Raw genomic sequence first — 115,343 nt, 5'->3', positions numbered from 1 at the left:
TGGATGGAAGCCCGTGAAAGTGTACTCTCCACTCCCACTTTAGGCGATATAAAAGAAATCCGCCCGATTATACAACCGGGCATGAGCGACAGTGCTTCTCTGGACAATGTGCTGGAGTTCCTGGTGATGTCAGGATTGAGCCTGCCACATGCCATGGCTATGCTCGTGCCGGAATCTTTCAACGAGAAGAACCCGATCAGTGAGGATCTGAAATCATTCTACGAATACCACTCCATCCTGATGGAACCGTGGGACGGACCGGCCGCACTACTATTCAGCGACGGACGATTTGCCGGAGGTATGCTCGACCGCAATGGCCTGCGCCCTGCCCGTTATCTGATTACTAAAAACGATATGATGGTAGTGGCTTCGGAAGTCGGTGTTATGGATTTCGAACCGGGAGACATCAAAGAAAAAGGTCGCTTACAGCCCGGCAAAATCCTGCTGGTAGATACGGAAAAAGGCGAGATCTACTATGACGGCGAACTGAAAAAACAGTTGGCTGAAGCCAAGCCTTACCGCACCTGGCTATCTACCAACCGAATCGAACTGGATGAACTGAAAAGCGGGCGCAAAGTTCCTCATCACGTAGCAAACTACGACCGGATGCTTCGTACTTTCGGCTACTCCAAAGAGGACATCGAAAGGCTGATTATGCCGATGGCAAGCACCGGAGCAGAACCGATCAATTCAATGGGTAACGATACGCCACTCGCCGTACTTTCAGATAAACCACAGTTGCTTTACAACTATTTCCGTCAGCAATTTGCACAGGTAACCAATCCGCCCATTGATCCACTTCGTGAAGAACTGGTGATGTCATTGACGGAATACATTGGAGCAGTCGGTATGAATATTCTGACGCCCAGTGAAAGTCATTGCAAAATGGTACGCCTGAATCATCCGATTTTAAGCAATACCCAACTGGATATTCTTTGTAATATCCGGTATAAAGGCTTCAAAACAGTCAAACTACCCATGTTGTTTGAGGTTGCAAAAGGGAAAGCCGGACTGCAGGAAGCACTGACCCATCTTTGTAAAATGGCGGAAGAATCCGTGACGGAAGGTGTAAACTACATTGTCCTGACCGACCGTGAGGTGGATATTACCCATGCTGCCATTCCATCATTGCTGGCAGTAAGCGCTGTTCATCACCACCTGATTTCAGTTGGTAAACGGGTGCAAACGGCATTGATCGTAGAAAGTGGTGAAATACGTGAAGTGATGCACGCCGCGTTATTGTTGGGTTTCGGAGCAAGTGCCCTGAATCCTTACATGGCATTCGCTGTCCTCGACCGACTGGTAAAAGACAAAGATATTCAGTTGGATTATACCACTGCTGAAAAGAACTATATCAAATCCATCTGTAAAGGCTTGTTTAAAATCATGAGTAAGATGGGTATCTCTACGATCCGCTCCTATCGTGGTGCTAAGATTTTCGAAGCTGTCGGTTTGAGTGAAGAATTGAGCAAGGCTTATTTTGGAGGACTCGGTTCACCGATCGGAGGTATCCGTCTGGAAGAAATAGCCAGAGATGCCATTGCTTTCCATAAAGAAGGATTTGAAAGTATTAAAAATGAAGAGTTATTAAAAAATAACGGTTTGTATGCTTTCCGTAAAGATGGAGAAAAGCACGCATGGAATCCGGAAACAATCAGCACTCTGCAATTGGCTACACGACTGGGGAGTTATAAAAAATTTAAAGAGTACACCCATCTGGTAGACGAAAAAGAGAAGCCTATTTTCCTTCGTGACTTTCTGGGATTCCGTCGTAATCCGATTTCAATCGATCAGGTAGAACCGGTGGAAAACATTCTGCATCGTTTCGTCACGGGGGCTATGTCTTTTGGTTCTATCAGCAAAGAGGCTCATGAGGCAATGGCTATTGCCATGAATAAAATTCACGGACGCAGTAATACCGGTGAAGGTGGCGAAGACGCTGCCCGTTTCCAACCGCTGCCCGATGGCAGTTCTTTACGAAGTGCAATCAAGCAGGTAGCTTCCGGTCGTTTCGGTGTAACGGCAGAATATCTGGTTAATGCGGACGAAATTCAAATCAAGATAGCACAGGGAGCCAAACCGGGTGAAGGCGGACAACTACCGGGATTTAAAGTGAACGATGTGATTGCGAAAACACGTCATTCCATTCCGGGAATTTCGCTGATTTCTCCTCCGCCTCATCATGATATTTATTCGATTGAGGATTTGGCACAATTAATCTTCGATTTGAAAAATGTAAATCCACAGGCCAAAATCAGTGTGAAACTGGTAGCAGAAAGCGGCGTCGGTACGATTGCTGCGGGTGTGGCAAAAGCAAAGGCGGACCTAATTGTCATCTCTGGTGCTGAAGGGGGAACAGGTGCTTCTCCGGCTTCTTCTATCCGCTATGCGGGTATCTCACCGGAATTGGGATTGAGCGAGACACAGCAAACACTGGTTCTGAACGGACTTCGTGGCCAAGTAGTTCTGCAAGCCGACGGACAACTGAAAACCGGACGTGACATCATCTTAATGGCACTAATGGGTGCCGAAGAATATGGCTTCGCCACCTCGGCATTGATTGTATTAGGGTGTGTAATGATGCGCAAATGCCATCAGAATACTTGTCCGGTGGGAGTTGCCACACAGAATGAAGAGTTACGTAAACGCTTTCATGGACGCAGTGAATATTTAGTAAACTTTTTCACATTCCTGGCACAGGAAGTCCGCGAGCATTTGGCTGAAATGGGATTCACCCGGATGGATGACATCATCGGGCGTACAGACTTAATCGAGCGCAAGTCCGATGCCAATGACCCAAATCCGAAACATGCTTTAATCGACTTCACCAAATTGCTGGCACGTGTTGACAACAGTGCGGCTATCCGTCATGTCATCGACCAGGATCATGGAATTTCTGCTGTAAAGGATGTAACCATCATCGATGCCGCACAGGAAGCTATCGAACATGAGAAAGAGATTTCTTTAGAATATACGATTGCCAATACAGACCGTGCAATAGGTGCTATGCTTTCCGGAGTAATCGCCAAGAAATATGGTGCCAAAGGATTGCCGGAACATACGCTGAATGTAAAATTCAAAGGTTCGGCAGGTCAATCTTTCGGAGCTTTTCTCGTACCGGGAGTTAACTTTAAACTGGAAGGTGAAGCGAATGATTACCTGGGTAAAGGATTGAGCGGCGGGCGTATCTCCGTATTACCTCCTATCCGCAGCAATTTCGAAGCCGAAAAAAATACAATCGCCGGTAATACCTTGCTTTATGGCGCAACAAGCGGTGAAGTATATATCAACGGCCGTGTAGGAGAACGTTTCGCTGTTCGTAACTCCGGCGCAGTTGCCGTCGTAGAAGGCGTGGGTGACCATTGTTGCGAATACATGACCGGAGGTCGTGTGGTAGTCCTCGGACAAACCGGACGTAACTTTGCAGCCGGTATGAGTGGCGGTGTAGCTTATGTATGGAACAAAGACGGCAACTTCGATTATTTCTGTAACATGGAAATGGTGGAACTGTCACTCATCGAAGAAGCCAGCTACCGGAAAGAGTTGCACGAACTAATCCGCCAGCATTACCTCTACACAGGCTCGAAACTGGCACGCATCCTGCTCGACAATTGGAATCATTACGTAGATCAATTCATCCAAGTAGTGCCCATCGAATACAAAAAAGTACTGCAGGAAGAACAAATGAGAAAGTTACAACAAAAAATTGCAGATATGCAAAGAGACTATTAGATTTACAATTTGACTATTTACAATTTACTATTTGAATGTATAGTATAGTCTGTAAATAGTCAAATAGCAAATGATAAGATAGTCTAGAAATAGTAAATCGTCAAATAGTAAATAACAAGATGGGAGATCCTAAAGCATTTCTAAATATACCTCGACAAGAGGCGGGATACCGCCCTGTAAACGAGCGAATCGCTGACTATAGTCAGGTAGAACAGACTTTGAATACAAACAGCCGTAAATTGCAGGCGTCACGCTGTATGGATTGCGGTGTACCTTTCTGTCATTGGGCATGCCCGATAGGAAATAAACAACCGGAATGGCAGGATGCATTATACAGGGGAAAATGGAAGGAGGCATACGAAGTATTGTCGTCTACTTGCGATTTTCCTGAATTTACAGGACGTATTTGTCCTGCTCTTTGCGAGAAATCGTGTGTGTTGAAACTTTCCTGCGATCAGCCGGTGACTATTCGCGAGAATGAAGCAGCTATCGTAGAAGCGGCTTTTCGTGAAGGATATATACAAGTAAAGACGCCGGAAAGAAACGGAAAGAAAGTGGCGGTGATTGGTGCAGGTCCTGCTGGATTGGTGGTGGCTAATCAGCTGAATTTAAAAGGATATAGCGTTACTTTATTCGATAAGGATGAAGCGCCCGGAGGATTATTACGATTCGGTATTCCTAATTTCAAACTGGATAAAAATGTAATTGACCGACGGATGAAGATATTGGCTGCAGAAGGAATACAGTTTGAGATGGGAGTAGAAATAGACGTTAATCATTTACCGGAAGGATTCGATGCTTACTGCATCTGTACCGGAACCCCCACTGCACGTGACTTGAGTATTCCGGGACGTGAACTGAAAGGGATTCATTTCGCACTCGAAATGCTGGCACAACAGAATAGGATTCTGGCAGGACAGACTTTCCCGAAAGACAAGTTGGTAAATGCCAAAGGCAAAAAGGTTCTCGTGATAGGTGGCGGAGACACTGGTTCCGACTGCATCGGAACCAGTGTGAGACAGGGAGCCGTCAGTGTCACTCAAATCGAAATCATGCCGAAACCTCCTGTCGGCTACAATCCGGCTACTCCTTGGCCACAATGGCCGGCAGTCTTCAAAACGACTTCCAGCCATGAAGAAGGTTGTACACGCCGCTGGTGCCTGGCTTCCAATCAGTTCCTCGGAAAGAATGGAAAAGTGACAGGTGTAGAAGTGGAAGAAGTAGAATGGATTCCGGCAGCAGATGGCGGACGTCCCACAATGAAACCAACAGGGAAGAAGGAAGTCATCGAGGCTGATATGGTATTATTGGCGATGGGATTCCTGAAACCGGAACAACCCAAATTTGCAAAGAATGTATTTCTTGCCGGTGATGCCGAGACTGGTGCCAGCTTAGTAGTACGCGCCATGGCAGGAGGACGAAAGGCTGCTGCGGAAATAGATGCTTATCTAATACAATAAGGTTTGCAACAGTGTACAACAAGAAGCTCGATTGCTATTATCGGTTCGTTCCATATCTGTAGAACTAAAGAATAACAGATATGGAACTAAAGGAAAACAGTTGTGGAACTAAACGATAACAATTATGGAACGAATTAAGAATACCTAGTCAGCTTCTTAGAAATAGCGAATAAACAATCAACAGATTACATTACCCCCTCTAAAAATTAAAGTTATGTGTGGAATAGCAGGTATACTCAACATCAAAGTTCAAACGAAAGAGCTAAGAGATAAAGCACTGAAAATGGCCCAGAAGATCCGTCATCGCGGACCGGACTGGAGTGGAATCTATGTAGGCGGAAGTGCCATCCTGGCACACGAACGTCTTTCCATTGTCGACCCGCAAAGTGGCGGACAGCCGTTATACTCTCCCGATCGTAAACAAGTGCTCGCCGTCAACGGTGAGATTTACAATCACCGTGATATTCGCGCTAAATATGCGGGAAAATATAACTTTCAGACCGGAAGTGACTGTGAGGTAATTCTTGCCCTTTACAAAGATAAAGGCATCCATTTTCTGGAAGATATTAGCGGTATCTTTGCTTTCGTTCTTTATGATGAGGAAAAGGATGAATTTCTAATTGCCCGTGATCCGATAGGGGTTATTCCTTTATATATAGGAAAAGATAAAGAGGGAAAAATCTACTTCGGCAGCGAGTTGAAAGCCCTTGAAGGATTTTGCGACGAATATGAAATATTTCTCCCCGGACATTACTTCTATAGTAAAGAGGGAAAAATGAAACGTTGGTATTCGCGCGACTGGACAGAATATGAAACCGTAAAAGAGAATGATGCACAAACCGTTGATGTGAAAATAGCATTAGAAGAGGCTGTACACCGCCAGTTAATGAGTGACGTACCGTACGGAGTGCTTCTTTCGGGCGGGTTGGATAGTTCTGTCATCTCCGCCATTGCCAAAAAATATGCGGCAAAGCGTATAGAAACAGACGGAGCGAGTGATGCGTGGTGGCCTCAACTCCACTCCTTCGCTATCGGACTAAAAGGTGCTCCCGATTTGATTAAAGCACGTGAAGTGGCTGAATATATCGGTACTGTTCATCACGAAATAAACTATACTGTTCAGGAAGGTTTGGATGCCCTGCGTGATGTCATTTATTTCATCGAGACATACGATGTAACCACGGTACGCGCTTCCACTCCCATGTACCTACTGGCACGTGTCATCAAATCGATGGGTATCAAAATGGTGTTGAGCGGTGAAGGCGCCGATGAAGTTTTCGGTGGTTATCTGTATTTCCACAAGGCTCCCACTCCACAGGCATTCCACGAAGAAACAGTACGTAAACTTTCAAAGTTGCACATGTACGATTGCCTCCGCGCCAATAAAAGTTTGTCAGCATGGGGAGTAGAAGGACGTGTTCCTTTCCTTGATAAAGAATTCCTCGACGTAGCCATGAACCTGAATCCGAAAGCTAAAATGTGCCCCGGAAAAAACATCGAGAAACGAATTGTTCGCGAAGCCTTTGCCGAGATGTTACCGGAAAGTGTGGCGTGGAGACAAAAAGAGCAGTTCAGTGACGGTGTAGGATATTCATGGATTGACACATTGAGGGAAATCACAGCTGCTGCTGTGAGCGATCAGCAAATGGAACATGCTGCCGAACGCTTCCCTATCAACACGCCACAAAATAAAGAAGAATACTATTATCGCAGTATCTTTGAAGAGCATTTCCCCAGTGAAAGTGCAGCACGCACCGTACCCAGTGTTCCCAGTGTGGCCTGCTCCACAGCAGAAGCGCTGGCGTGGGATATTGCTTTCAGGAATCTGAATGAGCCTAGCGGACGTGCGGTGAGAGGAATACACGAAGAGGCCTATACTTAACTGATAAGAATAACAGAATCTGCTCTTTCTGTTATTCTTTTGTAACATTTCTATTTTAAAATCTCAAGGATTAACGCAGATTAGCATATTATTGTCTGATTTGCGTTTTCTTTTTTATAATTTTGAGGCCAAACCAAATTAAATCTATCAAACTTTTAAAAGACCAAACAAATGAATTTAAAAAAAATGATGATGGCTTCTGCCCTTCTAATGGTTGCTTGCTGTATGCAGGCACAGACAAAAGTGATAGCCCACCGTGGATTCTGGAAAACTCCGGGATCATCACAAAACAGTATTTCATCACTTCTAAAAGCAGATTCCATCGGTTGTTACGGTTCAGAATTTGACGTATGGATCGCTAAGGATAACAAGTTGGTGGTCAACCATGATCCCGTATACAAGATGAGACCGATGGAGTATTCCAAAGGTGACGCACTGACCGGACTTAAATTATCCAACGGAGAAAACTTACCCAGCCTGGAACAATATCTGGAAGCCGGGCAAAACTGTAATACCCGACTGATTCTCGAACTGAAAGCACATAGTAACAAGAAACGTGAAACCAAAGCCGTACAGGGAATCCTTGCCATGGTGAAGAAAATGGGACTGGAAAACCGCATGGAATATATCACGTTCTCCCTGCATGCCATGAAAGAGTTTATCCGCCTGGCTCCTGCCGGTACTCCGGTATTTTACCTTAACGGGGAACTGTCTCCCAAAGAATTAAAGGAACTCGGTGCTGCCGGTCTTGATTATCACATGGGAGTGATTAAGAAACACCCCGAATGGATCAAAGAAGCTCATGAACTCGGCTTGAAAGTAAATGTGTGGACTGTGGACGAAGTGGAAGATATGAAATCGCTGATCGAACAGAAAGTAGATTTCATTACCACCAACGAACCAGTCATCTTACAAGAAGAACTGAAAAAACATCAATAAGATAAAATCATTACAAAGTAAACTATTTTAATATCCGTCTTTAAAGAAACAGCTCGTTCCTTTAAAAGAAACAGGATGTTTCTCGGTGTCGAACGGGTGGTTCCTTTAAAAGGAACCACCCGTTTCTTTTAAAGGAAAAATGAGCTTTTATAACAAACTAAATACCAGCATATTAAGAACACTCATTTTTTCATCTGAAAAAGAAAGGGTCATTTTCATATATGCCAATAAAAGATTACAAACGATTTACTGGAAATCATCTAATACCTCTTTCAGCTCTCCTACCGTAAGCTCTCCTACCTGTCTCCATAATTCATGTCCCTTATGCAATAAAAGAAAGGCGGGCACTGTTTCTACATTATGCGCATCGGCTATTGTTCTATTTTCTTCAGCATTCACTCTTATCAATTCTACAGTTCTCTTTTCGTAAGTCCGAAGCACAGGACCTATCCACTCATAATGAGGTGACCAGTCGGCATAAAATACTACCAACACCAAATGGTTGGTCTTAACTGCTGTTTCTAATTGTTTCTCTATATTCATATCTCTACGTTTTTATATTAATGATAGTGCTAAAACAATGAATACAGAAAAAGGTTCTTCAGCATATCCGGTGAGCAATATGATAGATAAATAGGGGTTTTCACTTTCATATCGTCAAAAGGAAAAGGATATATTTCTTGTTTTTATAGCTGATTTCACTGATTATCAAGGCTAAATATTTTTCATATATTATGGAAGAATATGCAAAACAATTCATCCAAATAACAGTTTATTAATATATAAACAGGTATAATTTCAAATTATAACTAAATGTGGCCGTATATAAAGCGATTATAAGTTTGAAGAAAATAAATAGATATTAGATATACTTTTTAGTAAAATATAAAGCAAAAAGTCATATCTTTGCATCGTAATAAAACAAAAGGTTACAACAATCAACAAATATAAATCAAAATGACAACAAAGATTAAGTTCACAAAAATGCATGGAGCGGGAAATGACTACATATATGTAGACACAAGCCAATATCCGATAGCCGACCCTGCAAAGAAGGCAATCGAATGGAGCAAGTTTCATACAGGAATCGGAAGTGATGGACTTATATTGATTGGTGTCTCTGATAAAGCGGATTTCAGCATGCGCATTTTCAATGCGGACGGTTCGGAAGCTATGATGTGCGGTAACGGAAGCCGTTGTGTAGGCAAATATGTATATGAATACGGCTTGACTGACAAAACAGAAATTACGCTGGATACACGATCAGGAATAAAAATCCTGAAACTGCATGTAGAGGGAAAAACAGTTAGTGCAGTCACCGTAGACATGGGTAGCCCGTTGGAAACAGAAGAGATTCAGTGGGGAGGAAAGTATCCTTTCCGGTCGACCAAAGTATCAATGGGTAATCCGCATCTCGTCACATTTGTTGAGGACATCACCCAGATTAATTTACCGGAAATCGGTCCTGAACTGGAGAATCATCCTCTTTTTCCCGACAGAACCAATGTGGAGTTTGCACAGATTGTCAGCAAAGACACCATACGGATGAGGGTGTGGGAAAGAGGATCGGGAATCACTCAAGCTTGCGGGACAGGTGCTTGCGCCACAGCAGTAGCCGCCTTCATCAACGGACTTACAGGAAGAAAAAGCGATGTAATCATGGATGGAGGGACAGTCACCATTGAATGGGATGAAATCTCCGGGCATATATTAATGACCGGACCGGCAACCAAAGTTTTCGATGGGGAGATTGAGGATAAGTATTAAAAAAGTATTAAGTATCAGGTATTGAGTATTAGATTTTGCAGAACTTAAAACAATAACAAGATGGCATTAGTAAACGAACATTTTTTGAAGTTACCGGGAAGCTATTTATTCTCGGACATAGCGAAAAAGGTAAATACCTTCAAGATAACACATCCTAAACAGGATATTATCCGGTTGGGTATCGGTGATGTCACCCAACCGCTTCCGAAAGCGTGTATCGAAGCCATGCACAAAGCGGTAGAAGAGCTGGCCAGCAAGGATACATTCCGCGGATATGGTCCTGAACAGGGATATGATTTTCTGATTGAAGCAATTATAAAAAATGACTTTATTCCACGTGGGATTCACTTCTCGGCGTCCGAGATATTTGTCAGTGACGGTGCCAAAAGCGATACCGGAAATATAGGCGATATTCTTCGCCATGACAATAGCGTAGGTGTTACAGATCCCATCTATCCGGTTTATATAGACAGCAATGTCATGTGCGGACGCGCCGGAGTGTTGGAAGAAGAGACGGGCAAATGGAGTAATGTTACTTATATGCCTTGCACAAGTGAGAACAACTTTATTCCGGAAATTCCAGACAAACGGATAGACATTGTTTATCTCTGCTATCCGAACAACCCGACAGGAACAACCTTAACCAAACCGGAACTGAAGAAATGGGTGGACTATGCATTGGCAAACGATACATTGATTCTGTTCGATGCCGCTTATGAAGCATATATCCAGGACGAAAATGTCCCCCACTCTATCTATGAGATTAAGGGAGCTAAAAAGTGTGCGATCGAATTCCGTAGTTTTTCAAAAACGGCAGGATTTACCGGAGTACGCTGCGGATATACCGTGGTTCCGAAAGAACTCACCGCCGCCACTCTGGAAGGCGACCGCATACCGCTCAACAGATTGTGGAACCGCCGCCAGTGCACCAAGTTCAACGGTACTTCTTACATTACCCAACGGGCTGCAGAAGCCGTTTACAGTGCAGAAGGCAAAATACAGATTAAAGAAACAATCGACTATTATATGACCAACGCCCAAATTATGAAAGAGGGATTGGAAGCCGCAGGACTGAAAGTGTATGGAGGAGTCAACGCTCCCTACTTATGGGTGAAAACTCCGAACGGGCTTTCGTCATGGCGATTCTTCGAACAGATGTTGTATGAAGCCAATGTGGTCGGTACCCCCGGTGTAGGCTTCGGACCAAGCGGTGAAGGATATATCCGGCTAACTGCATTTGGTGAACGCAACGACTGTATCGAAGCGATGAGAAGAATAAAAAACTGGCTATAAGAATTTTGAATAACTTCTCCTAGTCTATTCATAACCAGTGATTTTTCAATTTACTTGATAGTATTTCGCGCGCTACTATATATACATGGACCGTACATCCACATTTTTCTAACTATTAAAGGTAAAAAGACGATGAAAACGACGATTAACAAAAAAATGAGGGTAATAACAGTAGCATTATTACTGTCAGGGCTTGTCCCGTCTACAATGATGGCACAAGATAAGGTAGAAGCTTCCGTTGGAGCAGATCTGGTAAGTGGTTACATCTGGCGCGGCCAGGATTTAGGCGGAGTGAGCGTTCAACCCTCACTGGAAATCTCTTACAAAGGTTTCTCACTCGGAGCATGGGGATCGGTAGGATTCGAATCGACGGACACAAAAGAGTTCGATTTAACTCTTGGTTATTCGATAGGCGGTTTTAGCGTTTCAGTGACGGATTATTGGTTTAATACCCAAGTAGAAACTGGCATAGACGATGATGGAGAAACGATCTTTGCAACTAACAAGTATTTTAAATACGGAGCTCATTCAACGGCTCATGTATTTGAAGCACAAGTCGGATATGACTTCGGACCACTGGCAGTCAACTGGTATACAAATTTTGCAGGTGCCGACGGCGTGAAAGAAAATGGCAAAAGGGCTTATTCTTCTTACCTCGCACTTAGCGCACCATTCAAATTGGGAGGTCTCGACTGGACAGTAGATTTAGGTATGGTTCCTTGGGAGACAACTTTCTACAATGGCTATACAAGTGGGTTCTGCGTATCAGACGTAAGTCTCGGAGCTTCCAAGGATATCAAAATCACAGATTCCTTCTCCGTTCCGGCATTTGCCAAGGTATCTGTCAATCCACGGACAGAAGGAGCCTACTTCGCATTCGGATTAAGTTTTTAAGAGAGAGAATATAGAATATCAAAGAGCGTATAGGGATCAGGTAGTTAGAGTTTAGATTTTATCGGTTTGTTGTATGGTAACCTACTATGGCTGCCACACCCTATACCTCTTTCTTTTACAGGTCAACACTAATATTTAAGGTATATGAAAAAGATTGAAGCTATTATCCGTAAAACCAAATTCGAGGACGTAAAAGACGCCCTACTCGAAGCGGACATCGAATGGTTCTCTTATTACGATGTAAGAGGTATTGGAAAAGCACGGCAAGGACGTATCTACCGTGGCGTAGTATATGACACCAGCACCATTGAACGAATTTTGATCTCTATTGTCGTACGCGACAAAAATACCGAGAAAACAGTGCAGGCTATCATCAAAGCTGCACAGACCGGAGAAATCGGTGACGGACGTATTTTCGTCATTCCTATCGAAGACGCTATCCGGATACGCACTGCCGAACGTGGTGACATAGCCCTCTACAATGCAGAACAAGAACGTTAATCGGCAGCGGCAAGGTGCCGCTCCCAGGTTTCCTTGCGGATTATAACGTTTATAAAGAGGTTTACAACATCACTAATAAATAATAGGTATAAAATAAGATAATTATTATGGATACAAAATATAAAAGCCATAGCTTCATAAAGTTGTGGATAGCCACTACTATATTCATTTTGTGCTGTTTTACTACTGATATGTCGGCACAAAACGCAGCCGCTGCCGATACAGTTGCAGCAGTTACAGAAACAATTACCGAAGTCGTTGCAGCTCCTGCCGAAGAAGCATCAGCAGCTCCCGATACGGTTGGTGAATTAGCTCTTGGATTAAATACTGTATGGATGTTGCTTGCAGCAATGCTCGTATTCTTCATGCAGCCGGGATTTGCATTAGTAGAAGCAGGTTTTACCAGAGTGAAAAATACTGCCAACATTCTGATGAAGAACTTTGTAGACTTCATGTTCGGCTCTTTACTATACTGGTTTATCGGTTTCGGATTGATGTTCGGCGCAGGCGGATTCATCGGAATGCCTCACTTCTGCGACCTTTCTTTCATTAATAATGGTTTGCCAACCGAAGGATTCCTCATATTCCAAACCGTATTCTGTGCGACAGCAGCTACAATTGTATCAGGAGCCATGGCAGAACGAACAAAATTCTCCATGTATATAGTCTACACCATCTTTATCAGTGTACTGATTTATCCGATATCCGGTCACTGGACATGGGGCGGAGGCTGGCTGATGAACGGTGAAGAAGGTTCTTTCATGATGAGTCACTTCGGCACTACATTCCATGACTTTGCCGGTTCTACAGTCGTTCACTCTGTAGGTGGATGGATTGCTTCGGTAGGTGCTGCCATTCTTGGTCCCCGTATCGGTAAATATGGTAAAGACGGCAAATCAAAAGCTATCCCAGGCCATAGCCTGACTATTGCTGCACTGGGGGTATTCATTCTTTGGTTCGGATGGTTCGGATTCAACCCCGGTTCTCAATTGGCAGCAGCAACCGAAGCCGACGCAATCGCTATTTCCCACGTATTCCTGACAACGAACCTGGCTGCTTGTGCCGGTGGTTTCTTTGCTCTGTTGGTGAGCTGGATGAAATATGGAAAACCATCCCTGTCATTGACACTGAATGGTATCTTGGCAGGTCTGGTAGGTATCACAGCAGGATGTGACGCAGTATCTCCCGCAGGAGCAGCCTTGATAGGTGCGATATGTGGTGTCGTAATGATATTCTCCGTTGACTTCATTGACAAGGTTTTAAAGATAGACGATCCGGTAGGTGCATCTTCCGTACATGGTGTGTGTGGTTTTTTAGGAACGATTCTCACAGGTTTGTTCTCTACCAGTGAAGGTTTATTCTATGGATACGGTTTCGGATTCCTCGGTGCACAACTATTCGGAGCATTGGTAGTAAGTGCATGGGCAGCAGGCATGGGATTCATCATTTTCAAAACGCTTGATAAGATTCACGGACTTCGCGTTCCGGCACGTGTCGAAGAAGAAGGTCTTGACATTTACGAACACGGTGAATCTGCTTACAACTAAGTTACTTATAATTAAAAGTAAGTCTACTCATCAGTAAGTGAATTAGGCTATATAGATTAAAAAGATTTATCCCGGGCGGGCCTGACCGCCTTCCCGGGAACCACACAGAGAAAATTATTTGCTCTAACATATTTAACAACAAATCAAATTAGGTATTATGTCAAAACTTAGATTCAGAGTAGTAGAGACAGCTTTCAAGAAAAAGGCTGTTGAGGTAGCAACACCTGCCGAACGTCCTTCGGAATACTTCGGCAAGTATGTATTCAACAAGGAAAAGATGTTCAAATACCTTCCCAGTAAGGTATACAATGCACTGATTGATGCAATTGACAATGGTGCTCCGCTAGATCGCAGCATTGCCGACGAGGTAGCTGCCGGCATGAAGAAATGGGCTATCGAAATGGGTGTCACTCATTACACGCACTGGTTTGCACCGCTGACCGAGGGTACGGCAGAAAAGCACGATGCCTTCGTTGAACATGACGGCAAAGGTGGTATGATGGAAGAATTTACAGGTAAACTGCTCGTACAGCAGGAGCCGGATGCTTCTTCTTTCCCGAATGGCGGTATCCGTAATACATTCGAAGCTCGCGGATACAGCGCATGGGACCCCTCGTCACCTGCTTTCATCGTGGATGATACACTTTGCATCCCGACTGTATTTATCGCATATACCGGTGAAGCTCTTGACTATAAAGCTCCCTTACTGAAGGCATTGCGTGCTGTAGATAAAGCAGCCGTAGCCGTATGTCAGTATTTTAATCCGGAAGTGAAAAAAGTAGTTGCTTACTTAGGATGGGAACAGGAATACTTCCTGGTAGACGAAGGATTGTATGCCGCACGTCCGGACTTACTAATGACCGGTCGTACTTTGATGGGACATGACAGTGCCAAAAACCAACAGTTGGAGGATCACTACTTCGGTGCTATCCCCACCCGCGTAGCCGCTTTCATGAAGGACCTTGAAATTGAAGCGTTAAAATTAGGTATTCCTGTTAAGACTCGTCACAACGAGGTTGCCCCGAACCAATTCGAGTTGGCTCCTATCTTTGAAGAGTGTAACCTTGCTAATGACCATAACTTACTGATTATGTCATTAATGCGTAAGGTAAGCCGCCGTCATGGTTTCCGTGTACTACTTCATGAAAAGCCATTCAAGGGTGTCAACGGATCGGGTAAACACAACAACTGGTCTTTGGGCACTGATACAGGTATCTTATTAATGGGACCGGGTAAGACTCCGGAAGACAATCTACGTTTTGTTACATTCGTTGTCAATACATTGATGGCAGTTTATCATCATAACGGACTACTGAAAGCTTCTATCTCCAGTGCTACCAACGCCCACCGTCTGGGAGCGAATGAGGCACCTCCTGCAATTATCTCCTCTTTCCTTGGAAAACAGTTGTCGCAGGTATTGGATCATATCGAAAACAGTACGAAAGATGATTTAATCAGCCTTAGCGGTAAACAGGGAATGAAGTTGGATATTCCGCAGATTCCTGAATTACTGATCGATAATACAGACCGTAACCGTACTTCTCCATTTGCTTTCACAGGCAACCGCTTTGAGTTCCGTGCCGTAGGTTCCGAAGCAAACTGTGCTTCTGCCATGATTGCATTGAACTCGGCCGTAGCAAATCAATTGGTGAAGTTTAAAAAGGACGTGGATGCGTTGATTGAAAAGGGAGAACCCAAAGTTTCCGCCATTCTTGAAATCATCCGCGGATATATCAAAGAATGTAAAGCCATTCATTTCGACGGTAACGGTTACAGTGACGAATGGAAGAAAGAAGCTGCCCGTCGTGGACTGGATTGCGAAACCAGTGTTCCTGTTATCTTCGACAATTACCTGAAACCGGAAACAATTGCCATGTTCGAAGCTACCGGTGTAATGACCAAGAAAGAACTGGAAGCCCGTAACGAGGTGAAATGGGAAACTTATACGAAGAAGATTCAGATTGAGGCACGTGTATTGGGTGACTTGGCAATGAATCATATCATTCCGGTTGCCACTCAATACCAGACGGACTTAATTAATAATGTCTATAAGATGCAATCTCTTTTCCCAGCAGAAAAGGCAGCGAAATTGTCTGCTAAGAACCTGGAGCTTATTGAAGAGATTGCCGACCGTACAGCTTTCATCAAGGAGCATGTAGATGCAATGATTGAGGCTCGTAAGGTTGCAAACAAGATAGAAAGCGAACGGGAAAAAGCCATTGCCTACCACGACACGATTGTCCCGGCACTGGAAGAAATCCGTTATCACATCGACAAGTTGGAACTGATTGTTGACAATCAGATGTGGACGCTTCCAAAATACAGGGAACTGTTATTTGTGAGATAGAAAAAAAATTATCTATTTCTTTTGTTGGTTGTTTTAAGTTTGCGGGGAGGGGTGCTGTGAAGCAGTCCTCTTCTTTTTTTTATTCGATAATCTTTGCGTCTTCAATATCATCATCGTCATGCATAACCGGAGCCTTCGGGCGGCGACGGGCAAACTTGAACCAGTTTATCAATTCGGAAAGAGAATAAACCAAACTGCTGATACCAATAATTATAAATGCAGTATTACGCGCTCCTGTCGGATTGAACAAAGCGATAATACCCGCAATAAGAATCAGCGAAGGAATCAGATAAAAAGCTCCCGGAACGGGCATCCACCGACGAGCCATCGACAAAGAAGCAATCTGTTGCACTCCTCCCATAATCAGGATAAATCCCAATAAAAACATCAGGACATCTGCAAAGAATTCAGGCATCACAATCAACCAAAGTCCGAATAATAAGCTACCGATTCCTTCTATCGGAAAACGGGGAGCTGCTTCACCTTCCGGTCTTTTCCGGCCGAAATAGCCAAAAAGGCTGATAACACCGGGAATCAAGAAGGCAACACCTACCGTAATGACAATATAACTGGCAGCCGCATTGGGCCAAATCACGAGTACCAATCCAATCACAAGTGCGAAGAGAATGCGAATAAGGGAATAATTCATTGTTTTCATAAATTCTATATTTTTTAACCGAGTCTGTTCCAATACTTTTGCGAATATAAGTGTTTCTACTGATATATAAAAATAACAAATAAACATTGTAATAAGTTCGTAATAATATCGTTATGACGATTACATCTCACATTGATATTTTTGCAGAAATTTTAAACAGTTCCTTTTTCACAATGAAACAAAGCGAAATAAAAAAGAAATACCCTTATGTAGAGCGTGACATCAGTTGGATGTACTTCAACCAACGTATTCTGCTAGAAGCCGCCCGTCCAGAAGTGCCACTGCTGGAACGACTCACTTTTCTTGGCATCTATTCAAATAACCTGGATGAATTCTTCCGTGTCCGTGTAGCGACTCTGAACCGGATCGTAGAATATGCCGATAAAAACATACAAGCAGAACAAGAAACCGCCGCCTGCACTCTGAAACAAATAGGAAAGCTGCACAATCGTTACTACAAGCAGTTTGAGGAGATATTCGCTTCCATTATGGAGGAATTGAAGAAAGAGAATATCTACGTCATCAAAGATGCGGAAATGACGGACGAACAGAAAGCATTCGTCACTTCTTTCTATCGCAACAAACTGAATGGTTCTACCAATCCGCTTTTCCTCAATGGAACCCGCCCGCTGGACGATCAGACAGATGAGGATATTTACCTTGCCATCCGTCTGCTGCGCAAAGATGAAACGGGAAAGATAAAGGAGAAAGACTATGCAGTGATTGAACTGCCGACCGGAGACTTCGGCCGTTTTATTCAATTACCTGATTCGGATGGAAAAACATATCTCATGTTTCTTGATGACGTGATCCGCTATTGTTTGCCGATGATTTTTGTTGGCATGAAGTACACAGATTATGAGGCGTACACTTTCAAATTCACTAAAGACGCCGAAATGGAAATTGACAGTGATCTGCGAACAGGGGTACTTCAGAAGATTTCCAAAGGTGTGAAAAGCCGGAAGAAAGGGGAACCGATCCGTTTCGTCTATGACGAACAAATTCCTAAAGACTTGCTGAAAAAGTTGACCGGCCGCCTGAACGTGGATAAGAATGACACGCGTGTAGCCGGAGGACGCTATCACAATTTCAAGGATTTGATGAAATTTCCGGTTTGCGGTCATCATGAACTGAAATATCCTGTTTGGGAACCTATCTTCAAGCCTGAACTGAATGGCATGGAAAGTCTGCTCACTTTGATTCGTCGGAAAGATCGTTCCTTACATTATCCTTATCATAGTTTCGATACTTTCATCCGTGTGTTGCGAGAAGCCGCTATCAGTAAAGAAGTAAAAAGTATCAAGATGACGCTTTATCGTTTGGCTAAAGACTCCAAAGTGATAAAGGCTTTAATCAGTGCAGCCAAAAACGGGAAAAAAGTCACAGTAGTTATCGAACTGTTGGCACGTTTTGATGAAGCGTCTAATATCAACTGGAGCAAGAAAATGCAGGATGCGGGGATTCATGTTATTTTCGGAGTAGAGGGTTTGAAAATTCATTCTAAATTGCTGCATATCGGCACTCGGCACGGAGATATCGCCTGCATCAGTACAGGAAATTTCCATGAAGGAAATGCACGTATGTATACTGACTATACCATTATGACTGCTCACCGTCCCATTGTCCGGGAAGTCAATGCCGTATTCGATTTTATCGAAAAGCCTTATACTCCTGTTGATTTCAAAGAATTGCTCGTTTCTCCCAATGATATGCGTAAACGATTCATTGCGCTTATCAACAAAGAGATAAAAAATAAGGAACAGGGAAAAGAGGCTTATATCCTTGCTAAAGTAAATCATATTACTGACCGTGCACTTGTTGAAAAGCTATACGAAGCCTCAACAGCGGGTGTTCAAGTGGAACTGGTAGTACGCGGTAACTGTTCTTTAGTGACAGGCGTTCCGGGTATCAGCGAGAATATACACATCAATGGTATTATCGACCGTTATCTCGAACATTCGCGCATTTTCATCTTCGCCAATGGTGGAGAAGAAAAATACTACATTGGTTCTGCCGACTGGATGCCTCGCAACCTGGATAATCGTATTGAGGTGGCGGCACCGGTCTATGATAAAGAAATCCAGGCAGATTTAAAACGAATTGTCTGCTACGGATTCCGGGATACGGCAAAAGGAAGAATTGTGGATGGTACAGGCGAGAACCGGGAAAAAGAACGGGAAGAGAACAGTGTCCCATTCCGCTCACAAGAAAAATTATATAACGAATACAAGAATACATTATGATAAGTATGAAGAAAGTTAATTATGCGGCAATAGATATAGGCTCTAATGCGGTGCGGCTGCTGATAAAATGTGTAAACGAGGAGAATGCGCCCGAATTAATGAGTAAGGTACAGCTCATCCGTATTCCGTTACGGTTGGGAGAAGACGCCTTTACTGTGGGGGTTATCTCTACAGAAAAAGAGAAGAAACTGATTCGGCTGATGAAAGCCTACAAACAATTAATGAAGATATATGATGTGGTAGACTATCGTGCGTGTGCCACCTCTGCCATGCGTGATGCACGTAATGGCAAGGATATCGTTCAGCAGATCGTCAAAAAAACGGGTATCCGTGTAGAAATCATCGACGGGCAGGAAGAGGCGCATATTGTTTACGACAATCATATCGAACAGTTATTTGCTTCAGGACAAAATTACTTGTATGTAGATGTAGGAGGTGGTAGTACGGAAATTAATCTCATCAGCAACGGTGAACTGAAAAATTCCCGTTCATATAATATAGGTACGGTACGTATGCTTAGCGGTATGGTAAAGGAAGAAGAAAAGGAAGCTTTGCGCACTGACCTGATAGGGCTTGCCACAGAATATACCCCTATCAGCATCATCGGTTCGGGAGGAAATATTAATAAGTTATTTCGTTTAGCGGACAAGAAAGACAAAAAAGCGTCTCTCCTACCCATCGAATCACTGCAAGATATATATGAAACATTAAAAGCCCTCTCTACCGAACAACGTATTAAGCAATATAAGTTGAAACCGGACCGGGCCGATGTTATTGTTCCTGCTGCAGAGATATTTCTCGAGATAGCTACTCATGTAAAAGCTACCGGAATTATTGTACCTACCATCGGACTGTCCGACGGTATTATAGACAGCTTGTACACGCAAAACATGAACAGGCCTGATTCTCCGCAATCTCGATGAATGAATATATAAAAAACTCCTGATACTAAGTCTGGATATACTAGTATCGGGAGTTTTTGTCTCATCTTGCTATAATGTATAGATTCATCTTTAAAAGAGTTAGGTATTCGGATTTTGTTCTTTATATTTGTGCAACTATATATTTGAAACAATATGGATATAAAACTTAGAATTGAGCAATCTTCGGATTATCATGAAACCGAAAACATTACACGGGAAGCATTCTGGAATCATTATTCTCCGGGATGTGACGAACATTACCTCCTTCATATTATGCGTAACCATCCTAAGTTTGTGCCGGAGCTCGATATTGTTGCAGAACATAATAACAAGATTGTCGGTAATGTTGTCTGCCTCAAATCATTTATCATGGCAGATGACGGTAACCAATATGAGGTTTTGAGCCTGGGGCCCATTTCTGTCCTCCCCGAATACCAACAGCAAGGTATCGGAGGAAGAATGATTGCACTTACCAAAAAATTAGCTTCCGAAATGGGATTTCGTGCTATTTTACTTTGTGGTGACCCGGATTATTATCTCCGACAAGGATTCATTCCTGCCGAAACATTAGGGATTCGCACTGAAGACAATATGTATGCTACTGCTCTTCATGTTTGTGAATTATATGATAATGCTTTAGCCAATGTAAAAGGCCGTTATATAGAAGATAAAATATATCAGATTGATAAATCTGCTGCTAATGAGTTCGACAAGCGATTTCCTCCAAAAGAAATTGTAGTTGGTACTCCGTCACAAAAACGGTTTAATCAGATAGTAGTGATGCAGAAAAAAGCGAATTAAGGTTGAATAACCTAAATCGCCTGATTTGTACATCTCTGGAGCTCGGTCCTGCTATGATATTAAGCAACTATCATTCAATATAGTTACCATTCTTCGTATCTTTGCAGTTACAAAACATTCAACATGAGAAATTTGAATTTACAAAAAGATACTACTGACACTTTGTAATTCTTAATCTATCAGGGATCGCTTCTTTCCTCCCTTTGGCTGAAGTAAAATTTTTCTGCCACTGTAGAGGGCTTTATTCAATTCACTATTCTACAATTAAGCATGATATATATACATTTTAATACGCGCACAGCATTTCTACAATCAAACGGGCATCACATGTACTAATAAAGTTCCCTTTTACTTTTTTCTTTTTACCATTATCAAAGCCCCAAATAGAAAAATCAATGGAAAGAAAGTAGGAAATTCTAACAACATTTACGATATAGCGACACTATCCCAATGGTTTGTTTACTTCATCCATAGCTTTTGATGACATTATCCGCATCTTTTACTTACTTTATCCTTATGTTTTTTACAAATATAGCGGCGCTTTTGATGTAAATATGCGGTGCTTTACGCAATAAAGGCATTGTTTTTCAATAAATCATGGGGATTTTCCTGCTAATAGAGAAGAATGATAGAACATGAGAGATAGCAAAACCCTTGATTACACGAACAATCGTCAGAATAATCAGAGATTCTAAAACTTTATGTATTTACTTTGTCATCGAATGGGTAATTACATAAAAAAGGGGAGCATTAAGGCAGCACTTACTTCCTACAATCTCCCCATAATCAATGCACACAAGTTCTTTTCGAATAAAACTGTTTGCAATATTTCTCTTTAATAGTTTTAGTACTGAATCACTTTATCACTACTAACTGTCTTATACCAATCAGTAGTTGAGCTCTGATCGTGTGCCCAATCTGCAAATTTAGAATATGCGTTCGTTATCACTGTTGTTTCTGTTGGATAAGCAAATTTATCAGGAACACACAAAGCCCATGTATTATTAACTGCCTTGATTACCTCAAGCACCTCATTATCCGCCAATTGTCCATTCGCCGTAGCCGAATTAAAATGAGTCAAATGGATTTCTGTTCTCTTTTGACCTATCCCCTGATAAGCAATGAAGAAGTCTAAACCATCTGTCACACTAGGGACGGATATTTCATTTTTAAGTTTGACGTTCACTTCAAGAGTATATATATCTGTAAGAGGAGTGCTAGCATTCCCAGTATTCAACATGGGGCGTTGTGCTCCTGTATATCCATATACATAATGTGCGTCTCCAAATAAAGGAATCACAAGTTCATTGCCATTGGCTTCATAAGATGCATTTTCAAATATACCAGAATTTAATGAGCCGGTACGTTGAGCAGCGCCTGCACCAAAACTTATCTCTTCCACATTATTTTTGTCTATTCCTCGTATTCTCAAACCAGCACCTAATTGTTTCACGGCACCAACTGCCCGAAGGTCAATTTTATATTTTAGTTCTTTCACATCATTACCGGCTGCAGGCAAAGTTACATTCAACACAATATCATTGAAATCGTAATCTCCTGCTTTCGGATAGTTATCTTCGAAAGCATAAGAATAAACTGCATATCGAATTTCTACATCATCCGGTTTTTCATCAGAGTTATACCCTTCTTTAACACAGTCACCGTCAGCAGGAAGTATAAATTCTGCTTTGCCCGGATTACAATAGGTAGCACCTTGCTGTAATCCCTTATTTACTAGCCATGCAAAAGGAGACCAGTTATAATGTGCTTCGCCTTTATATGTTTGATCTGTTATTTCACAAATGATATTATTACTTACTTTAGAAGCAGATTGAGCCAGACCGGAAGTATTATCTATTTCGTGAATTCTTAATAAGGCAGTTCCTTGTGTCGGACCGGTAACTGTTCTGAATAAATTAGCTTTGCCCGTACAAGTCAACATGGATTGTGCTTCCATCACGATATTATTATCATTTCCATTACCCGTCAATTCTTTGCAAATAGCTTCGGAAGTATTTCCCATAACAAGCGTACCAAATTGTAATTTTCCAGCTTTCAGATAACAACCGTTTTTAATATTAGTATTATTGTTGCCATCTATATTTTCGACTTCAATGGTTCCATGATTTATCAATGTCGTACCATTTGTAGAAGCATTATAAGAATTCAGTTTAAGTGTTCCATAATTCACAAAATCAACTCCGTTTCCACTTCCATCAATTTTCAAAAAGTCACAATCAATCGTACCCGCATTATAGTTTGTACGCCCAGCCGAACTATTTGTTATCTGAATACCTCTGTCACCAACAATACTTCCTCCCTGCATCACAGTTATATAAGAAGCCCGCGTTAATATCAGACTCCCATTTTTAGCAATCTCTATCTTTCCACCATTCTCAACGATAATTTCTGTAATATCAGAAAATTGATTACTATTCTCTATAACCCATGTGCTTCCTTGAGGAACGATTACTTTCACAGCACTTATTTCTCCATCTCTATTTCCAGTTGCACTAAATCCAGCTTTAAAAGTTCCTTCCTGAATCTTAAACCAACGCTCACTTTCTGTAAAAACAGGAAATTGACCATAACTTCCACCCCAGCCAGACTTTGCAGAAAGATCCCAATTAGCCTGAATGACAGTAGAAATTGCCTTTTTAGCACTAATAAAATCGGCTGTATAAGGAGCTTCCATGACTGGTATACTAGTCGTCACAGCTCGTGATATAGAACGTGTTGGCGTACCTTTGTCTCCAAAGTGCGCTGTCACTGTACCATTTTCAATCGCTGTCGGTTGGACCAGATAACGTTTGTGTTCATCTATACGCGCAACAAACACTTTATCAAGAGATGTTGCGCAATCCATCACCACATCCAAAGTCATACTTTGAGTGGCAGTTCCTTCCGCTAAGAGTTTTGCTGTACTTTCCGGGCTTAATGGATCGGCATCAAATATCTGTATCTTATAATCTACTCCTTGATCCCCATTGATTGACACATGTGCCGTTACACTTCGTGACATTGTCCAATCACCATCAGAGTCGATGTTTTTTACAGGAAAAGTTTCTTCGTAAATTTGTTTCAGTTGATCTGCATTAAACAGATTTTTCTCATTATCAACGCAACTAATAAAACTGATAGAAGATACTAACAACGAAAAAGTGAAGATTTTTACAATGCTTTGTTTCATAATCTTTAAATACTTAAGTTTGCTTTATTTGCACAAAAAATAAAAATCATTACGAATCAACAATCAGCAATGAATGTACAAAGATAGTTGTATTTACAAATAAGAAACGGATAAAGTTGTATTTTTCGACCTACGGTTAACATCTTTTAAAAGATAAGGCTTTAATTACTCCCAATAAAAAACGACCTATTACATTATTGAATATTAAAAGCTTAGAAGTACAAATATGCAATATGCAATCAAAAAAAAGAGTTGCAGATTCTATGCAACTCTCAATTAAACGACAAAGATCCAGTGTTACAAAGCACTACAACTACAAAATACCGAGCTCTTTCATCTCCTTATTAAAAGGATAAAAATTAAAAACTAAAAGGGGAAAATCAATGGTAATACAAAAATCATCACGATTCCCATAATAATCTGCAACGGCAATCCTACTTTTACATAATCCATAAAAGTATATTGACCGGCAGGCATCACCAGGGCGTTAGGCGGTGTAGAGAATGGAGAAGCGAAACACATACTTGCACCTACCGTCACAGCAAACAAGAAGGGAACCGGACTTACTCCGATCTGTATGGCACTTTGCAGAGCAATCGGTGCGAGTAAGACAGCCGTAGCTGTATTGCTGATAAACATCGTCATCAACGAAGTCGTAAAGTAAATACCTGCCATCAACGCAACAGGTCCGTATGATCCCAAGCCGTTAACCAGCGTATTGGAAATGTATTCCGAAGCTCCCGTTTTCTCCAATGCCAGAGACATAGGAAGCATAGCTGCAATCAATACAATACTCTCCCAGTTGATCGTTTTATAAGCTGCTTCTACATTACGGAAACATCCGGTTAATACCATCAATATACCCGCTATCATAACGGCTGTAACCGGAGCAACCGGAATAAAATCGAATACCATCATTACTACCATTAATACCATAATAGCAGCCGCTACCGGAGCTTTATAATCTAATGTAACTTTAGCCGCTTCCGCCAAAGGTTGTCCCAAAACAACCCAATCAGAATCTTCCTTGCTAAGACGAGCTATATTATTCCACGTTCCCTGAACCAGAAGCACATCACCACTATGAATCCGCTCATTTCCCAAATCCTGCAACAAGTATTCCTTTTTACGACGGATTCCTAATACGTTCACATTAAACTTATCACGAAAACCGGCTTCCTTAATTGTTTGGTTTATCAAATTAGAAGCTGGCATCAACACTATTTCAGCAATACCGATGTCATAAAAATCCAGAGAGTTAGTTGCGCTTTGAGTTTCTTCCGTTGCATGGTCACCTAAAATCTCTAGCAGGAAATCTTCTGCAAAAAGCTGTACCTTATCAAATTCTCCTGTCACATACAAAATATCCTCGGCTTGCAACATCGTGTCCGGTGCAGCAAACTTCTGGGTAATCGTTTTCAGAAAACGATGTTGCGATGCATCACCACGACGCACTTCCATGATATTCAAACCATATTTGCGACGAATATCCAAGTCAATAATCGTCTTGCCCAAAAGCCGGGAATCTTTTATTACCTGCAAACGAAACAGATTGCTAGAAAGCCCATATTCATTTACCAACTGTTTCAGTGACTTACCCGAACGTTTATTATCATCTTTCTGGCCTTTTTTAGAAAGAAACCATTTGCTAAGTGGCATCAATACCAGCGTACCGACAATCACACAGACAATGCCGACAGGCAGGAAAGAGAAGAAGGAAAGCGGTTCAAGTCCGGCAGAAGTCAACGTATTTTGTATCACAAGGTTCGGCGGAGTACCGATTAAAGTCATCATACCTCCCATACTACTTGCAAAAGCCAACGGCATCAACAGCCTGCTCGGATTCATACCGGCACTCATTGCCAGACTGACAACAATAGGAAGCATCAGTGCCACCGTTCCTGTGTTACTGACAAACGCACCAATGGCCGAAGTCACCAACATCACCAACAGAAATAACCGGATCTCACTGGTTCCCGCAAGTTTAAGAATACGGGAACTAATCATCTTTGCCAATCCCGTTTGAAAGATAGCCCCTCCCACTACAAACAATCCGATCATCATAATGACTACCGAATTAGAAAAACCGGAAAGTGCTTCATCAGGAGTTAATATCTGAAAAATAAGTAAGGCTATCAGTGCACACAGTGCCACAATATCCGAACGAACCTTGCCGTTCACGAAAAAGACAGCCGAAAGAACGAGAATAATAATGGTTATTAGCATACGTAATTAAATGATTGTTTTATTTTGACTCTATCAAAACTTATTTAGGTGAACAAAAATAGAAAATACTCCAGCGTTATTAAAACAAACTAGAAATGATTTTAGTTCATGAGACATCATTTAATATTTTAATACATTTTCTTTCTGAAAAAAGACTCGAAATCAAGCAAAATATGATACCATACAAGAACTACAAGACACCATACCTCCACTATTTCTTCATCGCATATAATTACAGTCTCACAATATAATGTTGAAAGACAATATATTTATGTATTATTTTTTGAAAGTTAAAGAACAATTCATATCTTTACACCTCATTTATATCAAACATTTTATGGCAAACAATTATTTGTTAAATTATTGGATTAACGAAGTTCATTGGGGTTATAATTATTTACTAGTAGTTATTTTGCTCCTTGTCATCAGCATCTTACTATATAGAATCCGTAAATTACAAAAAACGATTAAAAAGACCAATCATTCCTACCGTTTCTCCTTTGATATTCTCGATAACCTTCCTTTCCCCATCTTTGTAAAAGATATAACAAACGATTTCCGATACTATTACTGGAATAAAGAATCAGCCGCTCAATCCGGCATTAGCAGTGAAGAAGCCATCGGACATACTGATTATGAAATTTATGGAGAAGAAAGAGGTGAAAAATACCGGCATATCGACAAAGAACTCATACAAGCAGGCAAAGTATATCGCAAAGAAGAGAAATACACCACTCCCGATGGAATCACCCATGATACTATTGCCGTTAAATCTATTATTTCATGGGAAGGAGAAAAGAAATGGCTGTTGGCAACCCGGTGGGATATCACACAACTCAAGAATTATGAAAGAGAATTAGTTGCCGCCAAGGAAGAACTGGAAAAAGCATTGAAGAAGCAAAAACTAGCTCTAAAAAGTATCGACTTCGGCCTTATCTATATTGATAAAAATTACCGGGTACAATGGGAGGAAACAAGACAAATAGCCAGCCTAGTAAAAGGCAGACGATACATACCGGGAAAAATTTGCTATCAGACCAGTGCACTTCGTAATGAACCGTGTGGACAATGTGCTTTCAAGAAAGCTATCGAACAGGGCAAAATTATCCGGCATACCATCAGAGTAGACAATGTAGATTTTGAAGTGACCGCAACACCTGTATTCGGCGATGAAAAGGAAACTGAAATTATTGGAGGATTACTTCGTTTTGAAAACATCACTGAAAAATTAAAGATGGACAAAATGCTGCAGGAAGCAAAGGAAAAAGCCGAAGAATCCAATCGGCTCAAATCTGCCTTTCTCGCTAATATGAGCCATGAAATACGAACCCCGCTAAATGCGATTGTAGGATTCTCCGAAATGGTTTGCCAAACGGAGGAAGAGGAAGAGAGAAAAGAATTTGTAAAAATCATCTCCAGCAACAATATCTTATTATTGCAACTAATAGACGACATCCTCGATCTTTCTAAAATTGAAGCCGGTACTATGGAATTCACATTTGCACAGACTGATATCAACGAATTGATGGAAGGTATTTGCAGACAAATGCAAGAAAAGAATTCTTCCCCAGACATTCAAATCTTATTCACAGAGAAAGCAGATCAATGCATGATGTATACCGACCGCATACGTCTATCACAGGTTATCATCAACTTTACAAATAATGCTTTGAAATTCACCCCTAAAGGTTCTATCGAAATGGGATACCGGATTGAAGAAGCCAAAGATGAAATATACTTTTATGTAAAAGATACAGGTATCGGAATTCCTGCTGACAAGATAGATAAAGTGTTTGAGCGCTTCGTCAAACTGAACTCCTTTATTAAAGGGACAGGACTCGGACTAGCCATCTGCCGTGTCATAGTAGAAAGACTGGGCGGGGTTATCGGAGTGGAATCTAAAGAAGGAGAAGGCTCTCGCTTCTGGTTCAGAATTCCAAGGTCAGAGAAAATTGAGAAATAATAAAAAGAAAAGAGGATATTGTGAAAAGTATGTTCCAATATCCTCTTTATCCTATATTTTTAATGTAAGAGTATGCTTAAAGTGCAGTCTCTAATATCCTGCGGGCAACAGCACCCGTTACATTTCCATTCTCTCCATATTTAGCACCACGTTCATTGAATCGGCGTTCGATTTCCAGAATAGTATCCTGTCCGATGTTCTCTTCATGCAAACGTGTAGTCAGCCCAAGCGAACGAAAGAACTCTTCGGTATGACAAATCGCTTCATCAATCCGTTCTTCTCGCGTACCGGAAGTAATTCCCCAGACTCTTTCACCATACTGCAAAAGTTTATCTCCTTTTTCTTCATGAAGCACCTGTAAAGTGGCAGGAAGAACAATGGCTAACGTATGACCATGTGTCAATCCGTGCAAAGCAGTAATTTCATGACCAATCATGTGAGTTGCCCAGTCTTGCGACACTCCCATAGCAATAAATCCATTCAATGCCATTGTAGCCGAAAGCATAAAATCAGCCATCAGTTGATAATCATGCTGGTTTTCACGGATTTTCGGAGCTATTTCTACCAAAGTTTGTAAAATGCCTTCCGCCCAACGATCCATAATGCGGCTCTGCCCGGGAGTAGTCATATATTGCTCCATCACATGAACAAAGGTATCAGCCAAACCACAGGCCACCTGATGAGGAGGCAAGGTAAAAGTTACTTCCGGGTCAAGAATAGAGAAGATTGGATAGTTAGCATAAAAAGGATATTTCTCTTTTGTTTCACGACGGGAAATAACTGCCCCGTTATTCATCTCCGAACCGGTAGCGGGCAAAGTCAATACAGTGGCAAGAGGTACAGTATGAGTGACTGGACGTCCGGCAAGTACTAAATCCCAGGCATCACCATCATACAGGATTCCTGCGGAAATCAATTTCGTACCGTCAATAACGGAACCACCACCAACAGCCAGCAGATAATCTACTTTCTCTTCTTTTCCCAAAGCAATAGCTTTACGGAGAGTTTCAATGGCAGGATTGGGTTCGATTCCCCAGAATTCTACTGTAAAATGATTCTTCAATGCTTCCTTTACCTGATCGTACACTCCGTTTTTCTTCACGCTTCCACCGCCAAAAGTAATCATAATACGCTTGTCGGACGGTATTTCTTTAGCCAACCGAGCAATCATCCCTTTTCCCATTATCAGTTTCACGGGATTTTGAAAAATAAAATTTTCCATATCTTAGTCTATTGTTATTATTTTGGTTATTAGTCACTATCCTTGCAAAGATATATGATTTATCCGAACCCTGTCAGAATCAAGCGAAGAATTGTTGTGCCACGGAAGGAACCATAGCCGACAACCAGGGTTTCATATCCTCTGCTACCAATAACCAATACAATAATAATATAATGAAAATGGCAATAGCGATACCTACTAAAACTTTTCTCTGTTTCATAATTGTTTTTGTTTAAATATTCAATATTTATAAGAACAGTTCAGGTTGAAAATTGTTCTATATCAGAAAAATGAAGGCAAAAGAGAAAAAAAGTCATTTTTTGTTTGCTGTTTCAAACAAAGTGTCTATATTTGCCCCCATAAAATTACAAAAGACAATGAGAACAATGTTAGTAAATACATATTGGTGGTGGCACCCGTTACAACTCCGACAGTCGTAAGGGAGCAGTGCTCGTATGTATATACCTCATTAAAGATATAACAGATTTGAAAGAGCCCTGTCGCAACTTGCGACAGGGCTCTTTTTATTTGCCCATTTTCGAACAGATTTAGATAATAACATAAAAAATAGATAGGATTATGAAAAGTTTTTTAGTTGACCAGGATGGCTATTACGGAGAATTCGGTGGTGCTTATGTACCGGAAATCCTCCACAAATGTGTTGAGGAACTGACAAACAAGTACCTCGAAGTGATTGAAAGCGAAGAGTTTAAAAAGGAATTTGAGCAATTATTACGCGACTACGTAGGACGCCCTTCCCCACTCTATCTGGCAAAACGCCTTTCCGAAAAGTATGGTTGCAAGTTGTATCTGAAACGGGAAGACCTGAATCATACCGGTGCACACAAAATCAACAACACCATCGGACAAATCTTGCTGGCACGCCGCATGGGAAAGAAACGCATCATCGCCGAAACCGGAGCCGGACAACATGGAGTAGCAACAGCTACCGTATGTGCGTTGATGGATATGGAATGTATCGTTTATATGGGAAAGACGGATGTAGAACGCCAACATATCAATGTGGAGAAAATGAAAATGCTGGGAGCTACCGTTATTCCCGTTACTTCCGGAAACATGACCTTGAAAGACGCAACCAACGAAGCGATCCGCGACTGGTGTTGCCATCCTGCCGACACTTATTATATTATCGGCTCTACCGTAGGCCCTCATCCTTATCCTGATATGGTGGCACGCCTGCAATCTGTTATCAGCGAAGAAATAAAAAAACAACTGCAAGAAAAAGAAGGACGTGACTATCCGGATTATCTGATAGCCTGCGTTGGAGGAGGAAGTAATGCTGCCGGAACGATTTATCATTATATCAATGATGAACGGGTAGGCATCATTCTGGCGGAAGCCGGAGGTAAAGGAATAGAAACCGGAATGACCGCCGCCACCATCCAACTCGGTAAAATGGGAATTATCCACGGAGCGCGTACTTACGTCATCCAAAACGAAGACGGACAGATTGAAGAGCCTTACTCGATTTCCGCCGGACTGGATTATCCGGGCATTGGTCCGATACACGCCAATCTTGCCGCACAAAGACGTGCCAACGTTTTGGCAATCAATGACGACGAAGCAATAGAAGCCGCTTACGAACTGACTAAACTCGAAGGTATTATCCCTGCACTGGAATCCGCCCATGCATTAGGAGCTTTGAGAAAATTGAAGTTCAAACCGGAAGATATCGTTGTATTGACTGTTTCAGGACGAGGAGACAAAGATATTGAAACCTATTTATCGTTTAATGAACAGCAATAAGTAATTAGTAAACCATCATTCGTAATCAATAATCAAGCAATTATAGAAATGAAAACATTTAATTATACAACTCATAGCAAACAAGTGCTCGGAGATATGCATACTCCTGTCAGCATTTACCTGAAAGTGCGCGACATGTATCCGCAATCTGCATTAATGGAAAGTTCCGACTATCATGCCGGAGAAAATTCCTTGTCATTTATAGCCCTCTGTCCCCTGGCAAGTATCGGTATAAACGGCGGCATTGTCACTGCCAACTATCCCGATAACAGCCGCACGGAAGACCCCCTGACAAAAACCTTCCATGTAGAAAAGGCCATGAACCGGTTTATCAATCAATTCCAGGTGACCGGGGATAATAAGAATGTATGTGGACTTTACGGATACACGACGTTCAACGCTGTGAAATACTTCGAGCACATCCCGGTGAAAGAAAGTCACGATGAGCAAAATGACGCTCCGGATTTGCTATACATATTATATAAGTACGTCATTGTTTTCAATCATTTCAAAAATGAATTGACACTCGTTGAAATGTTGTCCGAAGGAGAAGAAAGCGGCTTACCGGAACTGGAAGCAGCCATCGAAAACCGGAATTATGCTTCTTACAACTTCTCTGTAACAGGTCCCGTTACCAGCCCTATCACCGACGAGGAGCATAAAGCCAATGTCCGCAAAGGAATCGCGCACTGTATGCGTGGAGATGTTTTCCAAATCGTACTTTCCAGAAGATTTATCCAACCTTATGCCGGAGATGATTTCAAAGTGTACCGCGCACTCCGCAGCATCAATCCTTCTCCTTATCTTTTCTACTTCGATTTCGGAGGATACCGCATCTTCGGTTCTTCACCGGAAACACATTGCAAAATCGAAGATGGTCGTGCTTACATCGATCCGATTGCCGGAACTACCCGCCGTACCGGAGATGTAGTAAAAGACCGGGAACTGACAGAAGCTTTATTGGCTGACCCTAAAGAAAATGCAGAGCATGTCATGCTGGTTGATCTTGCCAGAAACGACCTTTCCCGTAATTGTCATGATGTACGCGTACTATTCTATAAGGAACCACAATATTATAGTCATGTCATTCACCTGGTAAGCCGTGTCAGCGGTATGTTGAATGAGGGTGCAGATAAAATAAAAACGTTTATTGATACGTTTCCTGCCGGCACATTAAGCGGTGCTCCCAAAGTACGCGCTATGCAGTTAATCAGCGAAATCGAACCACATAATCGTGGAGCCTATGGTGGCTGTATCGGTTTTATCGGATTGAACGGCGAATTAAATCAGGCTATCACTATCCGTACTTTTGTAAGCCGCAACAATGAACTCTGGTTCCAAGCCGGAGGAGGTATTGTAGCACGCAGTCAGGATGAATATGAACTGCAAGAGGTGAACAACAAACTGGGAGCACTGAAAAAGGCGATTGATTTAGCTGTCAAATTAAAAAATTGAAAGCAGAGATAGTATTTGAACAACCATTTTACAATGACAATAAAAATGAAAATATTACTTTTAGATAACTACGACTCTTTCACTTATAACCTACTGCACGCAGTGAAAGAATTAGGGGCTACAGATGTAGAAGTAGTTCGCAACGACCAGATAGAGCTTGATGAAGTAGACCGATTTGATAAAATCATCCTGTCTCCCGGACCGGGCATACCCGAAGAGGCCGGACTGCTATTACCTATTATTAAAAGATATGCTCCGACCAAAAGCATTCTGGGTGTCTGCCTCGGTCATCAAGCCATCGGCGAAGCTTTCGGAGCACGTCTGGAAAATCTCAAAGAAGTATATCATGGGGTACAGACTCCGATTACCATCCTTCACCAGGATTTGCTTTTTGAAGGGTTGGGAAAAGAAATCCCTGTTGGAAGATACCATTCCTGGGTAGTCAGCCGGGAAGGTTTTCCCGATTGCCTGGAAATAACGGCAGAAAGTCAGGAAGGACAAATCATGGCAATCCGCCATAAGACCTACAATGTACATGGTATTCAGTTCCATCCCGAATCAGTATTAACTCCGCAAGGAAAAGAAATTATTAAAAACTTCTTAAACGATTAAACTTATGAAACAGATTCTATACAAACTTTTCGAACATCAATATTTGGGACGCGATGAGGCTCGCACCATTTTACAGAACATCGCACAAGGAAAATATAATGATGTACAGGTAGCCTCTTTAATTACCGTCTTTCTGATGCGTAATATCTCTGTGGAAGAATTATGCGGTTTCCGCGATGCATTGCTTGAAATGCGTATTCCGGTTGATTTAAGTGAATTTGCTCCGATAGATATCGTAGGAACCGGAGGTGATGGAAAAAATACATTTAATATTTCTACAGCTTCCTGTTTTACTGTTGCCGGAGCCGGTTTCCCGGTTGTGAAACATGGTAATTACGGAGCAACATCAGTCAGCGGTGCCAGTAATGTAATGGAGCAACACGGTGTAAAGTTCACCAGTAACGTCGATCAACTGCGCCGTAGCATGGAGAAATGTAATCTTGCCTATCTGCATGCTCCTTTATTCAATCCGGCATTAAAGGCAGTTGCTCCGGTTCGTAAAGGATTGGCAGTGCGCACTTTCTTTAATATGCTCGGTCCGTTGGTTAATCCGGTATTACCGGCCTATCAGCTTTTAGGAGTTTACAACCTCCCGTTACTTCGCCTCTATACCTATACTTATCAGGAAAGCAAGACGAAATTTGCCGTTGTTCATAGTCTCGACGGATATGACGAAATCTCTCTGACAAATGAGTTTAAAGTGGCGACCAGCGATCATGAAAAGATTTACGCTCCCGAGAGTCTCGGATTCTCCCGCTATAAGGAAACTGACCTGGATGGTGGACAAACACCGGAAGATGCAGCTAAGATTTTCGACCAGATCATGAATAACACGGCTACAGAAGCTCAAAAAAATGTAGTGGTAGTCAATTCAGCTTTCGCCATCCATGTGATTTGTCCGGAGAAGACTATTGAAGAATGTATTGCTCTCTCCAAAGAGTCATTGGAAAGTGGACGCGCATTAGCTACCCTAAAAAAATTCATTGAATTGAACAGTTAATGTTTTATTTTTGCAAATCCATCATTTACAATTAATAATCCCACATCAATGAAAGATATATTATCAGAGATTATAGCAAACAAACGATTTGAAGTTGACCTGCAAAAGCAGGCTATCTCCATCGAGCAATTACAGGAAGGTATCAGCGAAGTTCCGACCTCTCGTTCTATGAAGCAGGCATTAGCCTCATCTGCATCGGGTATTATCGCTGAATTCAAGCGTCGGTCTCCATCCAAAGGATGGATAAAGGAAGAAGCATGCCCGGAAGAAATTGTTCCCTCCTATGCAGCAGCAGGAGCTTCTGCCCTTTCCATCCTCACCGACGAGAAATTTTTCGGAGGAAGCCTGAAGGACATCCGCACTGCACGCCCTTTGGTAGAGATCCCCATTCTTAGGAAGGACTTCATCATTGACGAATACCAGCTTTATCAAGCCAAAATTGTCGGTGCCGATGCCGTACTTCTTATCGCAGCCGCATTAGAACCGGAGAAATGTAATGAACTTGCAGAAAAAGCTCATGAACTAGGTCTGGAAGTTCTTCTGGAGATTCATAGCTCCGAGGAATTAATATACATCGACAAGAAAATAGATATGGTAGGAATCAACAATCGTAATCTGGGTACTTTCTTCACTGATGTAGAAAACTCTTTCCGCTTGGCCGGACAGCTTCCCCAAGATGCTGTATTGGTATCCGAAAGCGGCATCTCCGATCCGGAAATAGTAAACCGACTTCGGGCAGCCGGATTCCGTGGATTCCTGATCGGTGAAACATTTATGAAAACACAGCAACCGGGAGAAACTTTACAGAATTTCCTGCAAGCAATCCAATAAACTAATTATTCAAAACGGACAGCCCTATGATTAACGGAAAAATTATCAAAGTATGCGGTATGCGTGAAGCTGAAAACATACAGGACGTAGAGTCTATCGAAGGCATAGATATGCTGGGATTCATCTTCTATCCTAAATCTCCCCGATATGTCTACGAGCTTCCGGCTTACTTGCCCATTCATGCCCGACGTGTCGGAGTTTTCGTCAACGAAGACAAGCAGATAATCAGCATGTATGCTGATCGTTTCGGACTGAATTATGTACAGCTCCACGGAAATGAATCGCCCGAATACTGCCGGTCCTTACATTCCACTGGATTGAAAATCATCAAGGCTTTTTCAGTAGACCGTCCCAAAGATTTGAGAAAGGTATATGACTACGAAAAAGTCTGTGATCTTTTTCTGTTCGATACCAAATGCGAACAATATGGTGGTTCGGGAAATCAATTCGACTGGAGTATCCTGGATATGTACAATGGACATGTACCCTTCCTATTGAGCGGAGGCATTAACTCATACAGTGCCAATGCCCTGAAAGAGTTTAAACATCCCCGGCTTGCCGGATACGATCTCAACAGCCGTTTTGAATTGAAACCGGGAGAAAAGGATCCGGAGCGTATCCGGACATTTTTAAACGAATTAAAATCATAATCTAAAAATTCCAACGTCATGAATAGAATTAATCAACTTTTCAATAGCAACAAGAAAGACATACTTTCTATTTATTTTTGTGCCGGTACTCCTACTTTGGATGGTACCGCTGATGTAATCCGCACGCTCGAAAAGCACGGAGTGAGTATGATTGAAGTCGGCATTCCTTTCAGTGATCCGATGGCAGATGGCATTGTTATTCAGAATGCCGCTACGCAGGCATTGCGCAATGGTATGTCTCTAAAACTTCTTTTTGAACAATTACGGGATATTCGCAAGGACGTAAAAATCCCACTTGTGCTTATGGGATATTTAAACCCAATCATGCAATTCGGATTTGAGAATTTCTGCCGTAAATGTGTGGAATGTGGTATCGACGGCGTCATTATCCCTGATCTCCCTTTCCGTGATTACCAAGAACATTATCGTATCATTGCCGAACGCTATAACATCAGAGTGATTATGCTCATCACACCGGAAACCAGCGAAGAACGGGTACGCGAGATAGATACACATACCGACGGATTTATTTATATGGTTTCATCAGCAGCAACCACCGGAGCGCAACAAGATTTCAACGAACAAAAACGGGCTTACTTCAAAAAGATTGAAGGTATGCATCTGAACAATCCGTTGATGGTGGGATTTGGTATCTCCAATAAAGCAACATTCCAAGCAGCTTGCGAACACGCTTCCGGAGCTATCATCGGCAGTAAGTTCGTCACTCTGCTCGAAGAAGAAAAAGACCCGGAAAAGGCGATTACCAGACTGAAAGAAGCCCTGAAGTAAGAGCCTCGGATGAAAATTTCCGCAGGCCGCAGGGCTATTTCCGCAAACCGTGGGGCTATTTCTGCAAGCCGTGGGGAGGCCGTACTTCACCCGTGGGACGAGCAGAGACAAGCCGTGAGCTGAACAAAAACAAGACGTGGACTGAACAGGATCGAGGCGTGGGCTGACAATCTCGTTGCCCCTGTCATTCACCGAATCCGAAGTCCGAACAACAACAGCAGCAGTCTTCCTTTCCTCGCCAATATTGCTGCTGTTGTTTACAACAGTAGTAATATTTCTCTTCTACTCTACTCTCTTGAGTTTCATTCGGTTTTTGCCCTTTATCCATCGGCGTTTCAGAGTTTTTTTCCACTGCACTTTTTTCCACTGGTTTTTGCATACTATTAACCACTGATTTGCTGTAGTCATTCTTTGCACACAGATACAGCAACAACACATAAATCCCTACAAGTTGCACTCCCCCTATCTGATACATCATGACGCTCAAATTGTCGCCTGCCCAAAAACAGATTTCTAACGGAAAATACCGGTCATTTTTCATTTTCTCTTTCGTTTTTTATTTAAAGCCGGACACTTCGTCCAACCTGCCCCAAAGATGGGGACATTTTTTCATACTACATATCGCAAAAATGCAACATAGATATTTTTTATAGTCTTGTCCTTCCAACTTTATATAATTCGTCGTTTAGCACTCATTATTCGCATTTAATCCGTATCTTTGCCAATGTTTTAACAGTAATTCAACAATTATGAGAGCAGAAACTCCTTCCGTTTTGTTAATTTACACGGGTGGGACTATCGGAATGATAGAGAATCCGGAAACAGGTGCCTTAGAAAATTTCAACTTCGATCATTTGCTTAAGCACGTCCCCGAACTGAAAAGATTCAACTACCGCATTTCCTCCTACCAATTCGATCCCCCTCTCGACTCTTCGGACATGGAACCTGCTTACTGGGCAAAACTGGTAAAGATCATCAATTACAATTATGATTATTTCGATGGTTTCGTCATCCTTCACGGAACAGACACAATGGCTTACACTGCCTCTGCACTAAGTTTCATGCTCGAAAATCTAAGCAAACCTGTCATCCTCACAGGTTCCCAGCTCCCGATCGGGACTTTGCGCACAGACGGAAAGGAAAACCTCATCACAGCCATCGAAATTGCAGCAGCTAAAAATCCGGATGGTACAGCCATTGTTCCGGAGGTTTGTATTTTCTTTGAGAATCATTTGATGCGTGGCAACCGTACCACCAAAATCAATGCGGAGAATTTCAATGCTTTCCGCTCTTTCAATTATCCGCCATTGGCACGGGTAGGTATCCACATTAAATATGAGCCTAATCTCATTCGAAAACCAGACCCGACAAAACCGTTAAAGCCGCATTACCTGTTTGACACCAATGTAGTTATTCTAACGCTTTTTCCGGGCATTCAAGAGAGTATCGTGACTTCTCTGCTTCATGTTCCGGGATTGAAAGCGGTTGTCATGAAAACCTTCGGTTCGGGAAATGCTCCGCAAAAAGAATGGTTCATCCGCCAACTAAAGGAAGCTACCGATCGTGGAATTATCATTGTCAACATTACACAATGTGCCTCCGGAGCAGTAGAAATGGGACGTTACGAAACAGGAATGCATCTTCTGGAAGCAGGTGTAATCAGTGGATATGACAGTACCCCCGAATGTGCCATAACAAAGCTCATGTTTTTATTGGGACATGGATTACCCAACAAGGATATCCGATATAAAATGAACTCCTGCTTAATAGGAGAAATCACCAAGTCTTAAGTTAAATCCATCTATTGTAACCCCCTGATTTTCATTTTAAACAGTTGTATAAAAGTGAAAATCAGGGGATTTCTCTTCATCATCATCAAGACCGAATCAAACCTAAAAGAGCCAAAGAAGAACCAAAACGGAAGTATAGTTGTTTTCACTCCATAAAATAACAGAAAAAACATTTCCAATAAAAGATATGCAGTTATTTTTGTGATGGATTTGGTTACAAACAATCAAGCAATAATACATTATGATGAAGAAAACAATTCAATTTGTACCCATCATTGCAATAGCGATGGCAGGTACTATGTCTAGTTGTGTTGACTCTGGAAAGGATCTCTATGATCCGTCTTACGAAACACCTAACCCGATGGGAGATGGCTTTGCTGCTCCCGATGATATCGATTGGAACATGATAACCACTAAAAATGTCTCGGTCGAAGTGAAAGATGAAGAAGGAGGACTATTTGCTTATTTAGTTGAAATATATGCAGAAGATCCTTTGACTAATGAAAGCGCTTCCGTGCTCGCTGCAAGGACAGCTAATAAAGAAAACAACTTTAAATTTACAACCGCTGTCAGTCTGCTGCCAACTCAAAAGGGTATTTATGTGAAGCAAACCGACCCTAGAGGACGTGAACAGGTATATCAGTTCGATGTGCCGGAAAACAGCGATAATATTACCTGTAAACTCTATTATGCAGGATCTACTGCACAAAATAGAGCGTTGATGAGTCGTGCCGCTGCTACAAGAGGCCTTTCATTTGAAAAGCCGGATTACTATTCCATACCTGCTAATGCAAAAGAAGTGACTGAAATGTCAGGAACCACTTTGCTGCGTGATGCTTCTTACAAAATCACCTCTGACTATGCCGGCACATTCAAGTTTGACGGTTATGACGGTGAAATTGCAACCAAAGTTTATGTAGATGCTAAATGGACGATTCCCGCAACATTCCAATTCCAAAACGGTATTGAAATCATTGTGATGAATAATGCTAAAATTGAAGCATCAGGAACCATGACGTTCATTAGAAACTCCATGTTGACCATTATGGAAAAGGGAGAAGTGAATGCAGAGGATATATCATTCACCAATGGAGCGCCTGCTGCATTAAGAAACTGGGGTGCACTGACTGTAGCGAACACAATGACACTACATTCCGGTGCAACACTCTACAACAAAGGAACCATAACCAGCAAGAATATCTCAATCAATTCCAATACGAAAATTGTAAATGACAATAAAATCAGTTTGGAAGGAGAATTAAATCTGCCGTCTAATTTCTCTTTGGAAAATAACGGAGAGATTTATGGAGAGAAATTAATTGCAAATTCCGACGCTGTTGCTACCAACAACAACATCATGAAGTTTACAACCATCAGTCTCACCAATACGACTGTCAACAACGCTTGTAGCATGGAAGCAACGACTTCTTTCTATGCCAACGGAGCGACGTTTAACTTTACTCAAGGATATTTGAAAGCTCCTAAAATGGAGTTTGTTAATGGAACAGTAAATTTAAGTGATGGTTCTATGCTGGATGCTACGACAAGTATCAGCATACCTCCCGGTTATGCCAAGTTTTATGGAAAAGGCGAAAATACTTCTATGATAAAATCACCGGTTATCACCGGACAAGGTTTCACATATGATGGAAATTTGGTTATTGAATGTGATAGCCACGTTGAAAAGAACCAATGGTGGGAAAACTTCCATGTACTGAATGGCCCATACTTCACCAAAATGGGAGACTCTAAAGTCATCATCGATGTTTGTACAGGAATTAAAAATGGTGGAAATGAAGGAGGAGATCCTGAAGATCCTAAGTTCCCGATCATCATGGATGATAATCGCAATTATGCTTATCTGTTTGAAGACCAATGGCCTTTATATGGGGATTACGATATGAACGACCTTGTTCTGATTATCAAGGAAAGAAAGATCTCCATCAATAAGAGCAATAAGGCAGAAGAGTTCACGTTAAGTCTTGATTTATCGGCTGCCGGAGCTACCAAGAGTATTGGAGCTGCTATCATGCTGGACGGTGTTCCTGCCAGTGCCATTACGCAGCCGGTGGAATTCAGTGACAACTCTCTTTTTAAAGGTTTCAATGTGAATAGTAATCTGATTGAGAACGGACAGGACTATGCGGTTATTCCATTATTTGACGATGCTCACAAAGCATTGGGAAGAGACCGTTACGAACAGATCAATACGATTGCAGGTCACTCTGCCAATACGAGTCCTAAAAATATCAGTTTCACTATAAAGTTCAGCAATCCTATCTCTGTGGATGAGCTTAATATCAATAAACTGAATGTTTTCATTTTCGTAGAAGGAAACAGAAACCAGCGTAAGGAGATTCATATTGTCGGTTATCAACCAACTAAGTTGGCAAATACCGACTTGTTCGGAGGCAACAACGACGATAGTTCTACTTCCCGCAAGAGATATTACATCAGCAAAGATAACCTGGCATGGGGAATCATGGTTCCGACAGACTTCAAATGGCCTTTGGAATATGTGAATATCAAATCAGCTTACTCGTTATTCGAAAGTTGGGTGACCAGTGGCGGTACTAAGAATGAAGAATGGTGGAAAACTTTTGATTCATCAAGAGTATATAAATAAGCCTAACAATTAATCTTTAACACGGATTCCAGTTTTTATGGAATCCGTGTTTTTTCATTAAGATGCTGTAAGTTGCAATTAATAGAAAAAAAAGATATATCACGAATTTTACTCTCCTGATTGGGGATTATTCTAAAATAATATCTATATTTGCAGTGTATCACAAATATTATGTGACAACAATCTTAATCTATAAATCAAATAACAAAGCAAGCGATAGAAAGGTCTATTCGTATGAAGAAAAAAATATTACTAGTCGACGATAAATCGACAATCGGAAAAGTGGCCGGTGTGTATCTAGGAAAAGAGTATGATTTTACCTATTTGGAAGATCCCATCAAAGCAATAGAATGGCTTAATGAAGGCAATGTACCTGACCTCATTATTTCAGACATTCGTATGCCTCTCATGATGGGGGATGAATTCTTAAGATACATGAAGAACAATGAATTATTCAAGTCAATTCCTATCGTTATGTTATCCAGTGAGGAAAGTACAACGGAAAGAATCAGACTATTGGAAGAAGGAGCAGAAGACTATATCCTGAAACCATTCAACCCTTTGGAACTCAAAATCCGAATCAAAAAGATTATTGACTAATACCGGGTCTTCTACACATGCAATATTTTGTTTATATAGGCAGAGATAGCAAAACAATAGAACTACTCTCCCGACTAAGTATTGGGGTATTCTATGCTGCACCCAATTGTAGCAAAGCTGTCAAAGTATTGGAGAAAATACGCGAAAAATATGACGCAGCTCTATTTTTCGAACAAGTGAACATATCCAAAGATATTGCAGATATCCAATACATGCATAAAAAGTATCCGGGGCTTTATATGGTACTCGTTATCGACTCCTTATCTAAGGAAGAAGCATCCGAATACCTTAAAGCCGGTATCAACAATACGATAAAATATGAAACAAGCCAGGAGGCTTTAAAAGATTTATCAACTTTCCTTAAACGAAGAAAAGATCAGAAAATAAAGGCACTTCAACTTAAAGCACAAAATATAAATGCTTTCCGCCTGCCTTTATGGAAAAGAACCTTTGATATTTTCTTTTCAGGAATGGCGATATTATGTCTTTCTCCTCTCTTAATATTTACTGCACTAGCTATCCGGATAGAAAGTAAGGGTCCTATTATCTACAAATCCAAGCGCGTAGGAAGTAATTATCAGATATTCGACTTTCTTAAATTCCGTTCGATGTATACTGATGCAGACAAGCATTTAAAGGATTTCAATGCCCTTAACCAATATCAGCAGGAAGATGAGGATATTTGGGGAGAAGAACCGGAAGCGGAAGTGAATGAAGAAATCGATGAAGAAGAAATCCTCTTGATATCTGACGATTTCGTAATCTCCGAAGAAGACTACATAAACAAGAAGTCCAAGGAAAAAAGCAATGCTTTCGTTAAGCTGGAAAATGACCCTCGAATAACTAAGATTGGACGTATTATACGTAAATATAGTATTGACGAGTTACCCCAGCTTATTAATATTTTAAAAGGGGATATGTCAATAGTAGGCAACCGCCCTCTCCCACTCTATGAAGCCGAGTTGCTGACAAGCGATGAACACATCGACCGTTTCATGGGTCCGGCCGGATTGACCGGTTTATGGCAGGTAGAGAAAAGAGGCGAAGCCGGTAAACTTTCTGCTGAAGAACGCAAGCAATTGGATATCACCTATGCAAAGACATTCTCTTTCTGGTTGGATATAAAGATTATTCTGAAAACAGTTACTGCATTCATTCAAAAAGAGAACGTATAATCTCCTTCCAGATGATAGACTCTTATATCTACATAATAGATGATCTGGTATTCTTCTGTACAGGGCTTTTGCTCCTATACCTCTTTGTGATGGCCATAGCCTCACATTTCAAACATATCACCTACCCGAAGGCTCAAAAGGAATATGGTTGTGCCATTCTCGTTCCGGAGGGAAGTATTCTTCCGGATGTGTATAAAGAAGAAGAGTACGAGTTTATCACATACAGCGATCTATATCAGGCAATCAACAGTTTAGATCAGGAACGATATGATCTGGTTCTCTTCCTGTCCAATACAGCATGCGCTTTATCTCCGCAATTCCTGAATAAGATATATAATGCCTATGATGCCGGTGTACAAGCCATCCAACTACATACGATAGTAGAAAACCGCAAAGGCATCCGTAATCGCTTCCGGGCTATACGTGAGGAAATAAAAAACAGCCTCTGTAGAGCCGGCAATACACAATTCGGACTGTCATCCAATTTATTGGGAACTAATATGGCAATCGACCTAAAATGGCTGCAAAAGAACATGAAAAGTTCTAAGACTAATATCGAACGAAAATTATTCCGACAGAATATATACATTGACTACTTGCCGGATGTGATTGTTTATTGCCAGTCCGCACCCGCCTGTCCTTACCGTAAACGTATCCGGAAAACAACTTCCTACTTACTCCCTTCCATATTTGAAGGAAACTGGAGTTTCTGCAACCGGATCGTACAACAATTAACGCCTTCTCCACTTAAATTATGTATCTTCGTAAGTATTTGGACTTCGTTGATTACCGTATATAATTGGACCTTATCATTCGGATGGTGGATTGCACTTTTCGGTCTATTAATCACTTATAGCCTGGCAATTCCTGATTATCTGGTAGAGGACAAAAAGAAGAAAAAACATTCAATATGGAGAAGAAAACACTTAAACAGCGAATTAAAGAAAACCCCGGCTTAAAACAGGCTGTACATCGTTTTATCATGCACCCCGTTAAAACTCGCCCTAATTGGTGGATACGGCTCTTCGATTTCATATACCTGAAACGCGGAAAGGGTTCTGTCATCTATCGGAGTGTACGCAAAGACCTCCCTCCTTTCAACCGATTCTCTTTGGGTAAATATTCTGTTGTCGAAGACTTCTCTTGTCTGAATAATGCAGTTGGCGACTTGACAATCGGAGATTATACACGCATCGGATTGAGAAACACAATCATAGGTCCGGTTAATATTGGCAATCATGTCAACCTGGCACAGAATGTAACGGTCACAGGACTCAACCATAATTATCAGGATGCAGAAAAGATGATTGACGAACAAGGTGTCAGCACACTGCCTGTTGTCATCGAAGATGATGTATGGGTAGGTGCCAATTCGGTCATTCTACCGGGAGTAACTTTAGGGAAACATTGCGTAGTGGCCGCCGGAAGTGTAGTCAGTCATTCCGTCCCACCCTATTCAATATGTGCCGGATGCCCTGCAAGAATCATAAAAACATACGATTTCGAGACTAAAGAGTGGAAAAAAGTAGAGAAAACACCTGCTACTAACCATAAATAGTGAGAATAGCTACAGAATATACCTCATAAAGGTGATTGTGACACATTCTGAAACGCATTATCTTTGCAGTATCAGAATTGAATTAATTAGTCATAATTTTATTACGTAGCCACATTTAAGTAAAAAATGAAATAGAGTCCCGCCGAAGCGATTTCGTCGGGATTTTGTTTTTTATTACCTTAATCCAATCCACAGACTTAAATCCCATATAAATAAAAAACGAGCTAATTCTTTTTATAGAACCACTCGCCACTGCATCAGAAAAGCCTAAAGGCTTTTCCATAGTACCTCAAATTTCCTGAAAACTAATCTTCTTTTTACCTAAAAACGTCTTACCTATTGTTATCCTTTTACCTTCTACTAAAAACTTATCCTATTGAACTAAACTAAAAAACTTTTAATACCTTAAACTGTCTAATCTAATACCTTATTTAATATTTTCTTTTACCTTATAAACTAACAGCAATTTCTCAACTGCTTTGCAAAGGTACGAATATTTTTCGTGTACGCAAACGGTTTTATATTTTATAACACTTCCGCAGGCTATAAATCTTTCACATCGCTCAATGCAACCAGCTTATTTACAATAGCATAGATAGTCAAACCGGCAGCACTATGTATTTGCAATTTTTTGCTAATATTTCTTCGGTGTGTAATCACTGTATGAATCGACAAAAAAAGCTTTTCCGCTATTTCCTTATTTGTCATTCCCTTCACCACACAGATGACGATTTCCTTTTCCCGCTGGCTAAGCGTATCCTGATTATCCATCTCTTCTTCTTCGGAAACCACATTCAATAAACCTGCAATTTTCTTAGAAAGAGTTTCCAAATCATCGAATATCGAAATAGACTCATCATACTTACCCAATAATGAAGCATCTACAAAAGAAGTAACCAACGCTATTAAACGTATTCTTTTACCGGATATTTCTTCTCGAAACTTAGCTACATCAAAGTAATCACCAAAAGTAGGATTGACAATCAACATCTCGGGACATTGCGTTCGGACGCAATCGTGCAAAGCTTCAACAGACAGTAATTCTATTGGTTGTACTTTTACGTTAGAAAGACGCTTCAATGCAGCAGTCAACCCACCACGAATAATTACAGAGGTCTCTGCAATAGCTATTCGAACTACTTCGTTATTTTTCATTTTCCCTAATCCTCCTTTCCAAATTCAGAATAGCAGGAACAAAAATATAGTCCTCAACCTTGCAATGAGATTCCAGTCCGGCTTCGCAAGCATATATGTCGAAAAGAGCCGCGTTCAAAAGATTTTCATTTGTTTTGGCAGGGCAATATTTAATAATGATATTTTTCAGTTCTGTCAATTTCTCCCCTACCTGATCGTGATGCTTGGAAAATGTACTGATCTGATAGTTTTTGGGAGCAACTCCTTTAATCAATGAATCGACATACTTAAATACGGTTTTCTCTTCATAATCCATGTGCTTACGCACCTCTCGTGTATATTCATCGAAAAACTTAAGGATGAGAAAAGCAACATCGTCTTGCGAACAGTCGATTGCCTCGATCAATTTACGACGAATAGCGGGAAGAGAAAAATCCAGAAAATAAATATGTGCCTGCCGCAGATAATCAATCAATGCAGGTATGGAAATATCATCTTTATCTCCATCGAGCCGGGAAAAGCCTTCAGCCATAAAGTTGACTACAATCAGAAAGGTCCGGCAGTCTACTCCATTCAGTTCACACACCTCCTTGACTGTCTTGTCACCGAACCCCAACGAAAGCCCAAAACGACTCATCACTTGCAACAAAGAATAATTATCGCTGATGAGATCAATCATCTTATCAGTTGGCTTATATTTTTGTAAATTATCCATCATACCTATTTATATTAGAGACTGCAAAGGAACGGAATATTTTGCTGAAATACAATCATCATTTATAGGTATTTTAATTCGCCGGAAATAGCCAAATACTAATTATATGCTACTATTTTGTAGCGTAACTTTAGGCAAGCTAGTCTTTTTTTAGTAATTTTGTCGCTATCAATTTGTAATTAGTAACTCGTAATTTGTAATTAATAAAATGGCAAACGAACTCGAACTGAAATACGGCTGCAACCCTAATCAAAAGCCTGCCCGTATCTTCATAAAAGAAGGCGAACTCCCCATCGAAGTATTGAATGGACGTCCCGGTTATATCAATCTATTGGATGCATTCAACAGTTGGCAACTAGTGAAAGAACTGAAAGAAGCTACCGGACTGCCGGCTGCCGCTTCTTTTAAACATGTCAGCCCTGCAGGTGCTGCTGTTGCGGTAGAAATGAGCGACACGCTGAAGAAGATTTATTTTGTCGATGACATGAAACTATCTCCATTGGCTACAGCATACGCCCGTGCACGTGGAGCAGACCGTATGTCGTCTTACGGAGACTTTATCGCATTGTCCGACACTTGTGACGAAGAAACAGCACGCATCATCAACCGTGAAGTATCCGACGGCGTCATTGCTCCTGACTATACTCCCGAAGCACTGGAGATTCTAAAGAATAAAAGAAAAGGAACCTATAATGTAATAAAGATAGATCCTGCATACCGCCCGGCTCCTATCGAACATAAAGATGTATTCGGAGTAACTTTCGAACAAGGAAGAAACGAATTGAAGATCGATGAAAGTCTTTTGAAAGAGATGCCTACGCAGAACAAGGAAATCCCGGCTGATGCAAAACGCGACTTAATCATTGCCTTAATCACTTTAAAATATACACAATCCAATTCTGTATGTTATGCCAAAGACGGACAGGCAATCGGTATTGGCGCAGGCCAACAGTCACGTATTCACTGTACGCGCCTGGCAGGAAATAAAGCAGATATCTGGTATTTACGCCAACACCCGAAAGTGATGAACTTGCCATGGATTGAAAAAATCCGTCGTGCAGACCGTGACAATACGATTGACGTTTACATTTCGGAAGATTATGACGACGTACTGGCAGACGGTATCTGGCAACAGTTCTTCACTGAAAAGCCTGAAATACTGACACGCGAAGAAAAACGGGCATGGTTGGATACGATGACAGGCGTAGCTTTAGGATCAGATGCATTCTTCCCATTCGGAGATAATATAGAACGCGCACACAAGAGTGGCGTCAGCTATATTGCACAACCGGGCGGATCAGTACGTGACGATCATGTGATTGGAACTTGCGACAAATACAATATGGCAATGGCATTTACAGGCATCCGCTTGTTCCACCATTAAAAAGATCGACCATTTTTTATTCCATATATCCCCATTTATAATGAGAAGGAGACAAATCTTCCATTATAAATGGGGATTTCCTATTTCTTTAAGACCCTCTATCTTTGCAGCGTTACATTTAAAAACGAATCAAAGATGAATAAAATTGGTGTATTTTATGGTTCCACAACAGGAACAACAGAAGACCTTGCCCGTCGAATTGCAGAGAAATTAGATGTACCATCGGCAGATGTATTTGATGTATCCAAGCTAACAGAGGCATTAGTCAATGAATATGATGTATTGGTGCTCGGCTCTTCCACATGGGGAGCAGGCGAACTTCAAGATGACTGGTACGATGGAGTAAAAGTTTTAAAGAAGTGTGATTTATCCCACAAATCTGTAGCCCTGTTCGGTTGCGGCGACTCTGACTCGTATAGCGACACATTCTGTGACGCAATAGGTATTCTTTATGAAGATCTGAAAGATACCCACTGCAAATTCTGTGGAGCAACAGATACTGCAGGCTATACCTTCGATTCTTCCATTGCCGTCGTAGACGGTAAGTTTGTAGGTCTTCCACTTGACGAAGTCAACGAAGATAGCAAAACAGACGAACGTATCAGCGCATGGGCCGAACAAGTGAAACAAGAAATTAGCTAATTTTACCTTAACATAAAAAGAATACTTTGCATCATGGCAACTGAAAGAATCATCCCCGGCGAAATCCGAATTTTTCTTAATCATATTTATGAGTTTAAGAAAGGCGTACGCAACATGGTACTTTACACAATGAGTAAAGAGCACGAAGAATTTGCCATCCGCCGATTGAAAAATCAAAAGATCAGTTATATGATACAGGAAGTAGGTACCAATAAAATCAACCTGTTTTTTGGAAAGGCAGAATGTATGGAAGCCATGCGGCACATCATCATCCGTCCTTTAAACCAACTGACTGCTGAAGAAGATTTTATTTTAGGAGCCATGCTGGGATATGACCTTTGCCAGCAATGCAAACGATATTGCAGTAAAAAAGAAGGTATAAAGATGGCAGTTTAAGCGATAACCTTAGCATAAGTTTAGCTTTGTTTGTATGTAGTTTGTCTGAGTTGAATCGTTTCTGAAAAGGTAGTTTCCTGATGGTAGATATACTCAAGGAAACTGGTTGTAGAAGAAACGATTCGCTCAATTACAAACAAAATCGGTGACACTATGAAATAATAAAGACAACTCTACACACTAACAACAGACAAAGGTGTATATCAGTAAAAATTATCATACTGAAATACACCTTTGTCTGTTTTATTTTATCTACTACTATATTTTTTTACTCTTTAGATTAAAATTACCTACATATACTGAATTTAAGAAACAACTATGCCTAATATTAGGTATTGCCACATTTTTTAACCTAATCTAACTTTGCAGCCGATAAAATTATTAAAAAGATGAGAAAAATAACAGCAATCGTTATTCTTAGTCTCCTACCTTCTCTTACAATTCCAGCACAGGAGACAAAAGAAATTTCCAAAAGTAGTAATTCTTCTTCTACAGAAGAATATACAAAATTCCGTTTTGGAGGATACGGTGAAATGGTCGCTAATTTTAAAGATTATGGCATCAACCGTTTCTATGGAGGAAACGATGGTAATCCAAAGAAAAACAGGAATACCATTTCAATTCCCCGTTTCGTTTTAGCTTTTGATTATAAGTTCAATTCCAAATGGATACTCGGTGCAGAGATTGAGTTCGAATCTGGTGGAACAGGTACAGCTTTCGAATTAGAAAACACCGAAAACGGTGAATACGAAACAGAAGTTGAAAAAGGAGGTGAAGTAGCTATCGAACAATTTCACATCACACGTTTAATTCACCGCTCCCTCAATGTACGTGCCGGACATATTATTGTTCCGGTAGGATTGACTAACGCACACCATGAACCGATCAATTTCTTCGGAACTTCACGCCCGGAAGGTGAAACAAGCCTTTTGCCTTCTACCTGGCATGAAAATGGTCTGGAAATCTTTGGTTCTTTCGGAAAAGGGTATGCAAGCTTCGATTACCAAGCTATGGTGGTAGCAGGCCTGAACCCTAATGGATTCGATCGTAACACATGGGTAGGTAGTGGCAAACAGGGAATCTTTGAGGAAGACAACTTCACTTCTCCCGCGTATGTATTTCGTTTAGATTATAAAGGAGTTCCCGGTTTACGTGTAGGTGCATCATTTTATTATTGTGCAGATGCAGGAGCCAACTCTGATAAAGAACAGACTTATGCAAACTATGGAAAAATTCCGATAAGAATCTTCACCGCAGATGCACAGTATCGCAATAAATATGTAACGGCACGCGGTAATATCTTATATGGAAATTTAGGAAATTCATTAGGAGTAAGTCAGGCAAATGTCAAATTATCCAATAAATCGCCTTACAGCCGTCTGGCTCCGGTAGCGAAGAATGCCGTAAGTTATGCAGCAGAAGCCGGCATTAATATCCGCTCGGTCTTCGGAGGCAATAAAAAGATTCCGGTAATCTATCCATTTGCCCGCTATGAATACTACAACCCACAAGAGAAAGGGGAAAAAGGGCAAACGATGGAAAAACGTTGCCAAGTAAGTATGTGGACAGCGGGATTAAATTGGTACGCTTTGCCAAACTTAGTGATAAAAGCAGACTATGCAACCCGCCAGATTGGTACAAATAAAGTTTTTGGCGTATCAAAGTCATACAACAGTGAAAACGAATTTTCTATTGGAATTGCCTATATAGGATGGTTTATTAAGAAATAACAAATAATCAATTATTTAATTTTTATATGATGAAAACAAAATTCTTTTATGTCGCAGCCCTAATATTGGGATTAGCATTCACAACAACTTCTTGCAGCAGTGATGATGACAACCCAACAGTAGATCCTGCCAATATTGATTACACTCCTGAAAACGCATCAAGCTGGCATAACTACATGAGAAATGTAGCAGCACTTCTAAAAACAGATGCAACCAATCTCTACAACGCATGGAATTCAAGCTATAAAGGAGGTGAAAGCTATGCTTCCCTGTTCAAGGCTCATAGTGGCTCTCCTTACGCAAGCGCCTTGAGCTGTGTGGAAGAAATCGTGGATAAATGCGCGGAAATTGCCAATGAAGTCGGTACTGCCAAAATTGGTGACCCATACAACTTGTATAAAGCCGGAAATACTGAAGAAGCATTATATGCTGTGGAATCCTGGTACAGCTGGCATTCTCGTGATGACTATACCAATAACATTTATTCCATCCGGAATGCATATTACGGTTCTTTAGACGGTAATATAAATGCTAATTCTTTATCTACTGTTATCGCCGGTGCTAATTCATCATTAGATACCAAGATAAAGAATGCTATCCAAAAAGCGGCAAAAGCCATTCAGGATATTCCGCAACCTTTCCGTAATCATATTCCCAGTAACGAAACGGTAGCAGCTATGGATGCTTGTGCAGAGCTGGAAAGTATACTGAAGAATGACTTAAAATCCTATATTGCAAATAATAGCAACAATATCAATACGGACGCAGTACTTAATCCTGTAGTAACACAATATGTAGATGCAGTAGTAGTGCCTACCTACAAAAGTTTGAAAGAAAAAAATGACGCTCTCTACAATGCAGTAATAGTCCTTGCAGACAATCCGTCAAATAGTGCTTTTGAAACAGCTTGTGATGCTTGGATCACTGCCCGTGAACCATGGGAAAAGAGCGAAGCTTTCTTATTCGGTCCGGTAGACGAAATGGGACTTGATCCTAACATGGACAGCTGGCCTTTGGATCAGAATGCTATTGTACAAATACTGAATTCTCAAAGTTGGAGTGATCTCGAATGGAGTGAAGGTGATGATGAAGCTGCTGTCGAATCGGCACAAAATGTACGCGGTTTCCACACATTGGAATTCCTTCTCTACAAAAACGGTGAACCACGTAAAGTACAATAAAGCTTTATCTTAGCTAAGATATTATTGAGAAGTAAAGGTTGGAATTCAATGATCCACCTTTACTTCTTTGGTATGTTTAAAACATATTATTGAAACAAAGTCAATAAACAATGAATCACTTTCTAAAATATTCATTCTCTTTCTTTTGCCTGTTGGCATGCTCTGCCTGTGATGATGACGGAATTGACATATTGGATATCGAGATTCCGGAGGGCTATGCTCTATCAGCCGGAACATCAACTATTTTCTTGAATTCGTCTGTTGCTTATGACACGCCTGCAGATTGGATAACAGGAGCATACGATGTACGTTTCACCCGAGGTGACAGACTATATGACGATGTACGTACAAGTAACAACGGTCATGGCGGCGGACTTGGTCCCGTTTATGCCGGTTATTCGTGCGGCAGTTGCCACCGGAATGCGGGACGTACCAAACCCTCTTTATGGACAGAGGGTGGATCGGGCAGCTATGGATTCTCTTCCATGCTAGTCTACATATCCCGTAAAAACGGAGCTTTCTTTCAAGATTATGGACGTGTGCTTCATGACCAGGCAATCTATGGAGTGCAACCGGAAGGCAAACTGTCTGTGGAATACACTTACGAGACATTTTCTTTCCCTGATGGAGAAGCCTACACACTTTGCAAACCCAATTATACTATATCTGAATGGTATGCCGAAGAAATCAAACCGGAAGATTTGTTTTGTACCGTACGTATTCCATTACGCCATGTAGGCATGGGGCAAATGATGGCACTAGATCCTGTTGAAATTGAAGCACTTGCAGCAAAAAGTAATTATCCCGAATATGGAATCAGCGGACGATGTAATTACATCACCGAACGCGGAGTGAGAAGTCTGGGATTGTCCGGCAACAAAGCTCAACATGCCGATTTAACTGTAGAATTGGGATTCTCCAGTGATATGGGCGTTACCAACAGCCGCTATCCGGAAGAAATCTGTGAAGGACAAATACAAGTAAACCAAGGTAGCATGATGGGGCTTTCTTACGACCAACTGGATGTCAGCACAGAAGAGATGGAAAACGTAGATCTCTATATGCAAAGTCTTGGTGTTCCCGCCCGGCGTAATGTAAACGATCCGCAAGTAATCAAAGGGGAACAGAACTTCTATAAAGCCAAATGTCATCTCTGTCATGTGACCACTTTACACACTAAGACACGTGGTAGTGTTTTATTAAATAATACTCAACTCCCGTGGTTAGGCGGTCAAACGATTCACCCTTATTCTGATTATCTATTACATGATATGGGTTCTGAAATTATGGGAGTCGGACTGAACGACAACTATATAAGCGGGCTGGCACGTGGAAACGAATGGCGTACTACCCCTCTTTGGGGAATCGGCTTACAAGAAAAGGTCAACGGACATACTTATTTCTTGCATGACGGACGTGCCCGCAATCTGACAGAAGCCATCATGTGGCATGGCGGAGAAGGAGAAGCATCAAAGAACTTATTTAAGAATATGAGTAAGGAAGACCGGGATGCGCTGATTGCATTTTTAAATTCACTTTAAACTAAAAGTAGTATATATAAAGTAATTATGAAGAGATTTATAATCATTGCCATGCTGACTGCCATAATGCCTTTGGCCGCTATGGCACAACATGAAGAAGATACAGAAAATGGTGTAGTATCATTAGCTGGAAGAGAAGGATTCACTATCGAAACCAAGAAAGGAGATTTTGTATTCAAACCCTATTTGCTCGTACAGACCAGTGCAAACTTCAATTGGTACGACGATGAAGGACTGGATAAAGCATACAATCAAGATAACATAGCCAACTCCGGATTTTCAGTTCCTTACGCCGTACTCGGATTCACCGGAAAGGCTTTCGATAAAGTATCTTTCAACCTTTCCATAAATGCGGCAGCCAGTGGAGGCGCATTACTTCAACAAGCCTGGTTTGATGTTCAACTGAAAAAGCAGTTTGCCATCCGGGTCGGTAAATTCAAAACTCCGTTTTCACATGCCTACCTGACAACACTGGGAGAAACATTGTTACCTAGTTTGCCAGTATCACTGACTGCTCCCGTTATCCTCCCCTATTCTTTGAATGCGGTAACACCCAATATTGGCACCGGATTCGATTTAGGTGTAGAGATTCACGGTTTGGTAGCTGATAAATTCGGGTATGAAATCGGTTTATTCAACGGTACGGGTGCAGCGGTAAATACAGCAACAAAAACATTTAGTGATGACTGGCACATTCCGTCTTTACTGTACGCCGGACGTTTCACCTATATGCCTAAAGGAGTGATGCCCGCTACACAGGGAAATCCGAACAGGCTGAATGAAGACAAAATCATGTTTGGTATTTCTACCTCTATCAATGTAGAAAGTGAAAATGAAAGTACCAATGATTATCGTGCCGGATTGGAGTTTGCAATGCTAAAGAACAAACTTTACCTGGGTGCTGAAGTCTATTATATGAATGTTGGCTTCACAAAAAGACAAAAGATTTCCGAGTCATATAATTACCTGGGCGGCTATGTACAAGGTGGTTACTTCGTTGCCCCCCGTCTGCAAGCAGCTGCACGCTATGATTTCTTCAACCGTAACGGAATGGACACCAATGGTTTTCTAAATATGCCAGCCGTGGGTATGAACTATTTTTTCAAGAACTGTAATCTGAAGTTACAAGCGATGTACCAGTATATTGCCCGTAAAGGTCATGATACCCAACTTGATCGGGATAACGACGATTTAGGTTTGGCAGTACATTCGGCCAGTATTCTACTCCAGTATACATTCTAAATAGCACAAGAAAGGATTTGTTTATGAAAAAATATATTCTTTTCGGAGGTTATCTACTGTTATTGGCATACATCACATCATGCGATGACGGACGTATTTACGAAAAGACAGAGACCCTATCAGAAGAAGGACGCACGCTGAAGATGAGCGGTAAGATCAATGGTATCAGTAAATGGCCCGATGGTTATAGTGTTGTAGTGGCAGGCTTCAGTGATGAGAGCGAGTATGCCGTTGTCACCAAAACAATTCCGGCGGTCGAAGATGATGAGATCCAGGTTACGATGACAGGAGTCAGTGATAAAGTAACCACTATTGAATTGTGCGTTATTAATAAATTGAGAAAACGAGTTATCAGTTTTCAGTCAATGGACGACCTTACAGCAGTTGACGACACCATCCTTATGGATGTGGGAACTGTAAATGTAGGTATGTACCATGGTATTCAAGAAAAAGTATTTAATACGACATGCGCACACTGTCATGGTGGAGGTAGTTCGGCAGCAGCCAACCTGTATCTGACAGAAGGCAAAAGTTACGAGGCACTGGTCAACCGCCCGTCGAAGAAAGTAGATGGCATGTTACTCGTCAAGCCGGGCAGTGCGCAAGAAAGCGTATTGCACACATTATTGAATACCACTATTAGTTCAACCTGGGGATACGATCACTCAAAAGAAATAGTATCATCTCCGATTTTGACCCTTATTGACGACTGGATCAATAACGGTGCGCAAGAATAAATAGTTATTTACCCAACTGATATGAACAACAAAAAACAACAGAATATTCAGTCTGAAAAGACGCTAACAGAGATTTTTAAATATAATGCAGGAGGAGAAGCTTCAGAGTATCATATTATCATTCATTCTACTAAACCGGAAGATACATACGAAGAACAGCTGAATGCAGTATTAAACACCTACGATTATTTACTTACCCAAGAATTGAAAGGAGCAGTTGCCATCCTCAAACGTTATTTCCTTAGTGACGCTGCCAATCAGGCAGATACACTACTGGCATTGACAACCGAAGGTTCGGACTGCGCACTTTCCATTGTGGAACAGCCCCCGCTGGACGGAACAAAAATAGCCTTATGGATTTACCTGTTGACAGATGTACAGACACAAGTCTTACATAACGGGCTTTTTGAGGTGAAACACAGTGCCTATCGCCACTTCTGGGGCGGTAGTGCATTCAATCGTGCCGCCAATTCGGAATACCAGACCCGTCTATTATTGAACGACTATGTGATGCAACTCCTGGAACAAGGTTGTAAACTGGCAGACAATTGTATCCGTACATGGTTTTTCGTGCAAAATGTAGATGTGAATTATGCCGGAGTAGTGAAAGCACGTAATGAAGTTTTCGTCACCCAAAACCTGACAGAAAAAACACATTATATTTCCAGCACAGGCATCGACGGCCGGCATGCCGACCCGAAAGTACTGGTACAAATGGATACTTACGCTGTAGCAGGAATGCAACCGGAACAGATTCATTTCCTCTATGCTCCTACCCATCTGAACCCAACTTATGAATATGGAGTAAGCTTTGAACGTGGCACGTATGTAGATTATGGAGACCGCCGACAGGTATTTATTTCAGGAACGGCAAGTATCAACAACAAAGGCGATGTGGTATATCCCGGCAACATCCGCAAACAGACAGAACGAATGTGGGAGAATGTGGAAACCCTGTTGAAAGAAGCGGACTGCACATTTGAAGATTTGGGACAAATGATTGTATATCTGCGTGACATAGCCGACTATACAGTTGTTAAAGCAATGTATGACAAACGTTTCCCACATACTCCTAAAGTATTTGTTCATGCTCCGGTATGCCGTCCCGGATGGTTGATTGAGATGGAATGTATGGGAGTGAAAGAATGTAAGAACAAGGAATACGCTCCATTTTAATATCATAAAAGATTATACAGTTGAAAAGGTTACTTATTATCTTATATATCTGTCTGGTGGGACTACTCGCTGTGACTACTTTCGTAGAACAAGCGTATGGGACAGATTTTGTAGAAAGAAATATATATCATACATGTTGGTTTTGTTGTTTGTGGGGAACAATTGCCACCATTGCACTTGTTGCTCTCATCCGACGCGCTTTATGGCGACGGTTCCCCATATTGTTGTTTCATGGCTCTCTCCTCGTTATCTTGGTGGGGGCCATGATTACGTTTATCGGAAGCAAAAAAGGATACGTACACTTGCTTCCGGGGGCAACGATAGACAGTTTCCTGGAATCGGAAAGCGGCAGAAAAGCTGATCTGCCATTCACAATACAACTAGATAGTTTCCGTATAGCATACTATCCCGGAACAGAAGCACCGGCAGACTACATCAGCTATATCACCTACTCTCTTCCCGGACAGAAAAATGTTCTATTACACGAACAGATTTCAATGAATCGTATATTTACATCACAAGGTTTCCGTTTCTATCAGTCATCTTTCGATGATGACGGAAAAGGGAGCTGGCTGACTGTCAATTATGATCCATGGGGAACAGGAGTGACTTATGCAGGATATATCCTGCTCGGTCTCTCCATGATTTGGCTACTATTTTCCCGCAGTAGTGATTTCCGACGCCTGCTAAACCACCCGCTACTTAAAAAAGGAGGTGTATTTATACTGTTTATTTTCTGCCTTGCAGGTAACATGCAAGCACAAAAAAAACTCCTTCCTGCATTGAAACAAACACAAGCGGACAGTTTAGCACAGGAACAGGTTATTTATCACGACCGGGTAGTACCTTTCAACACATTAGCCCGTGATTTCATTCAGAAACTGACAGGAGAAGCTTCATATAAAGGATTGACACCTGAACAAGTGATAGGTGGCTGGTTACTTTATCCGGAAGTGTGGAGAAATGAGCCATTGATATACATCAAAAATACAGAATTACAGCATTTATTAAACTTACAAACACCTTATGCTCGATTAACTGATTTATTTGACGGTTCTGTTTACCGTCTCCGTGAACATTGGCAACGTGAACAAGGACAACAAAACAAACTCGCCAAAGCAATCCAGGAAACAGATGAAAAAGTAGGCCTGATCCTGATGTTGGAAAAAGGAACATTCATCCATCCATTACCCACTGATGGCAGCGTGCAACCTCTCTCCGAACTGGAAGTGAAAGCAGAATTACTCTACAACCGGATTCCGTTCAGCAAGATTCTTTTTATGATAAATCTGTCATTGGGAGTGTTGTCTTTCCTGCTTCTACTTCATAACAGCCTGCAAAGAAATATCCTCTCGCCCAAAGCCAAAACGATTTCCCGCACAGCAGGAACTTTCTTTTCTGTTGCACTCTATCTTGCTTTCATATTCCATTTAGCAGGATATTGCCTGCGCTGGTACATCGGCGGTCGTATTCCACTTAGCAACGGTTACGAAACCATGCAGTTTATGGCTCTTTGTATTCTTTTGATAGCCTGTCTGCTCCATCGAAGATTTTCATTTATACTTCCATTCGGATTCCTCCTCTCCGGCTTTGCTTTGTTGGTTTCCTATCTGGGACAAATGAATCCCCAGATAACCCCATTAATGCCGGTGCTCGTCTCTCCATGGCTAAGTATTCATGTTTCATTGATTATGATGTCTTATGCCCTATTGGCATTCATCATGCTAAACGGAATACTGGCATTATGCCTCCGGAAAAAAGAATCGGAAAACAATGTCTCCGGAAACGACGCTATACAAGACAACCGGATAGAACAGTTGACGCTAGTCAGCCGCTTGCTGCTCTACCCTGCCACCTTCTTTTTAGGAGCAGGCATCTTTCTGGGAGCAGTTTGGGCAAACGTTTCCTGGGGACGATACTGGGCGTGGGACCCGAAAGAAGTATGGGCACTGATTACTTTTCTGGTATATGGAGTAGCCTTCCATTCACAAAGTCTGCGCATTTTCCGCAAGCCTCTATTCTTCCATATCTATATGATTCTTGCTTTCCTGACCGTCTTAATGACCTATTTCGGGGTAAATTATGTTCTTGGAGGGATGCATAGTTATGCAAACGCCTGAACCACTATATATAGCTAGTAATTGATAGAAGAATACCCATTTTAGGGGATTGCGGGAAAAGCGGAAAGCCCCTATCTTTGCAGTATCAGAATTAAATTAATTAGTCATAATTATATTACGTAGCCACATTAAAAATACATAGAAATCGGCCGAAGTGATTCACCCGCATTTCTTTTATTTGGTTGTTAAGTTGAAAAACCATATAATGTATTCATTTTGGAATATGAATAGATGACATATTCTAAAAGAGGCAAGGACGTCCGGCTTGTGAAAGCCGGACGTTTTTTTATATCAGTAAGAGAATAAAGTGAGAGAGCTCATGCATTCATGAGCTCTTTCCAACCAGCCGTTTCAAAAGCGATATACTCCGCTATAAACTTCTCCATCTCTTCTTTCTTCACAGGATGCAACACCAGCTCTTCGAGTAGGGCAAACAACCATACCGTATTCAGGTGAATAAAGAAGTTAGTTATTGCTATATTGATATGCGGATATTTCTGCTTCATTCCTTGAAAAAAAACAGAAATCGTACGCGTCATCAAATCTGTATATTCAGAACGGAAGTTCTCCAAAACAGAACCTTGTGCCTGAAAAAGCAGCAACCGCAAACGGTCACGATGTTCAGAGACCAATCTGATATATTCCCGTACAGACATTTTCTGATAATCCGAATCCATAAAGACGTCTATCGTCATCTGATCTGCATCGTGATTATAAATCATAGCATACAGATCATTCAATACCGGTTTCAGAATCGTACGGAATATCTCATCCTTATTGGTGAAATAATGATAGATATTACTCACCGTCACCCCTGCCCTCGAAGCTATTTCACGCATAGAGGCATCCTTGTATCCCTTTTCCAGAAACACTTCTTCGGCTGCCTTCAAGATTCCCTCTTGTATATCTCCTTTCAAAAATTGCATAGTATCGTTGCTATTTATCAATTCATATTTGTAACCTGTCTGTTCACCATCCGGGCAAATATACCATTTTTCTTTTTCAATTCCTCCGGTGTTCCCATTTCAGCAACACTTCCATTCTCCAATACTACAATTTTGTCGGCATTGGCAACGGTTCGCATACGGTGCGCAATAATCAGCACCGTTTTGTTACGTACCAATTCAGATATACCCGCCTGTATCTTGGTTTCATTCTCAACATCAAGCGAAGCCGTAGCCTCATCCAACAGAACAATCGGAGCATCCTTCAACAAAGCGCGGGCAATGGAAATACGCTGACGCTCACCGCCGGATAATGTTTCTCCATTCTCACCGATAATCGTCTGGTATCCCTGCGGCATTTTAGTGACAAACTCATCACATTGTGCCAAGCGGGCAACTCTCCGGACTTCCTCATCCGTAGCATCCCGTTTGCCAATACGGATATTATCCATAATGGAAGCATTGAAAAGAACTACATCCTGAAAGACAACGGAATAGTTTTTCAACAAAGTTTCAGGATCAATCCGACTGATATCCTGCCCGCCGAGGGTAATCTTTCCCGACTGGATATCCCAGAAACGTGCCGCCAACCTGGCCGCCGTACTCTTGCCACTACCCGAAGGACCAACCAAAGCCGTTTTTTCACCTTGTCGGGCAATAAAAGACAAGTTATTCAGAATTTGTTTTCCCTGCTCATAAGCAAAGTCTACCTGTCTGAATTCGATATCATAACCTTGAGGAGTGAATTCGGTAGTCCCGTTTTGTACCGGCAATGCTTCCATCTCATTCATTCTATTGATACGCACATCCAAATAGAACAAAGCGGCAATATTATTCATCACCTCACTGACCGGAGCATACACACGCGACCCGATAACCATAAATATAAGATAGGTAAACAAATCAACCGTACCCGAAGCCAAGAGATTGGCACCAACGATAATAACGCTTGCCAGTCCGAGTTTCAATACACTCTGGGAACCGTTTACCAACATGCCGAGCACCAGTTCATTACGAGTCAATACCTTTTCATAGGTATCAATGCTCGCATCCAGTTTTTCCAGATAGTCTCTCTCCTGATTGTAGGATTTTATCTCCTGAATGGTATCGAGTCCTTCCTGGATATGCTCGGTCACCATCCGCTTGTTCAGATAATTACTTTCATTGCTTTTCTGTATTTCCTTCTTCGAGAAAAGAAGGATTGCGGCAGCAAGCGGCACTACCCAGAACAAAGCAATCGTCAACTGCCAGTTATAAAATGCCATGCCGACGGTAATAAGCAGAATACTGATAATGGAAGCAAACAACTGAGGAACCGCATGCGAGAAAGTATGCTCGAGATCAGTGCAGTCATCCATAATCGTGGCGGTGAGGTCGGAAAGATTCTTTTCGCCAAAGAAAGCCAGAGGCAACTTGCGAAGTTTTTCCGCCAATGAGATACGCCGGTTTGCACTCTCATCATAAACGGTGGTATAGGTACTACGATATTGCAATACCGCAAATATATACATGACTATCATAAAGACAATACCGAGTATGCTATAATAGAGAATACCATGCGTCACCGAAGCCGAAGGCTGAAACACAGGACGAAGATATTCCTCAAGAAAGAGAAAAACAAATACCGCCGGCAACATCAATACAATATCGAGCAGTGTAGTGAAAAACACACCTTTACAGAAATCTTTCGCTCCTTTAGTTGAAAGGGCAAAACGTCTTTTTATTACTTCAATCATTAGAAACCTCCTTTCCTATTGTCCAGCGAACAGATTGCTGGTATTCATTCCACATATGATAATAGATGCCTTGTTTTCCAAGCAGGTTGGCATGTGTACCTTGTTCCGCAATCTTCCCCTTGTCAATGACGAGGATATTGTCGGCATCAGTGATGCTTGAAAGACGATGAGCAATCATCAATACGGTTTTTCCTTTTGTCAGTTCTTTCAAGGCTTGCTGGATGAGATGCTCATTTTCGGGGTCGGCAAAAGCAGTCGCCTCATCCAGTACAATGATGGGAGCATTTTTCAGGATTGCACGTGCCAGTACGATCCGTTGCTGTTCCCCGCCGGAGAGATATGTTCCCTCCGTACCAATCTTCGTATTCAGTCCGAGCGGAAGTTTATTGATAATTTCCCGGCATTGTGCCATATCTACTGCCCGTTCCACTTCCTCCATTGTCGCGTCGGGATTACCATATTTGATATTTTCGAGCAGAGAAGTCTTGAACAGCTTTGTATTCTGGAACACGAAAGAAATATATTTCATCAGTTCTTCGGGAGCGATTTCTCTTACATTGATGCCACCTATTAAAACTTTCCCTTCCGTTGCCTCCCAGAAACGGGGAACTAGACGGGCAATCGTTGTTTTCCCTCCGCCCGAAGCTCCGACAAGAGCTACTGTGTTTCCTTGCGGAATAGTGAAACTAACATCATCCACCGCCTTTTGATTAGCTCCCGGATAGCTGAAGGAAACTTTTTCGAACTGAATACTGAATTCCTTTACCGGTTGTGGATGCTCTACAACAGTCAGGTACTCATAAGCAACCAGATTCTCAAGACGTCCGATAGCTTCACTCGCCTGCCCCAAAGCCTGATTGAGATACATACTCTTCATGATACTTTGGGAGAATACAGGAGTAATGAGAACAAACAGGAAGAAATTAAGTAATACCGATGCATAATTACCTGAATAACCAATCAGCAAAATAGCCAACGGAGCAAGGAAAAACACAAAACCATTGATTATTACGGTATAGAGCGACATCGGCTTCTCCCACATTCGTGTATAGCCGAATACCATTTTATTATAATTCATGATACAGCGGTGAAAGTTTTTGAAAGAGTAAATAGTCTGCTGGAAAACCTTCACTACGGGAATTCCTCTCACATACTCTACAGCTTCGGTATTCATTTCCTCCAGAGAGGTCATGTAGCTTTTCATAAACTGCCGTCCCTCCGCATTCATCATAAAACCCATAACCAGCATGGCAATAATTACAGGGACGATACATGCCAGACCGAGTATCCAATCGAACACAAAAATCAGTATGGCAGCTACCAACGGCACTAGAAAAGTAGCCGCAAGGTCGGGCAACTGATGTGCCAGAAAACTATGGGTAACCCCTGCATTGTCATCTATAATCTTGCGAATACGTCCGCTCGTATTAATGTCAAAGAAGCCGAGAGGCATACGCACTATCTGGCGCATGGCTTCTTTACGCAAATTCGATTCAACCCGAAAAGCTGCAAGATGCGAAGACATCAATGCGGCAAAATAAAGGACGATGCTCGCCACGGCCATGCCTGCCGCCCACCAAGCATACGTCACCACATTACCGGAAGAGGTTATCTCTCCGTGTTCAAGCAGTTCTCTCACAATCAGCCAAATAAGGATATAAGGCAACATGCCCGCCAGGGCACTTAGGGCAGACAGCAGCATTGCCGCAGGCAAAAGCACTTTCCGTTTACCCATGTAGTTCTGAAGTTTTTTCAATGTACTCATAACGTACGTTCAATCTATATTAAGTTCGACAATCATTTAACTTATCGCTTGTTTTCAAAAAAGAACAATATTCGAAATCGTTCAAAAAAAGAGAGCTTATATTTCTATAAGCTCTCTTCATCCCATTCAATCCGGTGCATGTGCACCTTTGATATATGATTAATCTCGACTCGTCTCTCACTGATTCGCATAAGTTTTCAAATATTTTCTGCAAAGGTACAGCTCGCCGGCAAGACGGACAATACCTAAAAATAATGAAATTTGCTATTCATGTTTCAGCCATGCACTTGGCAATACTTCTTTTTCACCTTTTTCATTCACCAGTTCCATCTGCAATACGCCTCCGTTACAATCGAAGTAACGTACCTCTATCGGATGAAGCCCGGCTTTCAAAGCCTTCTGCACAATAATCTCTACCGGCGAATGTGCTCCATCATTATCTCCCAACAATTCACCGTCAAGCATTAATGTGCTACCGTCGTCCGAGAGAAGGGCAAATGTATAGATACCATCGGCAGGAACTTCCAGATAGCCGGTCAATACCAGACCGATATTTCCTTTCACCTCTTCGGGAATGGATACCGATTCCACCACATACTCCCCTTTGACAGGAGCTGCATCAATATCCGCACAAAGATTACCACGGAAATCGTGCCATACTGCTTTCAAGCCGGGCTGCAAAGCAGCCGGAGCAGTCACCGCCTCCGCATAAGGAGCCTTTACATACTTGGTACGCACCACATCCGAAGGAGAACCATCCGGACGAAAAGTGCGGAAAGCGAAATCCGTAGTCTTCCCAACTTCCAAAGCACCGTTATAAAGAGCTGATTCTTTGGTAGGCATACTGCCGTCTGTCGTATAACGTATTTCAGTACCGGGTAACGGGCAGGTCAATTCCACAGTTGTTTCATCAATAAATGCATTCACTTTATAGAATCCCTGCAAATCAGGCACCCTATAATTTACCCTCATCACATCCATCCGCTTAAATTGCGGAACAAGCTGACGATAAAATTCTTCGAGACCCGGTTTAGCTGTCGGCTCCGCCCAAGCTATTTCACTCAACGCTATCATACGGGGAACAATCAAATATTCAATGCGCTTCATTGTCGGAATCCATTCAGCCCAGAGATTCGCCTGCACACCCCAGATATATTTCTTCTGTTCCGGCGATAACCGCTCGTCTGCACACGGATCATACGCAAGTATTTTCTTTACTGAATTCTGATCCTGCGCATAATCGAAATAGAAATATTCATTCGGACAAGCAATCACTTTCTGCTTTTGTGCAGTTGCCGTAGGCAATGCATCTTTCGCCCAACTTCTCCACCAGGTAATGGCAGCATCGGAAGATAATCCGTCGGATACCACTTCATCCCAGCCTATGAGTTTCTTTCCGTTGGCAAGGAAGAATTTCTCCATGTCACGTACAAACCATGCCTGAAGTTCTTCTACCGAACCCAGTTTCTCCGTACGAATCCGTTTCTGACAAAGAGGACATTTCTTCCAGTTGGCTTTTTCCACTTCATCACCACCCATGTGCACATATTCATAAGGGAAAAGTTCAAAAACTTCTTTGAACACATTCTGGCAGAACTCCAGCGTTGTATCTTTGCCCGGACAGATAGGAGAAGAGAAAGTTTCCCCCCACCCGATTAATCCGTCGCACGCCAATTCCGGATATTGACCGATAGCTGCCAGGAAATGTCCCGGCATATCGATCTCGGGAATGACATCGATACCTCTTTGCGTAGCATAGGCTACTATTTCTTTTATATCATCATGAGTGTAATAACCTCCATACAGCGTATCTCCTTCCACAATGCGTATCTTATCTTCCGGAATCAGAAAATCGGTATTATCTTCTTCTTTCGCACGTGCCATACAGGTACGATCCTGCGTATTGAATTTACGCCAGGCCCCTTTTTCTGTAAGCAACGGGTATTTCTCGATCTCTATACGCCAACCCTGATCGTCGGACAGATGCCAGTGGAACTTATTAAGTTTATACAAAGACATCAGATCTAATACATGCTTCACTTCTTTTTTATTCCAGAAATGGCGGGAAGCATCCAACATAAATCCACGCCATTCAAACCGTGGCGCATCTTCTATTTGCACGACAGGGATAGAATAATTCTGTTTCTCTCCCTGCACTTCTATCGTTGCAGGAAGCAACTGGCGAATAGTAGTAATAGCAGAAATAATACCCGAATAGTCAGTTGCCTCTACCCGAATATACTCCGGCGTAGACTCAAGTTTATAAGAGCCGGGCTTTCCAACAGTATCCTTCAACTGAAAATACACATCTACCTGACTCTTATCGGTAGTGACTTCAACAGAAGACGATATGACATTCCGAAGAATCTCCTGCAGATACCCGACAGCCGGAAACAAGGACTGATCGGAAACCCCAATCTTCATTCCATCTTTTAAAACAAACGAGCCAGACTGCTCGGTCAGACTAACGGGGGTAGGTAAGATTGCAATCTCTTGCTTGACGGTAGGCGTGCAAGAAGAAAAAATACAAGCTGACACAATGAGAAAAGAGCTACTTAGTTTTTTGAACATGCGGTTAACTATTTAATAAATTAATTGTCCTGTTTTTAATTGACCATCTATATATAATACAACTAAAACGTATAAACTACTAAAAAGGCAGAAAAAGTTTTTTGCGACTTCATATCACAGACTCCTATTAATGTTTATCTTTGCTCCCCAATCCCATTACAAACAATTATAAAGAGTCACTTCAATGTCAAGAGAGAAAATACTAATCACAACCTCGTGGATCAGCACAATTGGCAATGCAATCTTGTCCGTATCCAAAATCATAATCGGTTTATTTGCCGGTAGTTTAGCCGTAGTCGGCGACGGTATCGACTCGGCAACCGACGTCGTTATCTCTATCGTTATGATTTTTACGGCACGCCTCATCAACCGCCCTCCTTCAAAGAAATATGTATTCGGATATGAGAAAGCGGAAGGGATCGCAACAAAGATTCTATCACTCGTGATATTTTATGCCGGTGTACAAATGTTGCTATCATCCACTAAAAACATCTTTTCAGATGAAGTGAAAGAGATACCATCGGCTATCGCCATCTATGTCACTATATTTTCTATTATCGGTAAACTCTTACTGGCTTCATACCAGTACAAACAGGGAAAGAAGATCAACAGTTCCATGCTCACGGCAAACGCTATCAATATGCGTAATGATGTTGTCATTTCAACCAGTGTTTTGTTAGGATTGATATTTACTTTTATCTTCAAATTGCCGATACTCGATTCGATAACAGGATTGATAATCAGTCTCTTTATCATCAAATCTTCCATCAGCATCTTCATTGATTCCAATGTGGAGCTAATGGACGGGGTGAAAGATGTCAATGTATATAATAAGATATTCGAGGCTGTAGAGAAAGTGCCCGGTGCCAGTAATCCGCATCGCGTCCGGTCACGAATGATAGGGAATCTCTATATGATTACCCTTGATATAGAAGTGAATCCACAAATCACGATCACGCAAGCCCATGAGATTGCCGATGCAGTGGAGAAGAGCATCATTAATTCGGTAGATAATGTATATGACATTCTGGTACATGTGGAACCTGCCGGTAAATGTCAGACAGGAGAAAAATTCGGGGTCGATAAAGATATGGTTTGATCCATCTCTACACAGAGTTTCTTTCACTTTCCTCTATCACCTATCACCGACACTTCCAAAAGCTCTTATTCATGGGGATTTCAGGGGTGGTGACAGGTTGTTTGCAACCTATCACCGCATCTATCACCTATCACCGCCCGATCAATCAATGATTAACAAGGAGAAAAGAACAGGTCTCTATACGACATATTAGTTTCAGCCGCTTGAAACTTTTAGTTTCAAGGCTTGGAACAAAGTGTTTCCCGGTGTGAAACAAATCGTTTCACTATTTGAAACAAAGTGTTTCAACGCAGGAAACAAAAAGTACCGTGCCGGGAAACTATTTTTATGACCGATTAATAGCTGATCTTTACTCCGGCAAAGAAACTTCTCGGCAAAGAAGGACCGTAAATATAACCGGAATCCCGGTTAGCTCCTCTGTCAAAGTCCTTCTGATAAGACTCAAAAATATTCTGAACTCCGCCGTTTAATTGCAAATCAACCGTTTTGTATAACTTGAAGTCATAAGCCAGTTTCACTCCCAAATCAAAGAAACGAGGTGTTCTGATTGCTTCCGCTTTTCTTTCAGGCATTTCACCCAGTTCGGCATTCTCGGCGGTGATATCCATACGTTGCACCAACATCCTGCCGGTATAGGTTCCTGACAAAGCAATAGATAAAGGTTTGACGGGGGTACAAGTGGCAGTGAAATAACCGTATGTATCGGGAGTACGGAAAATCTTCTTTTCTGCCGGTGCATCGTCATGCCACTTATGCGGTTCATCGTACCGGCTACGTTGTAAAGTTAATCCCGCTTGTATTTGCAGGATAGAAAGATAAGCCACTTTACCTTCCAGTGTCAATCCCATCACTTTAGCACCGGGGCCATTGCTACGTGTTTTCACTAATATACCATCACCACGGTCGTAAGGTTTGCCCAATACAAAAACATCGGTCAGTCTTGTATAAAAACCCTCAATCAACAAATTCGTCTGGAATGCTCCGAAACGATGATACATATCTGCAGAAACACTGAAACTTTGGGATTTCTCTTCTTTCAAATCCTTTGCACGCTCGATCATAGCCACCGTTCCGCCCACATTTTCAATATGCATATCCTCATCAAAAGCCTGCGGAGCACGAAATCCGGAAGAATAGCTTAAACGCAGGTTAATATTCTGGGTAGGATTAAAACGCAAGTTGGCACGGGGACTAAAGATCACATTATCCACCATATTATGCTTATCCAGACGACCACCAATCAGAATCCCCCAACGGTCGTTCTTCCATTCGTTCTGCAGAAAAGCACTGTAAATATTCACCGTCTGATCCGTGTGACGGTTATATCCCCACATGTTATCTTTTAGGCGGTCACGGTTATATTCAAGCCCTGCCGTGAGATCAGAAGGCATAAAAAAGCACTTGTCAAACGTATGTACGTATTGTGCACCACCCATAGCGGTTAAATCTGTCGTCTTTCCATAGGCTTTCAGAGGATCGTTACCCGGTCCGTAATAACTGTCCCGGTCTGTATTGGCAGCCGATGCAAAAACACTTAGACGGTTCTTTTCATCCGGAGAGAAATAATCGAATTTCAAACTTCCACCATCAATAGAATGTTGCAACTGCTCCGCAATATGCGCTTCGTGAGGAGGACGGTTCAACATATCCCCTCCACGACGAAATTCCTGCATGTGGTGATATTCAAAGGTCAGTTTGGAATAAGTACTTGTTTTGAGATAAGAGCGGAAACCCACTGTCTGATTCTTCAATTTGGGCAGTTCGGTAAATCCGTCTCCGTCATAATCATATCCCGACCGATAACGGTTCTGACCAAAGATATACAATCCGGCACGATGATCGTCCGTCACCAATGAAACATTCAGCGAGGTGTTGTTATCGAATGAGGAGCTTCCTCCTAAAGAAGTTATGGTGTGCGACAGCTGACCGGAATTGCGCAAAGGTTCTTTGGTGATTATATTAATGGTTCCTGCAATAGCCGAAGAGCCGAACAAGGCGGAGCCTCCCCCACGCATCACTTCTACACGTTCAATCATGCTGGCAGGAATCTGTTCCAGTCCATACACTCCGGAAAGGGCACTGAATACGGGACGCGAATCTATCAGAATTTGCGTATATGGTCCGTCCAGACCATTGATACGGACTTGCTGGAAGCCACAATTCTGGCAATTTGTCTCCACACGCACTCCGGGCTGGAAGTTCAATCCTTGTGATAAAGTGGAAGAGTTAGTGGTTTCAAAGAGTTTCAGGTCGACGACATTCACCAAAGTAGGAGCCATACGACGTGTCGTTTCACTCCGATTGGCGGAAACTACTACTCCGTCGAGAGCAATCGCATCCTCTTCTATTTCAAAATCTTCTTCCAGTGTCTTTCCTTTTTTCAGAGTTACGTTGCGGGTCACTGTCTTGTAACCTACCGAACTAACTTCCAGTATAAAATTTCCTTCCGGCAAATTCTTCAAAAAATAATGTCCGGTAGCATCAGTCACGGTTCCTATGGTCGTTCCTTTCAGTGCAATGGTGATGTATGGAAGATGTTCTTTCGTTTTTTTATCCAGTACATGACCTATTATATTCGCATCGGATTTCTTCAGTTCAGGGTAGTCCGGACGTTCAGCCAATGCGTATGACAAGACACAGCACAGGCCGACCAGGACTAAAAGATATTTCTTCATTGTCGTTAGTGTTTTAATGTTTTAATTCGAAAAATAATAATAAAGGGAAAGGGAAGCAGCGATCGTTAATCGTTGATCCTAATACATAAATACTGTTCCCCCCAAAAGATAAACTAAGCGACAGGAGGTGCTCTAAGAGATATTACGCCCGGACAAGAACGGTGAAAATGCTCTATTTGCGGGCGGACAAACAGGATGCATAATAGAGATAAAGCAGCAACAGAGAATGTTGGTATCAAACCGCTGTCGGTCACCAACACATGACTCAAGAGATGAATTAGTTGGAATTCAACCGTTGTATGGCTATGTTCGCTGCCTTTTTTAAATGGATGTGAATGGACAATTGTAACCCCGTTGACCACATGGGAGTGAGTAAACAAAGTGATTCCTGCCATGTACGAGATAAACAGTACAGGCAGAAACCACTTCATTATATGTAGGTACAATTGTTTCATTCGGTCATCTTGCACATTTATTCTGTGCACCTAAGTCAAGGTTTAGTTTGTTTTTTGCAAAGATAAGGATTGTCTCCATGCAAAACAATCCCTATTTATGACGATTTTAAATCTTAATCGAATTTTAATAACTTATCTTCACTCCGGCAAAGAAACTTCTCGGCAATGACGGACCATAGATATAACCGGAGTCACGGTCAGCCCCTTTGTCGAAGTCGTTCTGGTAGGCATTGAAAATATTCTGTACGCCGGCATTCACCTGCAAGTTCATCGACTTGTAAAGTTTGAAATCATAGGCAGCCTTCAAACCGATATCGAAGAAGTCCTTCGTATTCACCGTTATCGGTTTTTCAAGGAATCCCGGAACTGGTTCGTGGGGAACCAGCATCGAACCGGTATATGTACCGGAAAGAGCGATAGATAATGGTTTTATCGGGGTATAGGTTGCTGTAAAATAACCGTAAGTATTCGGTGTACGCATCATTTTCTTTACAGCCGGAGCTTCTTTGTTCCATACGTGCGGTTCGCTGTAATGGCTCTGCTGCAAAGTGATTCCTGCCTGAAGCTGGAATTTAGTCAGATATGCCATCTTTCCTTCCAAAGTCAGTCCCATCACACGGGCTCCCGGTGCATTGTAACGTGTACGTGTTAGGATTCCATCCACTATCTCTCCGTCGGTAAGGGCAAATACATCTGATAATTTTGTATAAAATCCTTCTACCAAGAAGTTAACCTGAAACGCACCAAAACGATGATAAATATCTGCCGAGACACTCAAGCTCTGTGATCTTTCTTCTTTCAGATTATCGGCCAGTTCAACCATCGCCACATTACCGCCCACATTCTCCACATGCAAATCTTCGTCGAAAGCCTGCGGAGCACGGAAACCGGATGAGTAACTGAAACGAAGATTGATGTTTTCTGTCGGGTTATACCGCAGATTGGCACGCGGACTGAATATCACATGGTCAATCAGGTTATGTTTATCCAAACGACCGCCAATCAGAAATCCCCAATGCTCATTCTTCCATTCATTCTGAAAGAAAGCACTACCGATATTCACTTTCTGGTCTACTGTACGGTGGTATCCCCACATATTGTCTTCCAGTTTATCCTGATTGAATTCTATTCCGGCAGTCAGGTCAGCAGGCATGAAGATACATTTTCCGAAACTATAGACATATTGCGATCCTGCCATCCAGTTTAAGTCGGTGGTGTTTCCGTAGGCATTCGGATCTTGGCCGCCACCATAATAGCTGTCACGATTGATATGCTGCGCTGATGCAAACACATTGAAACGATGTTTCTCGTTAGGTGAGAAATAGTCAAATTTCAGTCCTCCACCATTGATCGAGTGTTCGGTCTGTTCCGCCACATTCGCTTCGTGAGGCGGACGGTTCAACAAGTCTCCTCCCCTACGGAATTCTTCCATGTGGTGATATTCAAAAGTTAGTTTCGAATATGTCGTTGTTTTCAGGAATGAACGGAAACCGATGGTCTGGCCGTGTATCTTGGGGATTTCAGAATATCCGTCACCATCATGGTCATACGCAGAACGATGGCGATTCTGACCGAAGATATACAAACCGGCACGCTGGTCGTCCGTCACAAGTGATGCATTCAGCGCCGTACTGTTATCAAAAGCATCGCCATCACCAATACCTGTAATGGTATGCGATAACATACCGGAATTGCGCATCGGTTCTTTGGTAATGATATTGATTGTTCCGGCAATAGCAGACGAACCGAACAAAGCCGATCCGCCTCCACGCATCACTTCCACACGTTCTATCATGCTGGCAGGAATCTGCTCGATGCCATACACACCGGAAAGTGCACTAAAAATGGGACGGGAATCGAGCAGGATTTGCGTATAAGGACCATCCAGTCCATTAATACGTACTTGCTGGAAGCCGCAATTCTGACAATTAGACTCTACACGGACACCCGGCTGAAAGCTCAATCCTTGTGCCAAAGTCGTAGAATTGGTATTCTCAAAGATTTTCAGATCCACCACATTCACCAGTGTCGGAGCCAGGCGACGGGTAGTCTCGTTACGATTGGCAGATACTACTACGCCATCCAAAGCAACTGCATCTTCTTCTATCTCGAAATCTTCTTCCAATGTGCGCCCTTTCTTCAGCGTCACATTCCGTCTGACGGTTTTATACCCCACCGAACTAACTTCGAGCACAAAATTGCCTTCGGGAAGATTCTTCAAGAAATAATGCCCAGTAGCATCGGTTACCGTTCCGATAGTCGTACCTTTCAAGGCGACTGTTATATAGGGCAAGTGTTCTTTAGTGTTTTTATCAAGAATATGGCCAACGATATTGGCGTCTGACTTACGTAACTCAGGATGATTAGGATATTCATGAGCTTGTCCTTCAAGGGCAGGCAACAATGCGCAGCACAGGCAGACAAACGAAAAGATGTATTTCTTCATTTTTTCGTTTGTTATTAGTTTTCGATAAGTATTCACATGGATAGACAGATAATGCCCTACCTCATGCAAGGTACGGTATCATCATTCAAAGAATGGAGAAACGAATAACCGGAGGTGCTCTAAGTCCCACTACCCCATGATACGGACAGTGATAGTGAGCATACGGCGAACGGCCGAGCAACAAATACAATAAGAAAGGAATAAAAAGGGAAAGAGCAAAAACTACGGCTGCACCGTCTGCCGTTAAATGAGACAGAAAATGAATCAGTAGCAGTTCTACTGTAGAGTGTTTATGTGCCGCCCCTTTCTTAAATGGGTGTGAATGGACGATTGTCACGCCATTGACCACATGCACGTGGGCAAAGAATGTGAAGCTTACCAGATACGACACAAACAGTATCGGTAAGAAGTAGCGTGTAATATTCAATAACAATCGTTTCACCTCATTTTTTCTTTGAGGCGGCAAAGATACGAACTATTTATTTAACAATCAATGATTATACAAAATTCTGTTAATATACTGCCGAAGCTATGATTTGAATAAACAGAATCAGAAATACCATGGCAATCGGATAAACAGTTGCGTAAGCTACGCTCGGTATGTTACTGTCCACCATTGAATCGGCAGCTGCAAGTCCCGGAGTACTCGTCATACCTCCCGTTATCGTTCCCAGCAAATCGAGCAGACTGATTTTAAATACCAGACGTCCGACAATAGCTGCTACAAGCATCGGTATCAATGTGATGGCAGCTCCTACTCCGAACATCAGCAATCCGCTTTCCTGGAAAGTGGCTACCAGATTCTTACCGGCAGAAGTTCCTACTTCGGCTAGAAAAAGAAGCAGACCTAACTGGCGCAACAACTGATTGGCAGGTCCGGACATAGACCAGATGATGGGGCCTGTCTTACCAATCGCACTCAACACAAGGGCTACCATCAGCACTCCGCCGGTCAGTCCCGGAGAGAATGACAGACTATCAGAGAAAGATATATTTATTTTGCCGAACAGCACTCCCAGTACAATACCCATCGCAATGGGGAAGAAATCCGTATCAGACAGTTTCTTCGCATTGTTACCCAGCAGGCGGGCTACTCCTTTAAGTCCTTCTTTCTCACCGACAACCATCAATTTATCACCAAACTTCAAAGCGAGATCTGGAGATGGAGACAAATCAATACCGCTTCGACGGACACGAGTCACTGTACAACCAAAATTTTTCTGTAAGTTCAAATCACCCAGTTGTTTATTTATCATGTCCTTTTTGGTCAACAGTAAAGATTCTATTTCCTGCGTTTTATCCAAAGGCAGTTCGCCTTCTTCTCTCTTACCGATTAACACAGCAAGCTGATTCAATGATTCTTCGCTACCTACGGCTTGTATGTAGTCTCCTTCACGCAGCACTGTATGGGCTGTAGGAATAGATATTTCATCATTGTGCTTCAGACGGGAAATAACAGCGCCCGTCATACCGCGTGCATTAATTTGCATCAGGTTACGGTTGAACACATGCGAATTGGTGACACGGTAGATACAAGTAGTCAGTTCTGGAAATTGTCCGCGACGTTCTATCTCCAGGCGACGGGCTTCTTTATCCAAATCTACCCGCATAATTTTAGGTAACAGTTTGACAAACAGAATCACGCCGATTACTCCAAACGGATATGCGATACCGTAAGCAATGGATGCCAAAGGAGAATTGGTACTGTCAATAGCAACCGCCAGACCCGGCGTACTGGTCAACGCACCGGCAATCAGACCGACAATACTCGGTGTATCAATATCAAATGCGTACTTCAACCCGACTGCGGTCAGGCAGGCGGAACAAATTATAAGCATAGTAATGAGAATAAGCGTCTTTCCTTTACTGCGGAAAGAATCGAAGAATCCGGGCCCTGCCTGAATACCGATGGTAAAAATGAAGAGCACCAAACCGAAGTTTCCTAATTCTTTAGGAATGATAACACCAAAATGCCCGAAAAGAAGGGCAATGAAAATAACTGCCGACACATCGAGAGATAATCCTCTGATTTTTATTCTTCCCAGCATAAACCCTAATGCGACAATCAGGAAAAGGGAAAAATAAGAGGAATGCAATAAGTCAGTAAACATAAAAATAAAGGTTAGTTAGTTTAAGGGCGCGAAGGTACGGATTTTATTTAATCCTCACAACATTCGTTGCTGCAAGTAGCTCTTTCGTCTTCAAACTCCAAAGTGGCATGATGAATGCCTGCCTCTTCGAGTGCTTCCTTTATATGATGTTTCACTTCCTCCAACTGTGTGATATTATCAATGACAACGTGGGCAGTCAGAGCGGTTTCCGTTGTGCTTAACGCCCAAATATGCAAGTGATGGCAATTCTCCACACCGGGTTGTTCCACGATAAGTTGCTGTATCTTTTGAGCGTCTATCCCCACTGGTACTCCATCCAAAGACAACCGGAGACTGTCATGAAGCAATCCCCAGGTAGAGACTATAATAATAACAGCAATGCCAAGTCCGATAATCGGGTCAATGATGCTCCATCCTGTATACGTAATAATAATACCGGAAGCAACTACACCGACAGATACCAGTGTATCTGCTGCCATGTGCAAGTAGGCTCCCTTCACATTCAGATCCTTATCTTTATCTTTCATGAAAAGCCATGCAGTAAGCGCATTGATGACCACTCCCACCCCAGCTGTCCATGCGATAGCAGAACCATCAACCGAAACCGGATGAAATAATTTGTCTATGCTCTCGGCAATAATAATGCCAACAGCAACCAACAGTATAACTGCATTTAATAAAGAAACAAGTATCGTGCTCTTCTTATATCCATACGTGTAACGACTATTAGGGTGAACTTTCTCCAACCGGAAGGCCAACATGGCAAGTACCAGACTGGCTACATCACCCAAATTATGCCCGGCATCGGAAAGTAACCCCAAAGAATTATAATAAAATCCTACTCCGAATTCTACTATGACAAAAGTTATATTCAGAGCGATGCCTATGATAAAAGCTTTATTGAGCGATGTCAACCGATGACTATGTTCGTGGTGATGATGAGGTTCCATATTATATATTGTTATTATATCTAATATACAAAAAACATCTTACCCGGAGATTAGTTCATCCTTTTCCACTTTTGGCAGTATTAACGACTGGTTAGTTTTTCCATAAACTTATTCCGGTCTACCACATAACGTATATGTGTTCCTTCACCAATTTTACCCTGTGAATCAGAGGCTACTACGGAAAATGTTAACTTTCGTCCCTCTACCTCAAGAAGTGTGGCTGTTACAAGAACCGTGTCTCCCAATGCAGTGGGTTTAAGATGTGTAGTCTGAATCATTGCTCCTACCGTTGTATTGCCTTCCGGCAGTTGATCTTCAACAGCAGACAAAGCTGCATTTTCCATGAATGCTACCATAGCGGGAGTAGCAAGAACAGGGAGATCACCCGATCCCATTGCCACTGCCAGATTTTCCGGTTTGACCACTACTTCCTTTATAAATTGCAATCCTTTTTCTAACATAATTTCTGATTCTATATTTTAGTTATGACTATTCTTCTTTTTAGCAGACTGGTAGAACAGAAATGCCAACAGAGCTAAAAAAGCCAAAAGTATCGTAATCATCTCTGTTGTATATGCCATTGGTTCTACCCATATTTCATGAAAGATATTCCAGCGTCCCAATACTTCTACAAAAGTCCAGAACACTACTACCGTAGCAATAGAAAAGCGCATGGCATATCCCCATTGAGCGATTTTCAACAGGCGTTTAAACATAAAAAATGAACCTGCCAGACAGCCGAAAGCAACTATAGCAGTAACAGGGCTATGCTCGCCGACAAAATTCTCATCATAACAGAAGAGCAGCACGAGATAGCTCGTCCACATGATGAGATTTAACTCCATAAAAGTAACAATCGAGGTATGACGTGTCATCGGCCGTACTACAATCGTGGTGGTACTCTTACGGAAAAAGACTTTTTGAAGATAGGTAAAGAAGTCGCATCCGCTTTTTATACTGAAAATGTAAATCAACATAAACATCACCCAAAAACCGAAGGAGGAAGGCATGATTAAATATTCCGGTTTTGTCACGACTTCACCGGCAGCGTTCAGCAATGGTTGCACTTCATAACGATGTGCATAATATACGTAGATAAACTCTACCCATCCGGTCCAGAAGAGTAGTCCTCCGAATAATCCCCATAATGTCTGTCGTGTATCTCCTTTTGCAAACACTCCAATAATCACCATCACCAGACCTACTGCTCCCATCGTGAAAGCCGCATAGTGAAGAGCTGTGGATGAGAGCACATGCTCCATAAAAATCATTAATGCATGCCCCAACGGCATAGTAAACAATACAACCAGGAAAGAAGTAATCCCTGTCAATACACTTTTTCTACTGTAGCCGCCTTTCATTTTCTTCTCATTTTAATTTTTTAATCATCAATTTAGTAAAAGACTGCAAAAATAACGAGTTAATCCACTCCTCCCAATACCTACATATAATTAAAGCCTCTCATTTTTTCATTTCTTTTAGGTATTTCCCCCGTATATATATCCCCGTAACTTTGCAGCTGGAAATTTAATTAATCATTATCTATCAAAATTAAGTATGAAAATCTTAAACTTTTGGATGGTTGCCCTTATGGCACTATCTCTTTCTTCTACTTTCGTTTCTTGTAGCGACAACGACGACGATGAACCTAACTTTGCCAAAGAAATAGCAGGAGCTTATAAAGGTTATTCAGTCGGCGCATGCAATATGTTCTCTGATTATTTGTTGGGTGATGAATCCACAGCAACAATCACTGCCAACGAAGATGGTACCATCAATTTAGTATATAAATCCGGATCTGGAGATTTCACTCTGAATAATTTAAAACTTTCTTCTAATAAGTCTTTCAGCGGTTCCGGTGAAGTTGCCATGTCTATGGGCGGCAGCACAGGCGGTAGCTACGACTACACATTAGAAGGTAGTGTAGATGGTTCTAAAGTGTTAAGTTTGAAAGCCAATGTTGATATTCCTGTACCTATGGGAAAAATGGAGATTGATTTCATACAAGGAGAAACTCCTGTTGGTTATTATATAAAAGATACTTATAAATACCAAACTAATTTATCTCTTTCAGTCACTACTCCAGGAGGAAATACCACTGAATCTACTGAGGATTGCAAAGTTATCATCGAAAACCCAACAGGCAGTACAGTAGATGTTACCATTAGCGGCTTCAATAACACAAGCGGTTCTATGAATTATTTTGAAAAGTTCACTGTAAAGGGAGTAAATGTTACTAAAGCAAACGACGGTAGTTACTCACTCAATATCGGTAGCTTTGAAGCAGACACCCAAAAGACTACAGGAGAAATTCTGGCAATCACCGGTACGAGTTTAAGTGGTACAGTTAAGTCAGACGGAACAACTACTATTACTGTAGTTTTTAAACCAGGAAGTATGCCATGGGACATTACAGCAGATTTTACTGGAAGCAATACTAACAGCGCACAATAAACGATTAAATAAGCAATGAAAAGAAGCAGGAACGCTATTTTCAAATATACTATAGTACTGGGAGCGGCAATGTCGCTCTCTGCTTGTAATGGAATATTTGAAAATATTTATGATGCCCCCATCGAAACGGAGATGGAAATCAAGGAGAATAGCTTTTCACAAGTCAAGACTGTTGAATATACAGAATGGGCCTACATTAACCTTTCGGAACGTACGGTTACCACCGTTAAAATCGGAGAGGAATATGAGAGTCAAATTCCTGATAAGTGGGATTTCGCTATTCATCGTTATGATATAAAAACCAACGAGGGTGCTACCTACAAAACAACTTACACAAGTATCGACGAGTTTAAAGCAACAGGTAAACTGCCTAAAGCGGAAGATTTTGTAGAAGATGAATGGACAACCGATAAAATAGCTATTGACATGTCGGGCATGATGGACGGAAACATTATCTACACAGAGTCTTACCGTAATACTGTTCTTTCCAGCTGGCTGGACGTTAATACCGCAACGATGCCTCCGGTATACACCATGTCAAACCAAGTTTTTTTGATACGTTTGAAAGACAATACATACGCCGCGATCCGTTTTACCAACTACATGAATGCCAGAGGTATAAAAGGATATATTGACTTCGATTTCCAGTATCCGCTTGAGTTCGAGGACAACAACAATGAAACCAATCAACAAGAATGAAACCTACATTTATAATATCATTATTGCTTTTTTCATTTATAGCAACTTGCACCACATTAGCACAACACTCAACTTATCACATCAGCGGACGTGTAACTGATACAGAAGGGGAACCTCTCCCCGGTGCAACGATTTCCATCAAAGGTAAAGGAACCGGAGCCGTCACATCCGTCGACGGCACATATACATTACAACTCCCCGGAACCGGTACATACCTCATCACCGCCTCGTATGTAGGCTATCAGCCACAAGAAAAAAGACTGACTGTAGGGAAAGAGAAAAGACTAAGTTTCCGCTTATCGGAAGATCAGTTTGACCTGGGAACAGTGGTTGTCACAGGTACACGTACTCCCAAATTACTGAAAGATGCTCCTATCATCACTCGTGTAATCACAGCAGACGATATAAAGAAGGTAGATGCAACCAACGTAGGACAATTATTACAATCGGAACTGCCGGGCATTGAATTTTCCTATTCAATGGATCAGCAGGTTTCTATCAATATGCAGGGATTCGGAGGAAACTCTGTACTCTTCCTGGTAGATGGCGAACGTCTGGCAGGGGAAACTTTAAACAACGTCGACTACAACCGATTGAACCTCGATAACGTGGAACGGGTAGAAATTGTAAAAGGGGCTGCCTCTACTCTCTATGGTTCCAGTGCAGTAGGTGGCGTAATCAACATCATCACCCGTGATTCCGAGGACCCATGGAATTTAAATGTAAACAGCCGCTTCGGTGAACATAACGACCAACGATATGGCGGAACTTTCAGTTTCAAAGCCGGTAAATTCAACAGCCAGACGAATGTGCAACATACAATGTCCGATTCTTACGACGTACCGGAAGGAGATGTGACAACCATCTTCGGAAACCGCACATGGAATGTGAAAGAACGTCTTGTTTACAGACCGATTGAACAGTTGAAACTGACTGCACGCGGAGGTTATTATTTCCGCGAACGGGATAAGACCGGAGACAGCAAAGACCGTTATCGTGATTTCAGCGGAGGTCTGAAAGCCAACTATGATTTCAACATCATGAGTAATCTGGAAGTTGCCTATACATTCGACCAATATGATAAAAGTGATTATCTGACCCCATACAAATACGATGTCCGTGATTACAGCAATGTGCAACATAGCGTACGCGCACTCTACAATTACACCTTCAACGATAAAAACATTCTGACCGTAGGAGGAGATTATATGCGTGACTATCTATTGTCTTATCAATTTACCAACAATGGAAGTTATACCATGCACTCGGCAGATGCATTCGGACAGTTCGACTGGAACCCGACCGAACATTTCAACGTAATCAGCGGGGTACGTTTCGACTATTTCTCACAATCTAACGTACGTCATATATCTCCGCACATCGGACTGATGTACAAAATAGCCAACTGCTCCCTCCGTGGCTCATACTCACAGGGATTCCGCTCTCCTACCCTCAAAGAAATGTATATGAACTTCGACATGGCAAATGCCATGATGATTTATGGTAATCCCGACCTGAAATCGGAGACGAGCCACAACTTCTCGCTCTCGGCGGAATATACCAAGAACCGTTACAATTTTACCGTTTCAGGATATTACAACCTTGTCAATGACCGGATCGACCTGACTTCATTCCGCGACACTGACGGAAGATGGGCACAGCTATATATCAATACAGAGAAAGTAGACATCGCCGGTGTGGATATCAACGCCTCCGCCAAATATCCTTGTGGTCTGGGAATACGTGTTTCTTACGGATACCTCCACGAGTTTATGCGCGACGGACAAATGAAATTCTCCAGTACCCGCCCACATTCAGCGACCGCACGTATCGAATACGGCAAATCATGGGATAATTATCAATTCAATCTTTCCCTGAACGGACGTGCGTTATCCAAAGTAGAAACCAATAAATATGTGGGCAATAATCCGGATGAAGGGACTACCGGAGTGACTTATCCGGGATATACGATGTGGAACCTGACGTTGACACAAGGGATCTGGAAAGGAGTCAGCCTGAATATGGCCGTCAACAACATATTTAATTATGTTCCGAGCTATTATGACGCAAACTCTCCTTATACCCGGGGAAGCAACTTCTCCATCGGACTTGCATTAGACGTAGACAGGTTCTTCAGAAAATAGAAAAGATAAAACTACATACAAAGCTAAAAATAAGAGAAATGAAAAAGAAAAGTAAAATCATCTTAGGTGTATGCATCGTTGCTGCAGCTCTGATAGGGATGTCCGTATGGAATACCTGGTTCAGTCCTACAAAGATTGCTTTCATCAACTTCCAGACCATACAGCAGGGAAGTATATCGAAAGCCAACGACAATTCATCCATCAAACTCAGTGAGGTATCGCTCGACAACCTCGACCGTCTGACCGGTTACGACATGGTATTCATCAACGGAATGGGTCTGCATATCGTCGAGGAACAACGTCAACAGATACAACAGGCTGCCGACAAAGGTATTCCTGTATATACTTCCATGGCTACCAACCCGGCCAACAACATTTGTAATCTGGACAGCGTACAACAGAATCTGATACGAGGTTATCTGACTAATGGAGGAAAGACCAACTACCGGAATATGCTGAATTATATCCGTAAAGCTATTGACGGTAAAATCTCTTCCATACCGGAAGTGGAAGACCCGGCAGAAAGACCCAGCGACATGCTCTATCACGCCGGACTCACCAACCCGGATGATGAACTGGAGTTCCTCACCGTGGCAGATTATGAGAAATTCATGAAGGACAACCGTCTTTATAAAGAAGGAGCACGTAAAATCATGATAACCGGACAAATGGCTGATGCCACCGGACTTATTGAGGCTCTTGAAAAAGAAGGTTACAATGTTTATCCGGTTCAGTCAATGACGAAATTCATGTCATTTATTGACGAAGTGCAGCCAAACGCAATCATCAACATGGCACACGGACGCATGGGAGACAAAATGGTGGATTATCTGAAAGCTAAGAATATCCTCTTGTTTGCTCCGCTCACCATCAACAGCCTGGTAGACGAATGGGAGAAAGATCCGATGGGAATGGCAGGAGGATTTATGTCACAAAGTATCGTGACTCCAGAAATTGACGGTGCCATCCGTCCTTTCGCTCTCTTTGCACAATATGAGGATGAAGAAGGATTGCGCCATTCGTATGCAGTACCTGAACGCTTGAAGACTTTCGTATCCACAATCAATAATTATTTGAATCTGAATACTAAGCCGAACAGCGAGAAGAAGGTAGCTATCTACTATTATAAAGGTCCGGGGCAAAATGCATTGACCGCTGCCGGTATGGAGGTGGTTCCTTCCCTATACAATCTTCTGGTCCGCATGAAACAGGAAGGATACAACATATCCGGTCTGCCTGCAAATGCTGAAGAACTGGGTAAAATGATACAGGCTCAAGGCGCTGTGTTCAACTCTTACGCAGAGGGAGCCTTTAATGACTTTATGCAAAAAGGACATCCCGAACTTATCACCAAAGATCAATATGAAAGTTGGGTGAAAAAGTCACTCCGCCCTGAAAAATATCAGGAAGTGGTGGATGCTTTCGGCGAATTCCCCGGCAACTATATGGCGACTAACGACGGTAAATTGGGTATTGCCCGTCTGCAATTCGGGAATGTAGTCTTAATGCCACAAAATGCAGCCGGAAGTGGTGACAACTCCTTCCAAGTGATTCATGGCACTAATATGGCACCTCCTCATACCTATATTGCTTCCTATCTATGGATGCAACATGGCTTCAAGGCTGACGCACTGATCCATTTCGGTACACACGGAAGTCTTGAATTTACTCCCAAAAAACAAGTGGCATTGTGCAGCAACGACTGGCCGGATCGCCTGGTAGGGGCAGTTCCGCACTTCTACATCTATTCCATCGGTAATGTTGGAGAAGGGATGATGGCTAAACGTCGTTCTTACGCAACTATACAATCATACCTCACTCCTCCTTTCCTTGAAAGCAGCGTACGCGGTATTTATCGGGAGTTGATGGAAAAAATCAAGATTTACAATAACTCTCAAAAAGAGAATAAAGATCAAGAATCATTAGCGATCAAAACGCTGACTGTGAAGATGGGAATTCACCGTGATTTAGGTTTGGACAGCATTGCCAACAAACCATATACAGAAGATGAAATCGCCCGGGTAGAAAACTTCGCTGAAGAACTGGCTACCGAGAAAATCACGGGGCAACTCTATACAATGGGAGTTCCTTATGAACCGGAACGGATCACTTCTTCCGTCTATGCAATGGCTACAGAACCTATCGCATACAGTCTGCTGGCTCTTGACAAGCAGCGTGGCAAAGCGACAGATGCCGTCAGCAAGCATCGCAGCCTTTTTACACAACAGTATTTGACCCCTGCCCGTCAGTTGGTAGAAAAGCTAATTGCCAATCCTTCACTAGCCACGGATGAACTGATTTGCCGTACAGCTGGCATCACACCGCAAGAACTTGCCAAAGCACGTCAGATAGAAGCCGAACGCAATGCTCCGAAAGGTATGATGGCAATGATGATGGCTGCATCTGCAAAGAATGAAAATGCTGATAAAGAGAAATCCGGCAAGGATCATCCGGCTATGTCAGGCAAAGGAAAAACTCCTCATAGCAATATGCCTGACAGCATGAAGGAAGCCATGAAAAAGATGGGTGCCAATATGGACCCCGAAAAAGCTATGGAAATGGCTAAATCTATGGGAGCAAATCCCGAAGCTCTGAAAAAGATGGAAGCTGCCATGAAATCCAACAAGGATAAAGAGCAGCCTGCCGGGTCTTCAGATAAACACGGGTCTTCAGATAAACAGATGAAAGGCTCCAAACAAGAAAAACCGAAAGGCATGTCAGCCATGATGGCCGCTATGGGGAAAGCGACGAAAGAATACAGCAAAGAAGAGATTGAACTAGCACTTGCCGTAGCGGAAGTAGAACGTACAATCAAGAATGTAGGTAATTATAAAAATGCACTCATGACAAGTCCCGAAGAGGAACTAAACAGTCTGCTCAATGCATTGAAAGGCGGATACACCGCTCCTACTCCGGGCGGTGACCCAATAGCTAATCCGAACGCTTTGCCTACCGGACGTAATATGTATGCTATCAATGCCGAAGCAACTCCGACAGAATCTGCTTGGGAAAAGGGTATTGCTTTAGCTAAACAAACAATTGATACCTACAAACAACGTCATAATGATTCTATTCCACGCAAAGTAAGTTATACGCTCTGGTCTTCCGAATTTATTGAAACTGGCGGAGCTACTATTGCCCAAGTTCTTTATATGCTGGGAGTAGAACCCGTCCGTGACGCATTCGGTCGTGTCAGCGATTTGAAACTGATTCCTTCAGCCGAACTGGGACGTCCACGTATCGACGTAGTGGTCCAGACTTCCGGACAACTCCGTGATATCGCCGCTTCCCGCCTCTTCCTGATTAACCGTGCAGTAGAAATGGCTGCGACAGCGAAAGACGACAAGTTTGAAAATCAGGTAGCCGCCAGTGTGATAGAAGCTGAAAGAGTGCTGACTGAAAAAGGTGTCAGTCCGAAAGATGCACGCGAGATGGCTTCTTTCCGAGTATTCGGAGGTGCTAATGGCATGTATGGTACAGGAATTCAGGGAATGGTGGAATCCGGCGACCGTTGGGAAAGTGAATCGGAAATCGCAGATACTTACCTCAACAATATGGGAGCCTTCTACGGTGACGAAAAACACTGGGAAGTCTTTCAGAAATTTGCTTTTGAAGCAGCATTGAACAGTACTGATGTTGTCGTTCAGCCCCGCCAAAGCAACACTTGGGGAGCATTGAGCCTCGACCACGTATATGAATTCATGGGAGGTATGAATCTTGCCGTACGCAATGTTACCGGTAAAGACCCGGACGCTTATCTTAGCGACTACCGGAACCGCAACAACATGAAAATGCAGGAACTTAAAGAAGCAGTCGGTGTAGAAAGCCGTACAACGATTCTGAATCCTACCTATATCAAAGAGAAAATGAAAGGCGGTGCTTCTGCAGCAAGCGAGGTTGCCCAGACTGTAACCAATACGTATGGCTGGAACGTGATGAAACCTGCCGCTATCGACAAGGAACTTTGGGATAATATATATGATGTATATGTCAAAGACGAATACAAACTGAATGTAAAAGACTTCTTTGAAAAACAGAATCCCGCAGCTTTACAGGAAGTGACTGCCGTTATGATGGAAACTGCCCGCAAAGGATATTGGAAAGCTTCTCCGGAACAACTCTCCAATATTGCCAAACTGCATACAGACCTTGTCAGACAATTCGGTCCTTCGGGCAGCGGATTTACCGGAGACAATGCCAAATTACAGCAGTTCATCGCCTCTCAAGTAGATGCGCAAACCGCAGCCAACTACAACAAGGAACTGAAACAAATGAAACAAGCCACCCTGGACGGAGAAGCGACCAAAGGAGGCATGGTATTGAAGAAACAATCGAGCGATGCCGTACAAGGGGCACAGGAAGAGCAAAATTCTTTGAATGGAGGCCTTATCACAGGTATTGTTCTGGTAGCATTTGTTGTCATGTTGCTAATACTTAAAAAGAAACGGAAAAAGTAATGTAATATGGAGTTAATCATTCACATATTAATGCTGTTTATCGTGATTAACTGCAGTTTCAAACTCAGTTTCTGGAAACTTTGGCAAACCGTAATATACAGCCTGATAGCCGGTCTTTTTGTAGCCGGCACCTGGCAGTATGCTATTCTCCAGTCAAAGACACAGATTGCTGATTATCTGCAGAACACGGAAGCATTGCAAAACATGGCTATTATCATAACGCTTGAGTCAGCACTCTGCTTCGGCTATTGCGTGGCTTTCCTGCGCGGACTTTATGGTAAGAAGAATTTATGGTGGGCGGAATTACTTCGCTGGTATCCCAGCTTGTTGCTCTTCCCCGTATTATTCTACTATCTCACAGAAGCTATCTTCCGGTTACCTGGCGTAGACTTTTCAGTGACAGCCTGGTCACTTGCAGGGATAGTGGTTATCGCCATCCCATTATTAAGCCGGCTGATGAAGTATCTTGTACCCGAAGACGATCTCCGGTTGGAAGTTCATTTCCTTGTCAGCTTATTCATCTGTATCCTCGGACTACTGACCACTGTCAATGGGAAAACGACCTATGCCGCCACCGAAGAGGCGCTCAACTGGAAAGCGATTATCTTGTCCATCGGTCTGTTCGTTGTCCTGTTTCTCATTGGATTTGCCTGGAACAAGCTGAAATGGCCTTTATTACAACGTAAAGAATTAAAAAAAAGAAGTAAAATCAATCAATAAAATATTATATGGAACTCATCTCTAAACTTTTATTCTGGGTAGCGAACAGTTTACTTATACCCGATATCATTATTTTGCTGTGCCTGTTCGTTCGTTCACTTATTTTGATCGGAGGCACCTACAACATGTACATGACCAAACGTAAAAATGACAAAGCACTGGACCAACTCATTAAAGATGCACGGATAGACGATCTGAAAGCAGCTTTACCCGACAAAGACAATTCACTATATATGGGTTATCTCCGCGATCTGCTCTACCATCCGGCCAGTGCAGATTACTCTGACTTCCTGATAACAAAATTCGAGAATGAAGCAGAGAAAGATGTGTCTCTTTCTAAAATGCTGGCTAAGATAGGTCCGGTTCTCGGATTGATAGGAACATTGATTTCCATGAGTCCGGCACTTGTGGGACTTTCTACAGGAGATATCTCCGGAATGGCATATAATATGCAGGTAGTATTTGCAACGACTGTTGTAGGTTTGGTTATTAGTGCTGTGGGACTGATATCCATGCAGTTCAAACAACGTTGGTATGCCAAAGATGTCAACAACCTCGATTATGTATCAAGAGTATTAAACGAAACAACCGGAGAGTCCAATAATGAAAAGAAATAGAAGAGTCAGCAAATTCCTCAAAGAAGAGGATACCGACCCGCTAAGTGTAGTAGTAAACTTGTTCGACGTAGCGATGGTATTTGCCGTGGCATTGATGGTAGCAATGGTGATGCACATGAATATGACGGAAGTTTTCGGACAGGAAGATTTCACCATCGTGAAGAATCCTGGTAAAGAAAATATGGAAATCATCTCCAAGGAAGGAAAGAAAATCAACACTTACAAGCCTTCCGGTCAGAAAGAGGAGGATTCAGGGAAAAGAGGAAGAAAAGTAGGGATAGCCTACGAACTGGATAACGGTGAGATTATTTATGTTCCGGAATAACCATTAAAAGTATATTTCCTACCAATAATCAATAGTATCGGGCAGGACAATCCTATTCAGGCATTGTCTGCCCTTTATTTCTTTCATTTTACATTGATAACTATCAGAACAAAACATGGTTTCTTCTTTATCAAAACCCGACAAAAGACACACACATTATCGCAGAAATCTACTAATCATCTGCCTGTTATTAGGTATCGTTCTCATTACTTTCTGCTTTTTGCTTTGCCAGCACGACAGTCAGGATATGGACTGCGATTGCTTAAGATGCCTGTTAAGTACTCCTCCCCAGGAGGGAGAGTATCTCTACAACCGTTATCTGCTCCTCATCAGTGTTCTCTGCTTCTTGTTAATATTCCTGCCCATTTATATATTCGAACATCGACAACATATAAAAAGGAAATAAAAAAACAAGCCACCGAAATGAGTCACTCATTCCGATGGCCTATCCCCTTTAAACACCTTTAAACAAAATGAAAATATACCTCATATACTAACTAAACTAACTAACCCTCGAGGCATATTTTAAAAGAGACTGTCGCATCAACCTCTTTTTATTATAGATAGCTTTCGCTCTCTAATCTTATTTACGAGCTTCAGCAATATAGCCGAGAGCTTCTTCACATTTTGCAGTTACATAAGCCCAGTCTTCTGCTGCTACCTTATCTTTCGGGAACAGTTTAGAGCCCATACCTACGCAGAATACACCGGCTTTAATCCATGCAGTCAGGTTTTCTTTAGTAGGTTCTACTCCACCTGTTACCATCAGCTTAGACCATGGCATCGGAGCCATCAAACCTTTCACGAAGTTAGTTCCGTAAACATCACCCGGGAATACTTTGCAAAGATCGCAACCTACTTCCTGCGCAAAACCAACTTCTGACACAGAACCACATCCCGGAGTATAAGCTACCGAGCGACGGTTACATACCTTAGCAATTTCAGGGTTGAACAACGGACCTACCACGAAGTTAGCACCCAGTTGCAGGTACATAGCAGCAGTAGCCGGATCAACGATAGAACCGATACCGATTGCCATTTCAGGGCATTCTTTTGCTGCGAATTTAACGATTTCAGCAAATACTTCCTGTGCAAAGTCACCACGGTTTGTGAATTCGAAAGCACGAACACCACCGTCATAACAAGCCTTTACTACTTTCTTTGCAACTTCTGCATCTTTGTGATAGAATACAGGAACCATTCCTGTAGAGCCGATCTTATTCAATACGGCTATTTTATCGAATTTTGCCATCTTATTATTTACTATTTAAATGAATTGATTTTCTTTACTTTTCAACTCTCCAAATTATCTCTGTACGCGACCGCTTGCGTCACCACCAGCCAATGCTTCTACTTCTTCTACAGAAACAAGGTTGAAGTCACCATTGATAGTATGTTTCAATGCAGATGCAGCAACAGCGAATTCAAGAGCAGCACCCTGATTAGGTTTAGTCATCAAACCATGGATAATACCGCCGGAGAAAGAGTCACCACCACCTACACGGTCGATAATCGGATCGATATCATAACGCTTTGAAGTATAGAATTCTTCTCCGTTGTAGATCATCGCTTTCCAACCGTTGTGAGTAGCAGAGAAAGATTCGCGCAAAGTAGAAACTACATATTTGAATCCGAATTCTTTCATCATCTGCTGGAAGATACCTTTGTAACCTTCAGCATCTGTGTGACCAGCCTCAACGTCAGCATCCGGCTTGAAGCCCAAACAAAGTTCTGCATCTTCTTCGTTACCGATACATACGTCTACAAACTGCATCAACGGTTTCATGATAGACTGTGCTTTTTCTTTAGTCCACAGTTTCTTACGGAAGTTCAAGTCAACAGAAACAGTTACACCGTGACGTTTTGCAGCTTCACAAGCCAGACGAGTCAACTCGGCAGCCTTGTCAGAGATAGCCGGAGTGATACCAGACCAGTGGAACCAGTCAGCACCTTCCATGATTGCATCAAAATCGAAATCAGCAGCGTCAGCTTCAGCAATAGCAGAGTGAGCACGGTCATAAATAACCTTGCTAGGACGCATAGAAGCACCAGTTTCCAAGTAGTAGATACCTACACGGTCGCCACCACGAGCAATAAAGTCTGTCTTAACACCATATTTACGCAATGCGTTAACAGCAGACTGTCCAATTTCATGTTTCGGCAATTTAGTTACGAAATAGGCCTCATGTCCGTAATTGGCACAGCTTACTGCAACGTTAGCTTCTCCACCACCATATACTACATCAAAAGAATCAGATTGAACAAAACGAGTATTACCCGGAGTTGATAATCTAAGCATGATTTCGCCTAATGTAACGACTTTCTTTCCCATAATCTTATGTTTCAATTTCTAAGTTATTAATATTATGAACTTTCAATTTATCATTCCAGCCCCATTTCAAGGGTTAACACATTGATTATATGAATATTAATATATAACATAACTAATATCACATACCTTTCGTGTGCGGGCACAAAGATACAACAATTTTCGTAATTACAAAAATTGTTATATATTTGTATCGAAAATATTAAGATTATTATTGTGTGCGAGCACAAAAACCTATATAAATAAAGGTTATCGTATGAATAAATTGCCCGAAAGGATCAGGATCAAAGACATCGCCCGTCTGGCAGATGTATCAGTGGGAACAGTAGACCGCGTTATCCATGGACGTAGCGGAGTGTCGGAAGCCAGCAAGAAACGCGTAGAAGAAATTCTGAAGCAGCTTGACTACCAGCCCAACATGTACGCCAGTGCTTTGGCTTCTAATAAGAAGTATACGTTTATCTGTCTGCTGCCGGAGCATCTGGAAGGCGAATACTGGACAGCGGTAGAAACCGGTATCCACGAAGCTATTGCCACTTATTCGGATTTCAATACTTCGGTGAAAATCAACTATTACGATCCATACGATTATCATTCATTCGTCAACGCCAGTGAAGCCATCCTGGCCCTGCAGCCGGACGGAGTGATGGTAGCTCCTACCGCTCCGCAATATACGAAAGGATTCACCGATCAGTTGCAGGCACTGGATATACCTTATATATATATAGACTCCAATATTAAAGAGGTTCCTCCCCTCGCCTTCTTTGGTCAGAACTCACGTCAAAGCGGATATTTCGCTGCTCGAATGATGATGTTACTGGCACGGGAGGAAAAGGAAATTGTGATTTTCCGCAAAATACATGAAGGAATTGTAGGATCTAATCAGCAGGAGAACAGAGAAATCGGTTTTAGGCAGTACATGAAAGAACATCATCCGTCTTGTACTATACTGGAACTTGACTTGCATGCCGAACGCAACGACGAAGATAACGAGATGCTGGACGAATTCTTCCGCACTTATCCGATGGTTAAGAACGGAATCACTTTCAACTCTAAAGCCTACATCGTTGGCGAGTACCTGCAAAGCCGTGGAAAGAAAGACTTCAATCTGATAGGCTATGACCTTCTGGAACGGAATGTCACCTGCCTGAAAGAAGGAAGTATCTCCTTCCTCATCGCCCAGCAGCCGGAACTGCAAGGAGCCAATGGCATCAAAGCTCTATGCGATCATCTTATTTTCAAGAAAGAAGTGACTCGTATCAACTATATGCCCATTGATCTGTTAACAGTAGAGACAATAGACTATTACCATAGCAAATAACAACAAAGTACAACTTTACAAGTACATTACATGGAAACAAAGTATTTAAGAATTAATCCTGCCGACAACGTCGCCGTTGCCATTGTTAACCTCCCGGCAGGAGAGCATCTTTCTGTAGATGGCATTGAGATTACATTGAATGAAGACATTCCTGTGGGACATAAATTCGCATTGAAGAACTTTGCTGAAGGCGAAAATGTAATCAAGTACGGTTACCCTATCGGACATGCACGGATGGCAAAGAAACAGGGTGACTGGATGAACGAAACGAACATCAAAACCAACCTCGCCGGATTGTTGGACTATACTTACAACCCGATTCAGGTTTCTTTGGATATTCCTCATAAAGATCTTACATTCAAAGGTTATCGTCGCAAAAACGGTGATGTAGGGGTAAGAAACGAAATATGGATTATCCCGACGGTAGGTTGCGTAAACGGTATCATCGGTCAACTGGCCGAAGGACTTCGTCGCGAAACTGAAGGTAAGGGAGTGGATGCCATTGTCGCTTTCCCACACAACTACGGTTGCTCACAACTTGGTGACGACCACGAAAATACGAAAAAGATTCTTCGTGACATGGTGCTTCATCCCAATGCAGGTGCTGTATTGGTAGTAGGCTTAGGATGTGAGAATAACCAGCCGGATGTATTCCGTGAGTTCCTGGGCGAGTTTGATGAAGACCGTGTGAAGTTCATGGTTACTCAAAAGGTAGGTGACGAATACGAAGAAGGAATGGAAATCCTCCGTGATTTGTATGCAAAGGCTTCTAAAGATGAACGTACCGATGTTCCTTTGTCCGAACTACGCGTGGGATTGAAATGCGGTGGATCCGATGGTTTCTCCGGCATTACGGCAAACCCGCTATTGGGTATGTTCTCCGATTTCCTGATTGCACAGGGAGGTACAAGCGTATTGACTGAAGTTCCGGAAATGTTCGGTGCAGAAACAATCCTGATGAACCGTTGTAAAAACGAAGAGCTGTTTGAACAGACTGTCCATCTGATTAATGACTTCAAAGAATACTTCCTGTCACATGGAGAGCCTGTAGGTGAAAATCCTTCTCCGGGCAACAAAGCCGGTGGTATCTCTACTCTGGAAGAAAAAGCACTGGGATGTACCCAGAAATGTGGAAAGAGTTATGTATCCGGCGTAATGCCTTACGGCGAACGTTTACAGAAAAAAGGACTCAACCTGCTTTCTGCTCCGGGCAATGACCTGGTTGCAGCCACTACTCTTGCAGCAAGTGGATGTCACATGGTACTTTTCACCACCGGACGCGGTACTCCTTTCGGCACTTTTGTTCCGACCATGAAGATTTCCACCAATTCAACCCTGGCTAAAAACAAACCGGGATGGATTGACTTCAACGCCGGTGTGATCGTAGAAAACGAACCGATGGAAAAGACTTGTGAACGCTTCATTGATTATATCATCAAAGTGGCAAGCGGTGAATTCGTAAACAACGAAAAGAAAGGCTATCGCGAAATTGCTATCTTTAAAACAGGGGTAACCTTGTAAACAGGTCGCTATCTGATACAACAAATATATCGAAGATAAAAGATACATTGTTAAAACAATAGAGTTGCTATCCCGTTCAACTTATCATTGAGTGAAGGATAGCAACTCTTTTTTTGTTATACCATATCATCGCCTGTTTTCTTAAACGTAACGCGGATTGTTTTATGGAAAGGAATAAAACGAGAAATCACAGCTATGACAACAGATATAACCAACAAATAACCCAGAATCTCTTTCAGTGCCAGCAACAGGCTTTGTTGTTGTAACGTATTATATAAGGAGTTGGTTGCCAACTGCGCAGCCTCATCATACGGATGTCCCTGTGTCATCGCATTGTTCAGCGACTGGCTATAGCGTGTTGACGACAATGGATCAGTAGCAGTTATAGTCTCCGACAAAGAATACATATATTTTTGTTGCAGTCGGTACAGTACATTACTATAAAAAGAAGTCGCCATGATAGGTGCCAGCACGGAACGGAAAATAATCAGGAAGAAAGCATTCGACAATAAGTATTTCGGATTCAAGTCTTCCACGGCAAATAGGGCAAAAGCAATAATCAAAGTCAACATACCCAAACCACGAAAGAAGATAGGCAGGTAGAGCATCTCATACGTACTATCCGGAGAAATGCCAAAATACAAAATGGCAAAGAAAATCACAAAGCAACTCATTCCTCCCGCTATCAGAAAACGGAAACGCCACCGTTGCCAGCGAAACCACCAAAAACAAATAAAGGCGCCGACTACATATCCCGGAAGCAAATAAATATAAAGAGAATAGGTATGCGTAGTATCTACTTTCAGAATAACAGTCAGATAGTTAGTCAGCAAAGTGGTTGATGTACTGAAAAACATCACGAGCATCATATAAAAATAGCCCACAATTGCTTTGGGTTGGAACAAAGGAGCCAGACTTACATAAGGATTCTCCAAACGGCTCTGATACCAGATGAACAGCGCAATCAGCATAGGTGCTATTACAATATAAATACATATCTTACCGGAAGCCATCCAATCGAGCACTTTGCCATAATTGATAACGTACATCAACATCAGCAACCCGGCCGAAATAACAAACATCTCACGGATATGCAGATCAGACCATGCGACAGCTTTTATGGGACGATTATGCCGGAAACAGATGATAACAAACAGAATGGAAATCAAGATCAATACCATCATAAAGTAGTACATATACTTCCAGTTATAATGATACGCCAGTAAAGCCGTTACCAGCATCGAAGCTTGTCCCCCACCGTAAACCAACGGATAAAAATAAGAATAGAACTCGCTACGCACATTCTTCGGACTGAAAATCTTCTGGGCATAACGAATAAACCACAACATAAGAAACCCTTTCAAGAAACCGACAGCAAAACTACAGACAATCAAAATATCTGCGTTTTGCGTACGTGCACAAACCCAACTCAAGAAGAATTGCAGTACTAAATCAATCAATAACAGAGATTTCACGGAAAAGGCTGCCAACACCTTAGGAATAATCGGGTATGCGATAGCCATACCTGCCGAAGCAGCGTAATACCCCATCGTAATATCTTCCGAATTAGTACCCAGCGTGTTCGACACTTCCAGCATACTGCCTGTATACGAGCCATTGAGCATAGTGACCGGAAGAATCACGATGAAAATGCTGATAAGTCCAAGCCAATCGGGCACCCATTGACGAACAGGTGCCTCCAATTCCTTCATGGTAATCATTTGCGTAAAGCTTCTGTTTCCACCATCATCCCGGCTCTCAACTGTGCCATTTCTTCCGGAGAAACATCTTCCAAGTCGATACGCACAGGGATTCGCTGCTGCACCTTTACAAAATTGCCGGCAGAATTATCTGTAGGAACCAAGGAATATTTAGACCCGGTTGCCTCGGAAATTGCAGTGACTTCCCCGTGAAAAATCTTTCCGGGCACTGCGTCTACTTTAATACGCACCTGCTGGCCAATATAGATATTAGCAATCTGCGTTTCTTTATAATTAGCGGTAATCCACTTGTCCTTGTTACGCACCAAATAAGAAATAGTCTGTCCGGTCTGCACATATTGACCGGGTTCAAGCGTACGCCTACCCATATATCCATCATAAGGAGCAGTGAGAACCGTATAAGACAGATTCAGCTTAGCCAAATCCAGGTCTGCTTCTTTACGCAAAATGGCAGCCTCCGTACCGGTTGTTTTCTTACTTGTCTCCGCATATTGTGATAATGCCGCCTGTTTCTGTGCAACTAATGCCTGATAACGTGCCTTTGCTGCCTCATAAGCAGCTTTCGCTTGCTCATACTGCTGTTCCGGAACAGATTCTTCTTTCAACAAACGTTCAAAACGATGATAATCCTGTTTCAATTGCCAAAGTTTCGCTTTCGCTTCAGCGATGTTGGCATCCTGTACGGCAATATTCGTATGGGAAGTTTCAATACCCGAATGAAGAACATCCTGCGAGCCATGTGCATCCAACAATGCAGCTTCCGCTTCCTTTACCTTAATCTGATATTCACGATTGTCAAGCACCAGCAGAGTATCTCCCTGATGGACATATTGATGTTCCTTAAAACGAACCTCCTTGATATAACCCGAAGCCCGGACATTCAAAGGAGCTACATATTGATCTACAAAAGCATCATTAGTCACTTCGTAATTCACATAACGCCAGAAGTAATTAGCAGTCCACCAAAGTCCGGAGACAGCCAAACAGACACATACTAAATTTAAAACGATATTACGAACTCTTACTTTTTTCAGTTTCTTCTGTTTTTCTTTCCATTCAATTGCCATATCTGTTCTGTTTATTAAAGACGTCCACAAGCCTTCTGAAGTTGATAATAAGTATAAATCACACGAGTGCGTGCAGTGACCAACTGCAATTCCACATTCAAACGGACGGAATTCGCATCAAGTAAATCAGTCAGGATAGCCAGTTGATTCAGATAACGATTCTGCATAATACGGTAATTTTCTTCCGCTTGCCGGACAGACAGTTTTAGAGCCTCTACCCTCTGCAACGCTTCCCTGTGGCGTAAAAATGCCGAACGTACATCCATGCGGATTCCCTGCATTTTCTGTTCTTCTTCATTCTTCCGCAAAGACACCATCAGTTTGCTCTCTTTTACTTTATGATTGTTCTTGTACAGTGAAGATAAAGGATAGGAAACCGATACTCCCACATTCCAGTTATTGTTATACATATCCGCCAATGTACGTGAAACGGGACGTGCCAATGTATTCGATGCATATAGCGACACACTGGGAAGAGATAAGGATTGGGCAGAACGGATTTCATTCCTTGCCAATTCTGTCTGTGCGCGAAGCAGCCTCATCGCCGGATCATTTTCATACGCCTGAACAATATAGTCATCATAGGACTGCAAAGCAACTGCCTGATAGAGAATGGTTGTATCCGGTTGTAATAACAAGTTCTCATCCTGCCCCAACAAGATATTGAGTTGCTGCGATACAAGCGCAATGCTATTTTCCGCTTCCTCCAAAGACAGTCGGTCATTAGTCAGCTGCATTTCGCTCCGCAATACATCATTATTGGTAATCAGCCCCTCTTTTTTCATTCGCCGGATATCGCGTAACCGGAGTTCCGACTCTTCAATATTCCGTGTCAGTATCTCATGCTGCTTAAACAGACTAAACAAGTTCATATACTGATTGAGTAACCGTAACTTTATTTCCGCCTCATCGGTCAACGTTTGTAGTTCGGCAACTTGTTTTTCTATATCCGCTTTATGAATAGCACTTCGGATTTTACCACCCTGATAGAGAGGCTGTGCCAGATCAATCGCATAATTTTGTGACCAGTCCGGTGCTTCCGGATATGAAGGATCGGATAATCCCCGTTCCCAAACAACAGGCTGCCCTACAAATCCCCCTTTCAGTCCGATCTGCAGTTCCGGTAACTGTGCAGACCGTGCGGTCCGTATCCGCTCCTGCGCCATAGATTCTTTCATTACATCCGCCTGAAGTTGCAGACTATGCTGTACCCCCCGTTCAAAAAGCTGATCGATAGTGAGAAACAAAGAATCCGTTTGTGCATTTATGGATTGAGCAGCCAAAAACAGGCTAGATAAAACCGCCCCATACTTCTTATACATTTTCAAGTACATCGCATACACTCTTTAATTCAGACAACATAGTTTCAATGCTCTCTATACCAACAATTTTTTCTGCATATACATAAACCTGATCGAGAATCGGACGAATCTGTTCTTTAAATTCTTCCCCTTCGGGAGTCAGGAACACCAGTTTATTACGACGGTCGGCAAGATCTTCTTTCCGATGAACATACCCTTTCTTTTCCAGATTATTCATCAAATTGGTGAGACATGCCTTATCTTTTGCAATGCGTTCCGCCAATATCTGCTGACTAATTCCCTGCTCATGCCATAAACTACTTAATACCTGAAGCATCTCAAACGTAATACCCGCATTATTTTTTCTCAATGTCCGTTGCATAGACCGGCGAAAAGCCATACGGGTACGAACAATCTGCAACATGAGTTCTCTAAACTCTGCTCCTTCTCTCATTTTCTATACTCTTTTTACCTGTTTCGTTTCGGCGGCAAAGTTAGGTATTTCCTCCGAATTAGTCAAACGTTTGACTAATTTCATTTTCAAACCCTCTTTATATAATTTCTGACTATTCGTTCATTCACCCATTAAACAACTGTATATTAACGCCTTATCATACCATTCAAATATTTATCATTAAAATATTCAGGCAAAAAGTTTGTTCATCTGAAATCTTTTATTTTACTTTGTATCACAAAGTACTTTTTATATGGATAAAGATAAAGCATTAGAATCGGTAAATGAGATAAAAGAGTTGATGGAAAAGTCGTCCAAGTTTATCTCTCTAAGTGGTCTCGCTGCAATCATGGCGGGCATTTACGCATTAGCTGGCGCATACATCGCTACACAAGTTATTACCCCGGGCACACATTTAATTGTTGCTCTCGAACTAATGGTTATTATAGCTTCGCTCGTATTGGTAGCAGCTGCGGTCACCGCCTGCATCCTGTCCTATTATAAATCCAAGAAGACAGGACAGAAATTTTTCAGCCGCCTCACCTACCGGGCATTGTGGAACTTTTCTCTTCCGATGCTGACCGGAGGTGTTTTATGCATCTCCATCATGATGCATGAGTATTATGACATCCTGGCTTCCGTCATGCTTTTATTTTACGGACTAGCACTGGTCAACGTATCCAAGTTCACTTACTCCAGTATCGTATGGTTAGGATATGCTTTCATTTGCCTGGGAGTCGTAGATTGTTTTTGGGAAGGTCATTCACTGCTGTTCTGGACCATCGGTTTCGGCGGTTTCCATATTCTTTATGGCATATTGTTCTATTTACACTACGAAAGAAAGAGATCATAAATGATAGAAGCATTCCAATATATTAATAAAGCATTCGAAAGCAAGGTCCGGCTCGGTATCATGGCTATTCTGATGGTAAATGAGGAAGCCGACTTCAATTTTCTGAAAGAGCAGCTCTCTCTGACAGACGGCAATCTTGCCAGCCATACCCGTTCCCTGGAAGAACTGGGATATATCGTATGTAACAAAAGTTTTGTTGGACGAAAGCCACGAACTGTTTTTCAAGCAACCCCGCAAGGCAGAGAAGCTTTCAAATCTCATATTGAAGCTTTAGAGAAATTTCTAAAATCAAAATAAATAATTCATCAAAACACTACTGGCTTATGGACGGTTTCAATGAAAATTCAAATGAGCAACAGGTGCAGCAACCTATGGGATGTCTCCACCGTTTCTCCAAAACAATCAAGGTTGTCATCATCGGATTATTAATTCTTCTCCTGATGATACCGATGTTCATGATTGAAAATCTTATTTCCGAACGGGGACGAACCCAGGAAGAAGCTATCGACGAGGTAAGTGAAAAATGGAGTCTGGCACAGACCATCACGGGCCCCTACCTGAATCTCCAGTATCCGGTCGTCATTGAAAATAACGGCGAGAAGAAGGTTTCTATCAAAGACCTGATACTTTTTCCCGATGAGCTTATGGTCAGCGGACAACTAAAGACTGAAATTCTGAAAAGAAGTATCTACGAGGTCAATGTATATCAATCGGAACTGACATTGAAAGGGTCATTCAGTTCGGAAGAATTGAAAAAGAGCAGAATAGATATGGAACAGCTGCAGTTTGACAGGGCAGCTATTTGCCTGAATCTGACCGATATGCGTGGCATCAGCGAACAAATCAGCATCACTTTGGGAGATTCAGTTTACATCTTCGAGCCGGGTATGGACAACAGAGGCATAGATAATACCGGAGTTCATGCGATCGCTAATTTGTCGGAATTGAAGCAGAATAAAAAACTCCCTTATGAAATAAAAATCAAACTGAAAGGTTCACAGTCACTCAACTTTATTCCGTTGGGTAAAACAACCCGTGTAGATCTGAAAGCCAACTGGAATACACCGAGCTTTACCGGAAACTATCTGCCTAACAACCGGAATATTACGGAGAAGGAATTTTCCGCGCAATGGCAGGTTTTAAACTTGAATCGGAATTATTCGCAGGTGATGGCTGACTACAACACCTCGAACATCAAAGATATTGAAAACTCCAGTTTCGGTGTGAATTTCAAAATTCCGGTGGAACAGTACCAGCAGTCCATGCGCTCCGCAAAGTATGCCATTCTGATTATCCTACTGACTTTCGGAGTGATCTTCTTCACTGAAATCATGAACAAGACCCGTATTCATGCCTTGCAGTATTTATTGGTAGGACTAGCTCTCTGTCTATTCTACAGCCTGCTCCTCTCTTTCTCCGAGCACGTCGGTTTCAACCCGGCCTATTTGTTATCTTCTGCACTGACTATTATACTGGTAGGCGGCTATATGTTCGGAATTACCAAGAAAAAGAAACCATCATTAATCATGTCCGGCCTATTGGCTATACTCTATATTTATATCTTTGTTCTTATCCAGCTGGAGACTTTCGCATTATTGGCAGGCAGCTTAGGACTGTTTATCATTCTGGCAATAGTGATGTATTTTTCAAAGAAAATAGACTGGTTTAATGAATAATCGGCTTTTCTTCTGAAACACTTGACAAATGGCTTTTTATTTTGTATCTTTGAGAAAACAAAAGCAATAAGAGAAATGAAAAATCTAGGAAAAATAGAGACATAAAGGACCTTTAAACTGATACATTTTAGTATTAATACAGATATATCATAGGGCAATGATCTAACGATCATTGCCCTATTTTGTTTATATTTTTACTTAACTCATTCTATAGAATCTCTAAAAATACTCAAAATAGTTTTTAATAAACTCTGATACCGTTTATAATAAACTATCAAAAAGTTTATTATAAACCGAAAGTACGTTTATTAAGAACGTAGTCTTTAATTGTAAAAATTGACAAACACGTTTTCATACAATAGGAGGTTATAAATAAGCCGTTCATTCATACAGTAACATAAACAAACAAAATTCTTTATTTCATCCAAACGATTGAACTTCCTTCACTCACTACACACTAAAATGTTTTCTTCAAATATATCATATCCACCAACTGCACACCATCCTCATACATCGGATGATCGTAGTTGTCAGTAAAGAAATTCTTTATCCGGTGAGAAACCGTGAAACCACAGTGTTCATAAAAAGATCTGGAAGAAGGTACATCGCCTGTACCCACTAACATTTCAGAACACTTTCCCTGATAATATTCAAATAAAAATTCGATTAAACGTTTTCCGTACCCCTGCCGTTGAAAGAAAGGAACGGTAGCAATATTCTTGATTTCATAAATACCTTCCCCTTCACGAGTCACTACACAAAGAGCTTTCAATCCGTTATCATAAAGAACGAACATATCGCCGCGCTCCAAATACCGGTCAATCATACTTTCCTGTTCATCAGCCAAGAGTAATAATTCGAGAAATTCTTTTTTATCTGAAGTTACTAGCTTTATCTCCATATTATCTATTTTATCATAAAATAAAAATGTTACCGACTCATTTGTCTGTGGTCCAAAATAGTATCCATATTCTCCAAAGCCCATCCCACCAGTCCTTCAATATGAGGAATCAAAGTGCCACCCGTATCTGTCAGACAATACTCCACACGGGGAGGTACTTCAGCATATACTTTCCGTTCAACCAATCCATCTGATTCCAGAGTACGCAATGTTACAGTCAACATTCTTTGTGAAACATCTTCTATCGTTTTATGAATATCACTAAAACGCATGGTGCCGTTTGCGTTCAGCGTAATAAGCACCAGCATCGACCACTTGTCTCCCAAGCGGCTAAGCACATCTCTTATCGGACAATTTCCTATCGGATGAAAGTTTTTCATTCTTTAACGTTTTGTATTTTATTGAGTTCCAACAATAGTTACCTCTATGTAACTTCCTTATTTTCAAGTACGTTATTGCATTTCTCAAACTAGAAAGATACATTTGCATCACAAAAGTAATAAACTTACTAATAATAACTATTGTTTCATTTAAATAATTATGATTATGGCAAAGAAAGTTGCAGTTTTAGCAGTGAATCCGGTAAATGGTTGTGGATTATTCCAATATTTGGAAGCGTTTTTCGAGAATGGCATTTCATATAAAGTATTTGCCGTATCGGATACGAAGGAGATTAAAACAAATTCAGAAATCAGCCTGACAGCAGACGATGTGATCACTAATTTGAAGGGACACGAAGATGAATTCGATGCACTCGTTTTCTCTTGTGGGGATGCAGTACCTGTATTTCAGCAGAATGCCGATAAACCCTATAACGTAGATTTGATGCAAGTCATTAAAACTTTCGGAGATAAAGGGAAAATGATGATCGGACATTGTGCCGGTGCAATGATGTTTGACTTTACCGGAATTACCAAAGGGAAGAAAGTAGCAGTTCACCCATTAGCTAAACCAGCTATTCAAAACGGAACAGCTACCGATAAGAAATCAGAGATAGATGGCAACTTTTTTACTGCTCAAGATGAAAACACCATTTGGACAATGATGCCACAGGTTATCGAAGCATTAAAATAATGTTTGCAACGTAGATATAAAACAATAAATATAAACATTATTATATTAATCTACGCATCCGAAGATGAAAAAGCACGTTCCTTTAAAAGCAACAGTGTGTTTCTCGGTGTACAACGGGTCGTTTCTTTTAAAGGAACGACCCGTTGGTTTTAAAGGAAAAATGTACATTTATTGCGCATTAATAATCAATCACTTACAGATTCAAAAAATTCAATGACCGACTAACTTCCCCAATCATTATTCAATTCAATAAATCCGCACAAGTGTTCACTCCTTTATTTCTCAAATGATTATTGTTAGTTAACTAAAATCCAAGAGAAATATCATATATCACATTCTCTTTTCGTACCAAAAAAAAGAAAAACGGAACATTACAAAAAATCTGAAACAGCGTTCATCATTTTTTAAAAGTCCGTATATTAGCAGCTTGAAGACTTGAAAGAGATAAACAGCATACTCCTTCCGAGTTTAAATAACCAAACAAGATGCCTAAAACAATATGATTAGAGAAAGAGAGAATTACAATGCATTTTTACTTCATTTTTTAGAAAGACTGAATAGCTGTGACTCTATTGAGAAAAAAATCACAGAATCACTTACGGATATTTGCGAATACTATGGCTTTAAAAGAGGATTCATTTATCAAACTGACGGATTTCGCTACTTCTATCTAAAGGAAACTGTCGGAAATAACGACAACGTTTTGCGACAACGTTTTGAAATCAGCGAAATGACCAATCAACATGTTGTCCGTGCAAATGGAAAGAACAAACCTTTTTATGCTTGCAGAAACCAAAATACTTCTTGGGATGATGTAGACATCGTGGATTTCTATAAAGTCGATTCATTACTAATCCGGCAAATTCAAGACTCCGAAGGAAAAATTATCGGATTCATCGGATTTGGAGACAGAGAACATGCAATATCTTTCACCGATGAAGAACTGCAAATGATTCATCTCATTTTAGGCTCCCTCTCCAAGGAAATAGCAGTGCGGGAATATAAAGAAAGAGAAGTACGGGCGAGCAAGACGTTAAGCAGCATCATGAATAATATGGGGGTTGACATCTACGTAAACTCTTTTGATTCCCATGATATGCTATATGCCAATGAATCTATGGCCGCTCCTTATGGAGGTATCGAACACTTTGAAGGAAAAAAATGCTGGCAGGCTCTATATAAAGATAAAACCGGAGAATGTGAGTTTTGTCCTAAGAAACATTTGATAGATGAAAACGGGCTGCCAACCAAGGTATATTCCTGGGATTACCAACGCCCGTTCGACAAATGTTGGTTCCGGGTATTCAGTGCAGCATTTGCCTGGATAGACGGACAGATGGCACACGTGATTACCAGCGTTGATATTGACCACCAAAAAACAATAGAAGAAGAACTAAGGATAGCCAAAGAAAAAGCGGAAAACCTGGACCGCTTAAAATCAGCCTTCCTCGCCAATATGAGTCATGAAATCCGTACTCCGCTCAATGCGATTGTCGGCTTTGCCAGTTTACTGGTCGAATCGGATGACAAAAAGGAACGCCAGGATTATGTCGATATCATGCAAGAAAACACCGAACTTCTTTTACAACTGATATCCGACATTCTCGACTTATCAAAAATAGAAGCCGGAACACTCGACTTCACCATGGATTATCTGGACATCAAGAGCTTCTGTGAAGATATCATACGCAATTATGATATAAAAGAAGATAAGCCGGTACCTGTATTACTAGCCCCCACCCTACCCAATTTTTATATCTATACTGACAAGAAACGTCTGATGCAGGTTATCACAAACTTTATCAACAATGCCCTCAAATTTACAAATAAGGGACAGATTCTTCTTGAATATCATCTGAAAGAAGATACCTGTGAAATTGAATTTTCCGTAGCTGATACAGGAATGGGGATTGAACCGGACAAAGTAGACCGGGTATTCGACCGCTTTGTGAAACTCAATTCATTCTCAAAAGGCACAGGCTTAGGGCTGTCTATTTGCAGGAGCATTATCGAACATCTCGGCGGCACTATTGGAGTGGAATCCGAGATGGGAACCGGCTCGCGTTTTTGGTTTACTCATCCCTACCAAAGCGTATCCCTATAAAATTGAATAAAAAGCCCGTTAATCAGAAAAAGACCTGAAGTCTTTTTTTCATTCATTTTTTATGGTCAAAATCAAGTTTAATTCATTTATTATTAATACTTTTGCCAATGCATAAACTTAATAAGCCACCAGAAAATTAAATTTAAAATGACAACTCTTTTTCAAACCAAAATAATTAACTCATATATAATAAAATTATTTTTGTCTTTCTGTCTATTAGCTTTTTCCTACATATCACCGATTCTAGCTCAAAAAGATTCAGTGAACTCGTCAAATTATCTTTTAATCATTAATTCATATACAGAAGCAGCTCCCTGGAGCTTCAGAATGATTTCAGCCATTACCGAATATGCCCAGAATTCGCCTCAATTAGCACTCTATACCGAACACATGAACATGCTAATGATGGACACAGACTCCACTTTGAATGAATTCAGACAGGCAGTTCTGGAAAAATACAAGCGACATTCTCCGCGTATGTTGATATTACTCGGAAACTCCAGCATGATATTACGGGACGACTTCAGAAAGATGTGGGGAAATATTCCGATTATACTATGTGCTGAAGAAGATTACATCGGCCCGAAGGAATTTTATCTCCAAAAGAAGCCTGTTGAGTTGACTGCAAGAACCCCGATTGCAGATATGGCGCAGCCTTACAATCTCACTTTCCTACATTCCAATTTCTATATTAAAGAAAATATAGACCTGATTTGCCGAATGACTCCCGATATTAAAAATTTCATATTTATCGGTGATGAACGGCAAAACAACCAGACTTACAATATGGTTATCAAACAAGAATTGAAAAAGAGCCATCCCGACATCAATTATCAATTCATATCGCCCCGGAAGATGCAAACCAATCATTTACTGGACACCCTTTACACCGTTGATCCTAAAACAACAGGAATACTTTTCTCTTCATGGTTTTACAAACACACCTTTGCCGGCAACACCTCGCTAGTTACAAATTCACACCTATTAGTCTCAACGACTTCCGCACCTCTGTTCAGCCTTGGGATGATGACAATCAAGGACAACGCAGGAGGAATAATTGGCGGATACATCTACGATCAACATGTATACAGCCAGAAAATCATACAAACGATCCAATCAATATTGAATGGCAAACAAGCATCCGAGATACCTTTTTACGAGCCTTCAGATGCCGCTCCGACTATCAACTACAATGTTTTGCTACGTAAAGGAATGTCGCCATACTTATGTCCACCGGGCACTATTTTCTTTAACAAGCCGCCTACGTTTTGGGAACAGTACGGATACTTTATTTTAGGAACCATAGTCTGCTTCATACTGCTTGCCCTATTCTTCCAATACCGCATCAGTCATCTGAATAAGCTCAAGAAAATACAACAGAAAGAGATTGACACAATGACTTCTTACAAAAACCTGATTAACAATATGCCTATATTGTATATGCAAGAAGAGTTAATCATGAATGAAGAAGGTACCCCGATAGAACTTGTATACCGGAATGTCAACGCTCATTTCGAGAAAAGTTTTTTCCGTAAAGAAGATGTAGTAGGCAAGAAAGCCAGTGAAATATTCCCTGAATCCATGCCGGAGTTCCTGCATTTCACCAAAATGTCACTTGCGGAAAACAAGGCTATCACTTTCCCCTATTATTTCAAACAGATAGACACCTTCTATGATGTAGTACTAAAAGGAACTCACCACAACAATATTGTCGATATTTTCTGCCTGGACAGCACCGAACTACACAAAGCACAACAAAAACTAAGTGCTACCAACAATAAACTGGCAATGGCACTGGACGTAGCCAATATCGTGCCTTGGAAATGGGATTTGCGAAGCAAAACCATACTTTGCGACATCAATAGGCCTATTGAGCTTAGCACAAACGATAAAGACGTGAATGAAGAACAATTGGCAGTGCCCGATTCCCAATATTTCTCAAAGATATTCAAAGAAGACCGTAAACGGGTAGAAAAAGCCTATGATGACCTGATAGAAGGGCGATCGGATAAAGTCAGGGAAGAATACCGGGTTATCAATGTACAGAATAACATTCACAGAATCGAATGGGTGGAAGCTCAAGCCGCTGTAGAGACCCGTGACGAAAACGGCAAGCCGCTCACCCTGGTCGGTTCTTCACTAGTCATCACCACACGGAAAAAGATGGAAATGGAATTGACCACAGCCAGAGACCGGGCAGAAGAATCCAATCGTCTGAAGTCTGCCTTCCTCGCCAATATGAGCCATGAAATCCGTACTCCCCTCAACGCTATTGTCGGTTTCTCCGGCATATTGGCTTCAACAGACGAGGAAGAGGAAAAGCAGGAATATGTGAGCATCATTGAAAACAATAATACCTTGTTATTGCAATTAATCAGTGACATTCTTGATTTATCAAAGATTGAAGCCGGAACATTGGAATTTCAATATTCCAACATAGACTTGAACAAAATGCTGAACGAGTTAACGAGCTCATTACAATTAAAAATAAAATCTGAAAAAGTACAGTTAACCTGCCATCTGGCAGAGAAAAACTGCTTTATCCATACAGAGAAGAACAGGCTGTCACAATTGCTCATCAACCTGATAAGCAATGCCATCAAATTCACCACTGAAGGATACATTCGTTTTGGTTATGAACTCCGCGGCAAAGAGATCTATTTTTATGTCAGCGATACTGGCTGTGGCATTCCCAAAGACAAGCAAAAGAGCATTTTCGGACGCTTCGTCAAATTAAATAGTTTCGAACAAGGCACCGGCCTGGGACTTTCTATCTGCCAGACTCTGGTAGAACACATGGGAGGTACCATCGGAGTAGACTCGGAAGAGGGCAAAGGTTCAACATTCTGGTTCACGCTGCCATATAAAGCCGCAATAGCCGTAGAAGAAAGCATAAAAAAAGAGGAAATTCAGCCGATAAGTATAGAAAAAAACAAGTTTACCATTCTGATTGCCGAGGATAATGAAAGTAACTACAAACTGTTCGCATCCATACTAAAGGGAGAGTATCAATTAATTCATGCCTGGGATGGACAAGAGGCGGTGGAAATGTTCAAGCAATATAATCCGCAGATTATATTGATGGACATCAATATGCCGGTCATGGACGGTTACGAGGCAACTAAAGAAATACGCAAATATTCTGCCAAGGTACCTATTATCGCCATTACGGCTTTTGCATACGCTTCGGATGAACAACGGGTGATGGAAAGCGGTTTTGACGGCTATATGCCTAAACCTATCAATGCCCGCCTGTTGAAAGCACAACTGACGGAAATCATGCAAAAGCGTATTATTTTACTTTAAGAGACAGAGAACCGAAAGCAAAAAACGAATATCTACATATTCCATTTATGACTGAAGAAAAAATACATAAAAACCGCACCGGAAGTTGGTGGGCATTAAGTCCGTTGCTCGTATTCTTATGCCTTTACCTGGTAACTTCCATTCTTGTCAACGACTTTTATAAAGTGCCTATCACGGTGGCTTTCCTTGTTTCTTCCTGCTACGCCATTGCTATTACCAAAGGATTGAAACTAGACCAACGCATCTATCAGTTCTCCGTGGGAGCTGCCAATAAAAATATCCTCCTGATGATATGGATATTCATTCTTGCCGGAGCCTTTGCTCATAGTGCGAAACAAATGGGAGCAATCGATGCCACTGTCAATCTGACACTGCATATTCTGCCGGATAACCTGTTACTGGCAGGCATCTTCATTGCCGCCTGTTTCATCTCTTTATCCATCGGAACCAGCGTAGGAACTATCGTCGCCCTTACTCCCGTTGCCGTAGGACTGGCAGAAAAGACAGAAATAGCTCTCCCCTTTATGGTAGCCGTCGTAGTAGGCGGTTCTTTTTTCGGAGACAACTTATCTTTTATCTCCGACACCACCATCGCTTCGACAAAAACCCAGGAATGTGTAATGCGCGATAAATTCCGTGTAAATTCTATGATTGTCGTCCCGGCAGCCATCATTGTGTTGGGAATTTACATATTTCAGGGACTATCCATTACCGCTCCCGCCCAAACACAGACCATTGAATGGATCAAAGTTATACCTTATATAATAGTATTAGGAACAGCCATTGCCGGAATGAACGTGATGCTCGTACTCATAATAGGTATATTGACAAGTGGCATCATTGGCATCGCGACCGGCAGCTTTGGAATTTTCGACTGGTTTGGTGCCATGGGAACGGGAATTACAGGAATGGGAGAACTGATTATTATCACTCTATTGGCCGGAGGGATGCTCGAAACCATCCGTTATAACGGTGGTATCGATTTCATTATCCGGAAACTCACCCGCCACGTCAATGGTAAAAGAGGAGCCGAACTAAGCATTGCCGCCCTGGTAAGTATCGCCAACTTATGTACAGCCAACAACACGATTGCCATTATAACAACAGGACCGATTGCCAAAGATATTGCCGTGAAATTCCATCTCGACCGAAGAAAAACAGCCAGTATCCTCGATACTTTCTCCTGCCTGATACAAGGGATTATTCCATACGGAGCGCAGATGCTGATTGCAGCGGGACTTGCCAGTATCTCCCCCATCAGTATCATCGGAAATCTCTACTATCCGTTTACAATGGGAGCATGCGCCCTGCTAGCAATTTTGTTCCGCTATCCGAAACGGTATTCGTAAAAAAGATGCGAAATGTTTGTCAATCAAAAGAAAAGCCGTATCTTTGTGCCCGCTATTACGAGATAATAGCATAATTCAAATCAATCATTAAAAACAATTATTTAAAATGGCAACTAGAATCAGATTGCAGAGACACGGACGTAAAAGTTACGCGTTCTATTCAATTGTAATTGCAGACAGCAGAGCACCACGTGATGGTAAATTTATTGAGAAGATTGGTACTTACAACCCTAACACCAATCCTGCTACAGTAGATTTGAATTTCGACGCTGCATTGGCATGGGTACTGAAAGGTGCACAACCAAGTGACACTGTACGTAACATTCTTTCTCGTGAAGGAGTTTACATGAAGAAACATCTTCTGGGCGGTGTAGCAAAAGGCGCATTCGGAGAAGCAGAAGCTGAAGCTAAATTCGAAGCTTGGAAAAACAACAAACAGTCAGGTTTGGCTACTTTGAAGGCTAAACAAGACGAAGCTAAGAAAGCTGAAGCAAAAGCACGTCTGGAAGCAGAAAAGAAGATCAACGAAGTGAAAGCAAAAGCACTCGCTGAAAAGAAAGCTGCTGAAGCTGCCGAAAAAGCTGCTGCTGAAGCACCTGCAGAAGAAGCTGCCGCAGCTCCGGCTGAAGAAGCTCCTGCAACAGAAGCTGCTGCTGAATAAATTTCAGCAGATTCCGAACAAGAAATCAGGAAAAGCTATAAATCCTCTCCGGTCCGCCGGAGGGGATTTTTTTATTGTTTTCTGCTATAAAACATATCAAATTATTTATTCCGTTCAGAATAAAATGCCTTTCTTTGCATCAGCATAGTTCAGCATAGTGTTATTTATTTTTCGAATATGAAACGAATTGATAAAAAGGCAACATTCGGACAACAGGCAAGCAAGGTTACGCAACTAGCGGACGCACTTAGCCAGGCGATTTCCAGAAAAGAATTTCTTGAAGGAGATTCTTTGCCTTCCATCAATCAGTTGAGTGCTCAATACGGAGTATCACGCGACACCGTTTTCAAGGCTTTCCTTGATTTACGCGAACGAGGCTTGATCGACTCCACTCCCGGCAAGGGTTATTATGTGACGAGCCAGGTGACCAATGTCTTATTGCTGCTCGACCAATATACTCCTTTCAAAGAAGCCTTATATAACAGTTTCGTCAGACATCTGCCTATCAACTATAAGGTAGACTTATTATTTCATCAATACAACGAACGGTTGTTCAATACGATCCTCCGGGAATCCATCGGGAAATACAACAAATACATCGTGATGAATTTCGATAACGAAAAATTCAGCACTGTTCTCAATAAAATTAATCCTTCAAGATTACTACTCCTTGATTTCGGCAAATTCGAAAAAGAAAAGTATTCATATATCTGCCAGGATTTTGATGAATTTTTCTATCAGGCATTGAATCTGCTCAAGGAAAGATTGAAGAACTATCACCAGCTCGTTTTTTTGTTTCCCAAAAGCCTGAAACATCCCCAAAGCAGTAAGGTGTATTTTACCCGTTTCTGTCAGGAGCAAGGATTCCTCTGTGAAATACAGGAGGATATTGAGAATCTGATCGTACGTAAGGGAGTTGCCTATATCGCCATCAAGCAACAAGATGTAGTAAAAGTGGTGAAACAAGGAAGATTGGAAGGGCTGAAATGCGGAAAAGATTTCGGTCTGTTAGCGTATAATGATATTCCTTCCTACGAAGTGATTGACGAAGGAATAACCTCATTGAGTATTGATTGGGAAATGATGGGAAACGAAGCGGCCAATTTCGTTCTTAATAATGTACCGGTTCAGAAGTTCTTACCAACGGAAGTAAGGCTTCGAAAGTCACTTTAATTTTTTTTTTGCGAAGACATCAGCACAGTTCAGCACAGATATTAATTAATCCTTTAATAGATAGAAACCATGAAAAAGTATCCGAAAATCGGGATTCGTCCCACAATCGATGGTCGCCAGGGTGGCGTTCGCGAAAGCCTTGAAGAGAAAACAATGAATTTAGCAAAAGCAGTAGCCGAGTTAATCAGCAGCAACCTGAAAAACGGTGATGGCAGTCCGGTAGAATGTGTTATAGCCGATAGCACGATCGGACGCGTAGCCGAAAGTGCCGCTTGTGCGGAAAAGTTTGAAAGAGAAGGGGTCGGCTCTACCATTACCGTCACTTCTTGCTGGTGCTATGGTGCTGAAACGATGGATATGAACCCGCATTATCCGAAAGCTGTCTGGGGATTCAACGGCACAGAACGTCCGGGAGCTGTATACCTTGCTGCCGTACTTGCCGGACACGCACAAAAAGGCCTTCCCGCATTCGGTATCTACGGACGCGACGTTCAAGATTTGGACGACAACACAATCCCTGAAGATGTATCAGAAAAGATTCTTCGTTTTGCACGTGCTGCACAGGCAGTAGCTACGATGAGAGGCAAATCTTACCTGTCAATGGGTAGTGTATCTATGGGTATCGCCGGTTCTATTGTTAATCCTGATTTTTTCCAAGAGTATTTGGGAATGCGTAATGAGTCAATAGACCTCACAGAAATCATCCGTCGAATGGACGAAGGCATCTATGACCACGAAGAATACGCCAAAGCCATGGCCTGGACTGAAAAAAATTGCAAGACAAACGAAGGTGAAGACTTCAAGAACCGTCCTGAAAAACGTAAAACCCGTGAACAGAAAGATGCTGATTGGGAATTCATTGTAAAGATGACGATTATCATGCGCGACTTGATGACCGGAAATCCCAAATTGAAAGAAATGGGATTCAAGGAAGAAGCCTTGGGACACAATGCCATTGCAGCCGGTTTCCAGGGACAACGCCAATGGACAGACTTCTATCCTAACGGTGACTATCCGGAAGCTCTGCTCAATACTTCTTTTGACTGGAACGGTATCCGTGAAGCATTTGTCGTAGCTACCGAGAACGATGCCTGCAACGGCGTAGCTATGCTGTTCGGACATCTATTGACCAACCGTGCACAAATATTCTCCGACGTACGTACTTACTGGAGTCCTGAAGCCGTGAAACGTGTAACCGGCAAAGAGTTGAGCGGATTGGCAGCAAACGGTATCATCCATCTTATCAATTCCGGTGCAACGACTCTCGACGGTTCCGGCCAATCATTAGACGCAGCAGGCAATCCGGTTATGAAAGAACCATGGAACCTGACGGACGCTGATGTAGAGAACTGTCTCAAAGCAACGACCTGGTATCCGGCAGACCGTGACTACTTCCGTGGGGGTGGCTTCTCGTCCAACTTCCTGTCAAAAGGCGGAATGCCTGTTACCATGATGCGCCTCAACCTGATTAAAGGCTTAGGCCCTGTCCTGCAAATCGCAGAAGGTTGGACAGTGGAAATTGATCCGGAAATCCATCAGAAACTCAATATGCGTACAGATCCTACATGGCCTACCACCTGGTTTGTACCCCGCCTGTGCGAAAAACCGGCTTTTAAAGATGTATATTCAGTAATGAATAACTGGGGAGCCAATCATGGAGCTATCAGCTATGGACACATCGGTCAGGACTTAATCACTCTTGCTTCCATGCTCCGTATTCCAGTATGTATGCACAATGTAGAAGAAGATCAGATGTTCCGTCCGGCAGCCTGGAATGCCTTCGGCATGGATAAAGAAGGATCAGACTACAGAGCTTGTGCAACTTATGGCCCTATCTATAAATAAACAAGTTTTTTTCGTCCTGTATAAATAAATATTTTAACTTTGCCGTTCGTAGGGATGGGGTCCCCCACCCGACACATAACAAATGTCGGGATAGCCCCGCCCCCTACAGCGACTTAAATAAGTAACACTATGATTACTAACGAACATATTGCACAGTTCATTGCACAAGCACATCGTTACGGGGATGCAAAGTTAATGCTTTGCAGCAGCGGTAACCTTTCCTGGAGAATCGGCGAAGAAGCATTGATTTCTGGTACGGGTTCCTGGGTTCCCACACTTGGCAAAGAAAAGGTTTCAATCTGCAATATCGCCAGCGGCATTCCTGCCAATGGTGTAAAACCCTCTATGGAAAGTACATTCCATTTGGGTATTCTCCGTGAACGTCCGGACGTCAATGTCGTTCTCCATTTCCAATCGGAATATGCCACCGCTGTCTCCTGCATGAAGAACAAGCCGGCAAATTTCAATGTAACAGCAGAAATTCCTTGCCATGTAGGTTCGGAAATACCTGTGATTCCGTATTATCGTCCCGGCTCACCGGAACTGGCGAAAGCCGTGGTAGAAGCCATGCAAAAGCATAACTCGGTTTTACTGACCAACCACGGACAAGTGGTGTGCGGAAAAGACTTCGACCAAGTATATGAACGGGCTACTTTTTTCGAAATGGCTTGTCGCATCATTGTTCAATCCGGCGGTGATTATTCAGTGCTCACACCGGCAGAAATTGAAGACCTGGAAATCTACGTATTAGGAAAGAAAACCAACTAATATCCAGGCATATTACCATGAAAGATACCATCAAACACACTTATTTAGCAGCAGACTTCGGAGGCGGCAGCGGGCGAATCATCGCCGGCTTTCTTCTTAACGACAGGCTGGAATTGGAAGAGATATACCGCTTCTCCAACCGGCAGGTCAAACTAGGCAATCATATTTACTGGGACTTCCCGGCTCTGTTCGAAGATATGAAAACCGGACTAAAACTGGCTGCACAAAAAGGATATGCCGTAAAAGGTATTGGTATTGACACTTGGGGAGTGGATTTCGGACTGATTGACAAACATGGAAACCTATTAGGAAATCCAGTCTGTTACCGGGATGCAAGAACAGAGGGAATGCCGGCAGAAGTATTCAAGTGCATGGATGAACATCGACATTATGCCGAAACCGGTATTCAGGTGATGCCTATCAATACGCTGTTTCAACTTTACAGCATGAAGCAAAATCAAGATGCACAGTTGGAAGTTGCCCGGCAACTTTTATTCATGCCCGATCTCTTCAGTTATTTCCTGACAGGGGTAGCCAATAATGAATATTGTATCGCCTCCACCTCTGAATTACTCAACGCCAAATCACGCAACTGGTCATTCGATACCATACATAGCTTAGGTCTTCCCGAACATCTGTTCGGTAAAATCATTCTTCCCGGAACAATCAGAGGCACTCTGAAAGAGGATATTGCACGCGAAACCGGACTGGGTGCCGTAGACGTTATTGCCGTAGGTTCACATGATACAGCCAGTGCCGTAGCTGCTGTTCCTGCTGCAGAAAGTCCTATCGCTTTCCTTAGTTCCGGCACTTGGTCGCTACTGGGAGTTGAAGTGGACGAACCCATATTAACGGAAGAAGCAAGAAAAGCTCAATTCACCAATGAAGGAGGTGTAGACGGCAAAATCCGTTTCCTCCAGAATATAACAGGATTATGGATTCTGCAACGCTTGATGAGCGAGTGGAAAGCGTGTGGCGAGGAACAAGATTATGATATAATCATCCCGCAAGCAGCCGAAGCCGAGATTGATACAATCATCCCTGTAGACGACACCATATTCATGAATCCGGAAAATATGGAGAATGCGCTTATTCATTATTGCCGGAATCATGCTTTGCAAATTCCCCAAAACAAGGCAGAGACTGTACGATGTGTGCTCCAGTCATTAGCTTTCAGATATCGGCTGGCTGTGGAACAGCTCAACCGTTGCCTCCCCGCTCCAATCCGTCAGTTAAATATCATCGGAGGAGGATCACAAAATAAGTTACTCAACCAACTGACAGCTGACGAACTCGGTATTCCTGTTTATGCAGGTCCGGTGGAAGCCACTGCAATGGGAAACATTCTGACGCAGGCAATGGCTAAAGGAGAAATTGCCAATCTTCGTGAATTGCGGGAAATTGTCACTCGCAGCGTTACACCACAAGTATATTATCCTAAAAAATAAAAGTATATGGAAACATCTAAAACCGGTTATCAGGTTCAATCTTATGACGTTCCCGTCAAACGATATTGCCAAACCCTTGATTTACGCGATTCTCCGGAACTAATCGCCGAATATCGGAAAAGACATAGCCAGGCGGAAGCATGGCCGGAAATTCTTGCCGGTATCCGGGAAGTTGGCATCCTGGAAATGGAAATTTATATCCTGGGAACCCGACTGTTTATGATCGTCGAAACTCCCCTTGATTTTGACTGGGACACGGCAATGGAACGTCTGAACACCCTTCCCCGCCAACAAGAGTGGGAAGAATATATGGCTATCTTCCAACAAGCCGCACCCGGAATGAGTTCCGCAGAGAAATGGAAACCGATGGAAAGAATGTTCCATTTGTATAATACTTAAAAAAATACCAGAGACAACCATGAAACACACCAAGCAGTCCATCATTTCGAAAGATGGCATCAGTTATCTTATACCTTTTATTCTCATTACCTCCTGTTTTGCGTTATGGGGATTTGCCAATGACATTACCAATCCGATGGTAAAGGCATTCTCTAAAATCTTCCGGATGAGTGCCACCGACGGGGCATTGGTACAGGTTGCCTTCTATGGAGGCTACTTTGCAATGGCTTTCCCGGCTGCCATCTTCATCCGCAAATATTCCTACAAAGCAGGTGTTTTGTTAGGACTGGGTATGTATGCTTTCGGAGCCTTCTTATTCTTCCCCGCCAAAATGACGGGTGAGTACTATCCGTTTCTGATTGCTTATTTTATTCTGACCTGCGGATTATCTTTCCTCGAAACAAGCTGTAATCCGTATATTCTTTCCATGGGAACGGAAGAAACAGCTACCCGGCGATTGAACCTTGCACAGTCTTTCAACCCGATGGGGTCACTTCTCGGAATGTATGTAGCCATGCAGTTCATTCAAGCGAAATTGCATCCGATGTGTACCGAAGACCGCGCATTGCTTAACGACAGCGAATTTCAAGCAATCAAAGAAAGCGACCTTAGCGTCCTGATTGCTCCTTATCTCATTATCGGACTGATTATCGTAGCCATGTTGCTTCTGATACGATTCGTCAAGATGCCTAAGAATGGAGATCAGAATCATAGAATAGACTTCTTCCCTACACTGAAACGTATTTTCACCCAAACGCGTTATCGTGAAGGTGTAATTGCCCAATTTTTCTATGTAGGTGCACAAATTATGTGCTGGACTTTCATCATTCAGTATGGAACACGCTTGTTCATGTCACAAGGTATGGACGAGAAAAGTGCGGAAGTACTATCTCAACAATATAATATCATAGCAATGGTGATATTCTGTATTAGCCGTTTTATCTGTACGTTCATTCTGCGCTATCTCAATGCGGGTAAATTGCTGATGATTCTTGCTATCTTTGGAGGTATTTTCACTTTAGGTGTAATCTTCCTTCAAAATATCTTCGGAATGTATTGTCTGGTAGCAGTATCGGCTTGTATGTCATTGATGTTCCCTACCATCTACGGTATTGCCTTGAAAGGTATGGGAGATGATGCGAAGTTCGGAGCTGCCGGCCTTATTATGGCTATCCTGGGAGGTTCTGTTCTTCCACCGCTACAGGCAAGCATCATTGATTTGGAACAAATAGCGTGGTTACCGGCTGTCAATGTTTCATTTATTCTTCCGTTCATCTGTTTTCTTGTAATTATCGGCTACGGTTACCGCACAGTGAAAAGAAACTGGTAAAATACATATCTAAAAATAGTGACGGTATCACATTGGTATACCGTCACCATCTCACTCGAATGAGGTTGTGTCAAAACGCTGACACAGCCTTTTTTATGCGCAAAGCCCAGACTTTCTCAAGCCCGGGCTTTGTTA

89 protein-coding genes and 2 pseudogenes (1 of these 91 running past the window's edge) are annotated in these 115,343 nt (G+C 42.0%); 61 read left to right on the top strand and 30 right to left on the bottom strand.

Annotated features, from left to right (window positions below; all coding sequences use genetic code 11):
* The 4 genes from gltB to AB5217_RS00435 form a co-directional block, all read left to right on the top strand.
* Positions 1-3,732 carry the 3' portion of a glutamate synthase large subunit gene (gene gltB / locus AB5217_RS00450; protein WP_074638392.1) on the top strand. The gene continues 819 nt to the left of window position 1, outside the view, so only the last 3,732 of its 4,551 coding nucleotides appear in the window; the start codon falls outside the window, past its left edge; it ends in the stop codon at positions 3,730-3,732.
* A gap of 119 nt (positions 3,733-3,851) precedes the next feature.
* Positions 3,852-5,192, top strand: coding sequence for a glutamate synthase subunit beta (locus AB5217_RS00445; RefSeq protein WP_004303693.1), 1,341 nt, complete (start codon positions 3,852-3,854; stop codon positions 5,190-5,192).
* A 214-nt stretch (positions 5,193-5,406) separates the two neighbouring features.
* A complete protein-coding gene (asnB, locus tag AB5217_RS00440) occupies positions 5,407-7,074 on the top strand; it encodes an asparagine synthase B (RefSeq protein ID WP_032844594.1) in 1,668 nt (555 codons plus the stop codon).
* A gap of 171 nt (positions 7,075-7,245) precedes the next feature.
* A complete protein-coding gene (locus tag AB5217_RS00435; RefSeq protein WP_032844596.1) occupies positions 7,246-8,013 on the top strand; it encodes a glycerophosphodiester phosphodiesterase family protein in 768 nt (255 codons plus the stop codon).
* 246 nt (positions 8,014-8,259) lie between these two features.
* Here the strand turns inward: AB5217_RS00435 and AB5217_RS00430 are convergent, their stop codons facing one another.
* Complete coding sequence (locus tag AB5217_RS00430; RefSeq protein WP_004300083.1) at positions 8,260-8,556, bottom strand: thioredoxin family protein; 297 nt, start codon at positions 8,554-8,556, stop codon at positions 8,260-8,262.
* 414 nt (positions 8,557-8,970) lie between these two features.
* Between AB5217_RS00430 and dapF the strand changes: the two genes are divergently transcribed.
* The 6 genes from dapF (at position 8,971) to AB5217_RS00400 (ending at position 16,362) form a co-directional block, all read left to right on the top strand.
* Positions 8,971-9,780: a diaminopimelate epimerase gene (gene dapF / locus AB5217_RS00425; protein ID WP_032848892.1), complete on the top strand. Its 810-nt coding sequence runs from the start codon at positions 8,971-8,973 to the stop codon at positions 9,778-9,780.
* A 60-nt stretch (positions 9,781-9,840) separates the two neighbouring features.
* Complete coding sequence (locus tag AB5217_RS00420) at positions 9,841-11,073, top strand: LL-diaminopimelate aminotransferase (protein ID WP_032854219.1); 1,233 nt, start codon at positions 9,841-9,843, stop codon at positions 11,071-11,073.
* Positions 11,074-11,205: 132 nt separating this feature from the next.
* Entirely contained in the window at positions 11,206-11,967 is a 762-nt protein-coding gene (locus AB5217_RS00415; RefSeq protein WP_004303700.1) for a hypothetical protein, read from the top strand.
* A 144-nt stretch (positions 11,968-12,111) separates the two neighbouring features.
* A complete protein-coding gene (locus AB5217_RS00410; protein WP_004303701.1) occupies positions 12,112-12,468 on the top strand; it encodes a P-II family nitrogen regulator in 357 nt (118 codons plus the stop codon).
* A 107-nt stretch (positions 12,469-12,575) separates the two neighbouring features.
* Positions 12,576-14,015 (top strand): ammonium transporter, encoded by a 1,440-nt coding sequence (locus AB5217_RS00405; protein ID WP_368112738.1) that lies wholly within the window; start codon positions 12,576-12,578, stop codon positions 14,013-14,015.
* Positions 14,016-14,172: 157 nt separating this feature from the next.
* Positions 14,173-16,362 (top strand): glutamine synthetase III, encoded by a 2,190-nt coding sequence (locus AB5217_RS00400; protein WP_004303703.1) that lies wholly within the window; start codon positions 14,173-14,175, stop codon positions 16,360-16,362.
* A gap of 79 nt (positions 16,363-16,441) precedes the next feature.
* On the opposite strand, the gene AB5217_RS00395 is transcribed toward AB5217_RS00400, so the two are convergent.
* Entirely contained in the window at positions 16,442-17,020 is a 579-nt protein-coding gene (locus AB5217_RS00395) for an HdeD family acid-resistance protein (RefSeq protein WP_004303713.1), read from the bottom strand.
* Positions 17,021-17,193: 173 nt separating this feature from the next.
* Between AB5217_RS00395 and AB5217_RS00390 the strand changes: the two genes are divergently transcribed.
* From AB5217_RS00390 to AB5217_RS00380, 3 genes are all read left to right on the top strand, one after another.
* Positions 17,194-19,263, top strand: a complete 2,070-nt coding sequence (locus AB5217_RS00390; protein WP_032846627.1) for an RNA degradosome polyphosphate kinase — start codon at positions 17,194-17,196, stop codon at positions 19,261-19,263.
* Positions 19,260-20,186, top strand: coding sequence for an exopolyphosphatase (locus tag AB5217_RS00385; protein WP_004317877.1), 927 nt, complete (start codon positions 19,260-19,262; stop codon positions 20,184-20,186). Before AB5217_RS00390 ends, AB5217_RS00385 begins: the two co-directional genes overlap by 4 nt.
* A 153-nt stretch (positions 20,187-20,339) precedes the next feature.
* Positions 20,340-20,987 (top strand): GNAT family N-acetyltransferase, encoded by a 648-nt coding sequence (locus AB5217_RS00380; RefSeq protein WP_004303716.1) that lies wholly within the window; start codon positions 20,340-20,342, stop codon positions 20,985-20,987.
* An 844-nt stretch (positions 20,988-21,831) separates the two neighbouring features.
* Here AB5217_RS00380 and AB5217_RS00375 read toward each other — a convergent pair.
* Positions 21,832-24,177: an LruC domain-containing protein gene (locus tag AB5217_RS00375; RefSeq protein WP_032854220.1), complete on the bottom strand. Its 2,346-nt coding sequence runs from the start codon at positions 24,175-24,177 to the stop codon at positions 21,832-21,834.
* Between the two features lie 366 nt (positions 24,178-24,543).
* A complete protein-coding gene (locus AB5217_RS00370) occupies positions 24,544-26,403 on the bottom strand; it encodes an SLC13 family permease (RefSeq protein WP_004300098.1) in 1,860 nt (619 codons plus the stop codon).
* 337 nt (positions 26,404-26,740) lie between these two features.
* On the opposite strand from AB5217_RS00370, the gene AB5217_RS00365 reads away from it, so the two are divergent.
* Positions 26,741-28,366: an ATP-binding protein gene (locus tag AB5217_RS00365; protein WP_032846148.1), complete on the top strand. Its 1,626-nt coding sequence runs from the start codon at positions 26,741-26,743 to the stop codon at positions 28,364-28,366.
* A 76-nt stretch (positions 28,367-28,442) separates the two neighbouring features.
* Here the strand turns inward: AB5217_RS00365 and AB5217_RS00360 are convergent, their stop codons facing one another.
* Positions 28,443-29,588, bottom strand: coding sequence for an iron-containing alcohol dehydrogenase (locus tag AB5217_RS00360; RefSeq protein ID WP_004300100.1), 1,146 nt, complete (start codon positions 29,586-29,588; stop codon positions 28,443-28,445).
* Positions 29,589-29,667: 79 nt separating this feature from the next.
* Positions 29,668-29,808: a hypothetical protein gene (locus AB5217_RS00355; protein WP_004300101.1), complete on the bottom strand. Its 141-nt coding sequence runs from the start codon at positions 29,806-29,808 to the stop codon at positions 29,668-29,670.
* A 359-nt stretch (positions 29,809-30,167) separates the two neighbouring features.
* Here AB5217_RS00355 and trpB point away from each other — a divergent pair, with 359 nt between their 5' ends.
* The 7 genes from trpB to trpA are packed head-to-tail and all read left to right on the top strand — an operon-like array spanning position 30,168 to position 36,692.
* Positions 30,168-31,355: a tryptophan synthase subunit beta gene (trpB, locus tag AB5217_RS00350; RefSeq protein ID WP_004303719.1), complete on the top strand. Its 1,188-nt coding sequence runs from the start codon at positions 30,168-30,170 to the stop codon at positions 31,353-31,355.
* A gap of 48 nt (positions 31,356-31,403) precedes the next feature.
* Complete coding sequence (locus tag AB5217_RS00345; protein WP_032846146.1) at positions 31,404-32,810, top strand: anthranilate synthase component I family protein; 1,407 nt, start codon at positions 31,404-31,406, stop codon at positions 32,808-32,810.
* A 45-nt stretch (positions 32,811-32,855) separates the two neighbouring features.
* On the top strand, positions 32,856-33,422 hold the full coding sequence (locus tag AB5217_RS00340; RefSeq protein ID WP_008651733.1) for an anthranilate synthase component II: 567 nt from the start codon (positions 32,856-32,858) through the stop codon (positions 33,420-33,422).
* A 4-nt stretch (positions 33,423-33,426) separates the two neighbouring features.
* A complete protein-coding gene (gene trpD / locus AB5217_RS00335) occupies positions 33,427-34,422 on the top strand; it encodes an anthranilate phosphoribosyltransferase (protein ID WP_004317865.1) in 996 nt (331 codons plus the stop codon).
* Positions 34,423-34,470: 48 nt separating this feature from the next.
* Entirely contained in the window at positions 34,471-35,253 is a 783-nt protein-coding gene (trpC, locus tag AB5217_RS00330; RefSeq protein ID WP_004303722.1) for an indole-3-glycerol phosphate synthase TrpC, read from the top strand.
* A gap of 26 nt (positions 35,254-35,279) precedes the next feature.
* Complete coding sequence (locus tag AB5217_RS00325; protein WP_004317863.1) at positions 35,280-35,903, top strand: phosphoribosylanthranilate isomerase; 624 nt, start codon at positions 35,280-35,282, stop codon at positions 35,901-35,903.
* A gap of 18 nt (positions 35,904-35,921) precedes the next feature.
* A complete protein-coding gene (trpA, locus tag AB5217_RS00320; RefSeq protein ID WP_004303723.1) occupies positions 35,922-36,692 on the top strand; it encodes a tryptophan synthase subunit alpha in 771 nt (256 codons plus the stop codon).
* A 184-nt stretch (positions 36,693-36,876) separates the two neighbouring features.
* Here trpA and AB5217_RS00315 read toward each other — a convergent pair whose 3' ends face one another.
* Positions 36,877-37,233, bottom strand: a complete 357-nt coding sequence (locus tag AB5217_RS00315; protein ID WP_004317860.1) for a hypothetical protein — start codon at positions 37,231-37,233, stop codon at positions 36,877-36,879.
* 208 nt (positions 37,234-37,441) lie between these two features.
* Between AB5217_RS00315 and AB5217_RS00310 the strand changes: the two genes are divergently transcribed.
* From AB5217_RS00310 to AB5217_RS00285, 6 genes are all read left to right on the top strand, one after another.
* Entirely contained in the window at positions 37,442-38,482 is a 1,041-nt protein-coding gene (locus AB5217_RS00310) for an asparaginase (RefSeq protein ID WP_004300111.1), read from the top strand.
* Positions 38,483-38,723: 241 nt separating this feature from the next.
* Entirely contained in the window at positions 38,724-41,108 is a 2,385-nt protein-coding gene (locus tag AB5217_RS00305) for an LruC domain-containing protein (RefSeq protein ID WP_004317858.1), read from the top strand.
* A gap of 234 nt (positions 41,109-41,342) precedes the next feature.
* Positions 41,343-41,708: a PleD family two-component system response regulator gene (locus AB5217_RS00300; RefSeq protein WP_004300114.1), complete on the top strand. Its 366-nt coding sequence runs from the start codon at positions 41,343-41,345 to the stop codon at positions 41,706-41,708.
* 17 nt (positions 41,709-41,725) lie between these two features.
* Positions 41,726-42,883 (top strand): sugar transferase, encoded by a 1,158-nt coding sequence (locus AB5217_RS00295; RefSeq protein WP_032854221.1) that lies wholly within the window; start codon positions 41,726-41,728, stop codon positions 42,881-42,883.
* An 11-nt stretch (positions 42,884-42,894) separates the two neighbouring features.
* Entirely contained in the window at positions 42,895-43,842 is a 948-nt protein-coding gene (locus AB5217_RS00290; protein WP_004317854.1) for a glycosyltransferase family 2 protein, read from the top strand.
* The gene (locus AB5217_RS00285; RefSeq protein WP_004303727.1) at positions 43,794-44,441 is read left to right on the top strand and encodes an acyltransferase; all 648 of its coding nucleotides are present in this window, start codon (positions 43,794-43,796) and stop codon (positions 44,439-44,441) included. The genes AB5217_RS00290 and AB5217_RS00285 overlap by 49 nt, the downstream gene beginning before the upstream one ends.
* Positions 44,442-44,984: 543 nt before the next feature.
* Here AB5217_RS00285 and AB5217_RS00280 read toward each other — a convergent pair.
* Positions 44,985-45,596 (bottom strand): helix-turn-helix transcriptional regulator, encoded by a 612-nt coding sequence (locus AB5217_RS00280; RefSeq protein WP_004300118.1) that lies wholly within the window; start codon positions 45,594-45,596, stop codon positions 44,985-44,987.
* Entirely contained in the window at positions 45,586-46,290 is a 705-nt protein-coding gene (locus AB5217_RS00275; RefSeq protein WP_004311871.1) for a hemerythrin domain-containing protein, read from the bottom strand. Before AB5217_RS00275 ends, AB5217_RS00280 begins: the two co-directional genes overlap by 11 nt.
* A 208-nt stretch (positions 46,291-46,498) precedes the next feature.
* On the opposite strand from AB5217_RS00275, the gene AB5217_RS00270 reads away from it, so the two are divergent.
* The 10 genes from AB5217_RS00270 to ccsA all read left to right on the top strand — a co-directional run bounded on the left by AB5217_RS00270 (position 46,499) and on the right by ccsA (position 58,439).
* The gene (locus tag AB5217_RS00270; protein ID WP_004300121.1) at positions 46,499-47,674 is read left to right on the top strand and encodes a phosphoribosylaminoimidazolecarboxamide formyltransferase; all 1,176 of its coding nucleotides are present in this window, start codon (positions 46,499-46,501) and stop codon (positions 47,672-47,674) included.
* Between the two features lie 135 nt (positions 47,675-47,809).
* Positions 47,810-48,316, top strand: coding sequence for a flavodoxin FldA (gene fldA, locus AB5217_RS00265; RefSeq protein WP_004311873.1), 507 nt, complete (start codon positions 47,810-47,812; stop codon positions 48,314-48,316).
* 33 nt (positions 48,317-48,349) lie between these two features.
* Positions 48,350-48,712, top strand: a complete 363-nt coding sequence (locus AB5217_RS00260) for a DUF2023 family protein (protein ID WP_004300123.1) — start codon at positions 48,350-48,352, stop codon at positions 48,710-48,712.
* 389 nt (positions 48,713-49,101) lie between these two features.
* Entirely contained in the window at positions 49,102-50,442 is a 1,341-nt protein-coding gene (locus AB5217_RS00255; RefSeq protein WP_004300124.1) for a hypothetical protein, read from the top strand.
* A gap of 26 nt (positions 50,443-50,468) precedes the next feature.
* A complete protein-coding gene (locus AB5217_RS00250; RefSeq protein ID WP_004300125.1) occupies positions 50,469-51,623 on the top strand; it encodes an imelysin family protein in 1,155 nt (384 codons plus the stop codon).
* A gap of 110 nt (positions 51,624-51,733) precedes the next feature.
* Positions 51,734-53,164, top strand: a complete 1,431-nt coding sequence (locus tag AB5217_RS00245; RefSeq protein ID WP_004311875.1) for a di-heme oxidoredictase family protein — start codon at positions 51,734-51,736, stop codon at positions 53,162-53,164.
* A 27-nt stretch (positions 53,165-53,191) separates the two neighbouring features.
* Positions 53,192-54,406, top strand: a complete 1,215-nt coding sequence (locus tag AB5217_RS00240) for a porin (RefSeq protein ID WP_004303732.1) — start codon at positions 53,192-53,194, stop codon at positions 54,404-54,406.
* Between the two features lie 23 nt (positions 54,407-54,429).
* Positions 54,430-55,143 (top strand): hypothetical protein, encoded by a 714-nt coding sequence (locus tag AB5217_RS00235; RefSeq protein ID WP_008999702.1) that lies wholly within the window; start codon positions 54,430-54,432, stop codon positions 55,141-55,143.
* Positions 55,144-55,164: 21 nt separating this feature from the next.
* Positions 55,165-56,319 (top strand): Rid family hydrolase, encoded by a 1,155-nt coding sequence (locus AB5217_RS00230; RefSeq protein ID WP_032846671.1) that lies wholly within the window; start codon positions 55,165-55,167, stop codon positions 56,317-56,319.
* Between the two features lie 20 nt (positions 56,320-56,339).
* Complete coding sequence (gene ccsA, locus AB5217_RS00225) at positions 56,340-58,439, top strand: cytochrome c biogenesis protein CcsA (protein ID WP_032854222.1); 2,100 nt, start codon at positions 56,340-56,342, stop codon at positions 58,437-58,439.
* A gap of 317 nt (positions 58,440-58,756) precedes the next feature.
* Here ccsA and AB5217_RS00220 read toward each other — a convergent pair whose 3' ends face one another.
* From AB5217_RS00220 to AB5217_RS00205, 4 genes are all read right to left on the bottom strand, one after another.
* Entirely contained in the window at positions 58,757-59,365 is a 609-nt protein-coding gene (locus tag AB5217_RS00220; RefSeq protein ID WP_004300131.1) for a TetR/AcrR family transcriptional regulator, read from the bottom strand.
* 17 nt (positions 59,366-59,382) lie between these two features.
* The gene (locus AB5217_RS00215; RefSeq protein WP_004300132.1) at positions 59,383-61,119 is read right to left on the bottom strand and encodes an ABC transporter ATP-binding protein; all 1,737 of its coding nucleotides are present in this window, start codon (positions 61,117-61,119) and stop codon (positions 59,383-59,385) included.
* Positions 61,112-62,884: an ABC transporter ATP-binding protein gene (locus tag AB5217_RS00210; protein WP_032846673.1), complete on the bottom strand. Its 1,773-nt coding sequence runs from the start codon at positions 62,882-62,884 to the stop codon at positions 61,112-61,114. The genes AB5217_RS00215 and AB5217_RS00210 overlap by 8 nt, the downstream gene beginning before the upstream one ends.
* Before the next feature lie 264 nt (positions 62,885-63,148).
* Entirely contained in the window at positions 63,149-65,455 is a 2,307-nt protein-coding gene (locus AB5217_RS00205; protein ID WP_032846674.1) for a family 20 glycosylhydrolase, read from the bottom strand.
* Between the two features lie 184 nt (positions 65,456-65,639).
* On the opposite strand from AB5217_RS00205, the gene AB5217_RS00200 reads away from it, so the two are divergent.
* Positions 65,640-66,554: a cation diffusion facilitator family transporter gene (locus AB5217_RS00200; protein ID WP_004300135.1), complete on the top strand. Its 915-nt coding sequence runs from the start codon at positions 65,640-65,642 to the stop codon at positions 66,552-66,554.
* A gap of 335 nt (positions 66,555-66,889) precedes the next feature.
* Here the strand turns inward: AB5217_RS00200 and AB5217_RS00195 are convergent, their stop codons facing one another.
* The 9 genes and pseudogenes from AB5217_RS00195 to AB5217_RS00160 all read right to left on the bottom strand — a co-directional run bounded on the left by AB5217_RS00195 (position 66,890) and on the right by AB5217_RS00160 (position 76,552).
* Positions 66,890-69,229, bottom strand: coding sequence for a TonB-dependent receptor (locus AB5217_RS00195; RefSeq protein WP_032846675.1), 2,340 nt, complete (start codon positions 69,227-69,229; stop codon positions 66,890-66,892).
* 113 nt (positions 69,230-69,342) lie between these two features.
* On the bottom strand, positions 69,343-69,660 hold the full coding sequence (locus tag AB5217_RS00190) for a hypothetical protein (protein WP_004317848.1): 318 nt from the start codon (positions 69,658-69,660) through the stop codon (positions 69,343-69,345).
* Between the two features lie 148 nt (positions 69,661-69,808).
* A pseudogene (locus AB5217_RS24920) lies at positions 69,809-71,125 on the bottom strand (TonB-dependent receptor plug domain-containing protein); the annotation flags it as partial.
* A gap of 342 nt (positions 71,126-71,467) precedes the next feature.
* Positions 71,468-72,130, bottom strand: a pseudogene (locus AB5217_RS24915) (TonB-dependent receptor); the annotation flags it as partial.
* Positions 72,131-72,215: 85 nt separating this feature from the next.
* Positions 72,216-72,596 (bottom strand): hypothetical protein, encoded by a 381-nt coding sequence (locus tag AB5217_RS00180; RefSeq protein WP_032846677.1) that lies wholly within the window; start codon positions 72,594-72,596, stop codon positions 72,216-72,218.
* Positions 72,597-72,642: 46 nt separating this feature from the next.
* On the bottom strand, positions 72,643-74,241 hold the full coding sequence (locus AB5217_RS00175) for an aspartate:alanine exchanger family transporter (RefSeq protein ID WP_004300141.1): 1,599 nt from the start codon (positions 74,239-74,241) through the stop codon (positions 72,643-72,645).
* Between the two features lie 47 nt (positions 74,242-74,288).
* Positions 74,289-75,191: a cation diffusion facilitator family transporter gene (locus AB5217_RS00170; RefSeq protein ID WP_032846678.1), complete on the bottom strand. Its 903-nt coding sequence runs from the start codon at positions 75,189-75,191 to the stop codon at positions 74,289-74,291.
* 80 nt (positions 75,192-75,271) lie between these two features.
* Complete coding sequence (locus tag AB5217_RS00165; RefSeq protein WP_004303823.1) at positions 75,272-75,652, bottom strand: thioesterase family protein; 381 nt, start codon at positions 75,650-75,652, stop codon at positions 75,272-75,274.
* 18 nt (positions 75,653-75,670) lie between these two features.
* The gene (locus AB5217_RS00160) at positions 75,671-76,552 is read right to left on the bottom strand and encodes a hypothetical protein (protein ID WP_032845349.1); all 882 of its coding nucleotides are present in this window, start codon (positions 76,550-76,552) and stop codon (positions 75,671-75,673) included.
* A gap of 196 nt (positions 76,553-76,748) precedes the next feature.
* Between AB5217_RS00160 and AB5217_RS00155 the strand changes: the two genes are divergently transcribed.
* From AB5217_RS00155 to AB5217_RS00125, 7 genes are read left to right on the top strand one after another with little or no spacing between them, the layout of a single operon-like run.
* Positions 76,749-77,645: a calycin-like domain-containing protein gene (locus AB5217_RS00155; protein ID WP_032845350.1), complete on the top strand. Its 897-nt coding sequence runs from the start codon at positions 76,749-76,751 to the stop codon at positions 77,643-77,645.
* A gap of 15 nt (positions 77,646-77,660) precedes the next feature.
* The gene (locus AB5217_RS00150; protein ID WP_008651768.1) at positions 77,661-78,344 is read left to right on the top strand and encodes an HmuY family protein; all 684 of its coding nucleotides are present in this window, start codon (positions 77,661-77,663) and stop codon (positions 78,342-78,344) included.
* A complete protein-coding gene (locus AB5217_RS00145; protein ID WP_004300147.1) occupies positions 78,341-80,488 on the top strand; it encodes a TonB-dependent receptor in 2,148 nt (715 codons plus the stop codon). The genes AB5217_RS00150 and AB5217_RS00145 overlap by 4 nt, the downstream gene beginning before the upstream one ends.
* 38 nt (positions 80,489-80,526) lie before the next feature.
* Positions 80,527-84,945: a cobaltochelatase subunit CobN gene (locus tag AB5217_RS00140; protein WP_004300148.1), complete on the top strand. Its 4,419-nt coding sequence runs from the start codon at positions 80,527-80,529 to the stop codon at positions 84,943-84,945.
* 6 nt (positions 84,946-84,951) lie between these two features.
* Positions 84,952-85,665, top strand: a complete 714-nt coding sequence (locus AB5217_RS00135) for a hypothetical protein (protein WP_004300149.1) — start codon at positions 84,952-84,954, stop codon at positions 85,663-85,665.
* A gap of 8 nt (positions 85,666-85,673) precedes the next feature.
* The gene (locus AB5217_RS00130) at positions 85,674-86,282 is read left to right on the top strand and encodes a MotA/TolQ/ExbB proton channel family protein (protein WP_004300150.1); all 609 of its coding nucleotides are present in this window, start codon (positions 85,674-85,676) and stop codon (positions 86,280-86,282) included.
* On the top strand, positions 86,269-86,607 hold the full coding sequence (locus tag AB5217_RS00125) for a DUF2149 domain-containing protein (RefSeq protein ID WP_004300151.1): 339 nt from the start codon (positions 86,269-86,271) through the stop codon (positions 86,605-86,607). Before AB5217_RS00130 ends, AB5217_RS00125 begins: the two co-directional genes overlap by 14 nt.
* A 583-nt stretch (positions 86,608-87,190) precedes the next feature.
* On the opposite strand, the gene AB5217_RS00120 is transcribed toward AB5217_RS00125, so the two are convergent.
* On the bottom strand, positions 87,191-87,859 hold the full coding sequence (locus AB5217_RS00120) for a bifunctional 4-hydroxy-2-oxoglutarate aldolase/2-dehydro-3-deoxy-phosphogluconate aldolase (RefSeq protein WP_004300153.1): 669 nt from the start codon (positions 87,857-87,859) through the stop codon (positions 87,191-87,193).
* A gap of 54 nt (positions 87,860-87,913) precedes the next feature.
* Complete coding sequence (locus AB5217_RS00115; protein ID WP_004300154.1) at positions 87,914-88,939, bottom strand: sugar kinase; 1,026 nt, start codon at positions 88,937-88,939, stop codon at positions 87,914-87,916.
* Positions 88,940-89,192: 253 nt separating this feature from the next.
* Here AB5217_RS00115 and AB5217_RS00110 point away from each other — a divergent pair, with 253 nt between their 5' ends.
* Entirely contained in the window at positions 89,193-90,257 is a 1,065-nt protein-coding gene (locus AB5217_RS00110) for a LacI family DNA-binding transcriptional regulator (RefSeq protein WP_004300155.1), read from the top strand.
* A gap of 30 nt (positions 90,258-90,287) precedes the next feature.
* Positions 90,288-91,778, top strand: coding sequence for a UxaA family hydrolase (locus tag AB5217_RS00105; RefSeq protein WP_004300156.1), 1,491 nt, complete (start codon positions 90,288-90,290; stop codon positions 91,776-91,778).
* Between the two features lie 116 nt (positions 91,779-91,894).
* Here the strand turns inward: AB5217_RS00105 and AB5217_RS00100 are convergent, their stop codons facing one another.
* From AB5217_RS00100 to AB5217_RS00085, 4 genes are read right to left on the bottom strand one after another with little or no spacing between them, the layout of a single operon-like run.
* Positions 91,895-93,499 carry an MFS transporter gene (locus AB5217_RS00100; protein WP_004300157.1) on the bottom strand — a complete coding sequence of 535 codons (1,605 nt, stop codon included), beginning with the start codon at positions 93,497-93,499 and terminating at the stop codon, positions 91,895-91,897.
* Entirely contained in the window at positions 93,496-94,566 is a 1,071-nt protein-coding gene (locus tag AB5217_RS00095; protein ID WP_004300158.1) for an HlyD family secretion protein, read from the bottom strand. Before AB5217_RS00095 ends, AB5217_RS00100 begins: the two co-directional genes overlap by 4 nt.
* A 14-nt stretch (positions 94,567-94,580) precedes the next feature.
* On the bottom strand, positions 94,581-95,900 hold the full coding sequence (locus tag AB5217_RS00090) for a TolC family protein (protein ID WP_004300159.1): 1,320 nt from the start codon (positions 95,898-95,900) through the stop codon (positions 94,581-94,583).
* Positions 95,881-96,321 (bottom strand): MarR family winged helix-turn-helix transcriptional regulator, encoded by a 441-nt coding sequence (locus AB5217_RS00085; protein WP_004300160.1) that lies wholly within the window; start codon positions 96,319-96,321, stop codon positions 95,881-95,883. The genes AB5217_RS00090 and AB5217_RS00085 overlap by 20 nt, the downstream gene beginning before the upstream one ends.
* A 253-nt stretch (positions 96,322-96,574) precedes the next feature.
* Between AB5217_RS00085 and AB5217_RS00080 the strand changes: the two genes are divergently transcribed.
* The 3 genes from AB5217_RS00080 to creD are packed head-to-tail and all read left to right on the top strand — an operon-like array spanning position 96,575 to position 98,850.
* Positions 96,575-97,174, top strand: a complete 600-nt coding sequence (locus tag AB5217_RS00080) for a hypothetical protein (RefSeq protein ID WP_004300161.1) — start codon at positions 96,575-96,577, stop codon at positions 97,172-97,174.
* On the top strand, positions 97,175-97,471 hold the full coding sequence (locus AB5217_RS00075) for a winged helix-turn-helix domain-containing protein (protein WP_004300162.1): 297 nt from the start codon (positions 97,175-97,177) through the stop codon (positions 97,469-97,471).
* Positions 97,472-97,497: 26 nt separating this feature from the next.
* On the top strand, positions 97,498-98,850 hold the full coding sequence (creD, locus tag AB5217_RS00070) for a cell envelope integrity protein CreD (RefSeq protein ID WP_004300163.1): 1,353 nt from the start codon (positions 97,498-97,500) through the stop codon (positions 98,848-98,850).
* 457 nt (positions 98,851-99,307) lie between these two features.
* Here creD and AB5217_RS00065 read toward each other — a convergent pair whose 3' ends face one another.
* Entirely contained in the window at positions 99,308-99,751 is a 444-nt protein-coding gene (locus AB5217_RS00065) for a GNAT family N-acetyltransferase (protein WP_004300165.1), read from the bottom strand.
* 29 nt (positions 99,752-99,780) lie between these two features.
* Entirely contained in the window at positions 99,781-100,131 is a 351-nt protein-coding gene (locus AB5217_RS00060; RefSeq protein ID WP_004300166.1) for a winged helix-turn-helix transcriptional regulator, read from the bottom strand.
* 166 nt (positions 100,132-100,297) lie between these two features.
* Here AB5217_RS00060 and AB5217_RS00055 point away from each other — a divergent pair, with 166 nt between their 5' ends.
* The 11 genes from AB5217_RS00055 (at position 100,298) to fucP (ending at position 115,208) form a co-directional block, all read left to right on the top strand.
* A complete protein-coding gene (locus AB5217_RS00055) occupies positions 100,298-100,825 on the top strand; it encodes a DJ-1/PfpI family protein (protein ID WP_004303842.1) in 528 nt (175 codons plus the stop codon).
* Between the two features lie 499 nt (positions 100,826-101,324).
* Positions 101,325-102,929, top strand: coding sequence for a GAF domain-containing sensor histidine kinase (locus tag AB5217_RS00050; protein ID WP_004300169.1), 1,605 nt, complete (start codon positions 101,325-101,327; stop codon positions 102,927-102,929).
* Between the two features lie 147 nt (positions 102,930-103,076).
* Complete coding sequence (locus AB5217_RS00045) at positions 103,077-106,235, top strand: ATP-binding protein (RefSeq protein WP_032846867.1); 3,159 nt, start codon at positions 103,077-103,079, stop codon at positions 106,233-106,235.
* 47 nt (positions 106,236-106,282) lie between these two features.
* Positions 106,283-107,584 carry a Na+/H+ antiporter NhaC family protein gene (locus AB5217_RS00040; RefSeq protein WP_004300171.1) on the top strand — a complete coding sequence of 434 codons (1,302 nt, stop codon included), beginning with the start codon at positions 106,283-106,285 and terminating at the stop codon, positions 107,582-107,584.
* A gap of 106 nt (positions 107,585-107,690) precedes the next feature.
* The gene (locus tag AB5217_RS00035; protein ID WP_004300172.1) at positions 107,691-108,245 is read left to right on the top strand and encodes a 30S ribosomal protein S16; all 555 of its coding nucleotides are present in this window, start codon (positions 107,691-107,693) and stop codon (positions 108,243-108,245) included.
* A 177-nt stretch (positions 108,246-108,422) separates the two neighbouring features.
* Positions 108,423-109,418, top strand: a complete 996-nt coding sequence (locus AB5217_RS00030; RefSeq protein ID WP_004300173.1) for a GntR family transcriptional regulator — start codon at positions 108,423-108,425, stop codon at positions 109,416-109,418.
* A 69-nt stretch (positions 109,419-109,487) separates the two neighbouring features.
* Complete coding sequence (fucI, locus tag AB5217_RS00025) at positions 109,488-111,263, top strand: L-fucose isomerase (RefSeq protein ID WP_032846864.1); 1,776 nt, start codon at positions 109,488-109,490, stop codon at positions 111,261-111,263.
* A gap of 129 nt (positions 111,264-111,392) precedes the next feature.
* On the top strand, positions 111,393-112,031 hold the full coding sequence (locus tag AB5217_RS00020) for a class II aldolase/adducin family protein (RefSeq protein WP_004300175.1): 639 nt from the start codon (positions 111,393-111,395) through the stop codon (positions 112,029-112,031).
* 17 nt (positions 112,032-112,048) lie between these two features.
* Entirely contained in the window at positions 112,049-113,479 is a 1,431-nt protein-coding gene (locus AB5217_RS00015) for a rhamnulokinase (protein ID WP_004300176.1), read from the top strand.
* Between the two features lie 6 nt (positions 113,480-113,485).
* A complete protein-coding gene (locus AB5217_RS00010; protein ID WP_004300177.1) occupies positions 113,486-113,878 on the top strand; it encodes an L-rhamnose mutarotase in 393 nt (130 codons plus the stop codon).
* Positions 113,879-113,897: 19 nt separating this feature from the next.
* Entirely contained in the window at positions 113,898-115,208 is a 1,311-nt protein-coding gene (gene fucP / locus AB5217_RS00005) for an L-fucose:H+ symporter permease (protein ID WP_004300178.1), read from the top strand.
* Positions 115,209-115,343 lie beyond the last annotated feature (135 nt).

This window comes from Bacteroides sp. MSSM.1001136sp1_RTP21357st2_D2_RTP21359_211015 (assembly GCF_040913205.1).
GTDB classification, from domain to species: Bacteria; Bacteroidota; Bacteroidia; order Bacteroidales; family Bacteroidaceae; genus Bacteroides; species Bacteroides ovatus.
Note: the sequence above shows the minus strand (reverse complement) of the source record. Positions and strands in the feature narration are given on the sequence as shown.

Bases quoted from the DNA above. Each gene is read 5' to 3' on its own strand.
- AB5217_RS00120 (WP_004300153.1), bottom strand. From the start codon at position 87,859: ATGGCAAAATTCGATAAAATAGCCGTATTGAATAAGATCGGCTCTACA.
- AB5217_RS00360 (WP_004300100.1), bottom strand. From the start codon at position 29,588: ATGGAAAATTTTATTTTTCAAAATCCCGTGAAACTGATAATGGGAAAA.
- AB5217_RS00125 (WP_004300151.1), top strand. From the start codon at position 86,269: ATGAAAAGAAATAGAAGAGTCAGCAAATTCCTCAAAGAAGAGGATACC.
- AB5217_RS00315 (WP_004317860.1), bottom strand. From the start codon at position 37,233: ATGAAAAATGACCGGTATTTTCCGTTAGAAATCTGTTTTTGGGCAGGC.
- AB5217_RS00325 (WP_004317863.1), top strand. From the start codon at position 35,280: ATGATTAACGGAAAAATTATCAAAGTATGCGGTATGCGTGAAGCTGAA.
- AB5217_RS00035 (WP_004300172.1), top strand. From the start codon at position 107,691: ATGGCAACTAGAATCAGATTGCAGAGACACGGACGTAAAAGTTACGCG.
- AB5217_RS00115 (WP_004300154.1), bottom strand. From the start codon at position 88,939: ATGGGAAAGAAAGTCGTTACATTAGGCGAAATCATGCTTAGATTATCA.
- AB5217_RS00255 (WP_004300124.1), top strand. From the start codon at position 49,102: ATGAGAAAAATAACAGCAATCGTTATTCTTAGTCTCCTACCTTCTCTT.
- AB5217_RS00140 (WP_004300148.1), top strand. From the start codon at position 80,527: ATGAAAAAGAAAAGTAAAATCATCTTAGGTGTATGCATCGTTGCTGCA.
- AB5217_RS00100 (WP_004300157.1), bottom strand. From the start codon at position 93,499: ATGATTACCATGAAGGAATTGGAGGCACCTGTTCGTCAATGGGTGCCC.
- AB5217_RS00445 (WP_004303693.1), top strand. From the start codon at position 3,852: ATGGGAGATCCTAAAGCATTTCTAAATATACCTCGACAAGAGGCGGGA.
- AB5217_RS00130 (WP_004300150.1), top strand. From the start codon at position 85,674: ATGGAACTCATCTCTAAACTTTTATTCTGGGTAGCGAACAGTTTACTT.
- AB5217_RS00155 (WP_032845350.1), top strand. From the start codon at position 76,749: ATGAAAATCTTAAACTTTTGGATGGTTGCCCTTATGGCACTATCTCTT.
- AB5217_RS00395 (WP_004303713.1), bottom strand. From the start codon at position 17,020: ATGAAAACAATGAATTATTCCCTTATTCGCATTCTCTTCGCACTTGTG.
- AB5217_RS00250 (WP_004300125.1), top strand. From the start codon at position 50,469: ATGATGAAAACAAAATTCTTTTATGTCGCAGCCCTAATATTGGGATTA.
- AB5217_RS00145 (WP_004300147.1), top strand. From the start codon at position 78,341: ATGAAACCTACATTTATAATATCATTATTGCTTTTTTCATTTATAGCA.
- AB5217_RS00230 (WP_032846671.1), top strand. From the start codon at position 55,165: ATGAACAACAAAAAACAACAGAATATTCAGTCTGAAAAGACGCTAACA.
- AB5217_RS00420 (WP_032854219.1), top strand. From the start codon at position 9,841: ATGGCATTAGTAAACGAACATTTTTTGAAGTTACCGGGAAGCTATTTA.
- AB5217_RS00205 (WP_032846674.1), bottom strand. From the start codon at position 65,455: ATGTTCAAAAAACTAAGTAGCTCTTTTCTCATTGTGTCAGCTTGTATT.
- AB5217_RS00405 (WP_368112738.1), top strand. From the start codon at position 12,576: ATGGATACAAAATATAAAAGCCATAGCTTCATAAAGTTGTGGATAGCC.
- AB5217_RS00050 (WP_004300169.1), top strand. From the start codon at position 101,325: ATGATTAGAGAAAGAGAGAATTACAATGCATTTTTACTTCATTTTTTA.
- AB5217_RS00215 (WP_004300132.1), bottom strand. From the start codon at position 61,119: ATGATTGAAGTAATAAAAAGACGTTTTGCCCTTTCAACTAAAGGAGCG.
- AB5217_RS00365 (WP_032846148.1), top strand. From the start codon at position 26,741: ATGGCAAACAATTATTTGTTAAATTATTGGATTAACGAAGTTCATTGG.
- AB5217_RS00245 (WP_004311875.1), top strand. From the start codon at position 51,734: ATGAATCACTTTCTAAAATATTCATTCTCTTTCTTTTGCCTGTTGGCA.
- AB5217_RS00040 (WP_004300171.1), top strand. From the start codon at position 106,283: ATGACTGAAGAAAAAATACATAAAAACCGCACCGGAAGTTGGTGGGCA.
- AB5217_RS00190 (WP_004317848.1), bottom strand. From the start codon at position 69,660: ATGAAGTGGTTTCTGCCTGTACTGTTTATCTCGTACATGGCAGGAATC.
- AB5217_RS00240 (WP_004303732.1), top strand. From the start codon at position 53,192: ATGAAGAGATTTATAATCATTGCCATGCTGACTGCCATAATGCCTTTG.
- AB5217_RS00430 (WP_004300083.1), bottom strand. From the start codon at position 8,556: ATGAATATAGAGAAACAATTAGAAACAGCAGTTAAGACCAACCATTTG.
- AB5217_RS00165 (WP_004303823.1), bottom strand. From the start codon at position 75,652: ATGTTAGAAAAAGGATTGCAATTTATAAAGGAAGTAGTGGTCAAACCG.
- trpA (WP_004303723.1), top strand. From the start codon at position 35,922: ATGAATAGAATTAATCAACTTTTCAATAGCAACAAGAAAGACATACTT.
- AB5217_RS00080 (WP_004300161.1), top strand. From the start codon at position 96,575: ATGGATAAAGATAAAGCATTAGAATCGGTAAATGAGATAAAAGAGTTG.
- asnB (WP_032844594.1), top strand. From the start codon at position 5,407: ATGTGTGGAATAGCAGGTATACTCAACATCAAAGTTCAAACGAAAGAG.
- AB5217_RS00285 (WP_004303727.1), top strand. From the start codon at position 43,794: ATGGAGAAGAAAACACTTAAACAGCGAATTAAAGAAAACCCCGGCTTA.
- AB5217_RS00210 (WP_032846673.1), bottom strand. From the start codon at position 62,884: ATGAGTACATTGAAAAAACTTCAGAACTACATGGGTAAACGGAAAGTG.
- creD (WP_004300163.1), top strand. From the start codon at position 97,498: ATGGACGGTTTCAATGAAAATTCAAATGAGCAACAGGTGCAGCAACCT.
- AB5217_RS00435 (WP_032844596.1), top strand. From the start codon at position 7,246: ATGAATTTAAAAAAAATGATGATGGCTTCTGCCCTTCTAATGGTTGCT.
- AB5217_RS00275 (WP_004311871.1), bottom strand. From the start codon at position 46,290: ATGGATAATTTACAAAAATATAAGCCAACTGATAAGATGATTGATCTC.
- AB5217_RS00290 (WP_004317854.1), top strand. From the start codon at position 42,895: ATGATAGACTCTTATATCTACATAATAGATGATCTGGTATTCTTCTGT.
- AB5217_RS00260 (WP_004300123.1), top strand. From the start codon at position 48,350: ATGGCAACTGAAAGAATCATCCCCGGCGAAATCCGAATTTTTCTTAAT.
- AB5217_RS00085 (WP_004300160.1), bottom strand. From the start codon at position 96,321: ATGAGAGAAGGAGCAGAGTTTAGAGAACTCATGTTGCAGATTGTTCGT.
- AB5217_RS00160 (WP_032845349.1), bottom strand. From the start codon at position 76,552: ATGAAAGGCGGCTACAGTAGAAAAAGTGTATTGACAGGGATTACTTCT.
- AB5217_RS00135 (WP_004300149.1), top strand. From the start codon at position 84,952: ATGGAGTTAATCATTCACATATTAATGCTGTTTATCGTGATTAACTGC.
- AB5217_RS00375 (WP_032854220.1), bottom strand. From the start codon at position 24,177: ATGAAACAAAGCATTGTAAAAATCTTCACTTTTTCGTTGTTAGTATCT.
- AB5217_RS00075 (WP_004300162.1), top strand. From the start codon at position 97,175: ATGATAGAAGCATTCCAATATATTAATAAAGCATTCGAAAGCAAGGTC.
- dapF (WP_032848892.1), top strand. From the start codon at position 8,971: ATGACAACAAAGATTAAGTTCACAAAAATGCATGGAGCGGGAAATGAC.
- AB5217_RS00295 (WP_032854221.1), top strand. From the start codon at position 41,726: ATGCAATATTTTGTTTATATAGGCAGAGATAGCAAAACAATAGAACTA.
- AB5217_RS00355 (WP_004300101.1), bottom strand. From the start codon at position 29,808: ATGAAACAGAGAAAAGTTTTAGTAGGTATCGCTATTGCCATTTTCATT.
- AB5217_RS00300 (WP_004300114.1), top strand. From the start codon at position 41,343: ATGAAGAAAAAAATATTACTAGTCGACGATAAATCGACAATCGGAAAA.
- AB5217_RS00385 (WP_004317877.1), top strand. From the start codon at position 19,260: ATGATAAGTATGAAGAAAGTTAATTATGCGGCAATAGATATAGGCTCT.
- AB5217_RS00415 (WP_004303700.1), top strand. From the start codon at position 11,206: ATGAAAACGACGATTAACAAAAAAATGAGGGTAATAACAGTAGCATTA.
- AB5217_RS00400 (WP_004303703.1), top strand. From the start codon at position 14,173: ATGTCAAAACTTAGATTCAGAGTAGTAGAGACAGCTTTCAAGAAAAAG.
- AB5217_RS00380 (WP_004303716.1), top strand. From the start codon at position 20,340: ATGGATATAAAACTTAGAATTGAGCAATCTTCGGATTATCATGAAACC.
- AB5217_RS00030 (WP_004300173.1), top strand. From the start codon at position 108,423: ATGAAACGAATTGATAAAAAGGCAACATTCGGACAACAGGCAAGCAAG.
- AB5217_RS00195 (WP_032846675.1), bottom strand. From the start codon at position 69,229: ATGAAGAAATATCTTTTAGTCCTGGTCGGCCTGTGCTGTGTCTTGTCA.
- AB5217_RS00045 (WP_032846867.1), top strand. From the start codon at position 103,077: ATGACAACTCTTTTTCAAACCAAAATAATTAACTCATATATAATAAAA.
- AB5217_RS00200 (WP_004300135.1), top strand. From the start codon at position 65,640: ATGTCAAGAGAGAAAATACTAATCACAACCTCGTGGATCAGCACAATT.
- trpD (WP_004317865.1), top strand. From the start codon at position 33,427: ATGAAACAGATTCTATACAAACTTTTCGAACATCAATATTTGGGACGC.
- AB5217_RS00340 (WP_008651733.1), top strand. From the start codon at position 32,856: ATGAAAATATTACTTTTAGATAACTACGACTCTTTCACTTATAACCTA.
- AB5217_RS00390 (WP_032846627.1), top strand. From the start codon at position 17,194: ATGAAACAAAGCGAAATAAAAAAGAAATACCCTTATGTAGAGCGTGAC.
- AB5217_RS00345 (WP_032846146.1), top strand. From the start codon at position 31,404: ATGAAAACATTTAATTATACAACTCATAGCAAACAAGTGCTCGGAGAT.
- AB5217_RS00305 (WP_004317858.1), top strand. From the start codon at position 38,724: ATGATGAAGAAAACAATTCAATTTGTACCCATCATTGCAATAGCGATG.
- AB5217_RS00065 (WP_004300165.1), bottom strand. From the start codon at position 99,751: ATGGAGATAAAGCTAGTAACTTCAGATAAAAAAGAATTTCTCGAATTA.
- AB5217_RS00310 (WP_004300111.1), top strand. From the start codon at position 37,442: ATGAGAGCAGAAACTCCTTCCGTTTTGTTAATTTACACGGGTGGGACT.
- AB5217_RS00015 (WP_004300176.1), top strand. From the start codon at position 112,049: ATGAAAGATACCATCAAACACACTTATTTAGCAGCAGACTTCGGAGGC.
- AB5217_RS00105 (WP_004300156.1), top strand. From the start codon at position 90,288: ATGGAAACAAAGTATTTAAGAATTAATCCTGCCGACAACGTCGCCGTT.
- AB5217_RS00175 (WP_004300141.1), bottom strand. From the start codon at position 74,241: ATGTTTACTGACTTATTGCATTCCTCTTATTTTTCCCTTTTCCTGATT.
- AB5217_RS00220 (WP_004300131.1), bottom strand. From the start codon at position 59,365: ATGCAATTTTTGAAAGGAGATATACAAGAGGGAATCTTGAAGGCAGCC.
- AB5217_RS00280 (WP_004300118.1), bottom strand. From the start codon at position 45,596: ATGAAAAATAACGAAGTAGTTCGAATAGCTATTGCAGAGACCTCTGTA.
- AB5217_RS00370 (WP_004300098.1), bottom strand. From the start codon at position 26,403: ATGCTAATAACCATTATTATTCTCGTTCTTTCGGCTGTCTTTTTCGTG.
- AB5217_RS00270 (WP_004300121.1), top strand. From the start codon at position 46,499: ATGGCAAACGAACTCGAACTGAAATACGGCTGCAACCCTAATCAAAAG.
- AB5217_RS00235 (WP_008999702.1), top strand. From the start codon at position 54,430: ATGAAAAAATATATTCTTTTCGGAGGTTATCTACTGTTATTGGCATAC.
- AB5217_RS00020 (WP_004300175.1), top strand. From the start codon at position 111,393: ATGATTACTAACGAACATATTGCACAGTTCATTGCACAAGCACATCGT.
- trpB (WP_004303719.1), top strand. From the start codon at position 30,168: ATGAAAAGTTTTTTAGTTGACCAGGATGGCTATTACGGAGAATTCGGT.
- fucI (WP_032846864.1), top strand. From the start codon at position 109,488: ATGAAAAAGTATCCGAAAATCGGGATTCGTCCCACAATCGATGGTCGC.
- fldA (WP_004311873.1), top strand. From the start codon at position 47,810: ATGAATAAAATTGGTGTATTTTATGGTTCCACAACAGGAACAACAGAA.
- AB5217_RS00410 (WP_004303701.1), top strand. From the start codon at position 12,112: ATGAAAAAGATTGAAGCTATTATCCGTAAAACCAAATTCGAGGACGTA.
- AB5217_RS00010 (WP_004300177.1), top strand. From the start codon at position 113,486: ATGGAAACATCTAAAACCGGTTATCAGGTTCAATCTTATGACGTTCCC.
- AB5217_RS00055 (WP_004303842.1), top strand. From the start codon at position 100,298: ATGGCAAAGAAAGTTGCAGTTTTAGCAGTGAATCCGGTAAATGGTTGT.
- AB5217_RS00150 (WP_008651768.1), top strand. From the start codon at position 77,661: ATGAAAAGAAGCAGGAACGCTATTTTCAAATATACTATAGTACTGGGA.
- AB5217_RS00110 (WP_004300155.1), top strand. From the start codon at position 89,193: ATGAATAAATTGCCCGAAAGGATCAGGATCAAAGACATCGCCCGTCTG.
- AB5217_RS00060 (WP_004300166.1), bottom strand. From the start codon at position 100,131: ATGAAAAACTTTCATCCGATAGGAAATTGTCCGATAAGAGATGTGCTT.
- fucP (WP_004300178.1), top strand. From the start codon at position 113,898: ATGAAACACACCAAGCAGTCCATCATTTCGAAAGATGGCATCAGTTAT.
- AB5217_RS00095 (WP_004300158.1), bottom strand. From the start codon at position 94,566: ATGGCAATTGAATGGAAAGAAAAACAGAAGAAACTGAAAAAAGTAAGA.
- trpC (WP_004303722.1), top strand. From the start codon at position 34,471: ATGAAAGATATATTATCAGAGATTATAGCAAACAAACGATTTGAAGTT.
- AB5217_RS00090 (WP_004300159.1), bottom strand. From the start codon at position 95,900: ATGTACTTGAAAATGTATAAGAAGTATGGGGCGGTTTTATCTAGCCTG.
- AB5217_RS00170 (WP_032846678.1), bottom strand. From the start codon at position 75,191: ATGGAACCTCATCATCACCACGAACATAGTCATCGGTTGACATCGCTC.